This is a genomic window from Pseudomonas sp. GW823-FHT06B06, from assembly GCF_058795195.1.
Window position 1 is genome coordinate 1 of sequence record NZ_JBXAHO010000025.1, and the last position, 101,731, is coordinate 101,731.

91 protein-coding genes, 2 tRNA genes and 1 pseudogene are annotated in these 101,731 nt (G+C 60.0%); 76 read left to right on the forward strand and 18 right to left on the reverse strand.

Going from position 1 to position 101,731, the window contains the following annotated elements; translation table 11 throughout:
* Positions 1-238: 238 nt before the first annotated feature.
* On the reverse strand, positions 239-754 hold the full coding sequence (locus AC1Q8Q_RS21305) for a DUF2062 domain-containing protein (RefSeq protein ID WP_020799916.1): 516 nt from the start codon (positions 752-754) through the stop codon (positions 239-241).
* A gap of 136 nt (positions 755-890) precedes the next feature.
* Here AC1Q8Q_RS21305 and AC1Q8Q_RS21310 point away from each other — a divergent pair, with 136 nt between their 5' ends.
* From AC1Q8Q_RS21310 to AC1Q8Q_RS21365, 12 genes are all read left to right on the forward strand, one after another.
* Positions 891-3,125: a DNA internalization-related competence protein ComEC/Rec2 gene (locus AC1Q8Q_RS21310; RefSeq protein ID WP_020799917.1), complete on the forward strand. Its 2,235-nt coding sequence runs from the start codon at positions 891-893 to the stop codon at positions 3,123-3,125.
* A 98-nt stretch (positions 3,126-3,223) separates the two neighbouring features.
* Positions 3,224-3,859: a MotA/TolQ/ExbB proton channel family protein gene (locus tag AC1Q8Q_RS21315; RefSeq protein ID WP_020799918.1), complete on the forward strand. Its 636-nt coding sequence runs from the start codon at positions 3,224-3,226 to the stop codon at positions 3,857-3,859.
* Entirely contained in the window at positions 3,856-4,284 is a 429-nt protein-coding gene (locus tag AC1Q8Q_RS21320; RefSeq protein WP_168758799.1) for an ExbD/TolR family protein, read from the forward strand. Before AC1Q8Q_RS21315 ends, AC1Q8Q_RS21320 begins: the two co-directional genes overlap by 4 nt.
* A gap of 5 nt (positions 4,285-4,289) precedes the next feature.
* Positions 4,290-5,294: a tetraacyldisaccharide 4'-kinase gene (gene lpxK / locus AC1Q8Q_RS21325; protein ID WP_020799920.1), complete on the forward strand. Its 1,005-nt coding sequence runs from the start codon at positions 4,290-4,292 to the stop codon at positions 5,292-5,294.
* A gap of 25 nt (positions 5,295-5,319) precedes the next feature.
* Positions 5,320-5,505, forward strand: coding sequence for a Trm112 family protein (locus tag AC1Q8Q_RS21330; RefSeq protein WP_003179363.1), 186 nt, complete (start codon positions 5,320-5,322; stop codon positions 5,503-5,505).
* Positions 5,502-6,266, forward strand: coding sequence for a 3-deoxy-manno-octulosonate cytidylyltransferase (gene kdsB, locus AC1Q8Q_RS21335; protein WP_020799921.1), 765 nt, complete (start codon positions 5,502-5,504; stop codon positions 6,264-6,266). Before AC1Q8Q_RS21330 ends, kdsB begins: the two co-directional genes overlap by 4 nt.
* Positions 6,266-6,730, forward strand: a complete 465-nt coding sequence (locus tag AC1Q8Q_RS21340) for a low molecular weight protein-tyrosine-phosphatase (protein WP_020799922.1) — start codon at positions 6,266-6,268, stop codon at positions 6,728-6,730. Before kdsB ends, AC1Q8Q_RS21340 begins: the two co-directional genes overlap by 1 nt.
* Positions 6,727-7,746: a UDP-N-acetylmuramate dehydrogenase gene (murB, locus tag AC1Q8Q_RS21345; protein ID WP_033044088.1), complete on the forward strand. Its 1,020-nt coding sequence runs from the start codon at positions 6,727-6,729 to the stop codon at positions 7,744-7,746. The genes AC1Q8Q_RS21340 and murB overlap by 4 nt, the downstream gene beginning before the upstream one ends.
* Positions 7,747-7,994: 248 nt before the next feature.
* On the forward strand, positions 7,995-8,465 hold the full coding sequence (locus AC1Q8Q_RS21350) for a (2Fe-2S)-binding protein (protein WP_020799924.1): 471 nt from the start codon (positions 7,995-7,997) through the stop codon (positions 8,463-8,465).
* Positions 8,462-10,783 carry a xanthine dehydrogenase family protein molybdopterin-binding subunit gene (locus AC1Q8Q_RS21355; protein ID WP_168758798.1) on the forward strand — a complete coding sequence of 774 codons (2,322 nt, stop codon included), beginning with the start codon at positions 8,462-8,464 and terminating at the stop codon, positions 10,781-10,783. The genes AC1Q8Q_RS21350 and AC1Q8Q_RS21355 overlap by 4 nt, the downstream gene beginning before the upstream one ends.
* The gene (locus AC1Q8Q_RS21360; protein ID WP_492615464.1) at positions 10,783-11,766 is read left to right on the forward strand and encodes an XdhC family protein; all 984 of its coding nucleotides are present in this window, start codon (positions 10,783-10,785) and stop codon (positions 11,764-11,766) included. The genes AC1Q8Q_RS21355 and AC1Q8Q_RS21360 overlap by 1 nt, the downstream gene beginning before the upstream one ends.
* Positions 11,763-12,353, forward strand: coding sequence for a nucleotidyltransferase family protein (locus AC1Q8Q_RS21365; protein WP_492615465.1), 591 nt, complete (start codon positions 11,763-11,765; stop codon positions 12,351-12,353). The genes AC1Q8Q_RS21360 and AC1Q8Q_RS21365 overlap by 4 nt, the downstream gene beginning before the upstream one ends.
* 224 nt (positions 12,354-12,577) lie before the next feature.
* Here AC1Q8Q_RS21365 and rne read toward each other — a convergent pair whose 3' ends face one another.
* A complete protein-coding gene (rne, locus tag AC1Q8Q_RS21370; protein ID WP_492615466.1) occupies positions 12,578-15,823 on the reverse strand; it encodes a ribonuclease E in 3,246 nt (1,081 codons plus the stop codon).
* A gap of 702 nt (positions 15,824-16,525) precedes the next feature.
* Between rne and rluC the strand changes: the two genes are divergently transcribed.
* The 3 genes from rluC to AC1Q8Q_RS21385 are packed head-to-tail and all read left to right on the forward strand — an operon-like array spanning position 16,526 to position 19,151.
* A complete protein-coding gene (gene rluC, locus AC1Q8Q_RS21375) occupies positions 16,526-17,488 on the forward strand; it encodes a 23S rRNA pseudouridine(955/2504/2580) synthase RluC (protein WP_033041019.1) in 963 nt (320 codons plus the stop codon).
* Positions 17,475-18,137, forward strand: coding sequence for an HAD-IA family hydrolase (locus AC1Q8Q_RS21380; RefSeq protein WP_492615467.1), 663 nt, complete (start codon positions 17,475-17,477; stop codon positions 18,135-18,137). Before rluC ends, AC1Q8Q_RS21380 begins: the two co-directional genes overlap by 14 nt.
* A gap of 24 nt (positions 18,138-18,161) precedes the next feature.
* Positions 18,162-19,151, forward strand: a complete 990-nt coding sequence (locus AC1Q8Q_RS21385; RefSeq protein WP_179055879.1) for a S49 family peptidase — start codon at positions 18,162-18,164, stop codon at positions 19,149-19,151.
* 114 nt (positions 19,152-19,265) lie between these two features.
* Here the strand turns inward: AC1Q8Q_RS21385 and AC1Q8Q_RS21390 are convergent, their stop codons facing one another.
* On the reverse strand, positions 19,266-19,844 hold the full coding sequence (locus AC1Q8Q_RS21390; protein WP_492615468.1) for a Maf family protein: 579 nt from the start codon (positions 19,842-19,844) through the stop codon (positions 19,266-19,268).
* Between the two features lie 105 nt (positions 19,845-19,949).
* Here AC1Q8Q_RS21390 and AC1Q8Q_RS21395 point away from each other — a divergent pair, with 105 nt between their 5' ends.
* From AC1Q8Q_RS21395 to AC1Q8Q_RS21525, 27 genes and pseudogenes are all read left to right on the forward strand, one after another.
* A complete protein-coding gene (locus tag AC1Q8Q_RS21395) occupies positions 19,950-20,477 on the forward strand; it encodes a YceD family protein (protein ID WP_007942001.1) in 528 nt (175 codons plus the stop codon).
* 13 nt (positions 20,478-20,490) lie between these two features.
* Positions 20,491-20,673 (forward strand): 50S ribosomal protein L32, encoded by a 183-nt coding sequence (gene rpmF, locus AC1Q8Q_RS21400; protein ID WP_003179396.1) that lies wholly within the window; start codon positions 20,491-20,493, stop codon positions 20,671-20,673.
* Between the two features lie 4 nt (positions 20,674-20,677).
* Positions 20,678-21,688, forward strand: coding sequence for a phosphate acyltransferase PlsX (gene plsX / locus AC1Q8Q_RS21405; protein ID WP_020799934.1), 1,011 nt, complete (start codon positions 20,678-20,680; stop codon positions 21,686-21,688).
* Between the two features lie 126 nt (positions 21,689-21,814).
* On the forward strand, positions 21,815-22,753 hold the full coding sequence (gene fabD, locus AC1Q8Q_RS21410) for an ACP S-malonyltransferase (protein WP_033043587.1): 939 nt from the start codon (positions 21,815-21,817) through the stop codon (positions 22,751-22,753).
* Positions 22,754-22,769: 16 nt separating this feature from the next.
* Positions 22,770-23,513: a 3-oxoacyl-ACP reductase FabG gene (fabG, locus tag AC1Q8Q_RS21415; protein WP_020799936.1), complete on the forward strand. Its 744-nt coding sequence runs from the start codon at positions 22,770-22,772 to the stop codon at positions 23,511-23,513.
* Between the two features lie 191 nt (positions 23,514-23,704).
* Positions 23,705-23,941, forward strand: coding sequence for an acyl carrier protein (gene acpP, locus AC1Q8Q_RS21420; RefSeq protein WP_003175607.1), 237 nt, complete (start codon positions 23,705-23,707; stop codon positions 23,939-23,941).
* Positions 23,942-24,050: 109 nt separating this feature from the next.
* Positions 24,051-25,295 (forward strand): beta-ketoacyl-ACP synthase II, encoded by a 1,245-nt coding sequence (gene fabF / locus AC1Q8Q_RS21425; protein WP_033043585.1) that lies wholly within the window; start codon positions 24,051-24,053, stop codon positions 25,293-25,295.
* Positions 25,295-26,110: an aminodeoxychorismate lyase gene (gene pabC, locus AC1Q8Q_RS21430; protein WP_020799938.1), complete on the forward strand. Its 816-nt coding sequence runs from the start codon at positions 25,295-25,297 to the stop codon at positions 26,108-26,110. Before fabF ends, pabC begins: the two co-directional genes overlap by 1 nt.
* A gap of 3 nt (positions 26,111-26,113) precedes the next feature.
* Positions 26,114-27,415 (forward strand): endolytic transglycosylase MltG, encoded by a 1,302-nt coding sequence (mltG, locus tag AC1Q8Q_RS21435; protein WP_033043584.1) that lies wholly within the window; start codon positions 26,114-26,116, stop codon positions 27,413-27,415.
* 19 nt (positions 27,416-27,434) lie between these two features.
* Positions 27,435-28,067 (forward strand): dTMP kinase, encoded by a 633-nt coding sequence (gene tmk / locus AC1Q8Q_RS21440; RefSeq protein WP_020799940.1) that lies wholly within the window; start codon positions 27,435-27,437, stop codon positions 28,065-28,067.
* A complete protein-coding gene (locus AC1Q8Q_RS21445) occupies positions 28,060-29,046 on the forward strand; it encodes a DNA polymerase III subunit delta' (RefSeq protein ID WP_033043583.1) in 987 nt (328 codons plus the stop codon). Before tmk ends, AC1Q8Q_RS21445 begins: the two co-directional genes overlap by 8 nt.
* A 36-nt stretch (positions 29,047-29,082) precedes the next feature.
* Positions 29,083-29,166: pseudogene (locus AC1Q8Q_RS21450) on the forward strand (PilZ domain-containing protein); the annotation flags it as partial.
* A 13-nt stretch (positions 29,167-29,179) separates the two neighbouring features.
* Positions 29,180-29,965 carry a TatD family hydrolase gene (locus AC1Q8Q_RS21455; protein WP_020799942.1) on the forward strand — a complete coding sequence of 262 codons (786 nt, stop codon included), beginning with the start codon at positions 29,180-29,182 and terminating at the stop codon, positions 29,963-29,965.
* 342 nt (positions 29,966-30,307) lie between these two features.
* Positions 30,308-30,946: a TetR/AcrR family transcriptional regulator gene (locus AC1Q8Q_RS21460; protein ID WP_007945721.1), complete on the forward strand. Its 639-nt coding sequence runs from the start codon at positions 30,308-30,310 to the stop codon at positions 30,944-30,946.
* 138 nt (positions 30,947-31,084) lie between these two features.
* Complete coding sequence (locus AC1Q8Q_RS21465) at positions 31,085-32,053, forward strand: GTP 3',8-cyclase MoaA (RefSeq protein ID WP_033043580.1); 969 nt, start codon at positions 31,085-31,087, stop codon at positions 32,051-32,053.
* A gap of 155 nt (positions 32,054-32,208) precedes the next feature.
* A complete protein-coding gene (locus tag AC1Q8Q_RS21470; RefSeq protein ID WP_168758794.1) occupies positions 32,209-32,817 on the forward strand; it encodes a DUF4823 domain-containing protein in 609 nt (202 codons plus the stop codon).
* A 16-nt stretch (positions 32,818-32,833) separates the two neighbouring features.
* Entirely contained in the window at positions 32,834-33,394 is a 561-nt protein-coding gene (locus AC1Q8Q_RS21475; RefSeq protein WP_033043579.1) for a DUF1285 domain-containing protein, read from the forward strand.
* Positions 33,395-33,498: 104 nt separating this feature from the next.
* Positions 33,499-34,215 carry a FadR/GntR family transcriptional regulator gene (locus tag AC1Q8Q_RS21480; RefSeq protein WP_168758793.1) on the forward strand — a complete coding sequence of 239 codons (717 nt, stop codon included), beginning with the start codon at positions 33,499-33,501 and terminating at the stop codon, positions 34,213-34,215.
* A 99-nt stretch (positions 34,216-34,314) separates the two neighbouring features.
* Entirely contained in the window at positions 34,315-35,190 is an 876-nt protein-coding gene (locus AC1Q8Q_RS21485; protein ID WP_492615469.1) for an SMP-30/gluconolactonase/LRE family protein, read from the forward strand.
* A gap of 268 nt (positions 35,191-35,458) precedes the next feature.
* A complete protein-coding gene (locus AC1Q8Q_RS21490) occupies positions 35,459-36,277 on the forward strand; it encodes an SDR family oxidoreductase (protein WP_020799948.1) in 819 nt (272 codons plus the stop codon).
* 99 nt (positions 36,278-36,376) lie between these two features.
* Positions 36,377-37,381, forward strand: coding sequence for a substrate-binding domain-containing protein (locus AC1Q8Q_RS21495; protein ID WP_083349643.1), 1,005 nt, complete (start codon positions 36,377-36,379; stop codon positions 37,379-37,381).
* A 64-nt stretch (positions 37,382-37,445) separates the two neighbouring features.
* Entirely contained in the window at positions 37,446-39,002 is a 1,557-nt protein-coding gene (araG, locus tag AC1Q8Q_RS21500; protein WP_033043754.1) for an L-arabinose ABC transporter ATP-binding protein AraG, read from the forward strand.
* A gap of 12 nt (positions 39,003-39,014) precedes the next feature.
* On the forward strand, positions 39,015-39,983 hold the full coding sequence (gene araH / locus AC1Q8Q_RS21505) for an L-arabinose ABC transporter permease AraH (RefSeq protein WP_032832152.1): 969 nt from the start codon (positions 39,015-39,017) through the stop codon (positions 39,981-39,983).
* A gap of 198 nt (positions 39,984-40,181) precedes the next feature.
* On the forward strand, positions 40,182-40,895 hold the full coding sequence (locus AC1Q8Q_RS21510; protein WP_020799951.1) for a GntR family transcriptional regulator: 714 nt from the start codon (positions 40,182-40,184) through the stop codon (positions 40,893-40,895).
* Positions 40,892-41,890 carry an ADP-ribosylglycohydrolase family protein gene (locus AC1Q8Q_RS21515; protein WP_489326141.1) on the forward strand — a complete coding sequence of 333 codons (999 nt, stop codon included), beginning with the start codon at positions 40,892-40,894 and terminating at the stop codon, positions 41,888-41,890. Before AC1Q8Q_RS21510 ends, AC1Q8Q_RS21515 begins: the two co-directional genes overlap by 4 nt.
* A 175-nt stretch (positions 41,891-42,065) precedes the next feature.
* Complete coding sequence (locus tag AC1Q8Q_RS21520; protein WP_168758791.1) at positions 42,066-43,520, forward strand: purine-cytosine permease family protein; 1,455 nt, start codon at positions 42,066-42,068, stop codon at positions 43,518-43,520.
* Positions 43,513-44,442, forward strand: coding sequence for a PfkB family carbohydrate kinase (locus tag AC1Q8Q_RS21525; RefSeq protein ID WP_020799954.1), 930 nt, complete (start codon positions 43,513-43,515; stop codon positions 44,440-44,442). The genes AC1Q8Q_RS21520 and AC1Q8Q_RS21525 overlap by 8 nt, the downstream gene beginning before the upstream one ends.
* Positions 44,443-44,572: 130 nt before the next feature.
* Here the strand turns inward: AC1Q8Q_RS21525 and AC1Q8Q_RS21530 are convergent, their stop codons facing one another.
* The 4 genes from AC1Q8Q_RS21530 to AC1Q8Q_RS21545 all read right to left on the reverse strand — a co-directional run bounded on the left by AC1Q8Q_RS21530 (position 44,573) and on the right by AC1Q8Q_RS21545 (position 46,902).
* Positions 44,573-44,953, reverse strand: coding sequence for a Rho termination factor N-terminal domain-containing protein (locus AC1Q8Q_RS21530; RefSeq protein ID WP_033044174.1), 381 nt, complete (start codon positions 44,951-44,953; stop codon positions 44,573-44,575).
* 27 nt (positions 44,954-44,980) lie between these two features.
* A complete protein-coding gene (locus AC1Q8Q_RS21535) occupies positions 44,981-45,235 on the reverse strand; it encodes a hypothetical protein (RefSeq protein ID WP_020799956.1) in 255 nt (84 codons plus the stop codon).
* Positions 45,236-45,274: 39 nt separating this feature from the next.
* Positions 45,275-45,610 carry a hypothetical protein gene (locus AC1Q8Q_RS21540; protein WP_492615470.1) on the reverse strand — a complete coding sequence of 112 codons (336 nt, stop codon included), beginning with the start codon at positions 45,608-45,610 and terminating at the stop codon, positions 45,275-45,277.
* A gap of 86 nt (positions 45,611-45,696) precedes the next feature.
* Positions 45,697-46,902 (reverse strand): MFS transporter, encoded by a 1,206-nt coding sequence (locus tag AC1Q8Q_RS21545; protein WP_492615471.1) that lies wholly within the window; start codon positions 46,900-46,902, stop codon positions 45,697-45,699.
* 196 nt (positions 46,903-47,098) lie between these two features.
* Here AC1Q8Q_RS21545 and AC1Q8Q_RS21550 point away from each other — a divergent pair, with 196 nt between their 5' ends.
* The 6 genes from AC1Q8Q_RS21550 to AC1Q8Q_RS21575 all read left to right on the forward strand — a co-directional run bounded on the left by AC1Q8Q_RS21550 (position 47,099) and on the right by AC1Q8Q_RS21575 (position 52,930).
* Entirely contained in the window at positions 47,099-47,581 is a 483-nt protein-coding gene (locus AC1Q8Q_RS21550) for a GNAT family N-acetyltransferase (RefSeq protein ID WP_008065853.1), read from the forward strand.
* A gap of 191 nt (positions 47,582-47,772) precedes the next feature.
* Positions 47,773-48,765 carry a 2-dehydro-3-deoxygalactonokinase gene (locus AC1Q8Q_RS21555; protein ID WP_168758790.1) on the forward strand — a complete coding sequence of 331 codons (993 nt, stop codon included), beginning with the start codon at positions 47,773-47,775 and terminating at the stop codon, positions 48,763-48,765.
* A 19-nt stretch (positions 48,766-48,784) separates the two neighbouring features.
* A complete protein-coding gene (locus tag AC1Q8Q_RS21560; RefSeq protein WP_020799960.1) occupies positions 48,785-49,405 on the forward strand; it encodes a 2-dehydro-3-deoxy-6-phosphogalactonate aldolase in 621 nt (206 codons plus the stop codon).
* Between the two features lie 48 nt (positions 49,406-49,453).
* A complete protein-coding gene (gene dgoD, locus AC1Q8Q_RS21565) occupies positions 49,454-50,602 on the forward strand; it encodes a galactonate dehydratase (protein WP_020799961.1) in 1,149 nt (382 codons plus the stop codon).
* A 153-nt stretch (positions 50,603-50,755) separates the two neighbouring features.
* A complete protein-coding gene (locus AC1Q8Q_RS21570) occupies positions 50,756-52,066 on the forward strand; it encodes an MFS transporter (RefSeq protein WP_020799962.1) in 1,311 nt (436 codons plus the stop codon).
* Positions 52,067-52,126: 60 nt separating this feature from the next.
* The gene (locus AC1Q8Q_RS21575) at positions 52,127-52,930 is read left to right on the forward strand and encodes an IclR family transcriptional regulator (protein WP_020799963.1); all 804 of its coding nucleotides are present in this window, start codon (positions 52,127-52,129) and stop codon (positions 52,928-52,930) included.
* 184 nt (positions 52,931-53,114) lie between these two features.
* Here the strand turns inward: AC1Q8Q_RS21575 and AC1Q8Q_RS21580 are convergent, their stop codons facing one another.
* Complete coding sequence (locus AC1Q8Q_RS21580; RefSeq protein ID WP_020799964.1) at positions 53,115-54,779, reverse strand: electron transfer flavoprotein-ubiquinone oxidoreductase; 1,665 nt, start codon at positions 54,777-54,779, stop codon at positions 53,115-53,117.
* Positions 54,780-55,326: 547 nt separating this feature from the next.
* Between AC1Q8Q_RS21580 and AC1Q8Q_RS21585 the strand changes: the two genes are divergently transcribed.
* From AC1Q8Q_RS21585 to AC1Q8Q_RS21640, 12 genes are all read left to right on the forward strand, one after another.
* Entirely contained in the window at positions 55,327-56,076 is a 750-nt protein-coding gene (locus AC1Q8Q_RS21585; protein WP_008017740.1) for an electron transfer flavoprotein subunit beta/FixA family protein, read from the forward strand.
* Complete coding sequence (locus AC1Q8Q_RS21590; protein ID WP_020799967.1) at positions 56,077-57,006, forward strand: electron transfer flavoprotein subunit alpha/FixB family protein; 930 nt, start codon at positions 56,077-56,079, stop codon at positions 57,004-57,006. It begins immediately after the preceding gene.
* Positions 57,007-57,126: 120 nt separating this feature from the next.
* Complete coding sequence (locus AC1Q8Q_RS21595; RefSeq protein WP_020799968.1) at positions 57,127-57,942, forward strand: substrate-binding periplasmic protein; 816 nt, start codon at positions 57,127-57,129, stop codon at positions 57,940-57,942.
* A gap of 9 nt (positions 57,943-57,951) precedes the next feature.
* On the forward strand, positions 57,952-58,308 hold the full coding sequence (locus AC1Q8Q_RS21600; protein WP_008060823.1) for a DUF4398 domain-containing protein: 357 nt from the start codon (positions 57,952-57,954) through the stop codon (positions 58,306-58,308).
* A complete protein-coding gene (locus tag AC1Q8Q_RS21605; protein ID WP_020799970.1) occupies positions 58,305-59,117 on the forward strand; it encodes an OmpA family protein in 813 nt (270 codons plus the stop codon). Before AC1Q8Q_RS21600 ends, AC1Q8Q_RS21605 begins: the two co-directional genes overlap by 4 nt.
* A 287-nt stretch (positions 59,118-59,404) precedes the next feature.
* Entirely contained in the window at positions 59,405-60,844 is a 1,440-nt protein-coding gene (locus tag AC1Q8Q_RS21610; protein WP_020799971.1) for an aminotransferase-like domain-containing protein, read from the forward strand.
* A 90-nt stretch (positions 60,845-60,934) separates the two neighbouring features.
* Complete coding sequence (locus tag AC1Q8Q_RS21615; protein WP_492615472.1) at positions 60,935-61,390, forward strand: translation initiation factor 2; 456 nt, start codon at positions 60,935-60,937, stop codon at positions 61,388-61,390.
* Positions 61,391-61,553: 163 nt separating this feature from the next.
* On the forward strand, positions 61,554-61,808 hold the full coding sequence (locus tag AC1Q8Q_RS21620; protein ID WP_020799973.1) for a YkgJ family cysteine cluster protein: 255 nt from the start codon (positions 61,554-61,556) through the stop codon (positions 61,806-61,808).
* A 41-nt stretch (positions 61,809-61,849) separates the two neighbouring features.
* Complete coding sequence (locus tag AC1Q8Q_RS21625) at positions 61,850-62,455, forward strand: START domain-containing protein (RefSeq protein WP_151143118.1); 606 nt, start codon at positions 61,850-61,852, stop codon at positions 62,453-62,455.
* Positions 62,456-62,802: 347 nt separating this feature from the next.
* The gene (locus AC1Q8Q_RS21630; protein WP_020799975.1) at positions 62,803-64,902 is read left to right on the forward strand and encodes an LTA synthase family protein; all 2,100 of its coding nucleotides are present in this window, start codon (positions 62,803-62,805) and stop codon (positions 64,900-64,902) included.
* Between the two features lie 439 nt (positions 64,903-65,341).
* Positions 65,342-69,463: a DUF1592 domain-containing protein gene (locus AC1Q8Q_RS21635; protein ID WP_492615473.1), complete on the forward strand. Its 4,122-nt coding sequence runs from the start codon at positions 65,342-65,344 to the stop codon at positions 69,461-69,463.
* Between the two features lie 2 nt (positions 69,464-69,465).
* The gene (locus AC1Q8Q_RS21640; protein WP_020799977.1) at positions 69,466-70,830 is read left to right on the forward strand and encodes a DUF1552 domain-containing protein; all 1,365 of its coding nucleotides are present in this window, start codon (positions 69,466-69,468) and stop codon (positions 70,828-70,830) included.
* Between the two features lie 84 nt (positions 70,831-70,914).
* On the opposite strand, the gene AC1Q8Q_RS21645 is transcribed toward AC1Q8Q_RS21640, so the two are convergent.
* Entirely contained in the window at positions 70,915-71,067 is a 153-nt protein-coding gene (locus tag AC1Q8Q_RS21645; protein WP_008060837.1) for a DUF3309 family protein, read from the reverse strand.
* A 285-nt stretch (positions 71,068-71,352) separates the two neighbouring features.
* On the opposite strand from AC1Q8Q_RS21645, the gene AC1Q8Q_RS21650 reads away from it, so the two are divergent.
* From AC1Q8Q_RS21650 to csrA, 3 genes are all read left to right on the forward strand, one after another.
* A complete protein-coding gene (locus AC1Q8Q_RS21650) occupies positions 71,353-72,168 on the forward strand; it encodes an SDR family oxidoreductase (protein WP_020799978.1) in 816 nt (271 codons plus the stop codon).
* Between the two features lie 64 nt (positions 72,169-72,232).
* A complete protein-coding gene (locus AC1Q8Q_RS21655; RefSeq protein ID WP_492615474.1) occupies positions 72,233-72,565 on the forward strand; it encodes a YnfA family protein in 333 nt (110 codons plus the stop codon).
* Between the two features lie 153 nt (positions 72,566-72,718).
* Positions 72,719-72,910, forward strand: coding sequence for a carbon storage regulator CsrA (csrA, locus tag AC1Q8Q_RS21660; RefSeq protein ID WP_020799981.1), 192 nt, complete (start codon positions 72,719-72,721; stop codon positions 72,908-72,910).
* On the opposite strand, the gene AC1Q8Q_RS21665 is transcribed toward csrA, so the two are convergent.
* The 4 genes from AC1Q8Q_RS21665 to AC1Q8Q_RS21680 form a co-directional block, all read right to left on the reverse strand.
* Positions 72,899-73,126 carry a YheU family protein gene (locus AC1Q8Q_RS21665; RefSeq protein ID WP_008060849.1) on the reverse strand — a complete coding sequence of 76 codons (228 nt, stop codon included), beginning with the start codon at positions 73,124-73,126 and terminating at the stop codon, positions 72,899-72,901. The genes csrA and AC1Q8Q_RS21665 overlap by 12 nt on opposite strands.
* 148 nt (positions 73,127-73,274) lie before the next feature.
* Positions 73,275-74,465, reverse strand: a complete 1,191-nt coding sequence (locus AC1Q8Q_RS21670) for an osmoprotectant NAGGN system M42 family peptidase (RefSeq protein ID WP_033043117.1) — start codon at positions 74,463-74,465, stop codon at positions 73,275-73,277.
* A gap of 137 nt (positions 74,466-74,602) precedes the next feature.
* Complete coding sequence (gene ngg, locus AC1Q8Q_RS21675; RefSeq protein WP_492615475.1) at positions 74,603-76,348, reverse strand: N-acetylglutaminylglutamine synthetase; 1,746 nt, start codon at positions 76,346-76,348, stop codon at positions 74,603-74,605.
* Positions 76,349-76,351: 3 nt separating this feature from the next.
* Positions 76,352-78,124, reverse strand: a complete 1,773-nt coding sequence (locus tag AC1Q8Q_RS21680) for an N-acetylglutaminylglutamine amidotransferase (protein ID WP_033043113.1) — start codon at positions 78,122-78,124, stop codon at positions 76,352-76,354.
* Between the two features lie 296 nt (positions 78,125-78,420).
* Here AC1Q8Q_RS21680 and AC1Q8Q_RS21685 point away from each other — a divergent pair, with 296 nt between their 5' ends.
* A complete protein-coding gene (locus tag AC1Q8Q_RS21685; RefSeq protein WP_492615476.1) occupies positions 78,421-83,238 on the forward strand; it encodes an NEL-type E3 ubiquitin ligase domain-containing protein in 4,818 nt (1,605 codons plus the stop codon).
* Between the two features lie 5 nt (positions 83,239-83,243).
* Here the strand turns inward: AC1Q8Q_RS21685 and mnmC are convergent, their stop codons facing one another.
* Positions 83,244-85,226: a bifunctional tRNA (5-methylaminomethyl-2-thiouridine)(34)-methyltransferase MnmC2/FAD-dependent 5-carboxymethylaminomethyl-2-thiouridine(34) oxidoreductase MnmC1 gene (gene mnmC, locus AC1Q8Q_RS21690; RefSeq protein WP_492615477.1), complete on the reverse strand. Its 1,983-nt coding sequence runs from the start codon at positions 85,224-85,226 to the stop codon at positions 83,244-83,246.
* Between the two features lie 159 nt (positions 85,227-85,385).
* Between mnmC and pap the strand changes: the two genes are divergently transcribed.
* From pap to AC1Q8Q_RS21705, 3 genes are all read left to right on the forward strand, one after another.
* Positions 85,386-86,891 carry a polyphosphate:AMP phosphotransferase gene (pap, locus tag AC1Q8Q_RS21695; protein WP_492615478.1) on the forward strand — a complete coding sequence of 502 codons (1,506 nt, stop codon included), beginning with the start codon at positions 85,386-85,388 and terminating at the stop codon, positions 86,889-86,891.
* 105 nt (positions 86,892-86,996) lie between these two features.
* On the forward strand, positions 86,997-88,181 hold the full coding sequence (locus AC1Q8Q_RS21700) for a thiolase family protein (RefSeq protein WP_492615479.1): 1,185 nt from the start codon (positions 86,997-86,999) through the stop codon (positions 88,179-88,181).
* A 132-nt stretch (positions 88,182-88,313) separates the two neighbouring features.
* On the forward strand, positions 88,314-89,273 hold the full coding sequence (locus AC1Q8Q_RS21705) for a DMT family transporter (RefSeq protein WP_020799989.1): 960 nt from the start codon (positions 88,314-88,316) through the stop codon (positions 89,271-89,273).
* Between the two features lie 130 nt (positions 89,274-89,403).
* Here the strand turns inward: AC1Q8Q_RS21705 and AC1Q8Q_RS21710 are convergent, their stop codons facing one another.
* Positions 89,404-90,798, reverse strand: a complete 1,395-nt coding sequence (locus AC1Q8Q_RS21710; RefSeq protein WP_179054191.1) for a class II fumarate hydratase — start codon at positions 90,796-90,798, stop codon at positions 89,404-89,406.
* Positions 90,799-90,990: 192 nt separating this feature from the next.
* On the opposite strand from AC1Q8Q_RS21710, the gene AC1Q8Q_RS21715 reads away from it, so the two are divergent.
* The 7 genes from AC1Q8Q_RS21715 (at position 90,991) to AC1Q8Q_RS21745 (ending at position 98,855) form a co-directional block, all read left to right on the forward strand.
* Entirely contained in the window at positions 90,991-91,512 is a 522-nt protein-coding gene (locus tag AC1Q8Q_RS21715) for a DUF2059 domain-containing protein (RefSeq protein ID WP_020799991.1), read from the forward strand.
* Positions 91,513-91,525: 13 nt separating this feature from the next.
* Positions 91,526-91,825: a BolA family protein gene (locus AC1Q8Q_RS21720; protein ID WP_020799992.1), complete on the forward strand. Its 300-nt coding sequence runs from the start codon at positions 91,526-91,528 to the stop codon at positions 91,823-91,825.
* Between the two features lie 203 nt (positions 91,826-92,028).
* On the forward strand, positions 92,029-92,970 hold the full coding sequence (trhO, locus tag AC1Q8Q_RS21725) for an oxygen-dependent tRNA uridine(34) hydroxylase TrhO (RefSeq protein WP_020799993.1): 942 nt from the start codon (positions 92,029-92,031) through the stop codon (positions 92,968-92,970).
* Positions 92,971-93,006: 36 nt separating this feature from the next.
* Complete coding sequence (locus tag AC1Q8Q_RS21730; protein WP_173667180.1) at positions 93,007-93,609, forward strand: DsbA family protein; 603 nt, start codon at positions 93,007-93,009, stop codon at positions 93,607-93,609.
* A complete protein-coding gene (locus AC1Q8Q_RS21735) occupies positions 93,602-95,419 on the forward strand; it encodes an ABC transporter ATP-binding protein (RefSeq protein ID WP_020799995.1) in 1,818 nt (605 codons plus the stop codon). Before AC1Q8Q_RS21730 ends, AC1Q8Q_RS21735 begins: the two co-directional genes overlap by 8 nt.
* 136 nt (positions 95,420-95,555) lie before the next feature.
* Positions 95,556-98,015 carry an EAL domain-containing protein gene (locus AC1Q8Q_RS21740; protein WP_168758779.1) on the forward strand — a complete coding sequence of 820 codons (2,460 nt, stop codon included), beginning with the start codon at positions 95,556-95,558 and terminating at the stop codon, positions 98,013-98,015.
* Positions 98,016-98,060: 45 nt separating this feature from the next.
* Positions 98,061-98,855, forward strand: a complete 795-nt coding sequence (locus AC1Q8Q_RS21745) for an iron-containing redox enzyme family protein (RefSeq protein ID WP_033043101.1) — start codon at positions 98,061-98,063, stop codon at positions 98,853-98,855.
* A 69-nt stretch (positions 98,856-98,924) separates the two neighbouring features.
* On the opposite strand, the gene sugE is transcribed toward AC1Q8Q_RS21745, so the two are convergent.
* The 3 genes from sugE to rdgC all read right to left on the reverse strand — a co-directional run bounded on the left by sugE (position 98,925) and on the right by rdgC (position 101,401).
* A complete protein-coding gene (gene sugE / locus AC1Q8Q_RS21750) occupies positions 98,925-99,239 on the reverse strand; it encodes a quaternary ammonium compound efflux SMR transporter SugE (protein ID WP_008060873.1) in 315 nt (104 codons plus the stop codon).
* 119 nt (positions 99,240-99,358) lie between these two features.
* Positions 99,359-100,324: a bile acid:sodium symporter family protein gene (locus AC1Q8Q_RS21755; RefSeq protein WP_020799999.1), complete on the reverse strand. Its 966-nt coding sequence runs from the start codon at positions 100,322-100,324 to the stop codon at positions 99,359-99,361.
* 156 nt (positions 100,325-100,480) lie between these two features.
* The gene (gene rdgC / locus AC1Q8Q_RS21760; RefSeq protein ID WP_008060875.1) at positions 100,481-101,401 is read right to left on the reverse strand and encodes a recombination-associated protein RdgC; all 921 of its coding nucleotides are present in this window, start codon (positions 101,399-101,401) and stop codon (positions 100,481-100,483) included.
* A gap of 160 nt (positions 101,402-101,561) precedes the next feature.
* Here rdgC and AC1Q8Q_RS21765 point away from each other — a divergent pair.
* A tRNA-Val gene (locus AC1Q8Q_RS21765) sits at positions 101,562-101,637 on the forward strand.
* Positions 101,638-101,656: 19 nt separating this feature from the next.
* A tRNA-Asp gene (locus AC1Q8Q_RS21770) sits at positions 101,657-101,730 on the forward strand.
* The last annotated feature ends 1 nt before the right edge of the window (position 101,731 follow it).

Genomic DNA, 101,731 nt, shown 5'->3' on the forward strand with positions numbered 1-101,731 from the left:
TGCGCAGTGGGTAAACCGGCAGGACGCCGGTTTAGCCGCGCTGGGCCATGGATGGCCCATCGCGGCGACCCACGGAGTAATGCCTTCGTTCTGGCATGCCGAGCCTAGGCGAGGCACCGAGTGGTGGGGCAAGAGCGCTTTGGTTACTTTCGCGCTTTTCGAAAGTGACTCGCCGTAAGGGCGAAACCATAAGCAGTCGTTACCGCAGCAACGGATATGCACACGATCAACCGGCCTCTCACATCCGACTTTGCTTACGCCGCCGCCACTGCCGCGCCACCCACCAGCGCCAATACATCATCACCAGGCAATAAGCCAACGCCCCAAGCACAACGCCTACCACTACCGACCCCAACAAAAATGGCTGCCACAGGGTCGATAGTTCACCGCTGATCCATTCCCAGGTCAGCTCGTCCGGCAGATGCCGTGCGGGAACATCCATCAACCAGGCACCGGTCTGATAAGTACAGAAGAACACCGCCGGCATGGTGATCGGGTTGGTCAACCAGACCAGGCTGACCGCAATCGGCATGTTGCCGCGCACGATGATCGCGAGAACCGCAGCGACCAGCATCTGCATCGGAATCGGCAGGAATGCCGCGAACAAGCCGACTGCCATGGCCCGGGCGACGGAATGGCGATTGAGGTGCCAGAGGTTCGGGTCATGCAGCAGGGTGCCGAGAAAGCGTAAGGACTTGTGTTCCCTGATGCTGGTCGGGTCTGGCATGTAGCGTTTGAATAAGCGCCGGGGCATAAGGCTTCTCGGTCGATCAAGGTGGCAAGTATGTCTGGATTCCATGAGGCACCCATTCAGACTTTGTGACAATTGTTAACGACGGACGTGCGTCGGGCCGACTATGCCTAGGGACTGGACTCTCAAGGACGGGCTTATGCGCACAGGGATGATGGCGCTGGCGTTGGGCTTGCTGGCCTTGCGTTTTTTACCGGTGTTACCGCCGGTCTGGTTGTGGTTGTTGATGCCGGTGGCAGGCTTGATGTTGCTGCCGTTCAGGACGTATCCGGCTGCGTTTTTCCTGTTCGGCTTGAGTTGGGCCTGTGCCCATGCCCAATGGGCCCTGGATGATCGGCTGTCGCCGGCCCTCGACGGGGAAACGCGTTGGGTCGAAGGGCGTGTCAGCGGGCTGCCACAGAATGGTGAGGGGGTGGTGCGTTTCGAACTGACTGACAGTCGGTCACGCCGTACCGACCTGCCGCGACAGTTGCGTCTGGCCTGGTATGACGGTCCGCCGGTAAACAGCGGCGAACGCTGGCGGCTCGCGGTCAAGCTGAAGCGACCCGTGGGGTTGCTCAATCCGCATGCCTTCGACTATGAGGCCTGGCTGTTGGCGCAACGCATCGGTGCGACCGGGACGGTCAAGGCCGGGGAGCGGCTTGCACCAGCCCGGTGGGCCTGGCGCGACGGTATCCGCCAGAGGCTGCAGGCCGTGGATGCGCAAGGTCGAACTGGCGTGCTGGTTGCGCTGGTGCTGGGAGACGGCGCGGGGCTCAGCCGCGAAGACTGGCAGGTGTTGCAAGACACTGGCACCGTGCACCTGTTGGTGATTTCCGGGCAGCACGTCGGCTTGTTGGCGGGACTGGTTTATCTGTTGATCGCCGGGCTTGCCCGTTACGGCTTGTGGCCAGCCCGTCTACCATGGTTGCCTTGGGCCTGCAGCCTGGCTTTCGTGGCCGCCCTTGGCTATGGGCTGCTGGCTGGCTTCGAAGTGCCGGTCCGCCGAGCCTGCCTGATGATCGGCCTGGTGCTGCTATGGCGCCTGCGTTTTCGCCACCTGGGTGCCTGGTGGCCACTGTTGCTGGCGCTCAATGGCGTCTTGCTGATGGACCCGTTGGCGAGTCTGCAACCGGGGTTCTGGCTGTCCTTCGCGGCGGTGGCGGTGCTTATCTTCACGTTCGGTGGGCGCCTGGGGCCTTGGCCATGGTGGCAAACCTGGACCCGTGCCCAGTGGCTGATCGCTATTGGCCTTGGACCGTTTTTGCTGGTCCTGGGATTGCCGATCAGCCTTAGCGGGCCGCTGGTCAATCTGCTGGCGGTACCCTGGATCAGCCTGGTGGTGCTGCCCCCTGCGTTGCTCGGTACACTTTTGCTGCCGGTGCCCTACGTCGGCGAGTGGCTGCTGTGGCTGGCGGGCGGCTTGATAGATTGGCTGTTCACCGGGTTGGCATTGGTCGCCGGCAAGGTTCCCGCCTGGGTGCCCGCGGCCATTCCGCTATGGGTCTGGGCCATCGGCACGCTGGGCGCCTTTTTGTTGCTGCTGCCGCGTGGCGTACCGATGCGACCGTTAGGCTGGCCTTTGCTGTTACTACTGGTTTTTCCTCCGCGGCCGGTGCTGCCCGAAGGCATTGCCGAGGTCTGGCAACTGGATGTGGGTCAAGGGCTGGCGATCATGGTGCGCACGCGCCATCACACACTGTTATATGACGCCGGTCCGCGTTTGCGTGGTCTTGACCAGGGTGAGCGGGTGGTCCTGCCCGCACTGCGCAAGCTGGGTGTGAAGGCGCTCGACCTGATGTTGATCAGCCATGCCCATGCCGATCATGCCGGTGGCGCCCGGGCAGTGGCCAATGGATTGCCGGTGAAACGGGTGCTCAGTGGCGAACCTGCCGACCTGCCTGGCGAGTTGCAGGCCGAGGGCTGTGAGAGCGGTCGGCAGTGGACGTGGGACGGGGTCAACTTTCAACTGTGGCACTGGCCGCAGGCCAGGGACAGCAACCAGAACTCCTGTGTGTTGCAGATCGAAGCCAATGGCGAGCGATTGCTGCTCAGCGGTGACATCGACACCCACGCCGAGCGCGCGTTGCTCGCCAGCCCATTGGCCGTGCCTACCGATTGGTTGCAGTCACCGCACCACGGTAGTCGCAGTTCGTCGTCGATGGCGCTGCTCAACGTTCTACAGCCCAAGGCAGCACTGATTTCCCGTGGACAGGGCAACTCCTTCGGTCATCCTCATCCGGTGGTGATTGAGCGCTATCGACATCGCGCGATGGACATCTACGACAGTGCGCAGCAAGGCGCCGTTCATCTGCAACTGGGGCGTTTCGAACCACCGCGCTCGATGCGTCAAGAACGGCGCTTCTGGCGCGATCCCCCACCCTCGGGCAAATAACCTTGGGTGATCAAAGGCCGACCGGATGCGACATCACAGTCTTCGGTGAGCCCACCCCCTATGTTAGAGTGGCGCACTTTTTCGAGGGGACTGTCACTGTGTGGGAATTGGTCAAATCCGGCGGCTGGATGATGCTGCCGATCATCCTGAGTTCCATCGCGGCAATGGCTATCGTTGCCGAACGTCTGTGGACCCTGCGGGCCAGTCGCGTGACCCCGGAGCATTTGCTCGGGCAGGTCTGGGTCTGGATCAAGGACAAGCAACTTAACAAGGAGAAGCTCAAGGAACTGCGCGCCAATTCGCCGTTGGGCGAGATCCTGGCCGCTGGCCTGGCGAACTCCCGGCATGGTCGCGAGATCATGAAGGAGTGCATCGAAGAGGCCGCCGCGCGGGTCATCCATGAGCTGGAACGCTACATCAATGCCCTCGGTACCATCGCTGCCATGGCGCCATTGCTGGGGCTGCTGGGTACGGTGCTGGGCATGATCGATATTTTCAGTGCGTTCATGGGCACGGGCATGACCACCAATGCGGCGGTACTGGCCGGGGGTATCTCCAAAGCGCTGATCACCACGGCCGCCGGCTTGATGGTCGGTATCCCGTCGGTATTCTTCCACCGTTTCCTGCAACGCCGGATCGATGAACTGGTGGTCGGCATGGAGCAGGAAGCGATCAAGCTGGTCGAAGTCGTGCAGGGTGACCGTGACGTGGACCTGGCGGGGGGCAAAGCGTGAAATTCCGCCGCAAGCAACGGGAGAATGTGGACATCAACCTCGCGTCACTGATCGACGTGGTGTTTATCCTGCTGCTGTTTTTCGTCGTGACCACGACGTTCACCCGTGAAACCCAGTTGCGCGTCGATCTGCCCGAAGCGGTCAGCGGAGCGCCTACCGATGACCAGACCCGGCAACTGGACATCGCGATCAGTGCCGATGGCATATTCTCGGTGAACAACCAGGTATTGCCCAAGAGTGACCTGGCAACGCTGATGGATGCCCTGCAGAAACAGTCCAATGGCGATACCAGTCGACCGCTGTCCATCAGCGCCGACGGAAAATCCCAGCATCAGTCGGTCATCACCGCCATGGACGCTGCCGGCAAGCTCGGCTTCAGCCATCTGCGCATGACCACAGTCGAGGCGGCGCCGCCCGCGCCTTGAAAAGCATGTCCGAACGCTTGCTCGCTGCCTGGTACCGGGGGCATCCGGCCCTGAAGCTATTACAGCCGCTGGAGTGGTTGTACCGCCGCGTGGTCAACAACAAGCGCAAGCGCTTTCTGGCGGGCGAGGGCGAGATCTATCAACCACCGGTACCGCTGATCGTGGTGGGTAACATCACCGTGGGCGGCACCGGCAAGACACCGCTGATCCTGTGGATGATCCAGCACTGTCAACGCAGTGGCCTAAGGGTCGGCGTGGTCAGCCGGGGTTACGGTGCCAAGCCAGCGCAATTGCCGTGGCGGGTCGAGGCGGATCAAAGCGCCGACATCGCTGGCGATGAGCCGCTGTTGATCGTGCAGCGCACCGGCGTGCCGTTGATGATCGATCCGGATCGCAGTCGCGCGGTCAAAGCCCTACTTGACAGTGAGTCGCTGGACCTGATCCTGTCCGATGATGGCATGCAGCATTACCGCCTGGCGCGGGATCTGGAGCTGGTACTGATCGACGCGGCCCGCGGATTGGGCAACCGCCGCTGCTTGCCGGCCGGGCCGCTGCGTGAACCGGTCGAGCGTCTGCAAAGTGTCGATGCGGTGCTCTACAACGGCGCAACGGCTGACAGCGGCGACGGCTTTGCCTTCCAGTTGCAACCGACGGCGCTGGTCAACCTGCAAAGCGGCGAACGGCGCCCGCTCGATCACTTTCCCGCGGGCCAGGCGTTGCATGCGGTGGCCGGGATCGGTAACCCGCAGCGTTTCTTCAGGACCCTCGAAACGCTACACTGGCAGCCAGTCCCGCATGCATTCGCCGACCACGCCGAATACAGTGCGCAGGCCTTGAATTTCAACCCGTCATTGCCATTGGTGATGACCGAAAAGGATGCGGTGAAGTGCCGTGCCTTCGCCGCCCCCGACTGGTGGTACCTGGCGGTCGACGCCGTGCCGTCGCCAGCCTTCACGGCCTGGTTCGATACCCAGTTGATGCGCCTGTTGCCGGCGCGTCTTTTGCCTTAACTCCGTTTCTATCCAGGGAATGATCATGGACACCAAATTGCTCGATATCCTCGCTTGCCCGGTCTGCAAAGGTCCGCTCAAGCTCAGCGCTGACAAGACCGAGCTGATCAGCAAGGGCGCTGGCCTTGCGTACCCGATTCGCGACGGCATCCCGGTGATGCTCGAATCCGAAGCCCGTACCCTGACCACCGACGAGCGTCTGGATAAATGACTTCAGCCTTTACCGTTGTTATTCCTGCGCGCTACGCCTCCACCCGCTTGCCGGGCAAGCCGCTGCTGTCGATCGCTGGCAAGCCGATGATCCAGCACGTTTGGGAACAGGCGTGCAAAAGTAGCGCAGAGCGCGTGGTGGTTGCCACGGACGATGCGCGCATCGCCCAGGCCTGTGAAGGTTTTGGTGCCGAAGTGGTGATGACTCGTGAAGACCACAACTCCGGAACCGATCGCCTGGCTGAAGTCGCGGCAAAGCTGGGCCTGGCGCCAGACGCGATCGTGGTTAACGTCCAGGGTGACGAGCCGTTGATACCGCCGAGTGTCATTGACCAGGTGGCCGTCAACCTGGCTGCCCACACCGAAGCGCGCATGGCCACGTTGGCCGAGCCGATCGAAGACGTGGAGAGCCTGTTCAACTCCAACGTGGTCAAGGTCGTCAGTGACCTCAATGGCCTGGCGCTGACCTTCAGTCGCGCCACGTTGCCGTGGGCACGGGACACGTTCGCCAAGAGCCTCGAGCAAATGCCCGAAGGCGTGCCGTATCGCCGCCACATCGGCATCTATGCCTACCGCGCCGGTTTCCTGCATGACTTCGTCAGCTGGGGCCCTTGCTGGCTGGAAAACACCGAGTGCCTGGAACAACTGCGTGCCTTGTGGCACGGGGTACGGATCCACGTCGCCGATGCACTGATCGCGCCGCCTGCCGGCGTCGATACCGTTGAAGACCTTGAGCGCGTTCGTCGCCTGCTGGAGGCCTGATGCGGGTTCTGTTTGTCTGTCTGGGCAATATCTGTCGTTCACCCACGGCCGAAGGCGTTCTGCGGCATAAACTGCGTGAAGCGGGGCTGGCCGATCAAGTCGAAGTGGCCTCTGCCGGCACCGGCGACTGGCACGTGGGCAGCGCGCCGGACAAGCGCAGCCAGGCGGCGGCAAAACGCCGTGGTTACGATTTGTCCGCCCAACGCGCCCAACAGGTCACCCGTGCCGATTTCGCCACGTACGACCTGATCCTGGCGATGGACAACAGTAACCTGCGCAACCTCATGGATCTGCAACCGCCCAAGTGCAAGGCGGAGCTGGACCTGTTCCTGCGCCGCTACCCGTCGCAGGTCGAGGAAGTCCCGGACCCGTACAACGACAGTGAACATGGCTTCGAGCACGTGCTGGACTTGATCGAGCGCGCCAGTGACCTGCTGGTGATCGAACTGAAGGAACGGTTATGAGTTTGCAACTGCGATCCCAGGTTTCGCTCAAGCCGTTCAACAGCTTTGGAGTGGATGTCCAGGCCCGTCTTTTTGCCGAGGCCCATAGCGACGCCGATGTGCGTGAGGCCCTGGCCTATGCGCGGGAACACCAGGTGCCCTTGCTGGTGATCGGCGGTGGCAGCAACTTGCTGCTGACCGCTGACATTGAGTCGATGGTACTGCGCATGGCCACCCGCGGAATACGCGTGATCAGCGACGATGGCAGCAAAGTCGTGATCGAGGCCGAGGCGGGCGAGCCCTGGCATCCATTCGTGCAACACACCTTGGTGCAGGGCTTGTCAGGCCTGGAAAACCTCAGCCTGATTCCTGGCACCGTTGGCGCGGCCCCCATGCAGAACATCGGCGCCTATGGCGTGGAAATCAAGGATGTGTTCGCCGGCCTGACCGCCCTGGATCGCCAGACCGGCGAACTGCGCGACTTCAGTCTGCAAGAGTGCAACTTCGCTTACCGCGACAGCGTGTTCAAACAGGAGCCTGGGCGCTGGTTGATCCTGCGCGTGCGTTTCACCCTCGATCGCACCGCCCACCTGCATCTGGAGTACGGTCCTGTACGTCAGCGCCTGACCGAGCAGGGCATCGATCATCCGACGGCCACGGACGTCAGTCAGGCCATTTGCAGCATTCGCAACGAGAAGCTTCCGGACCCGGCGGTGCTCGGCAATGCCGGCAGCTTTTTCAAAAACCCCTTGGTCCCAGCGGCACTGGTCGCACAGCTCAAGGGTGAATACCCGGACCTGGTGGCCTACGCGCAACCCGACGGGCAGATGAAGCTGGCTGCCGGCTGGTTGATCGAGCGGGCAGGGTGGAAAGGCTTCCGCGATGCCGATGCAGGCGTGCATAAAATGCAGGCACTGGTGCTGGTCAATTACGGCAGTGCGACGGGGCTGCAATTGCTGCACCTGGCGCAGCGGATCCAGAAAGACATTTCAGAACGTTTCCATGTCGACCTGGAAATGGAGCCGAACCGCTATTGAGGCTACGCTTTCAAGGTGGACTTCAAAGCCCTGCACTGATGAAAAGTGCAGGGCTTTTTTGTTAATGCTGGGTTAACTTAGCGAGCTAACGATACATTGCATTTGTTCCATCAAAGGCCCGGTGCAGACGTCTCCGTCCGGCATAAGAGAGCCCTATTAGCCTGAGTAGATCTGCGTTATGCCAACCGCCGACCTCCCGGTGGCAGATTGCTCGACCCCATGACCTTTATAACTATGCGGGCGTGCCCATGATTACCCTGAAACTCAACGGTCAAGACCATCCACTCGATGTCACCGAGGATATGCCCTTGCTCTGGGCAATTCGCGACGTGGCCGGTTACAACGGCACCAAGTTTGGCTGTGGCATGGGCCTTTGCGGCGCCTGCACGATTCATATTGAAGGTGCTCCGGCGCGCAGTTGCATCACGCCGGTTGGCTCGGTCGTCGGCCAGAATGTCACCACCATCGACAACCTTCACGCCGACCCGGTCGGCAAAGTCGTGCAGCAAGCCTGGCTCGATACGGCCGTGGCTCAATGCGGTTACTGCCAGGGTGGGCAGATCATGTCCGCCACTGCGCTGCTCAAGACCAATCCCGACCCCAGCGATGAACAGATCGAAGAGGCGATGGTTGGCAACATCTGCCGCTGCGGCACCTACAACCGTATCAAGACCGCCATTCGCCAGGCATCCACTCACCTGAAGGAGGCCAAGGCATGAGCCGGTTACCGAATGATTTCGCCCTGAGCAACCTCAGTCGGCGGGGCTTCCTCAAGGGCGTGGGCGCCACCAGTGCGCTGGTGGTTGCCGCGAGTTGGGGCTGGCAAGACGCGTTTGCCGAAGAGGCGCAGAAAAAGTTTGGTGCCGATGGCATGCCCAATGGCTGGATCGACGATCCCAAGGTTTATGTGAGCATCGCCACTGATGGCACGGTGACGGTTGTCTGCAACCGTTCGGAAATGGGCCAGGGCGTACGGACCAGCCTGACCATGGTGGTGGCCGACGAGCTGGAAGCCGATTGGGCGCGGGTCAAGGTGCAACAGGCGCCGGGCGATGAAGTGCGGTTCGGCAACCAGGACACCGATGGTTCGCGCAGCATGCGTCACTGGTACGAACCGATGCGCCGCTGTGGCGCCGCCGCCCGGACCATGCTGGAACAGGCCGCCGCCGACCAGTGGAAAGTGCCGGTTGGCGAATGCCATGCGCAGCTGCATAAAGTCATCCATAAGCCTTCCGGTCGCGAACTGGAGTATGGCGCTCTGGCCGCCGCAGCTGGCGCCTTGGCCGTGCCGGCCCGGGACAGCTTGCGACTCAAGCAGCCCTCGGAGTTTCGCTACATCGGCAAGGAAGGCACCAGGGCCATCGATGGCGACGATATCGTCAACGGCCGCGCGGTATACGGCGCAGACGTGCATTTCGATGGCATGCTGTTCGCCGTCATTGCCCGGCCGGCGGTATATGGCGGCAAGGTCAAGAGCTTCGATGGCAGCGCTGCGATGAAAGTGCCGGGAGTGGTCAAGGTCATCCAGATTGAAAGCCGTCCACTGCCCTCGGAGTTTCAACCCCTGGGCGGCATCGCGGTGGTGGCCAATAACACCTGGGCGGCGATCAAGGGTCGCGAGGCGTTGAAAATCGAATGGGACGACGGCCCCAACGCCAGCTACGACTCGATCGCCTACCGCAAGGAGCTCGAGGCCGCTTCGCTCAAGCCGGGCAAAGTGGTGCGCAATACCGGCAATATCGACGACGCCATGGCCAATGCCGCCAGCACACTGGAAGCCTCCTACTATTTGCCGCACCTGTCACAATCGCCAATGGAGCCGATGGTTGCCATCGCTCGCTACAAGGACGGTGTTTGCCAAGCCTGGGGGCCAAGCCAGGCGCCACAGGTCACCCGCGAGCGGATCGCCGAACGCCTGGGCGTGCCATTCGATAAAGTCACCTTCAACGTGACGTTGCTGGGCGGAGGCTTCGGGCGCAAGTCCAAACCTGACTTCATTATCGAAGCGGCCATCCTGGCCAAGGAGTTCCCCGGCAAGGCGGTGCGGGTGCAATGGACCCGTGAAGACGATATTCACTGTTCCTATTTTCACACGGTGTCGGCCGAATACCTCAAGGCCAGCCTGAACAAGGACGGCTTGCCCTCCGGCTGGCTGCACCGCACGGTGGCGCCGAGCATTACCGCGTTGTTCGCGCCGGGCATGAACCATGAGGCCGCCTTCGAACTGGGCATGGGCTTCACCAACATGGCCTACGCAATTCCCAACATTCGCCTGGAAAACCCCGAGGCCACCGTCCATACGCGGGTTGGCTGGTATCGCTCGGTATCGAACATACCCCACGGTTTTGCGATTCAGAGCTTCATCGATGAACTGGCGCACAAGGCCGGAGAAGACCCGCTCAAGTACCAGGTCAGATTGCTCGGCCCGGACCGCCAGATCGATCCGCGCACCTTGAGTGAAGAATGGAACTACGGTGAATCGCCCGAGCGTTATCCGATCGATACCGCTCGCCTGCGCACGGTACTGGAAACTGCCGCGAAGGCCGCCGGTTGGGGACGTGAGTTGCCCAAGGGCCGAGGCTTGGGCCTGGCGGTGCATTACAGTTTCGTGACCTACGTGGCGGCAGTGATTGAAGTCGAAGTCAAGGACGATGGCACCTTGATCGTGCACAAAGCTGACATTGCCGTGGATTGCGGGCCGCAGATCAACCCCGAGCGGATTCGTTCGCAGTTCGAAGGTGCCTGCGTCATGGGCCTGGGCAATGCGGTGCTGGGCGAAATCAGCTTCAAGGATGGCAAGGTCCAGCAGGACAACTTCCACATGTACGAAGTGGCGCGCATGTCCCTGGCGCCCAGGGAGGTCGCGGTGCACCTGGTAACGCCGCCGGGCAACGTGCCGTTGGGCGGTGTCGGTGAACCGGGTGTGCCACCGATTGCCCCGGCACTGTGCAATGCGATCTTCGCCGCCACCGGCAAGCGTATCCGCAGCCTGCCGGTCCGTTATCAATTGCAGGGTTGGCAGAAGGTCGAGGTGTGATGGACAGTGCCGATCTCAATGTCCTGCGCAGCGTGCTGGAATGGCGTCGCGCTGGCCAGCGGGTGATGTTGTACAGCGTCGTGCAGACCTGGGGTACTGCGCCCCGGGCACCTGGCGCAATGCTGGCATTGCGCGAGGACGGCGTGGTGATTGGCTCGGTGTCCGGTGGTTGTGTCGAAGACGACCTGATTGCCCGTTTGCATGACGGTCGCATTGCGGCCGACGGACCGCCGGTGCAACTGATCACCTATGGCGTCACCCGTGAGGAGGCGGCACGCTTCGGTTTGCCCTGCGGCGGCACTTTGCGTTTGACCGAGGAGCGCGTTGGCGATCCTGCGTGGGTCGCGGAGTTGCTGGCGCGCTGCGAAGGCCATGAAATCGTCGCGCGTTCGCTGGATATCGCGACCGGGGAAGTCATTTTGCAGCCCGCCGCCAAGACCGATGTGCTGGCTTTCGATGGCCACACCCTGCGGGCCATTTATGGCCCGCGTTGGCGCTTGTTGTTGATTGGCGCTGGGCAGTTGTCTCGCTTTGTCGCCGAGATGGCGCGGCTGCTGGATTTTGAAGTGCTGATTTGCGATCCGCGCAGCGAATTCGTCTACGGCTGGGAGGAACAGCACGGTCGATTTGTCTCGGGCATGCCCGATGAGGCGGTGGTGAACATCCAGACCGACGAGCGCACGGCTATCGTTGCGCTGACTCATGATCCGCGCCTGGATGATATGGCCTTGCTGACGGCCCTCGACTCCCGGGCCTTTTATGTTGGCGCACTCGGCTCCCGGGTCAACAGCCAAAAGCGCCGGGACAACCTGGCTCTGCTCGGTCTGTCGCAACAGGCCATCGGGCGGTTGCACGGCCCGGTCGGCTTGCACATCGGCAGCCACAGCCCGGCGGAAATCGCCTTGTCGCTGATGGCAGAGATTGTGGCGATCAAGAATGGTATCGAGCTCAAGCAGAAGAAACCGCTGCGGGAGGGTGTATGAGTCAATCCATCGGGGTGATCGTGTTGGCGGCGGGGCAGGGCAGTCGTTTCCGACAAGTCGCGGGCGACGACAAGGACAAGCTGCTGGCTGACTGCATGGGGCGTGATGGCGCGGTTCGATCGGTCATCGAGCAAGTCCTGGTGAATCTGCCTTCCACGCTGGATAAGCGCTTTCTGGTGACCACGGCCGATCGTCCGCAAGTAAGTCGCATGGGCCAGGCCTATGGCTGTGAGATTGTCCTGATCGAAACGACCGGAATGGGCGACAGCATTGCGGCAGGGGTGGCGGCATGCGCTCAACTTGATGGTTGGCTGATGGTGCTGGGAGATATGCCGTTCATCCTGCCATCGAGTATTGAACGGGTTGTGGATCAGATAGCCGATGACTGCGTCAGCGTGCCGGTACAGGAGGGTGAGTACGGGCATCCGGTGGGCTTTGGACGCAGTTTTGCTCCGGGATTGATGGCGTTATCAGGCGATCGCGGCGCCAAGGGGTTGTTTGCTCAGGGACGGGTGGTGGAAGTGAGGGTGGATGACCCCGGTGTGTTGTGGGATGTGGATGTGCCTGAGAAGCTGACCTTCAAATAATCGCAGATTCTCTGTAGGAGCGAGCATGTCGAATCGTCGCACCGTCGCGATGGACGTCAACGATGACGCGGGGAACCTGGATACACGCGGTGCATTTGAGATCATCGCGAGCATGCTCGCTCCTACAGAGGTATAAACGATCATGTTTCCCAGGGTTGTGTGAAGAACCAAAAAAAAAGCCCCGCCCGGGTTCACCGGGCGGGGCTTTTCAATGGCCGAGGGAATCAGACGAGAGGTTTAGGCTCGTGCTCTTTTTCCTGGGCTTTCTCGTGTTGCTCAACCGCTTCCTGAACGGAGCGAGGTGCTTCGGCAATCACCGACTCAACCGGCTCGGCAGCGACTTCAGCAGCCGGGGCAGATGCCTCGACCACTTCGGCGGCAACCGGAGCTGGCTCGGCAGCAACAACCTGGGCAGCAGCGGCCGCCAGTTCGGCTTCCTTCTGCAGACGCTCTTCTTCACGCTTGCGGCGACGCACTTCACGTGGGTCGTTCGGTGCGCGGCCACTTGGCGTCAGGGCGCTGATTGGCGCGGCTTCAACCACTGGAGCAGGCGTTGGGGCAACAACCGGCGCTTCAACCACTGGAGCTGGCTCGGCAGCGGCAACCACTGGCTCGGAGACCAACGCTTGCGCCACCTCGGCTTCAGCAACCGGCGCTGGAGCAGGGGTTTCGGCTACGGCTGGCTCGGCAACCCAGTTGAACGCGGTTTGCTCTTCGCGAACTTCACGAACGGCCTCGGTCACGGTTTCAGTCACGGTGTCGGCAACCGGTTCTGCAACCACGGCTGGCTCAGCTGCAGCTTCAACCACTGGCTGTGCTTCTGGCGCTGCTGCCACTTCGATTTCCGGCGAAGCTGTGGTTTCGACCGGAGTCGTCGCTTCCACCACTGGCGCTTCGGCCGGGGCCGTTTCCAGGGTGGCGGCGGTGGCGCGTTCGGCTTGCTCGTTGGCCTGTGCTTCGGCCGGAGCGCTGATCACGCTGCTGGCAACGGCTGCGGTAACAGCCAGGCCGGCGGCCAGGTCAGCAGTGCTTGGCGCTTCAGTGTTATCGCCGGCTTCGGACTCATCCGAACCTTCGATCACGTTGCCGTTGGCATCACGCTGACGCTCGCGGCGGTTGCTGCGACGACGCTGGCCACGGGAACGGCGGCGTGGACGATCGCCTTCGGCGCCTTCCTGACCTTCTTCCTGCAGTTGCTCTTCGTTGCCGGTCAGCTCTTCTTCGGCTACGGCAGCCGCTTGCTCGGCACGCGGTTGACGTTCTTCACGCGGTGGGCGTGGAGCGCGTTCTTCGCGTGGCGGGCGGGCCGGGCGTTCTTCAGTGGTCGCGGCAGCGGCAGCAGCGGCAGCAGGAGCGACAGCGTCCAGCGGCTCGCGCAGTTCACGCACACGCTCCTCACGCTCGCCACGTGGCTTGCGATCTTCGCGCGGGGCACGCGGAGTACGCTCTTCACGTGGTGCGCGCGGAGCGCGTTCTTCACGTGGAGCACGTTCTTCGCGGGCTACGACTGGCGTTTCTTCGCGGGTTTCACGTGGCTCGCGTACTTCGCGTGGCTGGCGCTCTTCGCGTGGTTCGCGTGGAGCGCGTTCTTCGCGGGGCGCGCGCTCTTCACGAGGCTTGCGCTCTTCATCGCGGCGACCGTTACGGGTGCGGCTCTGCTGGCGGCCGGTGCGACGTTGTTCCTCGTTGCTGCGGGCCGGACGCTCGGTGGTAGCCGGTTTCTCAACCACGGTCGGAGCGACAGGCTCTTCCTTGGATGCGAACAGGCTGACCAACGACTTCACCAGGCCTTTGAACAGGCTTGGCTCTGGCGCGGCGACAGGTGCGGGAACCGGCGCGGCGACGACTTCGGTCGGCACCGGAGCGTTGGCGCGGGCGGGAGCCGTCTTGACCGCGGCTTCCTGGCGTACCAGGGTGCGGGTCGCGGCAGCTGGCTGCACTTCTTCCACTTCGGCAGCGGCAGCGGCGATTTCGTAGCTGGACTGGTTGATCGCCGCTTCCGGGCTGTCATCACGCAGGCGCTGAACTTCGAAGTGCGGCGTTTCGAGGTGATCGTTCGGCAGGATGACGATGCGGGCACGGGTACGCAGTTCGATCTTGGTGATCGAGTTACGCTTTTCGTTGAGCAGGAACGCGGCCACCGGGATCGGCACTTGTGCACGAACTTCGGCGGTGCGGTCTTTCAGGGCTTCTTCTTCGATCAGGCGCAGGATCGCCAAAGACAGCGATTCAACGTCACGGATGATGCCGGTGCCGTTGCAGCGCGGGCAAACGATGCCGCTGCTTTCACCCAGGGATGGGCGCAGGCGCTGACGGGACATTTCCAGCAGGCCGAAGCGCGAGATGCGACCGACTTGCACGCGGGCGCGGTCGGCTTCCAGGCATTCGCGGACTTTCTCTTCCACGGCACGCTGGTTCTTGGCCGGGGTCATGTCGATGAAGTCGATGACGATCAGGCCGCCGATGTCGCGCAGGCGCAACTGGCGGGCGATTTCTTCGGCGGCTTCAAGGTTGGTCTGCAGCGCGGTCTCTTCGATGTCGCTACCTTTGGTGGCGCGCGCCGAGTTGATGTCGATGGACACCAGGGCTTCGGTCGGATCGATCACGATGGAGCCGCCGGAAGGCAGTTCGACGACGCGCTGGAAAGCGGTTTCGATCTGGCTTTCGATCTGGAAGCGGTTGAACAGCGGAACGCTGTCTTCGTAGAGCTTGATCTTGCTGGCGTACTGCGGCATCACCTGGCGAATGAAGGTCAGGGCTTCGTCCTGGGCTTCAACGCTGTCGATCAGCACTTCGCCGATGTCCTGGCGCAGGTAGTCGCGGATCGCGCGGATGATCACGTTGCTTTCCTGGTAGATCAGGAACGGCGCGGAACGATCCAGCGAAGCTTCTTTGATGGCGGTCCACAGTTGCAGCAGGTAGTCGAGGTCCCACTGCATTTCTTCGCTGCTGCGACCCAGGCCGGCAGTGCGCACGATCAGGCCCATGTCGGCCGGGGCAACCAGGCCGTTCAGCGCTTCACGCAATTCATTGCGCTCTTCGCCTTCGATGCGACGGGAGATACCGCCGGCACGCGGGTTGTTCGGCATCAGCACGAGGTAACGACCGGCCAGGCTGATGAACGTGGTCAGGGCGGCGCCCTTGTTGCCACGCTCTTCTTTTTCGACCTGAACGATGACTTCCTGGCCTTCGCTCAGGACGTCCTTGATGTTGACGCGGCCTTCAGGGGTTTTCTTGAAGTATTCGCGGGAGATTTCTTTGAGGGGCAGGAAGCCGTGGCGCTCAGAGCCGAAATCGACAAAGGCAGCCTCCAGGCTTGGTTCGATGCGAGTAATCCGGCCTTTATAGATGTTGGCCTTCTTCTGCTCGCGTGCACCGGATTCGATGTCCAGGTCGTAGAGGCGCTGGCCATCTACCAGTGCAACACGCAACTCTTCGGGTTGAGTTGCGTTAATCAGCATTCTTTTCATGTAGTACCGTCGGTTTCCGGGCTGCCGGAAACGGCGTTCGGCACACACGACTTCTCATGGTCGGTGTCAGGTGCGTCGGGAGTGGTTGGCCATTCCCGTGTCCAGCGATGTCCGGCCAATGTGGGCCTTCGTCGCGACGTACGCGTCCTGCTTGCTGTGGCTACTTAAGCACTCAGTCAGGAGGAGGAATCAACCGGCGGCTGTGGACGAGATGAAGCGTCTTGATAAAGCCTATTGCTACACAGGCCAGCGGTTGTGCATCTCCACCCTACACGTATCCCTGATAATTCGGGTGCTGCCGCGCGCAGAATCCGCAGCGGGTTGGCATTTACCGTGAGCTCCGAAAGGGGAGGTCACGCATCATGGCTAATTTAGGCGTTGTTTCCGAAGCGTTTCGCTCGGGGTCATCCGCAGCTGACTGCACTTTGTGAACTGGCCATGAATATTGGCTCGAAAAGCGAGTGGAAACTCTGCTTTGCGGTTTGATTCAGGCCTCATGTCACCTGCGCTTGTTACAGTTGCAAACTCCACCGTTACGTAGCGAAAACCCCGTAGGACGGCCTCGCGTCCTGGTGAATTGCGTTGGTCAGGGCCGGTTTTTGACCGTTGGTCCGCTGGCCAGGCCGCTTTTGGCGGCGTTCGCGACTATAGCAGCAATGATTAAGTGCTTCAATTCCATAAAAAATTGTTATCATCCGCGCCATGACGACGACTACCCCCCCGACTCCAGGCGTACAACTGCTTGAGGTCTCGCCGGAATATGCCGGCCAACGTATTGATAACTTCCTTCTCGCTCGGCTCAAAGGCGTGCCCAAGACCTTGATTTACCGCATTTTGCGTAAAGGCGAAGTGCGAGTGAACAAGGGTCGGATCAAGCCCGAATACAAGCTGCAGGCGGGCGATATCGTGCGCGTGCCGCCGGTTCGCGTGCCTGAGCGCGACGAGCCGGTGCCGCTGGCCCAGGGGCTGTTGCAGCGCCTGGAAGCCTCGATTGTCTTTGAAGACAAGGCCCTGATCGTGATCAACAAGCCCGCGGGCATTGCGGTTCACGGTGGTAGCGGCCTGACTTTCGGGGTGATCGAAGCCTTCCGTCAGCTGCGCCCCGATTGCAAGGAGCTTGAGCTGGTTCACCGTCTCGACCGTGATACGTCCGGCCTGTTGATGATCGCCAAGAAGCGCAGCATGTTGCGCCACCTGCACACCGCATTGCGCGGTGATGGCGTCGACAAGCGCTACATGGCGCTGGTGCGCGGTAACTGGGCGAGCTCGATCAAACAGGTTCGTGCGGCGTTGGGCAAGAGCAACCTGCGCTCCGGCGAACGCATGGTCGAGGTCGACGAAGAGGAGGGCAAGGAGTCCGTGACCGTGTTCAAGGTCCTGCGCCGCTTCGGTGACTTTGCCACCCTGATCGAAGCCAAGCCGATCACTGGCCGGACTCACCAGATCCGTGTGCATACCCTCCACGCCGGGCATTGCATCGCTGGCGACAGCAAGTATGGTGACGAAGGTTTCAGCAAGGAAATTCGCGATCTGGGCGGTAAGCGCCTGTTCCTGCATGCCTACATGCTGACCGTGCCGTTGCCGGATGGTGGCGAATTGAAATTGCAGGCGCCTGTCGACGAAATGTGGGCTAAAACCGTGGAGCGCCTGAGTGCACCCATCTGATTACAAGCTGCTGATTTTCGATTGGGACGGCACGCTGGCCGATTCCATTGGTCGGATTGTCGAGGCGATGCACGTGGCGTCGCAGCGGTCCGGGTTCGAGCAGTGCGATGATCTTGCGGTCAAGGGCATCATCGGCCTGGGCCTGCCGGAGGCGATTCGTACCCTGTATCCGGAAATCGGCGATGCCGAACTTATAGCGTTTCGTCAGCACTACGCCGATCACTACATCGCCTCGGAGGCGGTACCTTCGCCCTTGTTCGAGGGCGTGGTCGAGTCGCTCGAGGCGTTTCGTGCCGAGGGTTATCACCTGGCCGTGGCCACGGGCAAGGCCCGTCGCGGGCTGGATCGGGTGCTGAAGTCTCACGGTTGGGAAAATTACTTCGATATCACCCGGGCTGCCGACGAGACAGCCAGCAAGCCCCATCCGCTGATGCTTGAGCAGATACTGGCGCATTGTGATGTGCGTGCGGATCAGGCCCTGATGGTTGGCGACTCGTCCTTCGATCTGCAGATGGCGCGCAATGCCGGCATGGATTCGGTGGCGGTCAGCTACGGCGCGCAATCGATTGAAGCGCTGAAGCTGTTCGAGCCACGACTGGCTATCGATCGTTTTTCACAATTGCACGCCTGGCTGGGTCAGCGGGCCTAATACGTTATTGCTGGGGTAAATGGCATGGCCGACGAATGGAAAGCGCCCGCCAAGGCGAGCGCAGAGAGCGGTGACGAAAAAAGCTGGAAGCTGTTGGAGAAGACCCTGCTGGCCGGTGTGCAGGAGCAGCGTCGCTCCCGGCGTTGGGGGATTTTCTTCAAGTTGTTGACCTTCGTGTACCTGTTTGTCGCGTTGGCACTGTTTACGCCTCTGATGGATATCGAGAAGGCTGCAACCCGTAGTGGCAACTACACCGCGTTGATCGAGATCGACGGCATGATCGCCGACAAGGAGCCGGCCAGTGCCGACAACATCGTCGGTAGCCTGCGGGCCGCCTTCGAAGACGACAAGGTCAAGGGTGTCATCCTGCGCATCAATAGCCCGGGCGGCAGTCCGGTGCAGTCAGGATATGTCTATGACGAGATTCGCCGTCTGCGTGGACTGCATCCGGATACCAAGCTTTACGCGGTGATTTCCGACCTGGGTGCTTCCGGCGCGTATTACATTGCCAGTGCGGCGGACCAAATCTATGCCGACAAGGCGAGCCTGGTGGGCTCCATCGGGGTAACGGCGGCCGGCTACGGGTTTGTCGGCACCATGGAGAAGCTGGGAGTGGAGCGTCGCACCTACACTTCGGGCGAGCACAAATCCTTCCTCGATCCGTTCCAGCCGCAGAAGCCTGAAGAAACGGCATTCTGGCAGGGCGTGCTCGATACCACCCACAAACAGTTCATCAACAGCGTCAAGCAGGGTCGTGGCGATCGCCTGAAGGACAAGGAGCATCCGGAGCTGTTCTCCGGGCTGGTCTGGTCGGGTGAGCAGGCGCTGCCGCTGGGCTTGATCGACGGCCTGGGTAATGCCAGTTATGTCGCGCGGGATGTGATCGGCGAAAAAGAGCTGGTGGACTTCACCGTTCAGGAATCGCCGTTCGATCGCTTCTCGAAAAAGCTCGGCGCCAGCGTGGCCGAGCATCTGGCGATGTGGATGGGGTTTAACGGTCCGTCGTTGCGCTGATTCTGTAGGAGCGAGCATGCTCGCGATGGTCTACAGAGCGCCGCGTTCACCCAGGAATCCCGCGTTTGCGTTGACGTCCATCGCGAGCATGCTCGCTCCTACAGAGTTATGCGGTCAGGGGATTTGTACGCCTTCGGTTAGAAGCATATCGACAAGGCGAATCAGCGGCAGGCCGACCAGGCTGGTAGCGTCGGGGCCCTCGGTGCGCTGAAACAGGCTTACCCCCAACCCCTCGGCCTTGAAACTGCCAGCACAGTCGTAGGGTTGTTCGGCGTGCAGGTAGCGTTCGATGCGTTCACTGTCGAGTGTGCGCATGTGCACCGTGAAAGGCACGCAGTCGACCTGGCAGTGGCCGGTCTGGCTATTCAGCAGGGCGAGCCCGGTCAGGAACGTCACGCTGGTACCGCTTGCAGCCAGCAGTTGCTCGCGAGCTTTTTCGAAGGTGTGGGGCTTGCCGATGATTCGCTCGCCAAGCACCGCGACCTGGTCGGAGCCGATAATCAGATGAGCGGTATGGCTGGCGGCCAGTGCGCGTGCTTTCTCTTCGGCGAGGCGTTTGACCAATGCGACGGCGGATTCACCGAGGCGATGGCTTTCATCGATGTCCGGCGAGCTGCAGCTGAATGGCAGCTGCAAGCGGGCCAGCAAATCCCGGCGATAAACCGAGCTTGAAGCGAGTAATAAAGGCAGCATGCGCAACTCCAAATGGCAGGCATGAATTCTATCGGGGCTTCCAAGTGACGGACAGGGCTGAATTTCCTTTGACATGGGCGGGTGCATCCCTATAATGCTGCGCCTATGTTGAATGACCCGATTCCACCTCACGTTGACCCGCGCAAATTGGCTGATCGTGGCACCACCCTCCAAGGTGAAATGCTGCTGGCCGATTTGGAGAGACTCTGCGACCCGCTTTCCGACAATGTCGGTACGGTGCAGGCTAAATTCGTTTTTGAACGAGATGAACGTAAATCTGTGGTCATCCACAGCTTTATCGACACTGAAGTCAAAATGGTTTGCCAGCGTTGTCTTGAGCTGGTCACCCTGCCGATCCATAGCGAATGCAGTTACGCTGTGGTGAAGGAGGGTGCGAATACCCAGTCGTTGCCGAAAGGTTATGACGTGCTGGAACTGGGCGAAGATCCATTGGATCTGCAGTCACTGATCGAGGAGGAGCTTCTGCTCGCCTTGCCCATTGTGCCTGCTCATCATCCGGAAGAATGCCAGCAGCCGGCGGGAGCAGATGAGCCCGAACCGAGCGAGGACGAGGTAACGCGGTCCAACCCGTTCAGTGTATTGGCGCAGTTAAAGCGTGACCCAAACGTTTAGGAGTTAATCAATTATGGCTGTTCAGCAGAACAAAAAATCCCGCTCTGCCCGTGACATGCGCCGTTCGCACGACGCTCTCGAGGCTAGCACCCTGTCTGTAGAAAAAACCACCGGTGAAGTTCACCTGCGTCACCACGTATCGCCAGAAGGCGTATACCGTGGCCGTAAAGTGATCGACAAGGGCGCTGACGAGTAATCACTTGTCCGCTCAAGTCATCGCGATTGACGCAATGGGCGGGGACTTCGGTCCCCGCAGCATTGTCCAGGCCAGTCTTGCTTGCCTGTCTGCTACGCCCTCGCTGTACCTGACCCTCGTCGGTCAACCCTCCCTCCTTGAAGAATTGATCGCTGGCCAATCGGTTGTGGATCGCGCGCGCCTGTCGATTACTCCGGCGTCCGAAGTCATCACCATGGACGAAAAACCTGCCCAGGCCCTGCGCGGCAAGCCCGACTCGTCGATGCGCGTGGCGCTTGAGTTGCTGCGCGATGGCAAGGTCCAGGCTTGTGTCAGTGCCGGTAATACCGGGGCGCTGATGGCGCTGTCGCGCTTTGTGCTCAAGACCTTGCCGGGCATTGATCGGCCGGCCATGGTAGCGGCGATCCCGACGCAGAAAGGTTATTGCCAGTTGCTCGACCTGGGCGCCAATGTCGATTGCAGCGCCGAGCATCTGTTGCAGTTTGCAGTGATGGGCTCGGTTGCGGCCGAGACCTTGGGTATCGTGCGTCCGCGCGTCGCATTGCTGAACATCGGCACCGAGGACATCAAGGGCAATCAGCAGGTCAAGCTGGCTGCAACCTTGCTGCAAAGTGCCCGTGGCATCAACTACATCGGTTTTGTCGAGGGCGACGGGTTGTACCGTGGCGAAGCGGATGTGGTGGTCTGCGACGGTTTTGTCGGCAACATCCTGCTCAAGTCCAGCGAGGGGTTGGCCACCATGATTGCCGGGCGCATCGAGGCGTTGTTCAAGAAAAACCTGCCGTCACGCATGGTGGGAGCCTTGGCCCTGCCCCTGATGAAGCGTTTGCAAGCTGACCTGGCGCCGGCGCGACATAACGGCGCGAGCTTTCTTGGTTTGCAGGGCATCGTGGTCAAGAGCCACGGTTCTGCGGGGGTGCAGGGGTTTCAGAGTGCAATTTCCCGTGCCTTGATCGAGATCCAGGAAAACCTGCCGGAGCGCATCCACGGTCGTCTGGAGGATTTGTTGCTTTAGGCGTTTTCGTCGGACAATGCTTAAATGTGACCGCTTGGTTCAAATGGCCATCCAACTCTCAGTTTCTTGCGTCCCCCTGAGCGGGACGTCAATTCTCCGACGACAAGATCATTAGGGGCTTGTTACATGTCTGCTTCCCTCGCATTCGTCTTTCCGGGACAGGGTTCGCAGTCCCTCGGCATGCTGGCCGAGTTGGGCGCGCAACACCCGGTCGTCCTCGACACGTTCAAAGAAGCTTCCGATGCCCTGGGTTACGACCTGTGGGCGCTGACCCAGCAAGGGCCGGAAGAACAACTCAACCAGACCGATAAGACCCAGCCGGCAATTTTGACCGCTTCGATCGCCCTGTGGCGTCTGTGGTTGGCTGAAGGCGGCGCGCGCCCGGCGTATGTGGCTGGTCACAGTCTGGGCGAATACAGTGCCTTGGTGGCTGCTGGCAGCCTGAGCCTGGCTGACGCGGTGAAGCTCGTCGAGCGCCGTGGCCAGCTGATGCAGGAAGCTGTTCCGGCGGGGCAGGGTGGCATGGCTGCCATCCTCGGCCTGGAAGACGCTGACGTATTGGCTGCCTGTGCCGAAGCGGCACAAGGCGAAGTGGTCAGCGCGGTCAACTTCAACTCCCCGGGGCAAGTGGTCATTGCCGGCGCCAAGGCCGCGGTGGAACGTGCCATTGAGGGCTGCAAGGCACGTGGCGCCAAGCGCGCCATGCCGTTGCCGGTCAGCGTGCCGTCGCATTGTGAACTGATGCGTCCGGCGGCCGAGCGTTTCGCCGAATCGATCGCCGCGATCGATTGGCAGGCTCCGCAGATCCCGGTGGTACAGAATGTCAGCGCCCAGGTGCCGGCGGATCTGGAAACCCTCAAGCGTGATCTGCTCGAGCAATTGTACAAGCCAGTACGCTGGGTAGAATCCGTACAGACCCTGGCCGCCAAGGGCGCGACCAATCTAGTGGAATGCGGCCCGGGCAAAGTACTGGCCGGTCTGAACAAGCGCTGCGCCGAAGGCGTATCGACTTCCAATCTCAATACCCCAGACGCTTTCGCTGCCGCCCGTGCAGCGCTGGCCTGAATCAGGAGAAGCTTGCATGAGTCTGCAAGGTAAAGTTGCACTGGTCACCGGCGCGAGCCGCGGCATCGGCCAGGCTATCGCCCTGGAATTGGGTCGTCAGGGCGCCATCGTTGTGGGCACCGCGACCTCCGCTTCTGGTGCCGAGCGCATTGCCGCCACTTTGAAGGAAAACGGCATTCAGGGCACTGGCCTTGAGCTCAATGTCACCAGCGACGAGTCCGTGGCGGCTGTCCTGGCGACCATTCAGGCGCAGTTCGGTGCCCCGGCGATCCTGGTCAATAATGCCGGCATCACCCGCGATAACCTGATGATGCGCATGAAAGACGACGAGTGGCATGACGTGGTCGATACCAACCTGAACAGTCTGTTCCGCCTGTCCAAGGGCGTTTTGCGCGGTATGACCAAGGCCCGTTGGGGACGAATTATCAGTATTGGCTCGGTTGTGGGTGCCATGGGCAACGCAGGCCAAGTAAACTACGCTGCCGCCAAGGCCGGCCTGGAAGGTTTCAGCCGCTCTCTGGCGCGTGAAGTCGGTTCGCGTTCGATTACGGTAAACTCGGTAACCCCTGGGTTCATCGATACCGATATGACCCGCGAACTGCCCGAGGCACAGCGTGAAGCCTTGCAGACGCAGATTCCGCTGGGTCGTCTGGGGCAAGCTCAAGAGATCGCGTCTGTGGTCGCTTTTCTTGCGTCGGACGGTGCGGCTTACGTTACTGGGGCTACAATCCCGGTGAACGGCGGGATGTACATGAGTTAAATGTGACGGATCGTTTCAAAAAAATGTCATACGAGCTGTCTAAAATCCGTTATAAAGCTGCAATCTATTTATAGGCAGTGGGTCACCGGGTTTGAGGAGTGAAGCTTTCAGTTGAAAAGCTGAAAAGTCTTTCTATACACTTACCCACTGGCCAGCTGCCTGAATTTGTCCATTAGGAGTGAAAACAAGGTATGAGCACCATCGAAGAGCGCGTCAAGAAAATCGTTGCCGAGCAACTGGGCGTTAAAGAAGAAGAAGTGGTCAACACTGCTTCCTTCGTTGAAGACCTGGGTGCTGACTCCCTTGACACCGTTGAGCTGGTGATGGCTCTGGAAGAGGAATTCGAGACCGAAATCCCTGACGAAGAAGCTGAGAAGATCACTACCGTACAAGCAGCAATCGACTACGTAACTAGCCACCAGGCGTAATAGTTTGTAATCGTTGCTCGCTGTCATGGAAAAACCGCACTGCCATCATGGCGTGCGGTTTTTTCTTTAGGCCTGATGCAAAGTCGTCATTTGAAAAAAGGAGAGTGCTGTGTCGCGTAGACGCGTCGTAGTCACCGGTATGGGTATGTTGTCGCCACTGGGCACGGATGTGCCGAGCAGCTGGCAGGGCATTCTGGCTGGCCGCAGTGGCATTGGTCTGATCGAACACACCGACCTTTCTGCCTATTCCACCCGTTTTGGCGGCTCGGTAAAGGACTTCAAAGTCGAGGATTACCTGTCGGTCAAGGAAGCTCGCAAGCTCGACCTGTTCATTCAGTACGGTCTGGCCGCAGGTTTTCAAGCAGTGCGCAATGCCGGTCTGGAAGTGACCGACGCCAATCGCGAGCGCATCGGCGTGGCCATGGGTTCGGGTATCGGTGGACTGACCAACATCGAAGAAACCAGTCGTACCTTGCATGAGACCGGCCCGCGACGGATTTCCCCGTTCTTCGTGCCTGGCTCGATCATCAATATGATTTCCGGCTTCCTGTCCATCCACCTGGGCGCACAGGGGCCTAACTATGCCATCGCCACGGCGTGTACCACCGGTACGCACTGCATCGGCATGGCTGCTCGCAACATCATGTACGACGAAGCTGACGTGATGATCGCCGGCGGTGCCGAGATGGCAGCCTGCGGACTGGGCATGGGTGGTTTCGGCGCTTCACGCGCGCTATCGACCCGCAACGACGAGCCGACCCGCGCCAGCCGCCCATGGGACAAGGGCCGTGATGGCTTCGTATTGTCCAATGGCGCCGGTGCGCTGGTGCTGGAAGAGCTGGAACACGCCAAGGCCCGTGGCGCTACCATCTATGCCGAACTGATCGGTTTCGGTACCAGTGGCGATGCCTACCACATGACTTCGCCGCCAGCCGATGGCGCGGGGGCTGCACGTTGCATCACCAATGCGCTGCGTGATGCCAGGATCAATGGCGATCAAGTGCAGTACATCAACGCCCACGGCACCTCGACGCCGGCTGGCGACCTCGCTGAAGTCAATGCGATCAAGTCGGTGTTTGGCGAGCACGCCTACAAGTTGGCCGTCAGCTCGACCAAGTCGATGACCGGTCACTTGCTGGGTGCGGCGGGCGCGGTCGAGGCCATCTTCAGCGTGCTGGCGATCAACAGCCAGGTGGCGCCACCGACCATCAACCTCGATGAGCCGGACGAAGGCTGCGACCTCGACTTCGTGCCGCACACCGCGCGCAACATGGATATCGATGTGGTCGTGTCCAACTCCTTCGGTTTTGGCGGCACCAACGGCTCGCTGGTGTTTCGCCGGTTTGCAGGCTGATGGACAGCTGGGTCGACGGTCAGCCGGCTGACGCATTGTCGCTGAAGGATCGCGGCCTGGCCTACGGCGACGGTCTGTTCGAGACCATCGCCGTGCATGATGGCTTTCCGGTCCTGCTGGATCGTCATCTGGTGCGGCTGGCCAAGGGGTGCCGGCGGTTGGCAATCAATCTGGATCATGCTGCCGTGGTTTCGGAGGTGTTGACCTATGCCGAGCAACTGAACGACGGCGTACTCAAACTGATCATTACCCGCGGCGACAGCCTGCGCGGTTATGCTTTCGATCCTTCGGCCCAGGCCCGTCGTATCCTGACGGGTAACCCTCCTGCGGTTTACCCGCAGGCTCATGCGGAGCAAGGCATTCGCCTGTTCCCGTGTACCACGCGACTTTCCTTTCAACCCCTTCTTGCAGGTCTCAAGCACTTGAACCGTCTTGAGCAGGTGATGGCGCGTGCCGAATGGCAGGACACCGAACATGCTGAAGGCTTGATGCTCGATCAAGCCGGTCGCGTGATCGAGGGCGTGTTCAGTAACGTGTTCCTGGTGCATGACGGCGTGTTGATCACCGCAGATTTGAGCAGCTGCGGCGTAGAAGGTGTGATGCGTGCCGAATTATTGTCTCAGGCGGAATCTTTAGGTATCCCCCTGCAAATCACCGATATCACGCTTGAGCAGCTGCAAGGCGCTGACGAAGTTTTTGTCTGCAACAGCGTGTATGGCGTTTGGCCGGTGCGCGCCTATGCCGCACTGAGCTGGCCGGTTGGGCCGCTCACCCGTAAACTCCAAACCATTGCCCGCGCGCTACTGGATGCTTGATACGTGAGACGTAAATTCTTGCTGCTGCTGGAAACCGGACTGGTTCTGGCGGGGCTGATGTTAGGTGCTTCTGCCTGGAAAATTCATTCGGCGCTGGTACAGCCGCTGAATATCAAACAGGAAGAATTGCTGGAGGTGCCCAAGGGCACTACCCCGAACCGCACTTTCCTGCGAATGGAAGCCGATGGCGTCATCAAGGACGCGTTCTGGCTGCGCGTCTACTGGCGCTTCAATTTGCCCAAGCAGCCGTTGCACAGCGGCGAGTACCGCATGACGCCCGGCATGACCGTCGAAGGTCTGATCGATCTGTGGAAGCGCGGGGAAATGGTGCAATACAGCCTGACCCTGGTCGAAGGCTGGAATTTCCATCAGGTCCGTGCGGCCCTGGCCAAGGAAGAAAAGCTCGAGCAAACCTTGAAAGGCCTGAGCGACAGCCAGGTCATGGACAAGCTCGGCCATAGCGGGATTTTTCCCGAGGGACGATTCTTTCCCGACACTTATCGCTTCGTGCGTGGCATGACCGACGCCGAATTGCTCAAAACCGCTTACCAGCGCCTCGACGACGTACTGGCCAAGGAGTGGAGTCAGCGTGCCGCCGACCTGCCTTACTCCGGTCCCTATCAAGCCCTGATCATGGCCTCGCTGGTGGAGAAGGAAACCGGCGTGCCACAGGAGCGCGGGCAAATTGCCGGCGTGTTCGTGCGTCGGATGGAGATCGGCATGCTGTTGCAAACGGACCCAACGGTGATCTATGGCCTGGGTGACCGTTACAACGGCAAGCTGACTCGCGCCCATCTCAAGGAAGCGACCCCCTACAACACCTATATGATTTCCGGCTTGCCGCCGACACCGATTGCCATGGTCGGCCGCGAAGCCATCCACGCGGCACTCAATCCGGTGGAAGGCACCAGCCTCTACTTTGTCGCTCGCGGCGACGGCAGCCATGTGTTCTCCGATGATCTGGACGCGCACAATAATGCCGTGCGAGAGTTCCAGCTCAAGCGTCGCGCCGATTATCGCTCCAGTCCGGCACCGGTGGGCTCGCCCGAAACGCCGGATTCCGAGGCGTCGCCAACCGATGCACCGCCAATGGAGGTGCCGCAAACCGAAACGACGCAGCCCGAGGCTTCCGAAGCCCAGCCCCCTGTCCCGGCGGCTTCGCCCGACTCAGCGCCAGACTCAGCGTCAGACTCAGCGCCCGAGGCTGCACCTGCGGTGCCCGCGCAAGATCCCGTGCCTGAACCTGCTGCAACGCCGGAACCGCAATCCGAACCGAACACAACACCACCGCAAAGCCCGCAATGAATCTGACTAAGGACTGCCTGTGACTGGCTTGTTTATTACGCTGGAAGGCCCGGAAGGCGCCGGCAAGAGCACCAATCGCGAATACCTGGCCGAACGCCTGCGCGCTGCCGGTATCGAGGTGCTGCTGACCCGCGAACCGGGCGGCACGCCGCTGGCCGAACGCATTCGCGAAGTGCTGTTGGCGCCGGTCGATGAGGTCATGAACCCGGACACTGAACTGTTGCTGGTGTTCGCGGCGCGCGCCCAGCACTTGGCCGAAGTCATACGCCCGGCGCTGGCCCGCGGTGCCGTAGTGTTATGTGATCGCTTCACCGATTCGACCTACGCCTACCAGGGCGGTGGCCGCGGCTTGTCGCTGGAACGTATTGCGACGCTGGAAACCTTTGTCCAAGGCGATCTGCGCCCTGACCTGACGTTGATTTTCGACCTGCCGGTGGAAGTGGGGCTGGCGCGCGCCAGTGCCCGTGGACGTCTGGATCGCTTTGAGCTGGAGGGCCGGGCCTTTTTCGATGCCGTGCGCAGTGCCTTCCTCAAGCGCGCAGCAGCGGAGCCTGCGCGGTACGTGCTGATCGACGCCGCACAACCGTTGGCACAGGTCCAGCAATCCCTGGATGCCCTGCTGCCACGCCTGTTGGAGCTGAGCCGTGGCTGAAGCCTATCCATGGCAAGACAGCCTCTGGCAGCAACTGGCGGGTCGTGCGCAACACGCCCATGCTTATTTGCTGCATGGCCCGGCCGGAATCGGCAAGCGGGCCCTGGCCGAACGCTTGATGGCCAGTTTGCTGTGCCAGCGTCCGACCCCGCAGGGCGCTTGTGGCGAATGCAAGTCGTGCCTGTTGCTCAAGGCCGGCAGTCATCCCGACAACTACATCCTGGAGCCGGAAGAAGCCGACAAGGCAATCAAGGTCGACCAGGTGCGCGACCTGGTCAGTTTCGTGGTGCAGACCGCGCAACTGGGTGGGCGTAAAGTAGTGTTGATCGAACCGGTCGAGTCGATGAACATCAACGCCGCCAACGCCTTGCTCAAAAGCCTGGAAGAACCGTCTGGCGACACGGTATTACTATTGGTCAGCCACCAGCCCAGTCGGCTGTTGCCGACCATCAAGAGTCGCTGTGTGCAGCAAGCCTGTCCGCTGCCGGGCGAGGCCATGAGTCTGGACTGGCTGGCCACGGCCTTGCCGGACTGTTCGCCGCAAGAGCGCATCGAGTTGCTGACGCTGGCAGCCGGTTCGCCTCTGGCCGCCGTGAACCTGAACGCCCAGGGCGTGCGCGAGCAGCGCGCGCAAGTGGTCGATGGGGTGAAGAAGTTGCTCAAGCAGCAACAATCGCCGACACAGTTGGCCGAAGGCTGGAATGCGATTCCGTTGTTGCTGCTGTTCGACTGGTTCTGTGATTGGTCGAGCCTGATCCTGCGCTATCAGCTGACCCAGGATGAAGAAGGGTTGGGGCTGACGGACATGCGCAAGGTGATCCAGTACCTGGCGCAAAAAACCGCTCAGGACAAAGTCCTGAATATCCAGGACTGGATTCTCGCCCAGCGCCAGAAGGTATTGAGTAAAGCCAACCTCAACCGGGTGTTGTTGCTGGAGGCGCTGCTGGTGCAATGGGCGACGCTGCCTGCCCAGAGGTGACCGCCTGCGCCTGGAGTCTGCGCATCAGCCGTCATTGAAGGCGATAATACTGCATGCAGTCGAATCGAAACCTACCTGGCCGGACCACTGAAATCCGACCGTCCCACTCATACGATGTAAGTTGCAGCCCTTTATGCTCGTAGATTCCCATTGTCACCTTGATCGCCTCGACCTTGCCGCCCATGACGGCTCGTTGGATGCCGCCCTGGATGCGGCCCGCCAGCGTGGGGTAGGGCACTTCCTGTGTATCGGCGTCAGCGCTGACAACGCGGCCGATGTCAAAGCCCTGGCCGAGCGCTATGACGATGTCGATTGTTCAGTCGGCGTGCATCCGCTGGATGTGCAGCCGGGGGCGGCGCCTGCCTTGGACTGGCTGTTGCACGAGCTCAACCATCCGCGCGTGGTGGCGATCGGTGAAACAGGTCTGGATTATCACTACGAGCCGGAAGCGGCGGAGTTGCAGCAGCAATCTTTCCGATTGCACCTGCAAGCAGCGCAGCAGACCGGCAAGCCGGTGATCATCCACACTCGAGGCGCACGCGCCGATACCTTGAACCTGCTGCATGAGGCGGCGCTGCCCCAGGCAGGCGTGCTGCACTGCTTCACCGAGGACTGGGACATGGCGAAAGCCGCCCTGGACATGGGTTACTACATTTCCCTGTCCGGGATTGTCACATTCCGCAACGCCGACGCGTTGCGCGATGTGGCAAGCAAGGTGCCGGCCGATCGTTTGCTGGTGGAAACCGACTCACCGTACCTGGCGCCGATCCCTTACCGTGGCAAGCCGAACCTGCCGCAGTACGTGCGCGAAGTAGCGGAATTTCTGGCAATGTTGCGGGGTGAGCCCTACGAGCGATTTGCCGAGCAGACCACTGAGAACTTCAAGCGGTTGTTTCCGTTGGCGCATGTAAAAGGCTAAATCGCAGGCAAAAAAAACCCGGGTTCTGGGGGGTGAATCCGGGTTAAGACCATTAGGAGTAAAACAATGGCACGCGGTCCGTTGGTACCAATATCGGCGTGACACTTGGGGGAGATGCCCCGCCGACAGTTCAAGTATTGATCAGTATTTCGCACCGTCCAGTTTGTAGGCCGTGGTTTTTAAACATATTTGGAATACGGGCGCTTCAGAAGAGTTCTCATCAACAGACGATGTTGCGAGAAATCATCAAGAAACACAGATATGGTCGGATGATCCGTGCATTTTTGCGCAATTTAGGCATAATACGCGGCTTCGAATTTTGACCCCTACAGACCTTTTCTTATGCATAAAGAACCTCGTAAGGTCCGTGAGTTTCGTCGCCGCGAGCAAGAAATTCTCGATACCGCGCTCAAGCTGTTCCTCGACCAGGGTGAAGACAGTGTCACCGTCGAGATGATTGCTGATGCTGTCGGTATCGGCAAAGGCACGATCTACAAGCACTTCAAGTCCAAGGCCGAAATCTATCTGCGCCTGATGCTCGACTATGAGCGCGATTTGAACGAGCTGTTGCATTCGGCCGATGTCGACAAGGACAAGGAGGCCCTGTCCCGCGCCTATTTCGAATTCCGCATGCGCGACCCGCAGCGGTACCGGTTGTTTGACCGCCTGGAAGAAAAGGTCGTCAAGGGCAACCAGGTGCCGGAGATGGTCGAGGAGCTGCACAAGATCCGCGCCTCGAACTTCGAACGCTTGACCTTGCTTATCAAGGGCCGGATCAGCGAAGGCAAGCTTGAAGACGTGCCACCTTATTTCCATTACTGCGCGTCCTGGGCGCTGGTGCACGGAGCCGTGGCGCTCTACCACTCGCCGTTCTGGAGCAATGTGCTGGAAGACCAGGAAGGCTTCTTCCAGTTCCTGATGGACATCGGCGTGCGCATGGGCAACAAGCGCAAGCGGGACAGCGATACCCCGAGCAGCTGAGCCATTCAGCCACCTTATTGCTCGTTATTTCGCTACATGGCGCAGCAGCGCAGGAATATACTCAGGCAGAGGGCTTGCTAAAACTTGAATTGTGAGTCAAGTTTTAGCAAGCCCGAATATTCTTGCGCCGGAGTGATCATGATCGTTGACCGACAAGGCAGGCGTTTTCGCAATTTGCGAGTCAGCCTGACCTCAGCCTGCAATTACGCTTGTACCTACTGCGTGCCCAACGGCAAGCGGCTGGTGGCTGCGCAGGATGAATTGTCGGCCGAAGCCATGGCGCGTGGCGTCGCGTACCTGATCGAAGCGGCGGGTATCGAGCGCTTGCGCATCACCGGTGGCGAACCGCTGGTCAGTCCGAAACTCGAAGCCTTCATGGCGGCCGTCGGCCAGATGGGGCTGCAGGACATCAGCCTGACCACCAACGGCCAGCTACTGGCGAAGAAGCTGCCGATCCTGGTGGATGCCGGCATTCGACGCATCAACGTTTCCCTCGATACCCTCGACGCTTCTGCGTTTCGCGGCATTGCCCGTGGCGGTGATCTGGCGACGGTGCTTGAGGGCATGGACCAGGCCCGTGCAGCGGGCATGAAGGTCAAGGTCAACATGGTGCCGCTGCGCGGCCAGAACCTCGATCAGGTGATGCCGCTGCTCGATTACTGCCTGGAACGCGGTTATGAACTGCGCTTCATCGAGTTGATGCGCATGGGCCACCTGGCCAGCGACTCCAATGCCTTCCTGCAGCAGTTTGTCAGCCTGCAACAGCTGCTGGGCCTGATCGGCGAGCGCTATGAATATCTCCAGGCCGATGCGCCTGTCGATGCCACCGCTGTGCGTTATGAAATTCCGGGGCTGGGGCATTTCGGCGTGATCGCCAATGAAAGCGTGCCGTTCTGCCGCACCTGCTCGCGGTTGCGCCTGTCGTCCACGGGCTGGCTGCATGGCTGTTTGTCGTCAAGCAATCGCCACTATGTTGGCGATCTGCTGGACAAGCCGCGTCATCAGGCGCTTCCGGCGTTACAGCGGTTGTTGGTCAAGGCGTTGGGCGACAAGCAGGAAGTGGCGTTTTCCGGTGGTGCTACCGTCATGAAGATTATCGGCGGCTGAGTCGGCCTCTTCGCGAGCAGGTATGGCGCCAACCCTTGTGGGAACGAGCCTGCTCGCGAATGCGATTTATCAAGCGGCGACGCACTTGAGCTGGCGCAAAAGCTGCATCCTACGGCCATTCGCCGGTTTTCCGTCACCGGCCCCTGGAGGATAGGATGCGTAGCCTGGTTTTGCTGCTGGCCATTATGGCGCTCGGTGGCTGCATGAATGTCAGCGACATGGCCGAAGGGACTCGCTACCACATGAGTGACGCCGGCCTGCTGGACCACAGCGACAGCCGCCGGGTGAATAACCTGCGTATCCAGCCGGACTCGTTCGTCTACATTGCCCAGGGCGCCTTTATGCCGCCGGGCAGCGCCGTCTACCCGCGCCCCAATGTGATCGCCGAAGTCGCCTTCGATGGTTTCGTCGAGTATTTCCCGATGGTCCGCCGCGCCCGCACACCGCAAGGCCTTGACCAGGCCATGGGCGAAGCCCGTGCCGTCGGTGCCCACTACCTGCTCTATACCCGTTTCGCCAAGTCCGATGACCGCATTGGCAACTCGGATGAATGGCTGGATCAGGAGGCCGTGGATCGCCTTGGTATCGATACCGGCGTGATTCAGATCATGTTGATCGAGACCAGCACCCAGTATTTGATTGATACTGCACGTATCAACAGTCGTGGCGGTCTACTGACATTCCACGACGAAAAACCCGAAGACCTGATGGGCCCGCCGCTGCAGCAGTACGCGCGTAGCCTGTTGGGGCTCAGCGACCAGTAATTTCAAGGAGAGCACCATGAGTGGCCCGCAAAAAGCCAATGACCTGCTGGGGCAAATCCCCAAGACCCAAGGCTTGCCACCGGTCCACTTGTGGAACCCCGATTTTTGCGGCGACATCGACATGCGCATCGCCCGCGACGGCACCTGGTATTACCTGGGCACGCCGATCGGACGCAAGCCGATGGTCAAGCTGTTCTCCACCATCATTCGCCGCGACGGTGATGATTACTTCCTCATCACTCCGGTCGAGAAGGTCGGGATCAAGGTCGACGATGCGCCTTTCGTGGCGATTGCGGTGGACGTGGACGGCGAGGGCGAGGCGCAGGTGTTGCGCTTCACCACCAATGTCGACGAAACCACCGAGGCCGGTCCCGAGCACCCGATTCGCGTGGTGATCGATCCAGCCACTCAAGAGCCGGCGCCTTACGTGCATGTGCGCACCAATCTCGAAGCGCTGATCCATCGCAATGTGTTCTACCAACTGGTAGAGCTGGCGGTGACGCGGGAGATCGACGGGCAGCGATGGCTAGGCGTGTGGAGCGGTGGAGAGTTCTTCCCCATCGGCCTTGAGCCCTGACACTTCCCCCACAATGATTTCGGCAGTTCCTCACAAAATCAAATTGACAGCCAATCATATGATGATTAGCGTGGACACCCATCACAAACGGTTTTGAGGTGTCCATGTCCAGCAGTTTTCACGCCTCGACGGTCGATTGGCTGGGCTGCTGGATCGCTGCCCGGCACGTCAAGCCGGGGGAGACGCTCAAGGTCGAAGCTGACCTCGGCGAACAACTGGGTGTCAGTCGCACCGTTATCCGCGAAGCCATCAAGACCCTGGTTGCCAAGGGCATGCTCGAAGTCGGGCCGAAAGTCGGTACGCGGGTGTTGCCGGTACGGCGCTGGAACCTCTTCGATCCACAGGTCGTAGGTTGGCTGTCACGCAGCGGCTTGCCGGAAAACTTCGTCGATGATTTGCTCGACTTGCGCCGCACCATCGAACCGATGGCCGTGCGCTGGGCTTGCGAGCGTGCGACCGCCGAACAGCTCGATGCCATTTTACGAGCCTACAACGCATTGGCGCGAGCGGTGGAAAGCGGAGTCGATTACAACCGCGCCGACCAGCTCTTCCACGAGTGCATTCTCGCTGCCAGCCACAATCAATTCATCGAGCAAATGGTCCCGGCCCTGGGCGCGCTGTTGGCAGTGTGTTTCGAAGTGTCCGCCGCCAACCCCGACGAGCTGCGCCGCACCTTGCCCATTCATAAAGACATGGCCGACGCCATCGCCGCCCGGGACACCGCGCGGGGTGTGTGGGCCTGCATGACCCTGATCGATAACGCCGACCTGGCGATCAAGCGCTATTACCCGCAGGTCATGGCCGGGAAAAAAGCCGGCTGACAACCTGTAGAAGCTGGCTTGCTGGCGATGCGGCTCTTAAGGACGCTATCGCCAGCCAGCCGGCTCCTACCGAAAAACAATAAAAAAGCAGGAGGTTTCATGACGTTGACTGCGGTTACCGAGCACCGGGCGCAACTCGGCGAAGGTCCGTTCTGGGATGCGCCGACCCAGGCGCTGTACTGGGTGGACATTGCCGGCAAACAGGCGCTGCGGTTGATCGGCGCCAACGTGCAGATCTGGCAGATGCCGGAGCATGTGTCGGCGTTCATCCCCTGTGCGAGCGGTGATGCGCTGGTGACCTTGAGCAGCGGCGTGTATCGGCTTGACCTTGATTCCCCGGGGTTGGAACCGCGACTGAGCTTGTTTTGCGTCGCGGATCCGCAGCCTGGTAACCGCGCGAACGAAGCCCGCTGCGATTCCCAGGGCAGGCTGTGGCTTGGCACCATGCAGAACAACATCGGCGAGCAGGGCGAAGACCTGCCCGTCGAACGGCGTTGCGGTGGCCTGTTCCGAATCGATAGCGATGCGCGGGTCACGCCACTGCTGCGTGGGCTGGGCATCCCCAATACATTGTTGTGGAGCGACGACGCCACTACCGTCTATTTCGGTGACAGTCTCGACGGCACGTTGTGCAGATACTTCATTCGTGCCGATGGCCATCTTGACCCGGCACAGGCCTGGTTCGGTCCTCATCCACTCGGCGGCCCGGACGGCTCGGCAATGGACGCCGAGGGTTTTGTCTGGAATGCCCGATGGGACGGCAGTTGCCTGCTCAGGCTGACACCGGACGGGCAGGTCGATCGGGTAATCGAACTGCCCGTCAGCCGTCCGACCAGTTGCGTATTTGGCGATGCGGACTTGAAAACCCTGTACATCACCAGCGCCGCGAGCCCCCTTGGGCATCCGCTGGATGGGGCAGTGCTGGCGATTCGCGTCGACGTTGCAGGAAAGTCCTGTAGCCGGTTTTCAGGTTAAATCCCTAAATATGGGATGCGAATATATATATTGAGATTTCCTGCGCGTCGGGTTTATAGTCGGCGCCATCAGTTACACGCATTCACACTTACAAAAACAAAACAGGTGAAGTGATGCAGCGATATTCCCCCGCACTCCCTCGTGGAGTCCGCGTTTCAAAGCACCCCGATGCTGAAACGTTTCGCGCCTGCCTGTTTCTTCCTCAACGCCCTATTGACCGGACCTGACGTCCGGTTTTCGTCGTGCTTTCGAACAGGAGTCCTGATCCATGGCTGAACCTCTTTCGTTACCACCGGTGCCCGAGCCACCCAAGGGCGAGCGCCTGAAAAACAAAGTCGTACTGTTGACCGGCGCCGCCCAGGGCATCGGTGAGGCGATCGTAGCGACCTTCGCTTCCCAGCAGGCCAAGCTGGTCATCAGCGATATCCAGGCCGAAAAAGTCGAAAACGTCGCGGCACAGTGGCGGGGCAAAGGGGCTGACGTAGTGGCGATCAAGGCCGACGTTTCCCAGCAGCAGGACTTGCAGGCGATGGCCAGGCTGGCGGTTGAGCTTCACGGGCGAATCGACGTGCTGGTCAATTGCGCCGGGGTCAACGTGTTCCGAGATCCGTTGGAAATGACCGAGGAAGACTGGCGTCGCTGCTTCGCCATTGACCTGGACGGTGCCTGGTACGGCTGCAAGGCCGTATTGCCGCAGATGATCGAGCAGGGCATCGGCAGCATCATCAACATCGCCTCCACCCATTCCACCCACATCATTCCAGGCTGCTTCCCTTATCCGGTAGCCAAGCACGGCCTGCTCGGCCTGACCCGCGCCCTGGGTATCGAATACGCACCCAAGGGCATTCGCGTCAACGCCATCGCGCCGGGCTACATCGAAACCCAATTGAACGTCGACTACTGGAACGGCTTTGCCGACCCCCATGCCGAACGTCAGCGCGCCTTCGACCTGCACCCGCCGCGGCGCATCGGCCAGCCAATCGAGGTGGCCATGACCGCGGTGTTCCTGGCCAGTGATGAAGCACCGTTCATCAACGCTTCGTGCATCACCATCGATGGCGGGCGCTCAGTGATGTACCACGACTAGGTCATCCGGGTCTCAGGTGCAAAACTGCGCCTGAAATTCAATCATCATACGATATGACTATTGGCACTACGCTCAACAAAAACAACAAGGAGTCAGCTTATGAATCGTCGTCATGCCATCCGTTCCCTATGCTGCGCCGCCGTGGCGGTCAGCGCGTTCAGCCTGAGCAGCACGCTGCTGGCGGCTGAGGAAGTGAAAATCGGATTCCTGGTCAAGCAAGCGGAGGAGCCCTGGTTCCAGACCGAATGGGCCTTCGCTGAAAAGGCTGGCAAGGAAAAGGGCTTCACCCTGATCAAGATCGCCGTGCCTGACGGTGAGAAAACCCTGTCGGCCATCGACAGCCTGGCGGCCAACGGTGCCAAGGGTTTCGTGATCTGCCCGCCGGACGTGTCCCTGGGCCCTGCAATCATGGCCAAGGCCAAGCTCAATGGCTTGAAAGTGATCGCCGTGGATGACCGCTTCGTCGATGCCAGCGGCAAGTTCATGGAGGACGTCCCTTACCTGGGCATGGCCGCCTTTGAAGTCGGCCAGAAGCAAGGCAGCGCCATGGCCACCGAGGCGAAGAAGCGCGGTTGGGAGTGGAAAGACACCTATGCGGTGATCAATACCTTCAACGAACTCGACACCGGCAAGAAACGCACCGACGGCTCGGTCAAGGCGCTGGAAGATGCCGGCATGCCCAAAGACCACATCCTGTTCGCGGCCCTGAAAACCCTCGACGTACCAGGCAGCATGGACGCCACCAACTCGGCACTGGTGAAGCTACCGAGCGCGGCGAAGAACCTGATTATCGGCGGTATGAACGACAACACTGTGCTGGGCGGCGTGCGTGCCACTGAAGCCGCCGGCTTTGCCGCGTCGAACGTGATCGGCATCGGCATCAACGGCACCGACGCCATTGGCGAGCTTAAGAAACCCGACAGCGGCTTCTACGGGTCGATGCTGCCAAGCCCGCACATCGAGGGCTACAACACCGCCAGCATGATGTACGAGTGGGTCACCAGCGGCAAAGAACCGGCGAAATACACCGCCATGGATGACGTGACACTGATCACGCGCGACAACTTCAAGCAGGAACTGGAAAAGATCGGCCTGTGGAACTGAGGGCCGGTTGATTTCATCGGTAACCCTGGCAGCAGGGTTGCCTGATCTGTGCGATGAGGTGGTTATGGCGCAAACACAAGTACAACAACACACCGGCAGCTCTTTGAGTGGCAGTGGCAGCTTGCGCTTCAACGGGATTGGCAAAACCTTTCCCGGTGTGAAGGCGCTGGACAACATTAACTTCGTCGCCCATCCGGGGCAGGTTCATGCCTTGATGGGCGAGAACGGTGCCGGAAAGTCGACCCTGCTGAAAATCCTCGGCGGCGCCTACACCCCGAGCAGTGGCGACCTGCAGATAGGCGGCCAGACGATGGCGTTCAAGTCCACGGCCGACAGCATTGGCAGCGGGGTCGCGGTGATTCATCAGGAACTGCACCTGGTGCCGGAAATGACCGTGGCGGAAAATCTGTTTCTCGGTCACTTGCCGGCCAGTTTCGGCTTGATCAATCGCGCAACTTTGCGCCAGCAAGCCCTGGCCTGTCTCAGGGGCCTGGCCGACGAAATCGACCCGCAGGAGAAAGTCGGGCGCCTGTCGCTCGGTCAGCGGCAGCTGGTCGAGATCGCCAAGGCTTTGTCCCGTGGCGCGCATGTCATTGCTTTCGACGAGCCCACCAGCAGTCTTTCGGCGCGGGAGATCGACCGCTTGATGGCGATCATCGGTCGGCTGCGCGATGAAGGCAAAGTGGTGCTCTACGTCTCCCATCGCATGGAGGAAGTGTTCCGCATCTGCAACGCGGTGACGGTGTTCAAGGACGGCCGTTACGTGCGCACCTTCGAAGACATGAGCGAGTTGACCCATGATCAGTTGGTCACCTGCATGGTCGGTCGGGACATTCAGGACATCTACGATTACCGCCCGCGCCAGCGCGGCGCGGTGGCGTTGAAGGTCGACCGCCTGCTCGGGCCAGGCCTGCGCGAACCGGTGAGTTTCGATGCGCACAAGGGCGAGATCCTTGGCTTGTTCGGCCTGGTCGGCGCGGGGCGCACGGAATTGTTTCGCCTGCTTAGCGGGCTGGAACGCAACAGCGCCGGCCGTCTTGAACTGCGCGGCCATGAACTGAAACTGCGCTCGCCCCGGGATGCGATTGCGGCCGGGATCCTGCTCTGTCCCGAAGACCGCAAGAAGGAGGGCATCCTGCCGCTGGCAAGCGTCGCCGAGAACATCAACATCAGCGCCCGTGGTGCGCATTCAACCTTTGGTTGCCTGTTGCGTGGCCTGTGGGAGAAGGGCAACGCCGACAAGCAGATCAAGGCGCTGAAGGTAAAAACGCCACACGCCGGGCAACAGATCAAGTTCCTGTCCGGTGGCAACCAGCAGAAGGCCATTCTCGGTCGCTGGCTGTCGATGCCAATGAAAGTCCTGCTGCTCGACGAGCCCACCCGTGGCATCGACATCGGCGCCAAGGCCGAAATCTACCAGATCATCCATAACCTGGCCGCCAGCGGCATTGCGGTGATCGTGGTGTCCAGCGACCTGATGGAAGTGATGGGCATTTCCGACCGCATCCTGGTGTTGTGCGAAGGCGCACTGCGCGGCGAACTGAGCCGCGAACAGGCCAATGAATCCAACCTGCTGCAACTGGCTTTGCCGCGCCAACGCGCTGACGGCGTGGCGAACTGAGAGGTGACTATGATGACAACCCAAAACGAAACCCTGCCGACTGCACGCAAACCCCTGGACCTGCGGCGCTTTCTCGATGACTGGGTGATGCTGCTGGCGGCCGTCGGTATCTTCGTGCTCTGCACCTTGCTGATCGACAACTTCCTCTCGCCATTGAACATGCGCGGCCTGGGCCTGGCGATTTCCACCACCGGGATCGCGGCATGCACCATGTTGTACTGCCTGGCGTCCGGGCATTTCGACTTGTCGGTGGGGTCGGTGATCGCCTGCGCCGGGGTGGTTGCCGCCGTGGTGATGCGCGACACCGACAGCGTCTTTCTCGGTGTCAGCGCGGCGCTGGCGATGGGGCTGATCGTCGGCCTGATCAACGGCATCGTGATTGCCAAGCTGCGAGTCAATGCGCTGATCACCACGCTGGCGACCATGCAGATCGTGCGCGGCCTGGCCTACATCTTTGCCAATGGCAAGGCGGTGGGGGTGTCCCAGGAGTCATTCTTCGTGTTCGGCAACGGCCAGTTGTTCGGCGTACCGGTGCCGATCCTGATCACCATCGTCTGCTTCCTGTTCTTTGGCTGGTTGCTCAACTACACCACCTACGGGCGCAACACCATGGCCATCGGCGGCAACCAGGAAGCGGCGCTGCTGGCGGGGGTCAACGTTGACCGGACCAAGATCATCATCTTCGCCGTACACGGCCTGATCGGTGCACTGGCCGGGGTGATCCTGGCATCGCGCATGACCTCGGGCCAGCCGATGATCGGCCAGGGTTTCGAGCTGACGGTGATCTCGGCCTGCGTGCTCGGCGGCGTGTCGCTCAGTGGCGGGATCGGCATGATCCGGCATGTGATTGCCGGGGTGTTGATCCTGGCGATCATCGAGAACGCGATGAACCTGAAGAACATCGATACGTTCTACCAGTATGTGATCCGCGGATCGATCCTCCTGCTGGCCGTCGTCATCGACCGCCTCAAGCAGCGTTAACCCCACAACTGATCATTCCCACGCTCCGCGTGGGAATGCCTCAAGGGACGCTCCGCGTTCCAGCTCTCGAAAGGGACGCAGAGCGTCCCGGGCTGCATTCCCACGCAGAGCGTGGGAACGATCAAGCCGCACTCCCTTCTGTCATCTCCCGTAAATATTTCTTGCCCGTCGCAACTCGTTTCGGGTATCAATTTGTACATGATTAGACAGGTACGATTCGACAAGAAACAACGGGTGGTCGACGAACTCATCCGGCGCATCGAAAGCGGCCTCATGGAGGACGGTTTTCATCTGCCGGGCGAGCATCAGTTGGCTCAAGAATTCAAAGTCAGCCGAGGAACCTTGCGTGAAGCGCTAGCCGAGTTGAAACGGCGCAACTACATTGCGACGCAAAGCGGGGTCGGTTCCATCGTCACCTTCGACGGGGTGGTACTGGATCAGCGCAGCGGCTGGGCGCAGGCCCTTGCCGACAGCGGCGCACTGGTCAATACCGAAGTGTTGCGGCTGGAAGCCGTGAGCCGTCCCGACCTGCTACCGCGTTTCGGCACTGACCAGTTCATCACCCTGGACCGTCGCCGCCGCTCCAACGATGGCACGCTGGTCTCCCTTGAACGCTCATTGATGCCTGCTACCGGCGGCCTGGAAAGCCTGCCGCGGGTTGGCTTGATCGATAACTCGCTGACCATCACGTTGGCCGCCTATGGCTATATCGGCGAGCGCGGTGATCAATGGATCGGCGCCGAGCCGTTGAACGCCACCGATGCCGAACTGTTGGGGCGGCCGGTCGGCACGGTTTTCCTTAAGGCCTTGCGCACCACCTATGACCGGAAAAACCGTTTCATGGAACAGGTGGAAAGCCTGCTCGATCCTGTGCATTTTCGCCTGCACCTGCAATTCGGACCATCGAAATGACTGCGCTCGATCGTGCGCTAGGCGCGTTTTACGGCCTGGCCCTGGGCGATGCGCTTGGCATGCCGACCCAATCCCTTAGCCGCAGCCAGATTCAGGCGCGCTTTGGCGAGATCACCGGCCTTGAAGATGCCGGTCCCGATCAGCCGATCGCCGCCAATATGCCCAAGGGCTCGATCACCGACGACACCGAACAAGCCATTCTGGTCGGTCAATTGTTGGTCGAAGGTCAAGGCAACATCCAACCCGCGGTACTCGCACAGCGCTTGATCGAATGGGAAGCCGTGATGCAGGCCAAGGGCTCGCAGGACTTGCTCGGCCCTTCGACCAAGCGCGCGATCGAAATGATCCTCGCCGGCCACTCGCCCGAAGAAGCCGGTCGGTACGGCACTACCAATGGCGCGGCGATGCGGATCACGCCGGTCGGGATTGCCGCGGATGTGTCCAAAGCCGAGCGCTTCATCGATGCCGTGGTGCAGGCCTGCCAGGTCACCCACAACACCACGCTGGGCATTTCCAGCGCGGCGGCGGTGGCGGCGGTGGTGTCCGCCGGCATCAACGGCATGGACCTGGGCGAGGCGCTGAACCTCGGCCAGCAAATCGCCCAGCAAGCCGAAGGCCATGGTCACTGGGTAGCCGGCGGACGAATCGCTTCGCGCATCAGTTGGGCGCGCAGCATCAGCGTCGACAGTGACAAGGCGTTGCTCGCCGATGTGCTGTACGACGTGATCGGCACCTCGGTGGCTTCCCAGGAGTCGGTGGTGGTGTCGTTTGCCCTGGCCCAGCAAGTGGCCATAGGTGAAATGAATGCCTTTGATGCACTGTGCATGGCCGCCAGCCTGGGTGGCGACACCGACACCATCGCGGCGATTCTGGGGGCGATGCTCGGGGCTTGCCTTGGGTTGGAGAGTTGGCCGGTGGTGATGATCGAGAAGGTCAAGGCGGTCAATGATCTGGAACTTGAACCCCTCGTCAAAGGACTCCTCACCCTGCGCTGAGGAGCCCCTGTAGGAGCTGCCGCAGGCTGCGATCTTTTGATCTTGGCGGCCTTGAGGTCGCTGAAAATCAAGGTCAAAAGATCGCAGCCTGCGGCAGCTCCTACAGGGGATTGTCGCGGGCCACCCAATATCTGAATTGCCCACAACCACAAAAATGGCAACAGGAGCATTTTTCATGAGTTCATCGAACGCCGGGCAACTGGAAACCCGCGGCATCGAACCGGTGCCGGAGGCCGAGTGCAATGGCCATCCGCTGCAGCTGTTCTGGGTCTGGTTCGCTGCCAACATTTCCATTCTCGGCCTGCCGCTGGGCGCGACCCTCGTGGCGTTTCGCGGGTTGGCGATCTGGCAGGCAGTCATCGTCGCGATCCTCGGTGCCGCCGGTTCCTTCGCGGTGGTCGGGATCATATCCATCGCCGGTCGTCGTGGCCGCGCGCCAAGCCTGACACTGTCCCGCGCCATCTTCGGCGTGCGCGGCAATATCGGCCCGACCCTGGTATCGCTGATGTCGCGCCTGGGCTGGGAAACCGTCAATACCACCACTGCCGCGTTCGTTCTGCTGTCGCTGTGCTCGATCCTTTTTGGTTCGCCGGTAGAGGCCAAAAGCGCGCCACTGCTGACCCTTGTGTTCATCGCGATTTTCGTGCTGCTGACCTTGTCGGTTTCCGGCCTCGGTCACGCCACATTGCTGGTGATCCAGAAGTGGGCGACCTACGTGTTCGGGGCACTGAATATCCTGGTCGGCGGCTTTCTTTGCGCCACCATCGACTGGAGCGCGGTGTTCAACGCCACACCGGCACCGATGAGCGCGATGATCATCGGTATCGGCACCATGGCGGCCGGCACCGGGATCGGCTGGGCCAACGCTGGCGCGGACATGTCGCGCTACCAGCACCGCAGCGTGAAGGCCGTGCGCCTGGTGGCGTCAGCGGCGTTCGGCGCGGGCATTCCACTGGTGCTGTTGATCACCCTCGGAGGCCTGTTGTCGGTGGGCAACAACGACCTGGCCCAGGCCGCCGACCCGATCATCGCCATCCGCGACATGCTGCCGACCTGGATGGCCGTGCCCTACCTGATCACCGCGTTCGGTGGCCTGCTGCTGTCGAACAACCTGTCGGTGTACTCCGCCGGCCTGACCACGCTGACCCTCGGTCTTAAAGTCAAGCGCGTCTACGCCGTGGTGGTAGACATCGTGGCGATTTTCGCCGGTTCGATTTACTTCATGTTGATCGCCGACAGTTTCTACGGCCCGTTCATCACCTTCATTTCCCTGTTGGCGGTGCCGATCACGGCATGGGTAGGGATCTTCGTGGTCGATCTGATTCATCGTCACTATTACAGCCCCAAGGACCTGCTGGACGTCAGCCCGCTTAGTGCCTACTGGTATCACGGCGGCGTCGAGTGGCGCGCGTTCGGTGCCTGGGCGGTGGCGATCGTGCTCGGTTTCAGTTTCACCACCATCGGCACCACGGCAGAAAACGTCTGGTTCAAAGGCTTCCTGTCCGACTCGTGGCTGGGGCATAACGGTCTCGGCTGGATCGTGACCTTCGTGGTCGCCGGTGGCATTTATCGGGTACTTGGCGGGGCGAAGGATCGTCGGGCCGCGTTGATCGAGAATGCTCATGCCTAAGTTGCTGCACACCGGCCAGGTCATCATCGACCTGGTGATGGCCGTGGATAAACTGCCGCAAGCGGGGGGCGATGTATTGGCGCAGTCCGCGAGTTTCCAGGCTGGCGGCGGTTTTAATGTGATGGCAGCCGCCCAGCGCAATGGTCTTTCGGTGGTCTACCTCGGTCGCCACGGCACCGGGCGATTCGGCGACCTGGCGCGTGAAGCAATGAACGCCGAAGGCATCCGGATCGGCATTGCTGAGCGCGCCGAGCGCGATACCGGGTTATGCGTCGCCATCACCGACGCCTCGGCCGAACGCAGTTTCGTTTCCTACATCGGTGCCGAAGGCGAATTGACTGCGCAAGACCTGGGCAGCGTGCCGGTCGAGGCGGGCGATTATGTCTATGTCAGCGGCTACAGCCTCCTGCAGGCGGGGAAGGCGCGGGCGCTGGTGGATTGGGTGCTGGCGTTGCCGAACGGGATCAATGTGGTGTTCGATCCGGGGCCGTTGGTGGATTCCCCGGATGCGCCGCTGATGCAGGCGTTGCTGGCGCGCATCGACGTGTGGACCAGTAACAGCGCCGAAGCGTTGAAGATTACAGGCGCGACGAAAATCGACCAGGCGTTGGATCGTCTGGTCGAATATTTGCCGCGCGATGTGCTCATGGTCGTTCGCGACGGGCCGCAAGGATGCTGGATTCAGCAGCCGGGCGAACGTCGACATGTACCAGGCTTCAAGGTGCAGGCGGTAGACAGCAATGGCGCCGGCGATGCCCATGCCGGGGTGTTCGTGGCGGGGTTGGCGCAGGGGTTGTCTGCGCTTGATGCCGCGCAACGGGCCAATGCGGCCGCGGCGCTGTCGGTGACCCGGTGGGGGCCGGCGACTTCGCCTGGGGCTGCTGAGGTGGATGAGTTGATCCGCAAGAGTATCGGCGCCTGATCTACCGCTTTCGTCGGAACGCCTTCGCGAGCAGGCTCGCTACCACATTTCGACCGGATTCTACCTGAAGAAACGCGATCAAATGTGGGAGCGGGCTTGTTCGCGAAGAGGCCCTGGAATTCAACATATATCAGCCAGCCTTGCGCAACGCCTCGATCAACTCCTGCTTGCGCATGCTGGACCGGCCCGGAATATTCTTCGCCCGGGCTTCTTTCATCAGGCTTTCGACGGTCTGCACCTCGCGCGAAGCCTTGCTGTTGCGCGAATGACCTTCACGGCTGAGCACCGCACGTCGCGACGATTCCTCTCGATCTTGCGCTTTGGCGCGGGCCGGCTTCTTGCGCCCTGAACCACCGGCACGCTCACCACCGCCGGACTGTTTGTTCACGGTCGCCCAGGCACGCGCTTCGGCTTCGTCCTTAGACACGCCTTTGCGCTCGTAACTGTCTTCGATATGTTCAGCCTTGCGTTTCTGCTCGGCGGTGTATTTGTCTTTGCTTCCACGAGGCATGGGATTTCTCCTGGCTTCTTGGTGGGTTCAAACATCCAGCTTGCGTGCCGCTTCAACGCCGGCAGCGCTGAGTTTGATCGGCAGGTTCAGCGAGTGTTCGCCGGCTTCGTTGCATTGCACGTTGCCGTGCTGGATCAGTCCACGCTCCTGCAGTGCAGCGAGGGTACTGGCCACGACTTTCTCCCCACGGTAATTGTCCAGCACCTCCTTGCCCAGACCGCTGGGGTGGGCGTGCAGCAGGCGGGTCAGGACTTCTTTTTCCAGGTTTTTATCGGCGTTCATGGTTACCTCTTCGTTGTGATGAGTCGGTAGAGTGGCGAGCTACTGGCTTGCGCCACCTATTGAGCCCGGGCTTTCGGTGGTGGTAGAACCTATGCCGGGGCTGGCTTTATCGGGCGTCTTGGTATCGGGCAGGTTCAGGCCGCCCTGGCGGCCTGCATCGTTGCCCTGGATCCGCGGATCGGTGCCGGTCGACGGCGGCAAGTTGCTGTCGACGCCCGTGCCGTTGATGTTGATCACGGGGGCGCTCTGGAGGGCGGGAACTCTGCGTGTTTCGACCGGGTTGGTCGGGCCGGTGCCGGACGCGGTCGTGGCAGCGATGACAAGCGGGGACATCAGGACAGCGAGGGCGAGGGCGGTCAACCTGGTCGGGAGCATGGCGCGGTGTCTCCATTGATTAAGAGTCCTTACCTGATGTTGGTCCGCCCCCGTTTTGAATTGGTGCCTGATCAGCGACGAACGGTCTAGACTCGTTGCATCGCCTGGGTTGAGCAGACGTGACGCCAGATCAATCGGCCCAGGGTGATCAGCCAATTGAGCAGGGCGATCGCGATGACGGTAAGTAGCAGGATGGCCATGCCTTGTTCGACGATGATTTTCCCGGCGAGCAACGGAAAGCCGAACACGCCGATGAAGTACGACAGGCTGAACAAAAGCAAGGATTGCGCAGTGGTCCCGGTCGGCGCTTCATTGGCGGCGAGGCCATTGATCACCGAGTAAGTCAGCCCGTAGCCGACCCCGAGCATGGCCGCCGCGACCACGTAGCTCAAGCCATCATCGACCACGAAGCCGAACAGCAGGATCGAGCCCAGCATCAGGCCTGACAGCAGGCAGGAAGCGCGCAACGGATCACGCTTGACCACGAAACCTGCGATCAGCATGCGGCTGCTGATCGCCGCGCCCATGAAGCCCAGGAAGAACAGCGAATAGTCGAGCGAGCGCGCCGCTGCGTAGCTGGTCTGGAAACTCGACAGGCCACCGAAAACGCAACCGCCGAGGCCGACCATGATGATTGGAAACACCGCTCTGGAGGACAGCACCTGGGCCGTTGCACGCCAGGAAATCCGCGAAACCGCCGTCGATTCCAGCGATGCATTTTTCAGATGCCGATCGAGCTGCCAGAACAGCAAAACCCCGATCAGGCTGGCCAGTGCAGCGAGATAAAACGCGGCTGTCACCGGGAAGCCGAGGGCGCTTGCGACGCGACCCAGCAAGGGCCCGCTGCCGATCCCGGTCATCATGCTGCCCGACAGCAGTGCGAAGTATTTGGCCCGTTGCACGGGAGTGACCAGGCTCGCGACAATGATCGGCCCGAGGGTGTAGAACACCCCCCAACCCAACCCCAGCAATAGCCCGAAAAACAGCAGGAGATGGCCCAAGCCCGGCGTCAAGGCGAAGCCCAGGCTGGCCACTACCAGCAATAGGCCGAACAGCGCGACCGAACGTGCGGCACCGAGCAGGTCGGACAAGTGACCGGACGCAATCACCGCAGCAAAGGTGCTCAGCATCGCCGCCGAAATTACACTGCCGGCGTCGTGTTCGTTGCCGCCGCGCGAGCCGATCAGCAGCGACAGCAAAAAGGTCGAACCGTAGGACAGCGAGAGCAGGTAACTGGCCAGGCAAAAGAGGCCGAACAATTTGCTGGAGACTGGGGGTGTGGCAGTGGACATGTCGCGGTTCCTTGACCCGATAAATACGCAGGTCATCTATCTATCATGCAAGGCGTTCATGTTAGGTCTCAGGTTCGCGATGCCAGGGTTAGCGTGGACCGGAGTAAGGTGCATGGGGGTCGAGGGAGCCTGCTCCCTCGCCACAATTCTCGCGGCGCCTTAGTATGGCGTTTTCAACTTCTGACAAGGCACGTCCATGACGATCGAAATCCGCCCGGCAACCCCCAGTGACGCGCCGCAAATCCTCGCGTTCATCACTGAACTGGCCGACTACGAACGTGCTCGCCATGAAGTCATCGCCAGTGTCGCCGACATCGAACGCAGCCTGTTCAGTGAAGGGGCGACGGCCCATGGCCTGATCTGCCTGCGCGAGGGTGTGCCCATCGGTTTTGCGGTGTTTTTTTTCAGCTACTCCACGTGGCTGGGCAGCAACTGCCTGTACCTCGAAGATTTGTACATCACACCTGAACAGCGCGGTGGCGGTGCGGGTAAAACCTTGTTGCGTCACCTGGCGAAAATCGCCTGTGCCAACGACTGTGGGCGCTTCGAATGGAGCGTGCTGGAGTGGAACACCCCGGCTATCGACTTCTACAAATCCCTAGGCGCGCAGCCGCAGGAAGAGTGGGTGCGCTACCGCATGGACGGGGCCGTCTTGCGGGATTTTGCCGAGGGTAATTGATACCGTTTAAAAGATCGCAGCCTTCGGCAGCGCCATGAATCGCGTGTAAACCCGATTCTGTAGCTGCCGAAGGCTGCGATCTTTTTTTGTCTTGTCTCAATATATGGGATTGATATTTATATATTGAGATTTTGCGGCACCAAGGTTTATAGTCCGCCTCACTCACTGCCAAAAACAGAACAGGTGAAGCGATGCAGGCGCAATTAATCGCGCTCGATTGGGGGACAACCTCATTACGTGCCTACAAACTTGCCGCGGGCGGCCAGGTGCTCGAACAGCGCTCGCTGTCGTCGGGGATCATGCAGTTGCCCAAGGCTGCGCGAATGATCAACGGCCGAGAGTGCGTCGATGGTTTTGAACTGGCTTTTGACCAGGCCTGTGGCGATTGGCTCGACGAACAGCCCGACTTGCCAGTGATCGCCTGCGGCATGGTGGGCAGCGCCCAGGGCTGGCGCGAGGCGGCTTATCGCGACACGCCGGCGAACGTCGCCAATCTCGGCACTTCCCTGCAAACCGTTCGCAGTCTTCGCGGTGTCGATGTACACATCGTGCCGGGGGTGATCCAGCGTTCGCACTTGCCGAACGTGATGCGCGGCGAAGAAACCCAAGTGCTCGGCGTACTGCAGAACATCGCAGGCGAGGCGGGCGCCGATCTACTGATCGGCCTGCCGGGCAGCCATTCGAAATGGGTGGAAGTGGTCGACGGCTGCATCGTGCATTTCGATACCTTCATGACCGGTGAAGTCTTCGCCGTGCTCAGCGAACACAGCATTCTGGGGCGTACCCAGCAGCGCGGCGCGTCATTCGATGGCGATGCGTTCGATCGCGGCGTACAGGTGGCGTTGTCGACAGACGGCGAAATAGGCCCCTTGTCGACCTTGTTCAGCGCCCGCAGCCTCGGCCTGACCGGCGAGCTCAGCGCCACGGCGCAAGCGGATTACTTGTCCGGCCTGTTGATCGGCCATGAACTGTCGGCCCTGGCCTGCGTGCAACGGCGTCGACGCAACAGCGTGCACCTGCCTTCGATCATCCTGATTGGCAATTCCCAACTGTGCAGCCGCTACAGCCGCGCGCTCGATGCCTGCGGTTTTGCGCGGGTGACGTTGGCCGAACAGGCCACCGAACGCGGGTTGTGGCAGCTGGCACTGGCTGCCGGCCTGATCTCGCCCACGCCACATCGTTAACCCTGACTGGAGTCCTGACATGCTCAAACACGCACTGGCGCAAAACGGGCTGATCGCGATCCTGCGTGGCCTGCGCCCGCAAGAAGCCGCTGCTATCGGCGAAGTCCTGTATGAAGCCGGATTTCGCGTCATCGAAGTGCCGCTCAACTCCCCGGAGCCGTATGAAAGCATTCGCATCCTGCGCAGTACGTTGCCCGCCGATTGCCTGATTGGCGCGGGCACGGTGCTGACGCCGCAACAGGTCGAGCAAGTGAAAGCGGCCGGCGGCCAGGTGATCGTCATGCCCCACAGCGATCCGAAGGTTTTGCGCGCGGCGAAAGCGGCTGGCCTTTATCTGTCGCCCGGTGTCGCCACCCCGACCGAGGCCTTCGCGGCACTGGCCGAGGGCGCTGATGTGCTGAAGATGTTCCCGGCCGAGCAAATGGGCCCGGCGGTCGTCAAGGCCTGGCTCGCGGTGCTGCCGGCGGGAACGATCCTGGCGCCCGTCGGTGGCATTACCCCGGACAACATGCAGGTGTTTATCGACGCGGGCGTCAAAGGCTTCGGCCTCGGGTCCGGGTTGTTCAAGCCGGGCATGACCCCTGAGCAAGTGGCGGCCAATGCCAAGGCCTACGTGGCTGCCTGGAAAGCCCTTCGCTAAGACTTTTTTGGCGCTGCGAGCGCTGGATCTAACAAGAGAGACCGACAGATGAAAATCACCAAACTGACCACCTTCATCGTTCCGCCACGCTGGTGCTTCCTCAAGGTCGAGACCGACGAAGGCGTGACCGGCTGGGGCGAGCCCGTAGTCGAAGGCCGCGCTCACACTGTCGCGGCTGCCGTTGAAGAATTGTCCGACTACCTGATCGGCAAAGACCCACGCAATATCGAAGACATCTGGACCGTGCTGTACCGCGGTGGCTTTTACCGTGGCGGCGCCATCCACATGAGTGCCCTGGCCGGCATCGACCAGGCGTTGTGGGACATCAAGGGCAAGGCGCTGGGTGTGTCGGTCAGTGACCTGCTGGGTGGACAGGTGCGGGACAAGATCCGCGTGTATTCGTGGATCGGCGGCGACCGCCCGGCAGACACTGCGCGAGCGGCGAAAGAAGCGGTCAGTCGGGGTTTCACCGCAGTGAAAATGAATGGCACCGAAGAGCTGCAGTTCCTCGATACCTTCGACAAAGTCGACCTGGCCCTGGCCAACGTCGCTGCCGTGCGTGATGCGGTCGGGCCGAACGTCGGCATTGGCGTCGACTTCCATGGCCGGGTGCACAAGCCCATGGCCAAGGTGCTGATGAAGGAACTCGATCCGTACAAGCTGATGTTCATCGAAGAACCGGTGCTCAGCGAAAACTACGAAGCGCTTAAGGAGCTGGCACCGCTGACCAGCACGCCGATTGCCCTGGGTGAGCGGCTGTTCTCGCGCTGGGATTTCAAGCGCGTGCTCAGCGAGGGCTACGTCGACATCATCCAGCCGGATGCTTCACATGCGGGCGGCATCACCGAAACCCGCAAGATCGCCAATATGGCCGAAGCCTACGACGTGGCGTTGGCGCTGCATTGCCCGCTGGGTCCGATTGCCCTGGCGGCGTGCCTGCAACTGGACGCTGTCTGCTACAACGCGTTCATCCAGGAGCAGAGCCTGGGCATCCATTACAACGAGAGCAACGACCTGCTCGACTATGTGAAGGATCCACGGGTGTTCGACTACGACCAAGGCTTCGTGAAAATCCCGAACGGCCCGGGCCTGGGCATCGAGATCAACGAAGAATATGTGATCGAACGCGCCGCCGTCGGCCACCGCTGGCGCAACCCGATCTGGCGCCATGCCGACGGCAGTTTTGCCGAGTGGTAATGCCTGCGCGGTGATTGTTCCCACACTCTGCGTGGGAATACCTCACTGGACGCTCTGCGTCCGCTTTTGGGACGCAGAGCGTCCCTGGCTGCATTCCCACGCAGAGCGTGGGAACGATCACGACCTCAATAAACATAAAAAGAGGCACTCCCCATGCAACCGCAAACCCTCACCGGGCAGGCGTCGTTGGCGGCGCCCAGCCGCAAGCGTTTTTTCATCATGGTCCTGTTGTTCATCACCGTGGTGATCAACTACCTGGACCGCAGCAACCTGTCGATCGCTGCGCCAGCGCTGACCAGCGACCTGGGCATCGATCCAATACACGTCGGCCTGATCTTCTCGGCCTTCGGCTGGACCTACGCCGCCATGCAGATTCCCGGTGGCTGGCTGGTGGACCGGGTGCCGCCGCGCATTCTGTATACCGCTGCACTCCTGTTATGGTCGATTGCCACGGTCATGCTCGGTTTCGCGGGCAGCTTCATCGCCCTGTTCGTATTGCGCATGGCGGTCGGTGCCCTGGAAGCGCCGGCCTATCCGATCAACAGTCGCGTGGTTACCACCTGGTTCCCGGAGCGTGAGCGTGCCACGGCCATCGGTTTCTACACGTCTGGACAGTTCGTCGGCCTGGCTTTCCTGACGCCGGTATTGGCCTGGCTGCAGCATGAATTCGGCTGGCACATGGTGTTCGTGGCCACCGGCGCAGTGGGCATTCTCTGGGCGGTGATCTGGTACGCGGTGTATCGCGAGCCCCGGGATTTCAAAGGCGCCAACGACGCCGAAATCGACTTGATCCGCGAAGGCGGCGGGCTGGTGGACATCCAGGCCGAACAAGCCAGGGTCAAAGCCAAATTCAGCTGGACCGACCTGGGAATTGTCCTCACCAAGCGCAAACTTTGGGGCATTTACCTCGGCCAATTCTGCCTCAACTCGACCCTGTGGTTTTTCCTGACGTGGTTCCCGACCTACCTGGTGAAATACCGCGGCATGGATTTCATCAAGTCCGGACTGCTGGCATCGCTGCCGTTTCTCGCGGCGTTCGTCGGCGTGCTGTGCTCCGGTTTCTTCTCGGACTTTCTGATTCGTCGTGGTTACTCCGTGGGCTTCGCCCGCAAGTTGCCGATCATCAGTGGCCTGCTGATTTCCACTTCGATCATTGGCGCCAACTTCGTTGAGTCGACGCCGCTGGTAATTGCCTTCCTCGCGCTGGCGTTTTTCGGCAACGGCCTGGCTTCGATCACCTGGTCGCTGGTGTCGACCCTGGCTCCGGCGCGACTGCTTGGGCTGACCGGTGGGGTATTCAACTTCATCGGCAACCTGTCGGCCATCGCCACGCCGATCGTCATCGGCTTCCTTGCCAGCGGTGATTCCTTTGCCCCGGCCATTACCTATATCTCGGTCCTGGCGTTGATCGGTGCACTTTCCTACATCTTGCTGGTGGGCAAGGTCGAGCGTATCAAGTTGTAGTCGGGACCCGCGGGCGACCATAATGCCGCCCGTTCACTCGCTCAACGGTAAAGGCTGGATATGCAGGAAGACGCCCCAAAAATCGCCAAGGACGCCGCACCGACTGGCACCCAGACCCTGCTTCGCGGGTTGGGTGTGGTTCAGGCCGTGGCCAGTGGCGCCCGCGATCTCAAGGAAATCGCCCGGTTGATCGGCACCACGCGCAGCACCACCCATCGCCTGGCCAGTTGCCTGGTGGACGAGCGATATCTGCGGGTGGTGCCGCAGGTCGGTTACCTGTTGGGGCCCAAGTTGATCGAACTGGGTTTTCAGGCGCGTGAGGAGTTGCCGCTGGTGGCCCTGGCCGGGTCATATCTGGATGAGCTGTCGGCGTTGACCGGCGATACCATTCACCTGGCTATCCGCGAAGGCGATGAGGTGCTGTACCTGCACAAGAACCCGGGGCGCAACGGTCCGGAGATGCGCTCGCGGGTCGGCCATCGCATGCCCTTGGCGCGTACGGGAATCGGCAAGGCATTGATGCTCGATGACTCGCCGCAAGAGTGGCAGCGCTTGTACGAAATCAGCCTGCCGGTGGGTGGGAAAAACCAGTTCTGGCCGCAGCACCCCGAACAGTCGTGGGAACAGTTCCAGCAGCGCATGATCGAGTACGTGGCCGGCGGTTATGCCTTCGACCTGGAAGACAACGAACCGTCGATCCGCTGCGTGGCGGCACCGATCCGCGATGCCAGCAAACGCATCGTCGCCGGCATCAGCATCGCCAGTACCGTGCCGTACATGCCGCTGGAAAAAATGGCCGAGCTGATTCCTTTGATCAAAGGGGTTACGGCCCGGCTGTCGGCGGAACTGGGCGCCAAAATCTGACGGTATGCGGTAATCCTTGTGGGAGCGAGCCTGCTCGCGAAAGCGATTTATCATTCGATATGGGTATCGACTGACACACTGCTTTCGCGAGCAGGCTCGCTCCCACATTGGTTTAATGGTGTTGCCTAAATTGCAGGCAACAAAAAGGCCCCCATTCGGGAGCCTTGATGTTCAGTGGTTCGGCTTACATGTTCGGGTAAGTCGGGCCGCCAGCACCTTCCGGTGTCACCCAGGTGATGTTCTGTGCAGGGTCCTTGATGTCGCAGGTCTTGCAGTGAACGCAGTTCTGGGCGTTGATCTGGAAGCGCTTCTCACCGTCTTCCTTGGTCACCACTTCATACACGCCGGCCGGGCAGTAACGCTGGGCCGGTTCGTCGTAAAGCGGCAAGTTCTTGCTGATCGGGATGCTCGCGTCGGCCAGTTTCAGGTGGCAAGGTTGCTCTTCTTCATGGTTGGTCCCGGAAATGAACACCGAGCTCAGTTTGTCGAAGCTGATCTTGCCGTCCGGTTTCGGGTAGTCGATCTTCTTGCAGTCGGCCGCCAGTTTGAGGCACGCGTAATCCGGCTTGGTGTCGTGCAGGGTGAACGGCAGTTTGCCGCCGAAGATGTTCTGGTCCAGCCAGTTGAAACCACCGCCGACGATGGCGCCGAACTTGTGGATCGCCGGGCCGAAGTTGCGGCTCGCGAACAGTTCTTCGTACAGCCAGCTGTTCTTGAAGCTTTCGACGTAATTGGTCAGTTCATCGCCACCTTCGGACTCGGCGAACAGGCGATCGGCCACGGCGTCAGCCGCCAGCATGCCGGACTTCATCGCGGTGTGGCTGCCCTTGATCTTGGCGAAGTTCAGGGTGCCGAGGTCGCAGCCGATCAGCGCGCCGCCCTTGAAGACCATCTTCGGCAGCGAGTTCAGGCCACCCTTGCAGATGGCGCGGGCGCCGTAGCTGACGCGCTTGCCGCCTTCCAGGTACTGCTTGAGCACCGGGTGATGCTTGAGGCGCTGGAACTCGTCGAACGGCGACAGGTAGGTGTTGCTGTACGACAGGTCGACGATCAGGCCCACGACCACCTGATTGTTTTCCAGGTGGTAGAGGAACGAGCCACCGGTGTTCTCGGTGCCCATGATGTCCATCGGCCAACCGGCGGTGTGCACCACCAGGCCTGGCTGGTGCTTGGCCGGGTCGACTTCCCAGATTTCCTTCAGGCCGATGCCGTAGTGCTGGGCGTCGGCATCGCTGGCGAGGTTGAAGCGCTTGATCAGTTGCTTGCCGATGTGGCCGCGGCAACCTTCGGCGAACAGCGTGTACTTGCCGCGCAGTTCCATGCCTGGGGTGTACAGGCCTTCTTTTGGGTTGCCTTCGCGGTCAACGCCCAGATCGCCGGTGATAATCCCGCGGACCACGCCATTCTCGTCGAACAGCGCTTCCTGGGCGGCGAAGCCTGGGTAGATCTCCACGCCCAGGTTCTCGGCCTGCTGGGCCAGCCAGCGGCACAGGTTGCCCAGGGAAATGATGTAGTTGCCTTCGTTGTGCATGGTCTTGGGCACAAAGAAGTCTGGAATTTTTTGCGCGCTTTCGGCGTTTTTCAGCACGAAGATGTCATCGCGGGTGACCGGCGTGTTCAGCGGCGCGCCGAGTTCTTTCCAGTTCGGGAACAGTTCGTTCAGGGCGCGGGGTTCGAATACCGCACCGGACAAGATGTGAGCACCGACTTCGGAGCCTTTTTCGACCACGCAGACGCTGATTTCCTTACCGGCTTCGGCGGCCTTCTGCTTCAATCGGCAGGCAGCGGAAAGACCAGCGGGGCCGGCACCGACGATGACCACGTCGAATTCCATGTATTCGCGTTCCACAGGTTATCTCCTACTCAAGGCTCAACAGTTTTTTTTCTAATATGGAGGTTGGGTGTCGCATCCATGAATCCCTGCGCAACGCCGGGAGAGGACAATCGATTAACCACCTTTCTCTTTGGTGGCGCATTATATCTACACCACTCTCAGCGTCCAATACAAACGTTTGTTTGAAATGGCTCAAAGCCAGAGAAATCAAAGTCACCCGCCTTATGAACGGCCATTTTGGCGTATTGACCGGAATAGGTGTTCCGGTCAAGATACGGGCGGTTTTGCGCTCGCCGTAGGCTGACTGTTGGTTTCAAGAGCACCTCTAAAGACAGGGCGATGGCAGTAGAAGGTGATGCGCCGCGCGGGTTTGATGCGCAGTCTACACGTCACGATATTGAATGACTCGTCAGTCACTGCTGACAAACGGTCATCAGCATCATGAACGATGGTCACTTGACACTTTTGCCGGCGTTTTTGGAGGTGCCCTTGCGCCCGATGAGCATTATCCGCCAGGTTCGCCTAGGCGACTTTCTTTTCACCGGAGAGTAACGAGGAATCCATGAAGGTTCTTGTAGCTGTCAAACGCGTTGTGGATTACAACGTGAAAGTTCGCGTCAAGGCGGACAATTCCGGCGTCGACCTTGCCAACGTCAAGATGTCGATGAACCCGTTCTGCGAGATCGCCGTGGAAGAAGCCGTACGCCTGAAAGAGAAGGGTGTTGCGACTGAAATCGTCGTCGTCTCCGTAGGCCCGTCCACCGCTCAAGAGCAACTGCGCACCGCGCTGGCTCTGGGTGCCGACCGCGCCATCCTCGTCGAGTCCGCCGAAGACCTGACTTCCCTGGCCGTTGCCAAACTGTTGAAAGCTGTTGTCGACAAGGAACAGCCTCAGCTGGTGATCCTTGGCAAACAAGCCATCGACAGCGACAACAACCAGACTGGCCAGATGCTGGCGGCACTGAGCGGTTACGGTCAGGGCACGTTCGCCTCCAAAGTCGAAATCAGCGGCGATAGCGTAGCTGTTACCCGTGAAATCGACGGCGGCGCGCAGACAGTTTCCCTGAAGCTGCCGGCCATCGTCACCACCGACCTGCGTTTGAACGAGCCGCGCTACGCGTCCCTGCCAAACATCATGAAAGCCAAGAAGAAGCCTCTCGAGACGCTGACTCCGGACGCTTTGGGCGTTTCCACCGCCTCCACCAACAAGACCGTGAAAGTCGAAGCGCCTGCTGCACGCAGCGCGGGTATCAAGGTCAAGTCGGTGGCTGAATTGGTCGAGAAACTGAAAAACGAAGCGAAGGTAATCTAAATGACTATCTTGGTTATTGCTGAACACGACAACAAAGTAGTGGCCCCGGCCACACTGAACACCGTTGCTGCCGCTGCCAAGATTGGCGGTGACATCCACGTGCTGGTTGCCGGCCAGGGCGCTGGCGCCGTGGCTGAAGCCGCTGCGAAAATCGCTGGCGTGGCTAAAGTGCTGCTGGCCGACAACGCCGCTTACGCGCATCAGTTGCCGGAAAACGTTGCGCCTCTGGTTGCAGAGTTGGGCAAGGGCTACAGCCACATCCTGGCTGCCGCTACTTCCAACGGCAAAAACATCCTGCCGCGCGTTGCCGCTGCACTGGACGTTGACCAGATCTCCGAGATCATCTCGGTCGAAAGCGCTGACACCTTCAAGCGTCCGATCTACGCCGGTAACGCTATCGCTACCGTTCAATCGAACGCTGCAGTGAAAGTGATCACCGTGCGTGCCACCGGTTTCGACCCGGTTGCAGCTGAAGGCGGTTCCGCAGCTGTTGAGGCCGTTGGCGCTGCCCACGACGCTGGCATCTCCAGCTTCGTTGGCGAAGAGCTGGCCAAGTCCGATCGTCCGGAATTGACCGCTGCCAAGATCGTCGTTTCCGGCGGTCGCGGCATGCAGAACGGCGACAACTTCAAGCACCTGTACGCCCTGGCCGACAAGCTGGGCGCAGCCGTGGGTGCTTCGCGTGCTGCGGTCGACGCAGGTTTCGTACCCAACGACATGCAGGTCGGTCAGACCGGCAAGATCGTTGCTCCACAGCTGTACATCGCCGTCGGTATTTCCGGCGCGATCCAGCACCTGGCCGGCATGAAAGACTCCAAGGTGATCGTTGCGATCAACAAGGACGAAGAAGCGCCGATCTTCCAGGTGGCCGATTACGGCCTGGTGGCGGACCTGTTCGAAGCCATCCCTGAGTTGGAGAAGCTGGTCTAATCCGGCTGCTTCACTTATAAAGAGCCCGACCCTTTGGTCGGGCTTTTTTTTGCCTCTGTACCTGTAGGAGCAGGCTCGCTCCTACAGGGATATAAACGGTCTCAACGGGAGTGTGCTGCTATGGATCTGCGTCTCGCGTGGAGTTTTCTGGGTCTGGCGCTATTGCCAGCACTGTCCATTGCCGCTGGCAAATGCGAACGCCTGGTGGTCACCGGCAGCCCGGATGCGCCACCGTACCTGTGGCAAGACCCGCAGGATCCCAAGCACTTGATTGGCGCCAGTGCCGATTTGTTGCAGCAGGTAGCGGGGCAGTTGGGCATCAAGGTCCAGGTGCTCTACGCCGGCAAACGTTCCCAGGCACTGGACGAAGTGCGCAGCGGGCGCATGGACATGCTGGCGGACGCGCCGTTGACAGTTGGCGAGCTGGAATCCCTGGACTACATCCATCCGCCGCTGCTGGAAAACGATTATCTGGTGTGGACCCGCAAGGATTCGTCGCTGGTCTACAACGACGTCCAGGACTTGCACGGTCATCCCGGGGCGTTGTCGGAAAAGTCTCGATTGACCTCGCAATTCGCCACTTTCGCCGAGCAGCAATTGACCCTCACCCGTACGCCAAACCTGACCCAGGCCTTGCAGAAATTGCTCCTGGGGGAGGTAGAGTTTGTCTTGGCAGGGCGCTACTCCGGCATGGCCATGGCGCAGACACTGGGCATGGCCAATGACCTGGTCGCCCGTGTGCAGCCGGTCGACAAACCCGGGCTGTTTCTAGCGCTTTCCCACAACTCCGCCTGCAACGATCCGTGGTTGCGCGGACAGTTGGCCAAAAAGATGACAGAATTGCCCGCGTCCGGACTGACGGAAGCCGTGCTGCAACGCAATATCGAGCTTTGGAATGCGCAGCAGAAGCAACCTGTCAGTACCCCAAAACAGTAGGGATTTTTAGTGAGTATTCGACCTCTTTTCGCTGCCCTGGCCGTTCTGGCTCTGGCGGGTTGTGCAGCCGATCCGGCGCCGAATGAACAAATGCGCCTGACCGCACAGGCCGTCGAGCAAGCCCGTGCCGTGGGTGCCACTGCCGATGAAGTGCCGGAGATGAAACTGGCCGAAGACAAATACAACCGGGCCAAGGGCAGCATGGCTGACCAGTCTTTCAGGAATGCGCGGATGCGCGCCGAGCAGGCCGAGCTGGACGCGCGCCTGGCCGAAGCCCGGGTCCTGACCCTCAAGAGTGAAGAACAGCTGAACGTGCTCAATACCCGCATCGCCCGCCTGCAAAAGCAGTTGGGAGCAGCCCAATGAGCCTCAAGTCCAACATTTTCGGCGCTTTGATCCTGGCAGGAACCGTCAGCCTTGTCGGCTGCGCCGGCCAGCAAGGCGAAGCGGCGCTGCAACAGGCGGGCGCCGACTTCCAGAAGGTCAAGGAAGACTCCAACGTGCTGCGCATCGCCCCCAAGGACGTGATTCGCGCCGGTGAGTCCCTGGCCCGCGCCGACCGTTTGTCCACCTATTGGGGCAGCGGCTCGGATGTGGTGCATTACGCTTACCTGAGCCAGCGCTACAGCGAGATCGCCCGGGAGCACACCAATCAGGTGCTCAATGAAGAGCGCGCCGCCAAGCTCGAGCTGGAACGTCAGCGCCTGCAACTGGCCTTGCGCGAATCCAAGTTGCTCAGCGTGCAGCAGCAGGGCAAATGGCTGGAAGAGCAGATCCTGGCCCTGGCCACCACCCAGACCGACCGTGGCCTGGTGATGACCCTGGGTGATGTGCTGTTCGACACCGGCGAAGCAGAGCTGAAAAACTCGGCCAACCGCGTGGTGCTGAAGATCGTGCAGTTCCTGCAACTCAACCCCAAGCGCGTGGTGCGCATCGAGGGTTACGCCGACAGTACTGGCGGCAAGCAGGAAAACCTCAAGCTGTCCCGCGACCGGGCCCAATCGGTCGCGGATGTGCTGATGGACCTGGGCATCGACGACAAGCGCATCCTGGTTGAAGGGTATGGCGACGAGTATCCGGTTGACGCGAACGCCTCCGAACGGGGGCGGGCACAGAACCGTCGGGTGGAAATTGTGTTTTCCGACGAAAAAGGCCAGCTCGGCGCTGCCCGCTAATGAAATCACGCACTCCGTAGGAGCCGGCTTGCTGGCGATGCCATCACTGCGATTCATCTGAAACACCGCGGTTTTGCCATCGCCAGCAAGCCGGTTCCTACAAAGCCCGGCCTGGCAGACAGCGCCGGGTTTTTTTTCGCCTGCCGATTAGCGCACAAAACAGTACAGTTTTTGCTGACACTGCACTGTACTGTCGACTATTGTGGCAACTGTCCCAGTACACTTCTAAACTGTTCCGGTATTGTTTTACACAAGAATAAAATGCCCGTGAAATCGAGTGCTGCGTCATGACCAACCTCTTGCTCTATCAACGTATTGCTCAGCAACTGGCTGAAGACATCCGCCGAGGTGTCTATCAACCGGGAGAGCGCGTGCCTTCGGTGCGCAAGATGAGTTCGCAGCTCAATGTCAGCCATGCCACGGTGTTGCAGGCGTATGCCAACCTTGAAGACCAGGGGCTGATTCGCGCGCGGCCGCAGTCCGGTTATTACGTGCACCAGACCCCGGCGCTGACTGCGCCGACCCCGGACATCGCCCGTGTCGAACGTCCAGGCCTGGTGACCCGCAGCAGCATCATTCAACAAGTGTTGGTCGAGTCCCGCCGCGAAGGCGTTTTCCCGCTGGGTGCCGCGGTGCCCAGCGTCGACTATTTGCCGGTGCGTGCCCTGCATCAGCAATTGGCCAAGGTCACCCGGTTCCATAGCCCGCGGGCTTTCAGCTACATGTTCAGCCCCGGTTTCGAGCCCTTGCGTCGACAGGTGGCGATCCGCATGCGCGATGCCGGCGTGGTGGTCGATCCTTCTGAGGTGGTGATCACCCACGGCTGCGTCGACGCCTTGCAGATGTCCCTGCGGGTGCTGACCCGGCCCGGTGACCTGATCGCGGCCGAATCGCCGACTTACTACGGTTTGTTGCAATTGGCCGATCTCCTGGGCCTCAAGGTCATCGAAATCCCCAGCGACCCGTCCACTGGCATGAGCCTTGAAGCGCTGCAATTGGCGGCCAACCAATGGTCGATCAAGGCGCTGGTGCTGACCACGCGCTTGAGCAATCCGTTGGGCGGCACCATGCCTGAAGAGCGGCAGAAGCAGCTGTTGCGCCTGGCGTCGGACTTTGACATCCAGATAGTCGAAGACGATATCTACGGTGAGCTGATGTTTGAGCAAGGTCGCACCAAATCGCTCAAGGCCTATGATCGGCTGGATCGGGTGATTTATTGCTCGAGCTTCTCCAAGACCCTGTCGCCAGGGGTGCGGATCGGCTGGATGATTGCCGGCAAGTACCAGCAGGAGATCCAGCGCTTGCAGACCTTCAGTACCCATTCGGCCTGCAGCGTCACGCAGATGGGCATTGCCGCCTATCTGGAAAATGGTGGTTACGACCGCCATTTGCGTTATATCCGCCAGGAGTACCGCAAGAACCTCAGCGCTTTCCAACTGGCGGTGCAGCAGTATTTCCCCGAAGGCACGCAGATGACCCGGCCAACCGGCGGTTTCATTTTGTGGGTGAGCCTGCCAGGGCGGGTCAATACCCAGGAGCTGCATGTGCGAGCGTTGCAGCAGGGCATCAGTATCGCGCCGGGGCTGATTTTCAGTAACACCGAGCAGTTCAATCACTGCATTCGGCTCAACTGCGGCATCCCGTGGAACCGCGAAGCCGAACGTGCGTTGATGACCCTGGGCATGCTTGCCACCCAGCTCTGCCAGGAGATGGCCGGGGGCTTTTGACCAGGCGGTCTCCGTCCGTGCTTGTCACGGAGCGCGCAACAGGGGAGCATAGGCACCTCTGTCGTTTTCGCCGTTTGCATCGTTGGGTACATGAAGCCGATTTTTCCTGCCGTCTGGCTGTTGATCTGCCTGTTAGTGAGTGTTCAGCCGGCGTCCGTCAAGGCTGAGTCCGTGCAGGCAAAGCCCGCCGCCAGCGATGCCAAGGCAACCTCGAAAAAAACCGCACCGGTCAAAAAGCCAGCCGCGGTAAAAAAGCGCCCACTGAATGCCGCCAAGTCAAAACCGGCCAGTGCGGTGGTGAAAACCCCGGTACCTTCAGCCAACCTCGATTTGAGCCTGCCCAAGGACATGGTCGAGGAGCTGAAACCGGTCGGTACCGTTCCATTGCCCAAGCGTGAACCGGTGCTGCCGCAAATGTTCGGCGACAAAAGCAGCCAGTTCCAGCTCAATGGCAGGCTGATCAACAACGAAATGCAGTTGCAAATGCGTAACGAAGAGCGCCATGAAGTCGAAGGCGCCGCCCTGGAATTCGAGTTCAAGCGGTAAATCCCGCCTTTGGCTGACCTGCCAGCAGACAGTTGGTCGGAGACTGGCCGGTCACGCCCGTTTGCAGGTAAATACCCAGGTAAGGGTAATTTAAAACAACTGTTTTAGCGGTTACTCTGTGCCCGTCCTTTAATACATTGCTCGTCGCGAGGAGCTTTTCGTCATGAAATGCCGTGAGGGCTGTGGCGCCTGCTGCATTGCCCCTTCCATCAGTTCACCGATTCCCGGTATGCCCCATGGCAAAGCCGCCGGGGAACGTTGCCTGCAACTGTCTGCCGAAAACCTGTGCAAGATTTTCGGTAAGCCCGAGCGCCCGGCAGTGTGTTCGGCGTTCGAGGCTGACGTTGAGGTGTGTGGCAACAGCAGCGAAGAAGCTATCCGGTTGATTGGCTGGTGGGAGCAGATGACCGCCGCGTGATGTGTTTACAGAACGGAACTTCAACAATAAGGAATAAGATTATGGGTTCGCTGCATCGTATCGCTGTGTTGTGTGGTTTGACGGCTGTTCTGGCCACTTCAGTTGCCCAGGCCGAAGACTGGAAAGTCGCCAGGAACGAAGACGGCATCAAGATCTCCCTGAGTGAAGTGGCCGGCTCCGACTACAAGGCCTATCAGGGCGTCACCCTGATGAAGACCACCGTGGCCAAGCTGCGTGCCCTGCAGGAAGACGTGGTCGGTGCCTGCACCTGGATTCACGAGTGCAAGACCCAGAAGTTGCTCAAGCAGGAAGGCGATCAGAACTGGACCTACACCCAGTTCAATACGCCATGGCCGGTCACACCGCGAGATTCGGTGCTGCATATCACCACGATCGCAGGCGCCGATGGCAGCCTGACGCGCAAGCTCGAGGGCGTGCCCAAATACCTTCCTGAAGAAAAGGGCTTTGTCCGGGTCGCCAAGGTCGATGGTTTCTGGAAGTTCGTGCCCAAGGGCGATCAGGTTGAAGTGACCTATCAGGTGCATACCGAGCCAGGTGGTAGCGTGCCATCGATGGTGGCCAACAAGTTTGTAGTGGATGCGCCGTTCAATACCTTGAAGAACCTGAAGGCACTGGCCGAGAAATAAAAGCAGGTGCCACCTGTTCCTTGTAGGAGCGAGCATGCTCGCGAAAAACGCCAGGACAATCCGGGCATGCAGACAACCCGCGTAATCGTTGACGTCCATCGCGAGCGTGCTCGCTCCTACAGAAGCCTTTATTGTGTTACCTAATATTCGCTGCACAGAATTTTCACAAAGCCTCCAAGACAATTCCCCCCGCGCGGCCATCGACGAACAGTAATCAATGGCAATGCTGCGATTGATCGTGCAACATTTGCGCACCGCGCGAACCCCGGGGCCGAGTACTGGCCAACAGAGGGCAGGGCGCAGCTGTATTTTTGAAACTTCAACTTCCAATGGGTCCTAAAAACGACATGGCTATTCCGGACGCCCTGAGTCAGAAGCGAGCATCGAGTCGCTTGCTGCAACCGACCGTCAAATCGCATCTGGCCTACACACTGTTGTGCGCCCTGGTCATGATGGTGATGTTTTCCGTGCTGCGCCTCGCGCTGCTCGTCTACAACCGCGAAATGATCCTCGACACACCGGCCGCGACCTTTTTCGAAGCATTCGCCAATGGCTTGCGTTTCGACCTGCGCCTGGTGGTCTACCTCAGCGTTCCGCTGGTGCTGGCGCTGTTCAGTGCCCGGGCCATGGCGGCGCGGGGGATCTTCCGTCTCTGGCTGACGGTGACCGCCAGCATCGCGCTGTTCCTGGGCCTGATGGAGATGGACTTCTACCGTGAATTCCACCAGCGCCTCAACGGGCTGGTCTTCCAGTATGTGAAGGAAGACCCGAAAACCGTGATGAGCATGCTCTGGTACGGTTTTCCGGTGGTCCGCTACCTGCTGGCCTGGGCCTTGGGCACCTGGATCCTGAGCCTCGCCTTCAAGGGTGCCGACCGTGCCACGCGTCCTCGTGGACCTTTCAGCGGTGGTAGCATCGGTACTCGGCAGGTTGCCCCCTGGTACGCGCGTGCGATGGTGTTCGTGGTGTGCCTGTTGATCTGCGTGGTCGCGGCCCGCGGTACCTTGCGTCAAGGCCCGCCAATGCGTTGGGGTGATGTCTACACCACCGATTCCAACTTCGCCAACCAGCTGGGCCTCAACGGTACCCTGTCCCTGGTCGCTGCCGCGAAGAGCCGGATGTCTGAAGATCGCGACAACATCTGGAAAGCCACGTTGCCACAACCGATGGCTCAGCAGACTGTACGCGACCTGTTGGTCATGAAGGACGACAAATTGGTGGATGGCGAGACCGCAGCAGTGCGTCGCGACTACACGCCACCCGTCGACAAGACCCTGCCGATCAAGAACGTCGTCGTGATCCTGATGGAAAGCATGGCCGGTCACTCGGTAGGCGCACTGGGCGCACCGGGCAACATCACGCCGTACCTCGACAAGCTGTCGAAGGAAGGCCTGCTGTTCGACCGTTTCTTCTCCAACGGTACCCACACCCACCAGGGCATGTTCGCCACCATGGCTTGCTTCCCGAACCTGCCGGGTTTCGAATACCTGATGCAGACCCCGGAAGGCAGCCACAAACTGTCTGGCCTTCCGCAGTTGCTCAGCGCCCGTCACTACGACGATGTGTATGTCTACAACGGCGATTTCGCCTGGGACAACCAGTCGGGTTTCTTCAGTAACCAGGGCATGACCAATTTCATCGGTCGCAACGACTTCGTTAACCCGGTGTTCTCCGACCCGACCTGGGGTGTGTCCGACCAGGATATGTTCGACCGTGGCCTGGTGGAACTCAAGGCTCGCGACGGCAAGGACAAGAAACCTTTCTATGCCTTGCTGCAAACCTTGTCCAACCACACGCCCTATGCGTTGCCGACCCCATTGCCGGTCGAACGCGTCACCGATCGTGGCAGCCTGAACGAGCATTTGACCGCCATGCGCTATTCGGATTGGGCGCTGGGTCAGTTCTTCGAGAAGGCGCGTAATGAGCCTTACTTCAAGGAGACCCTGTTCGTCATCGTTGGCGACCACGGCTTCGGTAACGAACGTCAGATCACCGAAATGGACCTGGGCCGTTTCAATGTACCGATGTTGATGATCGCACCGGGCATCCAGGAGAAATTTGGCACGCTCGACCACACCGTGGGCACTCAAGTCGACATCGTGCCGACCATCATGGGCCGCATCGGTGGTGAAGTGCGTCATCAGTGCTGGGGTCGTGACTTGCTCAACCTGCCAGAAGGCGACACCGGTTTCGGTGTGATCAAACCGTCGGGCAGCGAGCAGACCACTGCGATCATCACCGCGGACCAGATCCTGGTATTGCCGAAGGACAAGGACATGGCGCCGAAGATGTACCAGTACGAACTGGGCGCTACGCCTCGGGCGGAAGTGATTCCGGATGCTCCGCGCACCGCCGAGATGAAGCTCAAGCTCGAAGCGTTCCTGCAAACGGCGACCAAGAGTCTGATCGACAACACCGCTGGTGTGGTCGACGGCGTACCTGACTGAGTATTCAGTCAGGCTTTGCTGCCTGACCTTGGGCTACAAAAAATCCGATGCCTGCACAGGCATCGGATTTTTTTATGCTCGCCGTAAGGCGCTGTGCCGCACCCAAGGGGAAAACCTGTCAACTTTGACAGTAGACACCTCGGGGGTTTGGGAATCTTATACAGGTGCTTCGAGTACCTGACCCAACGTTTGCAACCGCGACGTTGAGAGCGGGCAGCGTTGCAAGGATGATGTCTGCCTGTTCCTGTCTCTATGGCGTTCGTGCCATGTTTTGGCCATGCAGTGGAACCGCGCTGGAAGACATTTCAATAGAAATGCCGGGGTTGGCTTAGGCTCTTTTTCGGCCTGCCACTTCGGTTCAGGTGGTTCGCCGCAGGACACTGAATTAACAGATTTGTCCGAGGGGTTGAACACTTGGCTGACGAGTGAGGCTCGCTTCATGAATAAGTCTGTCGGTGTGCTTCGTTTGCTGTGGTTCGTGGGGTTTGCGGCGCTCGCCGCTGTCGTCGCTTTAGTGGTGTACACCCGATCGTCGGAGTCAGCTCCATCACCTCAGTCCTGTACAGCGCCTGCTTATGAAAAGGGCGCGCTCTACGAACAGGGGCAGCAGGTTCAGCATGCCGGCCAGCTATTGGAATGCTGGAAAGATGACGAGGCCCCACTTGGCGTCGGCAGTTGGCAGTGGTGCAAGCTGCCGGTCTATGAGCCATTGGTTGTCGGCGGTCCGTGGAAAGACGCATGGAAAGAACTTGGTGACTGTGGTGGCTTCGAGGGCAATCGCCTGACGCTGAGCTTCTCCACCCTCAGCGGCAAAGCCCCTCTGAAACCGGCGGTGCCAGGTGTTGCTCGCGCAGATCAGACGGTCACCGGGACGTTGCGTTGCAAGGCCGAAGAGATTGCGATCAGCGCAAAGGCCAACGAAACGATTCACCTCGATAATCTAAAAGCTTGCGACTACCAGCTTGTAATGAACAGCGCTGATGGATACATCCCGCTGAACACCCCGCGCATTGTTTCATTCACGCAGGCGCAAGGGGCGGAGCAAACCGTGGCGGTGAAGTATCGGCCTCCGGTTGAGGTGAGCAAGCTCAATGGCTTGCCGGGGATAAAAATCGAGTTGTTTGCCCAGGGCCTTATCCAGCCCAGGCAGATGGCCATGGGCAAGAACGTCCTGTATGTCGGCTCCAGTGCCATCCCGTCGTACGTCTATGACGGAAAAATCGGCGACATGATCTACGCGTTGCCGCTGGACGGAGAGGGTAAGCCGACCGGCATTCATGTCATCGCCAAGGGCCTGGAAGAGCCTCACGGCGTGGCATACCGCGACGGTGATCTGTATTACTCGACCACAGGTGGTCTGTATCGCTTGCGTAACGCGGACGATCATTACAAAGACCCAAAACCCGAATTGGTTTTCAACTTTCCGGCAGACGGCAAGCTGTTTCCCTTGCCCCCGCTGTCGTCCGGCTCGAAGACTCGCATCTGGCACATGAAACACCCCTTGCGCTTCAACCCAGTCGATCCGTCGGACAAGTGGCTTTATACGGCGGTCGGCACTCCGTGCAACCTATGCATGATTCCCGCCGACAAGCGCTATGGGACGGTCTTGCGGTACTCCCTGGAGACGGGGGAGTCGGAGATCCTGGCCATGGGGGTGCGTAACTCTGTGGGCTTCGACTGGAATCCCAAGGACGGCAAAATCTGGTTCAGCGACAACAATCGCCAAGGCTTCCCCAACCCTGACGAGGTCAACGTCATCCGGGGCCCCGGGTTGCATTTCGGTGTGCCTTATCGGTTTGGCAGGGACACGCCCGGTTTCACTCAAGAGGAGTACCAGAACCCGGGCGTGATCCAGCCGCCGCTGGTGCCCGGTGCCATTGTGTCCGATAAGTCGCTCGAACAGATCAGCCCCGCTGACTATGTGCCGGCCGCTTTTGAGTCGGGTACCAACACTGCACCGCTCGGCGTCAAGTTCTGGTCAGGTTACCCGGCTGCGGCGGGTACCCAACGATTGCTGGTGGCCGTGCATGGTGCCGGCTCCACCGCCCGCCCGGGCATGGACATACAAATGCTGACCATCCAGGGCGGTACGCGCGTGGTCAACCAGATCCCGCTGATCAATGGATTTGTGCAGGATCCGGATCGATTTGATGTCTATTGCCTGGACAACTCCTGCATTGGTCGTCCCGTCGAGTTTCTCGAACTGGCGGATGGCAGCCTGCTGATCAGCGACGATGTCGCCGGGGTCATCTATCGCGTGCGCTATGACGCAACCGGGCTGCCGCAGACAGAATTGGCCCTGCGTCCAATGCTGTCACCCCCGGGCCTGGAAGACGAAATGATCAGTGGCTACCTGATTGCCCCCGACGGCAATAGCCGACTGGTGCAACTGTCATGGGATCCGTTAAGCAATGAGTCCGCACTGGTTCTAAAAGGGCTGGCGTATGGTGAGTATCAGTTGCGCCTCAATGATGTGAAAAAATGGGTTCCTCTGGTGCGAAACACCTCCGTCACGCTATCGCCAACCAACAAGAGTCAGGCCATCAACCTGGGATATCGCGAACGGCCGATCAAGCTAGAGGTCAAGATCACGATCAACGCGCCGAGCAAGCCTGCTTCTGTCACCGATGACCAATGGCGCATCAGTCTGGTTAACGAGGATCAGAGTCATGCTGAGCCGCTGCTCATACAGATTCCGTGGGGGGCAAGCACGACGCGCAACCTCGACTATGGCAAGTACAAGGTGATCTACCCGTTTTACTCCAAGGAAAAACCGGAGCCGGAACTGGAGCCGGTGGTGATTGATGAGTCCAGTGAGGACCGGCAGCTACCCCTCATCGCCTATCGACATGTCGAGAACCTGGGCGAGTCGGTCCTGGCGGGGGCCTGTACCAAGTGCCATTCCGTCGAGTATTTCGACAGCGCGAGCAAGGCCTTGCTCTGGAGCGTGGCGGGTCGGGAAGCGTTGGTCAAACAGATCAAGAGCATGCCGGTTTCGGGGCACTGCGACACCACCTGTGCGACCGAAATCAGCAACCAGTTGTTCGACGTCATCTGGAAACCCTACCTGGACCATGGCGAGACCTATGGTGCGCGGCAGTTGCGATTGCTCACGCCCAGTGAGTATGCCGCCAGCATCTGGGACATCCTGGGGGTCGAGGTCAATCCCGAGAAACTACCGGCCGACAAGTCGGAAAAAGATTTCAAATACCCAGGGGAAGCGAGCAAGGGCATTCTGCAGGCCGAGGACGTCAAGCTGTATTACGACATGGCGTTGTCGGTGGCAGAGAAGGTGGCACCTGCGCGCTTGAGTGCGCTGGCAACCTCTCGCACAGGCACCGACCTGGTCACTTCCCTGGGCTATCAGATGTTCCGTCGTCCCGTGACTGATGCCGAGCGTTTGCGGTATCAGAAAATACACGATGAGCAAGGGCCCCCGGCTGTGATTGCGGCTCTATTGATGTCGCCGCATTTTCTCTATCGCTCGGAGCTGGGGGTGGAGTCAGCCAGGGCAAGCAAGGTGTATAAGCTCACGCCGTTCGAGCTGGTAACAGCACTTTCTTACGGGTTCCTGGGCACGACACCGGATGTTGAACTGTTGGCCAAGGCGCAGCGCAATGAACTGCAGACTTCACAACAGATCTCCGCCGAAATTCAGCGGATGATGCAAACGGACCGCGGCATCAAGCAGTTCAACCGTTTCGTCGGCTACTACATCAAAACCGCACGCGGCGTTCAGGAAAAGCCGGGGCTGACCAAGCCAATGATTGCGCTGATGGCACAGGAGCAATACTTGCTGAGCAAAAGCATGCTTCTCGATTCAGGCACCCTGGATAAGTTGTTCAACCCCGGTTACACCTATCTGAATCAGGACCTGGCTGCGCATTATGGCATCAGCGGTGTCACGGGCAGCACGATGCAAAAAGTCACGGTGGACGACAAGCGGGGCGGGTTGTTGCACCTGGGGCTGACTCAGGCAGCCACGTCGGATTTCGAGACCACCTCACTGGTCAAGCGCGGAATCATGATTCGCGAGCAGATGTTCTGTCGTGAGTTCGGTGCTCCGGTAGAGCCAGATCCTACAGGTCCGGTTTTTCCTGCTCAGCCCATCACCACCCGTGAACGCTGGGATCTGGTCAACGGTGAGCAAGCGTCAGGAGGGCGCTGCTGGCAATGTCACCAATTCATGAATGACACCGGCGCCGCGATGGAGCATTACGATGCAGCTGGCCGTTATCGTACCCAGGAAAAAGCCTACAACTTTGACCAATATCCTCAGATGTTGCCAATCAAGGCCTCCGGTCCCTTTTTAAGTTCGACCGGCTCAGAGACCGTAAATGACGTTCGCGGTATCGCCAAAATCGTTCCCCGCCATCCCGCCTCCCAGTTCTGTATGGCCGACAGTTATTTCCGGTTTGTGTTCGGCAGCAAATCGGATGCATCGACGTCGGGAGCTGTGAAGGCGATTGCCGATGGCTTGAAAACTTCCGGCTCCCTGGCAGAGATGTTGCGAACCCTGGGGACTTCCAACGCGTTCATCTACAAAACCGAGAGGAACTGATCATGGGCATCTTGAAAAGTCGCCGGCGTTTTCTCGCGGGACTGGCTGCGGCAGGTGTCTATGGTCCATTGACCCAATTCGGATTGACGCGCATGGCATTGGCGGGGCAATCCGAGCAACCCTTGTTGAAGGTCGTGATTGTAGTAATACCCGACGGAACGGCAGTGGACTCCTATCAGGGTGGACCGTTTGGCGATGGGCGCGGTTTGTGGCATCCCACTGCACAGGGGATGGATACCACGGCTTTTACATTGAATGAAGTCAGTAAAGAGCTGGAGGCTTATCGCAACCAATCGTTGTACCTGCGCGGGATTATCTCGGGGCCAGGTAACTCGGGCCATAACAACTGGAACTATATATTGCGTGATAGCGCACAGAGTCAGTCATCAATCGACGTCCTCTTGGGAAATGCACTGCCGGGTAATGAACCCTCGCATCGCAGCTTGTTTGCCGGGCCCCACGCAGGGATCGACGGTACGCCCTGGTTCGTGTCGTTTCAGGGCAAAGCGATTCGCACGCCCTACCGCGACCCCATGCTGATGGCTGAATCGCTGTTCAAGACGCCTGCTCAAGCTCGGCGCGCACTGGAGCCTGGAGCTGGAAAACTGTTAGAGGCATCCCTGGCGGATATCCAGGACATCAAAAACCGGCTCTCCCCCGGCCAGAGGCAAAAGCTTGATACCCATCTGGATTCAGTAGAGCAGGTCATCAAGGACCTTGAGGAAGCGCGGCCGCCCGTGGGGGGATGCGAGCCTGTGATGCTCGAGCCCCTGGATTACCAGTCGGCGGAGCACCGCACACGCATACAGGCCGACCACCATAAAGTGGTGGCCACCGCCTTGAGTTGCGGGATTACCCGCGTTGCGACCGTTCAGATCGGACGCTCGGCGGAGTCACTCAATATCATTGATGTCAGTCGCGACAAAAATCCCCATGATTGCGCTCACCGTTACGCCGGGGAAGCAGTCTGGAGAGGAACACGGCAATGGTATGTCCGGCAGGTCAGGGAATTGATGGATGAACTGTCCAGGCATGCAGACCCGGACATGCCCGGTCACAACTTGCTCGAATCTGTCCTGGTCATTGTCACCAGCGAAATGGCTGATGGAGCCCCCGAGCACTCGATTGATATGCCGCTGGTCATGATGGGCGGCGCGTGCGGATTGTTGAAAAGCGGGGAGGGCGCAGGACGGTACCTGAATATCACGACGCAAGCCGATAAGTCGCATCACACGGGGAACCCGGTTATCGGCAAGAACTTCGTCGACATGCAGCGGATCTGGGCAACCGTTGCCAAGGCCGCAGGAACCAGCGTGCCTTATGCAGGCAATGTTGATCCTGTCAGTGGAATTTTCACTAACGTGTGACGCAAACTTTGGAAAAAACGATGCCAGTCAGTTTTATCTGACTGGCATCGAAATTTCTGCAGCCTTTATTGGCTACTCAGAACTTCATATCTTCCCGAGTAACAACAGGATCAATATCACCACCAACACCACGCCGATGATACCGGACGGTCCATAACCCCAACTTCTGGAGTGTGGGAAGACCGGTAGACCACCGATCAGTAACAGGATCAGAATGATCAGAAGTATTGTGCCCATATCTGTTTCCTTGCTGTAAGTATTCAGGAATGACCTAGCCGTTATCAGTCAGCGGGAACGTCATTTATTCGAGCTGCTTAAAAAATCCGACCGCGGTGCAGGGCAAAAAATTCCAAGTTTTTTGCGGTTTTTCAAATCATCTACCGATAAATCTGTTGCCGCGTTAGTTGGTTGAGCCACGATTGCGGTTTGCTCGGGGCATTCAGCAATCTGATAGAGCGTGGGGCGGCCAATTTCCTTCGCTACACTCGACGCATCTTCCCCGGAACAACAAGGCTGTTTGCTATGCAAAATCGCATGATGATCACTGGCGCGGGCTCCGGCCTGGGTCGCGAAATCGCGTTGCGCTGGGCGCGCGAAGGCTGGCAGTTGGCCTTGTCGGACGTCAGCGAACCAGGTCTGCAGGAAACCTTGAAACAGGTGCGCGAAGCCGGTGGTGACGGTTTTATCCAGCGTTGCGATGTGCGTGATTACAGCCAACTGACCGCGTTTGCCCAGGCCTGCGAATCGAAGTTCGGTGGTATCGATATCATCGTCAACAACGCGGGGGTTGCCTCTGGCGGATTCTTCAGCGAACTGTCCCTGGAAGACTGGGACTGGCAGATCGCAATCAACCTCATGGGTGTGGTCAAGGGCTGCAAGGCCTTCCTGCCGTTGCTGGAGAAGAGCAAGGGCAAGATCATCAACATCGCCTCGATGGCGGCGTTGATGCAGGGGCCGGCCATGAGCAACTACAACGTGGCCAAGGCCGGCGTGGTGGCGTTGTCCGAAAGCTTGCTGATTGAACTCGCGCATCAGGAAGTCGGCGTGCATGTGGTTTGCCCGTCGTTTTTCCAGACCAATCTGCTGGACTCCTTCCGCGGCCCGACGCCGGCCATGAAAGCCCAGGTTGGCAAGTTGCTGGAAAGCTCGCCCATCAGTGCCACCGATATTGCCGATTACATCTTTCAGCAGGTCGCTGTCGGCGAGTTCATGATCCTGCCCCACGAACAGGGCCGCCAGGCCTGGGCGCTCAAGCAGAAGAACCCGCAACTGCTCTACAACGAAATGACCCTGATGGCCGACAAGATGCGCGCCAAGGCCAAGCAATCCGCAAACTGAACTTGCCCGCACACGACAGCCTCGTTAGGGTGGCCGCCATCGGCCATCCTCGCGAGACGTTCGCATGCTCAATTACCTGTGGTTTTTCCTCGCCGCGTTGTTCGAAATCGCCGGTTGCTTCGCCTTCTGGATGTGGCTGCGCCAGGGTAAAAGTGCCTTGTGGGTGGTGCCAGCGTTACTCAGCCTGACGTTGTTCGCGTTGTTGCTGACGCGCATCGAGGCGACTTATGCAGGCCGTGCCTATGCCGCTTACGGCGGTATCTACATCATTGCTTCGATTGGTTGGCTGGCGGTGGTCGAGCGGATTCGTCCACTGGGTTCCGACTGGCTAGGCGTGGCACTGTGCATGATCGGGGCAAGCGTTATCCTGTTTGGCCCGCGCTTCTCGGCCTCCTGACGTAGCGGCCCTTGATTAAGGCGGCGTGTCAGGCATTTCCTTCAGCAAGGCAGCCGCGTGGCTGTAGGTTTGGTCTGGATTACCGTGGCTGTCTTGTAGGCCCGTCGTGCACCGGGCATCTTCAAGGCCCGGTAACCCTGAAGGACCAAAGCCATGCTTGTACTAAGTCGTGTAGTCGGCGAGATGATTTCCATCGGTGACACCATTTCAGTGCGCATTATTGCCGTCAATGGCGGTAACGTGCGCTTCGGCATCGAAGCCCCGAACCATGTCAATGTGCACCGCAGCGAGATCTACGAGCGAATCCAGCGCAAGCTTTCGCGAGACAAAAAATCAGTCGAATAAATGCTTGGGCACGTCATGCTTGAGCATCAGCTGGCACTGCTCGCTCTCCGGATCGAAGACAATCAGGGCCTGGCCCTTGATCAATGCCTGGCGAACACGCAATACACGGGTCTCCAGCGGCGTGTCATCGCCATTGTCGGTGCCGTCTCGGGTCACGAAATCTTCGATCAGGCGGGTCAGGGTATCGACTTCAAGTTGGTCGTGTGGAATCAGCATAGGTACCTCGGTCAAATCAATGACGAGATGCTACGGCGGTTATGACCACATCACCAGTAGGAGCTGCCGCAGGCTGCGATCTTTTGATCTTTGTTTTTTAAGATCAAAAGATCGCAGCCTGCGGCAGCTCCTACTGGATCGCATTTCGTTAGATGTCGCTGCGTTGGCCCACCAGGCTATCCACCGACGGCACTCGCGTATCGCTTTCCATCTGCGTCTCGTGTTCGATCTGGTGACTGAACCGGTCCAGCGAGCCTTTGGCCGGCTGCGCGTCGCTGGCGAACACCGGCGGGCTGAGGATGTAGGCGCCGAGCAGGCGGCTGAGGGCGGCGAGACTGTCGATGTGGGTGCGTTCGTAGCCGTGGGTGGCGTCGCAGCCAAAGGCGAGCAGGGCGGTGCGGATGTCATGGCCGGCGGTGACCGCCGAGTGAGCGTCGCTGAAGTAGTAGCGGAACAGGTCGCGGCGTACGGGCAACTCGTTGTCACTGGCCAGGCGCAGCAGGTGGCGCGACAAGTGATAGTCGTACGGCCCGCCGGAATCCTGCATCGCAATGCTCACCGCGTGTTCGCTGGAGTGCTGGCCGGGAGCGACGGGCGCGATGTCGATGCCAACGAATTCACTGACGTCCCAGGGCAATGCCGCCGCGGCGCCACTGCCGGTTTCCTCGGTGATGGTGAACAGTGGATGACAGTCGATCGCCAGCTCTTCGCCGCTGTCGACGATCGCTTTCAACGCTGCCAGCAGCGCCGCGACACCAGCCTTGTCGTCCAGGTGGCGGGCACTGATGTGGCCACTTTCGGTGAACTCCGGCAGCGGGTCGAAGGCGACGAAATCACCGACGCTGATGCCCAGCGAGTCACAATCGGCGCGGGTCGCGCAATAAGCGTCCAGGCGCAATTCGATGTGGTCCCAGCTGATTGGCATTTCATCCACGGCGGTGTTGAAGGCGTGCCCGGAGGCCATTAGCGGCAACACGCTGCCACGGATCACGCCGTTGTCGGTAAACAGGCTGACGCGGCTGCCTTCGGCAAAACGGCTGGACCAGCAACCCACGGGGGCCAGCGTCAGGCGGCCGTTGTCCTTGATGGCGCGCACGGCGGCGCCAATGGTGTCCAGGTGCGCGGAAACGGCGCGGTCCGGGCTGTTTTTCTTGCCCTTGAGGGTGGCGCGGATGGTGCCGCGACGTGTCATCTCGAAGGGAATGCCCAGCTCTTCGAGCCGTTCGGCGACATAGCGCACGATGGTGTCGGTGAAGCCGGTGGGGCTGGGAATGGCGAGCATTTCCAGCAGGACTTTCTGCAGGTAGGTCAGGTCTGGTTCCGGGTATTGGCGGGTCATGGAAACTCCTGATGAGTTGAGGGATCGTTTTCACGCGCAGCAAAGGAATGAATCAACGGACGCTCTGCGTTCGGCTCTTGAGGGACGCGGTGCGTCCCGGGCTGCATTGCCACACAGAGCATGGGAACGATCGGGCGCTACACGGCCGGCTGACTGTGCGGAAACAACAGGTCTACAAACCGCTCGGCCGTCGGCTGCGGTTCATGGTTGGCCAGTCCGGCGCGCTCGTTGGCTTCTATGAATACGTACTGCGGTTGATCGGCGGCAGACACCATCAGGTCGAGTCCGACCACGGGAATATCCAGCGCCCGCGCCGCGCGCACCGCGGCGTCCACCAACGTGGGATGAAGCATCGAGGTGACATCTTCGAGAATCCCACCGGTATGAAGATTTGCCGTGCGCCGCACGAAAAGGTGCTCGCCCGGCGGCAGTATGCTGTCGTAGTCGTAGCCCACTGCCTGCACGGTGCGCTCGGTCTCAGGGTCCTGCGGGATCTTGCTTTCGCCGCCGGTAGCCGCCTGGCGCCGTCGACTCTGGGCTTCGATCAGCGCGCCGATGGAGTGCTGGCCATCGCCCACCACCTCGGCGGGCCGTCGAATCGCCGCAGCGACCACTTCAAAGCCGATCACCAGAATTCGCAGGTCGAGACCTTCATGGAAGCTTTCCAGCAGCACGCGACTGTCGTACTGACGGGCGGCTTCGATGGCGTTCTGGACCTCTTCGATGGTCTGCAGATCCACCGCCACGCCTTGCCCCTGTTCACCGTCCAGTGGCTTGACCACCACTCGCTGGTGTTCGTCGAGAAACGCCAGGTTGTCATCGGCGTTACCCGCCAGTTGCTGCGCGGGCAGGTTCAGGCCTGCCGCCGTGAGCGCTTTATGGGTCAGGCTCTTGTCCTGGCACAGGCTCATGCTGATGGCGCTGGTCAGGTCGGTCAGTGACTCGCGGCAACGTACCCGCCGTCCGCCGTGGCTGAGGGTAAACATCCCCGCCGCGGCATCATCGACCTGCACATCGATGCCGCGACGATGGGCTTCCTCGACGATGATCCGCGCGTAGGGGTTGAACTTGGCTTCAGGGCCGGGACCGAGAAACAACGGCTGGTTAATGCCGTTCTTGCGCTTGATCGCAAAGGTCGACAGGTTGCGAAAACCGAGCTTGGCGTAAAGATTTTTGGCCTGGCGATTGTCGTGCAGCACGGACAAGTCCAGGTAACTCAGCCCACGGCTCATGAAGTGTTCAATCAGATGCCGCACCAGCACCTCACCGACACCGGGCCGCGAACAGTGCGAATCGACGGCCAGGCACCAGAGGCTGCTGCCGTGTTCCGGATCGTTGAACGCCTTGTGATGATTGAGGCCCATGACGCTGCCGATGACTGCGCCGCTGTCCTCGTCCTCGGCCAGCCAGTACACCGGGCCGCCCAGATGACGGGGGGTCAGCAAGCTGGCATCGATCGGCAACATGCCGCGTGCCTGATACAGCTGGTTGATCGCCTGCCAGTCGGCATCGCCTTGCGCGCGACGAATGCGAAAGCCGCGAAACACGCGGGTCGCCTGACGGTAATCGCTGAACCACAACCGCAAAGTATCGGAGGGGTCGAGAAACAACTGGGCCGGCTCCAGCCCCAGTACTTGCTGGGGCGCGGCGACATACAGGGCGATGTCGCGCTCACCCGGTCGTTCATTGAGCAACGCCTGGGCAAGGCTCGTCGGGTCGGGGAACGTATGGCCGATCAACAACCGGCCCCAGCCGCAATGCACGGCAATCGGCGCAGTACTGAGTTCACTGCCGTCTTCGGCCAGGCGTGCCTGCAAGCGTTCGTAAGAAGGCGCCTGACCGCGTAACAAGCGTTGGTTATACGCCGTGGCTTGAGGTTTCATCGATCAGATTCCTTGTTCACTGAGCCACAGGTTCAGCGCCGCCAATTGCCACAGCTTGGAGCCGCGCAACGGAGTCAATTGGCCTTGTGGGTCCGTCAGCAAGCGGTCGAGCATCGCCGGGTTGAACAGGCCACGATCCTGGCTCGGATCCAGCAGCAATTCACGTACCCAGTTCAGCGTGTCACCCTGCAAATGCTTGAGACCCGGCACCGGGAAGTAACCTTTTTTGCGGTCGATGACTTCGCTTGGAATGACCAGGCGCGCCGCTTCCTTCAGGACTTGCTTGCCTCCGTCAGGCAGTTTGAATTTGCCCGGCACCCGGGCTGACAATTCCACCAGGCGATAGTCGAGAAACGGCGTGCGCGCCTCCAGGCCCCAGGCCATGGTCATGTTGTCGACGCGTTTGACCGGGTCATCCACCAGCATCACCGTGCTGTCCAGACGCAAGGCCTTGTCCACCGATGCATCGGCGCCGGGTTGTGCGAAATGTTCCTTCACGAAGTCACCAGCGGCGTCATTCGCGGTCAGCCATTTCGGCTGGACGGTGGCGGCGTAGTCCTCGTAGCTGCGGTCGAAGAACGCATCGCGATACGCCGTGTAGGGATCGGCTGCGCCATCCACTTGCGGATACCAGTGATACCCGGCGAACAGTTCGTCCGCACCCTGGCCGCTTTGCACCACTTTGCAATGCTTGGCCACTTCGCGCGATAACAGATAGAAAGCGATGCAGTCATGACTGACCATCGGCTCGCTCATCGCGCGGAAGGCGGCGGGCAGTTGCTCGATGATCTCTTTTTCGTCGATGCGCAATTGATGGTGTTGGGTGCCGTAATGCCTGGCGATCAAGTCCGAATACTGGAACTCGTCACCGCGCTCGCCACCGGCATCCTGGAAGCCGATGGAGAAGGTCGACAGGTTTTCCACACCGACTTCACGCAACAGGCCGACGAGCATGCTCGAATCGACACCACCCGACAGCAGCACGCCAACATCCACCGCCGCCCGTTGACGAATCGCCACCGCATCGCGGGTGCTGTCTAGTACGCGGTCACGCCAGTCCTCGAGCGTCAGATTGATCTCGTCGGCACGTGGGCCGTAGGGCAGGGTCCACCAGGTTTTCTGTTCGGTTCGGCCATCCGCGTCAATGCGCATCCAGGTCGCCGGTGGCAGTTTTTCGATGCCGGCCAGCAGAGTGCGTGGCGCTGGGACCACGGCATGGAAATTCAGATAATGATTCAGGGCCACCGGATCGAGAATCGGGTTAATGTCGCCGCCCTTGAGCAGCGCTGGCAAAGCCGAAGCGAAGCGCAGGCGCTGGCCGGTGCGCGACAGGTACAGCGGCTTCACACCGAGACGGTCACGGGCGATGAACAGGCGCTTGGCGTCGCGTTCCCAGATAGCGAAGGCAAACATGCCGTTGAGCTTGGGCAACAGCGCTTCGCCCCAGGCGTGGTAGCCCTTGAGCAACACTTCGGTGTCGCCGCCGGAATAGAAGGCATAACCGAGGTTTTCGAGTTCGCTTCGCAGCTCCGGGAAGTTGTAGATCGCGCCGTTGAAGGCCAGGGACAGGCCCAGTTGGGTATCGATCATCGGCTGTGCCGAGCCGTCCGACAGGTCCATGATTTTCAGGCGACGATGGCCCAGGGCAATCGGCCCTTGGCTATGAAAACCCCAGGCGTCAGGGCCTCGAGGCGCCAGGTGATGGGTGATTCGCTCAATGGCTGCAAGGTCTGCAGGTTGATTGTCAAAACGTAACTCGCCAGCTAATCCGCACATAAATTCCTTACCGGTTTTTCCGTTGGGGAGGGTCAATCCGCACCATGCCAGAAGGGCAGGTACTCAGAAACTGACCCGCCTCGCTTGTGGGAGTTTTAGAACGATAAGTTATAAGAAGGAATTGCGGGACGAATGGCAGGCACGGCAGAAACGCTCTTGGCCGTGGCGGTAACTATTGATGGGATGCATAGAAGTAGCTGCTTGGATGGGGGGCGATCCAACCCGGTATTCGAATTATCAATTGCCTGCGGTGCTTCCTAAACTGAGCGTCTTTTAACGCAATAAGGATATTGCTCATGCAGGCTACGACTTCCAAACCCGCCCCCGTCGCGGTGCCACTGACATCGGCACAACGTCTCGAAGCCTTGTTGGAACACACGGGCGACCTGGACAAGGCGCAAGTGCTGCAAGCGTCTATCGCCCCTTGGTTGGCAACCGAGGATTTGAGCGTGGTGCAGGCTTTGAAGGCGGCGTTCGAGCAGTCTTTTGTTACCCAGGGCAAGGTCACGGAGGCGCTCAAAAAGCTCAAGCCTCTGGACGAATTCTGCAAAGAGCAACTGACCGCATTCCTCAAGGGTAAATGGACGGTCGATTTCGACGTCGAGCGGGACATGCTGGACATTACGAAAACACTGTACACGTCCACAGGCGTGCTCCCCGTCTTCGGATCCGCTGGTCGAGTAACCACCACATCACGCAGCTTGCTTCAGGCCGCCATGGAAAACTTTACGGCTAAGGAAGCCACGAGCGGCGGTTTTTCAGCGGACTCGGTTATACGCATCAATGAACAAGCCCAATCAGGCGCTGAAATCATCCCTGTAAAATTCGCCGCCCTGTCGCGTGAGCTCGACCTGGGCGCCCGCTATCAGCGCCATATTGACCAGGCTTTGGCCTTGCCGCCCAGACCCGCCAATGATGCGCCTGCCGATGATCGGCCCAGCATCGCGGATATCCGGCGGCTGAAGATGCTGGATATGCGCGTCGCCCTGCACATGGCCTCCCTGAAAAAGGACATCACTGCCGCTGCCTACACGATGCTGCTGAGTGTGATCGATCAGGATCTCCCGGCAGCTCAAGCCAGCGGCGTGCTATTCGATGGTGGGCCTGTGCAGTGGCAGGGCTTGATGATTCATGACGCCTGCATCTGTGGGGCACTGGTCTTCAGCAAAGTCTCCATCGATACCGAGCCGAAGGCCCGGTGTGTGGTTTACATGCCGAACGAACCCCGACGACCGCTGTATGAATACGCTTCGCTGGATGACTTCAAGGTCTACCTGACCCTCCACTTGCAAAGCAAAAGCTACAGAAAGTCTTTCGCCGAGCAGTACCTGCATGGCCAGGATAAAACCGGTTTTTTTACCGAGTTTGACAAGGATAAGACCCTGGGCACACTCGTTGCCGCGCCTGGCGACACTTGCCTTGGTGATTTTTTCTTCAGCACTTTTGTCAGTACGACTCAAAAAAATGCACGAATGCTTGCGGTGCCGAATGCAGACGTCGATGAGCAAGAGCGGGAAAAAAACCTTCAGGCATTGCTCGATGGTGGTCTTCTGCTGTTGAACGCAGCCGCTTTTTTTGTACCGGTGATCGGCCAGTTCATGCTGGCTACGGCTGTCGTCGACATCATCAGTGAAGTGTATGAAGGCGTGGTTGAGTGGACGCACGGAGAGCGGACCGCTGCTTTGTCCCATTTGCTGAGCGTTGTGGAAAACGTCGCGCAGTTGGCAGCGTTTGCCGTCGGCGGGAAAATTATCGCGACCACTATCGGTAAGGGCGTAAAGGAGCAGGGAGCATTCTTCGACGGTTTCGAGGCCGTCACTTGCGCTGATGGTCGAGCCAGATTGTGGAAGCCCAACCTCGACACCTATGAACAGACCACGACTCTGCCAATCGGCGCGCAACCTGATGTGCAAGGCCTCTACCGGCATGCCGGGCAGACGTCGATCGTCATCGAGGGAGTTCCTTATCGAGCCACCCGCAACGCCGCCGGATCGGCATGGACGCTCAATCATCCTGTGCGCACCGACGCATTCGCGCCTGCCGTCGAGCGAAATGTGGAAGGGGGCTGGCGGCATGTTCATGAGCACGCGCACGAGTGGCACGACGGTGCTTATGCATTGGGGCGCACGGATCCGCGCCTGAGTGATCTGGGCAGTGATCTGGAAGCGATTGCCGACATCATCGACATGACGCCTGACACGTTGCACCAGCTTCATCAAAGCAACCTCAAGTTACCGCAGCGGCTGAAGGACTGTGTCGAGCGCTTCAGGATTGACCGGCGCATCACTGCGATGGTCACGGCAATGGAAGAGGGAGAGAGCGCAAACAAGGACTTCATCCAGGAGCAACTGCATACACTGCCGAGGTTGCCAGGCTGGCCGGCGGAACGCTTCATCGAAGTGCGCGACGAGGCGGACCTGGTAGTGTCCCGCTTCCCCGAGACAGGGCCACACGAGGATGAAAACGTCAACAGCGTGCTTGTTTATCAGTCGGATCTGGAGTCTGGGAAACTGCTCGACAAAGTCATCGGTGGTCTCTATCCGGCAGAGGTGCAGGGCATCATCGCAAGCACAACCACGGAATCGAAATCGCAGCTGTTGGCGAAGAAGATCGCGACGAGCCTCAAGAGTAATCGCCAACCGCTGTTTGACTGGCTCTATAAAACCTGGGACGGCACCGCCACCGGTGACGTTGCGACGCTGGGTGAACACGCCGCAGACCTTCCCGTTCGCGTGCGCCAGGAATTGCTGGATAACGCCTCTGGCAACGATCGCAGCTTTCTGCGTGACCGCAAGATCCTCGGCATGGATCTCGCGGGGCAGGTCAGCGAGGCACAGGCACTGCTCAGGCAGGACCGTGCGCTCACCGGGTTGCACCTGCCGCATTTGGCTAATGCCGATACCAACAGACTGACGCTCTGGCTGATGGAAAGGGTGCACGGCTGGGATGAAAGCTGTCGGCTTGAAGTGCGACAGGGGCGAGCAACCGGCACCTTGCTGGACAGCGTCGGTGCAGTGGATGCAGAGTCGCTCGGTATCATTGTAAAGACGCCCACCGGCTACCAGGTCACTCAAACCAATGGCAATTTTTCCTCCACGTTGATGAGCGACACGCTGGTCACGTCGATACTTGACGCTTTGCCAGCCACCCAGCGCACTCGCATGGGGCTCACGGGCGATGGTGTGCAGGACGTCCGTGCTCTTCGTTCAAGACTGTCGAAGGCCGGCGCCGGCGATCCGGCGCGTACCGGGCGCGTGTTACGGGGAGAGCGCAGTGATACTCCCAAACACCTGGCTGCCTGTGTACTGGCAGATCCTCCCGCTGCGGGCACTTATGCAAGGGCCTTGATTCGTAAAGTCAAAAAGCTTTATCCACTGTTCTCCGATGCCCAGGCTTCGGTGTTTCTCGACAGCGCCGGCACTACCCAGCTGCAGCGGGTGAATCGAATCAAGGCGCTGGAGCTGCAACTGAAAAAACTGCTCGATGTGCTGCACGCCTGGCGTGACGATGAAGTGGCAATGAAGAAACTGCCGGGGCAGCTCAATGACATCCGTGTCAGCCGTCGACAGGTGGCCAATGCCATCGAACGATGCTGGCGCCGGATAGCATGGTCCACTCAGGGTTCTACAACGCTCACGCTGGAGCGCAACTTTGTAGGCCCATTGCCGACGCTGACCGAGCAAGATGTCGCCCATGTGCGCAGTCTTTCCGTCAAGGACATGCAGGCTGGCGATGAGTTGGCGTACTTCCTCAAGCCTTTTAAAAAGCTGGTCACTCTGAAACTGGACCGCAATAAGCTCACACGATTGCCTGAAGTGCTGTCGCACATGCCCGATCTCAGGCATTTGAGCCTGGAGGATAATCAGATACAGCTGACCGAACACACCTTGCGCAAACTGGCGGACATGCGCAATTTGCGTGCGTTGGGGCTCAATGGCAATCGCCTGGGGGCCACGATTGACATCAGCAAAATGCTGAACCTGAAAGAGCTGTTACTGCGCGATACTCATGCGACGGAATTGCCTGTCGGACTTTCCCGTTTGCCGTATCTGGACTTTGTGGACCTGCGGGGAAACCTGATTCGGGAACTGCCGGAGTTGCTGTTTCAACTCCCTCAGCGATTCGCCCTGGCGATCAACTTGCGCCATAACCCCGTATCCGCGTCTAGCCGAACGAGGCTTGCGGCCTATCATGTTCGTACGGGCATCGGGATGGGGCTGCTGCCAAATGATACCGCTGTGCTCAATGATCAAAGGGCTCGAGACCTGTGGATGCCCAAACTGGTTGAAGAGACCTATGCCAGTCGTAATCGTGCTTGGCTGGCGTTGAAGCACGAACCCGGATCGAAAGCATTCTTTGAGTTGCTGGCAGAAGTTGGAAATTCGGCCGATAGCCGTTATGTGAATGAAGACATGACCCGGCGGGTCTGGAGTGTCATTGAGGCGACCCAGGCTCACTCGGCATTACGTACTCAATTGCTGTCAATGGCAGTCAAGGCCCATTGCGCTGATGACGCGGCGACGATCTTCAGTAATCTCGAGGTCGCCGTCGAAATTGACAGGGTGGTTCGGCTGTCCGCCAACGCCCATGATCAGGCCGCTCGGTTATTGAGACTCGGGCGAAGTCTGTTTCGCCTGGATTACCTTTCCAGAATTGCTCGGGAAAAGTCCCAGGTCAATCCGGCACTCGATGCGGTGGAAGTGGAGTTGGCTTATCGCACCGGCCTGGCCGACAGGCTTGACCTGGTCGGCCAGCCCCAGCACATGCGTTATGCATCGCTCAGTGGCGTCAAGGCAAATGACCTGGAGTTGGCCTACAACAAAGTCCTTGCCGCGGAAATTTCACCTGAGCTATCGACCTATATCACTGGCCGTACGTTCTGGAGCGACTTTTTGCGACAGCAACATGGCAAACAATTCACCGACCTGACCGCCCCCTTTCACGTGCGGATGGAAACGGCCTTTGAAAACGAGGCAACGCTGGGTGCGGATTATCGCGCCACAGTGGACGGCATCGCCGATGAGTTGCACAACGCCGAGGCCGCTTTGTTGAAGCGTCTGACCGAGGCGGCCATGGAAGCTGACGAGTCAAGGACTTGCTTTGCGCTGGATTGATCGCTTTACGCCTTGCCTCGAATCAATCGGCGCAAGGCGAAACGGTTCGGATGGCAAGCCTCGGCGACGGTCCTGGGCAATGGCAGCGGTTCGTTATCCAGCCACGCGGCGATCAATTCGCCTGACAGTGGCGCTGTGATCAATCCTCGCGATCCGTGGCCGCTATTGACGTACAAGCCATCCAGCCAGGGGCAAGGGATGTCCGGGGTTTGTCGGGCATCCTTGCTCAAGGCGCTGTAGGCGTCGGCGAATGCCTGGCTGTCGGCCAGTGGCCCGACAATCGGCAGGTAATCCGGGCTGGTACAGCGAAACGCTGCACGACCTTCAAGTTCATCGGCTTGCAAGGTGTGCGCACCGAGCCGAGCGACCAGATCCAGCGAGATTTCTTCGAGCATCTGCAAGTTACCCAAATGCTCGGCAGTGGTCGGGGTCAGGTCGTCGCTGTTGAAATCGAAACTCGCCCCCAGCGTGTGTTCGCCCAGGCGTGCCGGCGCGATATAGCCTTCGGCGCACACTACGGTATTCAGCGTCCGGCTTTCGGTCGTTTGGGGCAAACGGGTGATTTGTCCGCGAATGCGTTTGAGCGGCAACTCGCTGCTGTAGGTGAATCGCTTGATCTCGGCGGCACCGGCCAGCACCACGGTGGGTGCGTCGGCCAACAAGCTGTCGCCATCCCACGCTTGCCAACCGCCGTCCACGCGGCGCAGCTCCAGCACATCGTGATGGGTTAGCAGTTCAACGTTCGATTGCCCAGCCTGCCATTGGCACAGCGCAGGCGGGTGTACCCAACCGCCTTCGGGGTAAAACAGGCCCCCCGATGGCAGTGCGATACCGGCGCGAGCCTCGGCGTGTGCCTGATCGAGTGTGTGCAGTAAGTCACTGGGGAACGCCGTCGCCAATTGCGCCTGACGCTCGGTTTCCTTGGCATTGAAGGCCAGTTGCAAGACGCCGCAATCGTCCCAGTCAACGCCCCGTTGCAAATGCTCAAGCAAGCGCCGGGTGTAACCGAAGCCGCTGACAATCAATTGCGACAGCGCTGTGCCGTGGGCGGAAAGCTTGAGGTACAGCACGCCCTGGGGATTGCCCGAGGCTTCCTGCGCCAGCGCATCGTGACGTTCCAGCAGACTCACCTGCCAGCCGCGAGCAGCGAGGCTGGCAGCCGTGGCACAACCGGCCAACCCGGCACCGATCACCAGCGCGCGACGCTCAAAGGTGAGCGAGGCCGGGCGGGCAAACCAGGGTTTCGCCGCAGCGGGTGCCGGGTTTTCCGCAGGCCAGCCGAGGAAGGTGCCGCGCAGGATTTCCCATTTGTGGCCGATGCCGGGCGTTCGTTTCATCTTGAAGCCGGCGGCATTCAACAGGCGACGCACCCAACCCGTGCTGGTGAAGGTGCTGATGGTTGAACCGGGCGCCGCCAGTCGGGCCAGCTCGGCAAACAGTTCGGCGGTCCACATGTCGGGGTTTTTCGCCGGGGCGAAGCCGTCGAGAAACCAGGCGTCGATCTGCGCGTCCAATTGCGGTAGCAACGCCAGTGCATCGCCGATCAGCAAGGTGAGCGTGACGCGGCCGTTATCCAGGACCAGGCGCTGGAAGCCCTGGTGGATCGCCCTGTACTGCGCCAGCAGTTGATCGGCCAACGGCTTGAGTTCCGGCCACAACGCCAGCGCTCGTTGCAGGTCGGCAAGACTCAGCGGGTACTTTTCGACACTGACAAAATGCAACCGTGCACCGGCCGCAGCGTGCTGCTCGAACAACTGCCAGGCGCACAAGAAATTCAATCCGGTACCGAACCCGGTTTCGCCAATCACCAATCGACCGCCCGCTGGAAGCGCCGCGAAACGCTCCCCCAAGGCATTCTGTTCCAGGAACACGTAGCGGGTTTCGTCCAGCCCTGACAGGTCGGAAAAATACACATCGTCGAACACCCGCGAGCGCGGGAGCCCTTGGTCGTCCCAGTCGATCTGGGCGTGGGGCATTACAGGTTTCATGGCAGGCTCGGTAACGGCAAGGTCGCCATTCTATCCGATCGCGGCAGGGGGCATGATCCATGGCAAGACCTGCAATCACCCATGCGATGAAAATGGGATTTCTCCCCCGCAGGAGAGCTCAATCCACTAGTCTTGCTCACATCTGCCAGGGAGCCGCTCATGTTCGAATCCGCTGAAATCGATCACGCCATTGATAAAGAAACTTTCGACGCCGAAGTGCCGGCCTTGCGTGAAGCCTTGCTTGAAGCGCAATTCGAACTGCGCCAGCAGAGCCGGTTTCCGGTGATCATCCTGATCAACGGCATCGAAGGCGCCGGCAAGGGCGAGACGGTCAAGTTGCTCAATGAATGGATGGACCCGCGCCTGATCGAGGTCCGCACCTTCGATCAGCAAACTGACGAGGAGCTTGCGCGGCCACCGGCCTGGCGCTATTGGCGGATGCTTCCGGCCCAGGGCCGCATGGGCATTTTCTTCGGCAACTGGTACAGCCAGATGCTGCAGGCCAGGGTTCACGGCGTGATCAAGGACCCCAGGTTCGATCAAGGCATCAACGGCGCCGAACGCCTGGAAAAAATGCTTTGCGACGAAGGCGCATTGATCTTCAAATTCTGGTTCCACCTCTCCAAGAAACAAATGAAGGCACGCCTCAAGGCGTTGGCCGACGACCCGCTGCACAGCTGGCGCATCAGCCCGCTGGACTGGCAGCAGTCCGAAACCTACGATCGCTTCGTGAAATACGGCGAGCGCATCTTGCGGCGCACCAGCCGCGACTATGCACCGTGGCATGTGATCGCCGGAAAGGATGCGCATTATCGCAGCCTGGTGGTGGGGAAGATTTTGCTCGAAGGCTTGCAGAACGCCCTGAATCGACCGCAAATCCACCCGGAAAAAGTCAACGTCGCGCCTGTGTTTCCCAGCGTTGATCAATTGAGCCTGCTGGACAGCCTTGATCTGACCTTGCAGTTGGCCAAGGGCGATTATGAAGAGCAACTGATTACCGAGCAGGCCAGGTTCTCCGGCTTGATGCGGGACAAACGCATGCGCCGACACGCATTGATGGCAGTGTTCGAAGGCAATGACGCGGCGGGCAAGGGTGGGGCGATTCGCCGCGTGGCTGCGGCCCTGGACCCGCGCCAATACAGTATCGTGCCGATTGCCGCGCCCACCGAAGAGGAACGGGCGCAGCCGTATCTCTGGCGTTTTTGGCGGCATGTTCCTGCCCGGGGCAAATTCACCATGTTCGACCGTTCCTGGTACGGCCGGGTGTTGGTGGAACGCGTCGAAGGATTCTGCTCCCAGGCGGACTGGCTGCGTGCCTACGGTGAAATCAACGACTTTGAGGAGCAACTGAGCGACGCCGGGGTGATTGTGGTCAAGTTCTGGCTGGCCATCGACAAGCAGACGCAACTGGAGCGTTTCCAGGAGCGTGAAGAGATTCCGTTCAAACGCTTCAAGATCACCGAAGACGACTGGCGCAACCGTGACAAGTGGGACGACTATCGCAGCGCCGTCGGCGACATGGTCGACCGCACCAGCACCGAGATCTCGCCCTGGACGCTGGTGGAGGCCAATGACAAGCGCTGGGCGCGGGTCAAGGTGTTGCGCACCATCAACCACGCCCTGGAAGAGGCGTTCGAAAAATCGGGCAAGCGCAAGGGCAAGTAGTCAGGCGATGGTTGCGCATACGCGAGGTGAATGATTGTCGCGGTCGGTTATTGGGTGGGCTTATGCTCGATCCACTCTCAACCGACAACAACAATGAGGTATGCCATGCGTGAAGTGGTGATCGTCGACAGCGTGCGGACCGGCCTGGCCAAATCCTTTCGCGGCAAGTTCAACATGACCCGTCCCGATGACATGGCGGCGCATTGTGTCGACGCCTTGCTGGCGCGCACCGGCATCGATCCGGCCAGTGTCGAGGACTGCATCGTCGGTGCCGGCTCCAACGAAGGTTCCCAGGGCTATAACATCGGGCGTAACGTCGCTGTATTGTCGCGCCTGGGCATCGGCGTCGCCGGCATGACCCTCAACCGCTTCTGCTCCTCGGGCTTGCAGGCGATTGCCATTGCCGCCAACCAGATCGCCTCCGGTTGCAGCGACATCATCGTTGCCGGTGGCGTCGAGTCCATCAGCCTGACGATGAAAAGCATCAACACCGATCACCTGATCAATCCGCTGCTCAAGGAGCAGGTGCCGGGCATCTACTTTCCGATGGGCCAGACCGCCGAAATCGTCGCTCGACGTTACAACGTCAGTCGCGAAGAACAGGATGTTTACGCCCTGCAAAGTCAGCAGCGGACTGCCCAGGCACAAGCGGCGGGATTATTCGACGATGAAATCGTGCCAATGCCGGTGAAGTACCGGGTTGAAGACAAGGCCACAGGCGAAGTGCAGATTCTCGAAGGGGTCGTGGATCACGATGACTGCAACCGTCCCGATACCACCCTGCAAAGCCTGGCCGGGTTGAAGCCGGTATTCCTCGAAGACGGCTCGGTCACCGCCGGTAACTCCTCGCAGTTGTCCGACGGTGCCTCCATGACCCTGGTGATGAGCTTGGAGAAAGCCCTGGCGCTGGGCTTGCAGCCCAAGGCGTTCTTCCGCGGATTCACCGTGGCCGGTTGCGAACCGGACGAGATGGGCATCGGCCCGGTGTTCTCGGTGCCCAAACTGCTGAAGGCCAAGGGCTTGCACCTGGGTGACATCGATTTGTGGGAACTCAACGAAGCATTCGCCTCGCAGTGCCTGTACGCGCGCAATCGGCTGGAGATCGATAATGACAGGTACAACGTCAATGGCGGCTCGATCTCCATTGGCCACCCATTCGGCATGACCGGTTCGCGTCAGGTCGGGCATATCGTTCGCGAGTTGCAGCGGCGCAATCTGCGCTACGGCGTCGTCACCATGTGCGTAGGCGGTGGGATGGGGGCTACCGGGTTGTTCGAGGCGGTGCGTTAGCCGCCTGCTCGACCGGCCAGCGGCATGTAGCGACCTGCACAGTTTCATTCGCGGCCAAGCGGTAACTGTCCCTGTGTGCGGCGCGGCACAGCGCCTAGAATGGTGCGACTTGTTTTCCGGATTGGGGTTCGCATGCACATTTCATCGGGTCGCTGGGTTTATGGGCTGTTGCTGGCCTTGCTGACCGCGCTGTTGTGGGGAATCCTGCCGATCAAACTCAAGCAGGTGCTGCTGGTGATGGACCCGGTCACGGTGACCTGGTTTCGCCTGATGGTGTCCGGTGGCTGCCTGTTCATTTACCTCGCGGCGACCGGGCGCCTGCCGAGCCGCAAAGCGCTCGGGCCACGGGGCGGCTGGCTGGTGCTGATGGCAGTGCTTGGCCTGGTGGGCAACTACGTGCTGTACCTGATGGGGTTGAACCTGCTCAGCCCAGGCACCGCGCAACTGGTGGTGCAGATGGGACCGATCATGTTGCTGATCGCCAGTGTGTTCGTGTTCAAGGAGCGGTTCAGCCTGGGGCAGGGGATTGGCTTGTTGGTGTTGTTGATCGGCTTTGCGCTGTTTTTCAACCAGCGCCTGAGTGAGTTGCTGACCTCGTTGAGCGACTATACCGCCGGTGTGCTGCTGGTGTTGCTGGCCTCCACGGTCTGGACATTTTATGCGCTGGGGCAGAAGCAGTTACTGACCGTGTGGAATTCGTTGCAGGTGATGATGGTGATCTACCTGTTTTGCGGGCTGTTGCTGACGCCTTGGGTGCATCCGCTGGAAGCCCTGCAACTTAACCCGTTGCAAGGTTGGCTGTTGCTGGCGTGCTGCATGAACACCCTGATCGCCTATGGCGCCTTTGCCGAGGCGCTGGCGCATTGGGAGGCGTCGCGGGTGAGTGCGACGCTGGCCATTACACCCTTGGTTACTTTTGGCGCAGTGGCACTGGCCGCCTGGTGGTGGCCGGAGTACGTGCACGCCGAAACCATCAATGGCCTGGGTTACGGCGGGGCGGTGTTGGTGGTACTGGGTTCGGCATTGGTGGCGTTGGGGCCCTCGTTGATGGCCGGGCTCAAGGCTCGCAAGGTGCGGATGGCGGCCAGTTAGACCGCGTTATCGTTCTTCGCGAGCAGGCTCGCTCCCACAAGGATTGGCGTCGGTCGCAAATACTGCAGTCGACACAAAATCTGTGGGAGCGAGCCTGCTCGCGAAAGCGGACTATCAGGCACTAAAGAACTCAGCCCTTGGCCCCGGCCTCCAACATGTTCTCCGGCCGCACCCAGGCATCGAACTCTTCATCGGTCAGATACCCCAGTTGCAACGCCGCCGCACGCAATGTCAGCCCTTCGCTGTAAGCCTTCTTGGCAATCTCCGCCGATTTGTCATAACCAATGTGCGGGTTCAACGCTGTCACCAGCATCAACCCTTGTTCCAGATGCTCAGCCATTTTCCCCGCGTCGGGTTCCAGGCCGGCGATGCAGTGCTGCTGGAAGTTGCTGCAGCCATCGGCCAGCAAGCGGATCGATTGCAGCAGGTTGTGGATGATCACCGGCTTGAACACATTGAGCTGCAAGTGACCCTGGCTCGCTGCGAAGCCGATGGTCACGTCGTTGCCCAAGACCTGGCAGGCCAGCATCGACAGTGCTTCGCACTGGGTCGGATTGACCTTGCCCGGCATGATCGAGCTGCCCGGTTCGTTGGCCGGCAGTTTCACTTCGGCGAAGCCGGCGCGCGGGCCGGAGCCCAGCAAGCGCAAGTCATTGGCAATTTTCATCAGCGTCACGGCGAGGGTTTTCAGCGCGCCGGACAATGAGGTCAGCGGCTCATGGCCGGCCAGGGCCGCAAACTTGTTGGGCGCGGTGATGAACGGCAAGCCGGAAAGCGCGGCAAGTTCCGCGGCAATCGCTTCACCGAAGCCGTGGGGCGAGTTCAGTCCAGTACCGACCGCCGTGCCGCCCTGGGCCAGTTCACAGACCGCCGGCAGCGCGCTGCGGATCGCCCGTTCGGCGTAATCGAGCTGGGCGATGAACGCCGAGACTTCCTGGCCAAAGGTGATGGGGGTGGCGTCCATCATGTGGGTGCGGCCGGTCTTGACCAGTTTCATGTGGCGGGCTGACAGCTCGGCCAGGCCACCGGACAGCTCACTGATCGCCGGCAGCAAGTGTTGTTGCACCGCCTGTACGGTGGCGATGTGCATGGCTGTGGGAAAACAGTCGTTGGAACTCTGGGAACGGTTGACGTGATCGTTGGGATGCACCGGGGACTTGCCGCCGCGTGGGTTGCCGGCCAGCTCGTTGGCGCGCCCGGCGATCACTTCGTTGACGTTCATGTTGCTCTGGGTGCCGCTGCCGGTCTGCCAGACCACCAGCGGGAATTGATCGTCATGCTCGCCGTCGAGCACTTCATCGGCCGCCTGTTCGATCAGTCTGGCAATGTCGGCGGGCAAATCGCCGTTACGGTCGTTGACTCGTGCCGCCGCTTTCTTGATCAGTGCCAAGGCGTGCAGTACCGCCAGCGGCATCCGTTCGTCGCCGATGGCGAAGTTGACCAGCGAGCGTTGCGTTTGAGCACCCCAATAGGCCTCATCCGGGACTTCCACCTGGCCCAGGCTGTCGGTTTCGATTCGGCTCATCATGCACACTCCTGTAGGTCTGATTGCGCAGTTTAGGCCGTGATCGTCGGCCGTGGTTCCATCAGTCTGGATTCTGCTGATTCAACCCCTCTAAATCAGGCGCGACAAGGCTTGGGGTTGAGCGACAGAGTTTTTTAGGCGCAGAATGGACGTCCTTGGGGTTTTACCTCGCCTGCTAGAAAAGGAAACTCGATGACTCGTCTTCGTGCCATCTGTACCGCGGTTGCACTGGTCTGCGCCAGCGGCCCTGTTTTTGCCGATACCGCCAGCCACAACGCCAGTGCCGAGGCTTTCCTGACCCTGGCGCATGCCGACAAACTGGGTACTCCGGTGTACATGCAAGTACAGCAGATGTTTGCCCAGCGCTTCCAGCAAACCAAAGCCCCCGAATCGAAAAAAGCCGTACTGGAAACCTACCAGGCCAAGGCCAACGCTGCTCTGGACCAAGCCATTGGCTGGAACAAGCTGAAACCGGACATGGTCAAGCTCTACACCACCAACTTCACCGAGTCTGAGCTCAAGGACCTGGTCGCGTTCTACCAGTCGCCACTGGGCAAGAAAGTCCTGGAGAAAATGCCGCAGCTGACCCAGCAGTCGGCCCAGATGACCCAGGCCAAGCTGGAAAGCGCGGTGCCTGTGGTCAACAAGCTGCTGGCTGACATGACCGCCGAGCTGGAGCCTAAAGGCGCCGCTCCCGCCAAGAAAAAGCCTTGAGCCGGAGTTGGGAATGACCATGCAACAACGCATTGAATCGACACTGGGTTTGCTACAGCCCGAGTATCTGCAGGTGCTTGATGAAAGCCACATGCACAGCCGTGGTTTGCAAACACACTTCAAGGCCGTGGTGGTCAGTGCGCAGTTCGAAGGCTTGAACCGGGTCAAGCGCCACCAGAAGGTCTACGGCACGCTTGGCGAGCTGATGGGCGAGTTCCATGCCTTGGCGCTGCATACCTACACGCCTGAGGAATGGGCGCAAATCGACGCGGCCCCGGCCTCGCCGACTTGTGCCGGTGGCAGCAAACACTGATACCCCCCTTGTAGGAGCCAGGCTTGCCGGCGATAGCATCACCGCGGTTCTGCTGAATCACCGCGGTGACGCTATCGCCAGCAAGCCGGCTCCTACAGGGATTGCGTTATTTTTGTTAGAATGTTCAGCGCGTCGCTCCTGCGGCGCGTTTTTTTTCGCATCCGGTTCACCCCTTACGAGGGTAGCCACCTGGAGATTTACCCATGACACAACAGATTGTCGTGGCGGCACTGTATAAGTTCGTCACCCTGCAAGATTACGTCGCCATGCGCGAGCCTCTGCTCAAGGCCATGGTCGACAACGGCATCAAAGGCACGCTGCTGATCGCCGAAGAAGGCATCAACGGCACCGTGTCCGGCAGCCGCGAAGGCATCGACGGGCTGATGGCCTGGCTCAAGAACGACCCGCGCATGGACGACATCGACCATAAAGAGTCGTACTGCGACGAGCAGCCGTTCTACCGCACCAAGGTCAAGCTCAAGAAAGAGATCGTGACCCTGGGCGTTGAAGGCGTGGACCCGAACAAGAAAGTCGGCACCTACGTCGATCCGCAGGACTGGAATGCGCTGATCAGCGATCCGGAAGTCCTGTTGATCGATACTCGCAATGACTATGAAGTCTCGATTGGCACCTTTGAAGGTGCAATTGACCCGAAAACCACCAGTTTTCGCGAGTTTCCCGACTACATCAAAGCCAACTTCGACCCGACCGTGCACAAGAAGGTGGCGATGTTCTGCACCGGCGGCATTCGTTGTGAAAAAGCGTCGAGCTACATGCTCAGCGAGGGCTTCGATGAGGTCTACCACCTCAAGGGTGGCATCCTGAAATACCTCGAGGAGGTGCCTCAGGAAGAAACCAAGTGGCAGGGCGACTGCTTCGTGTTCGACAACCGCGTGACGGTTCGCCACGACCTCAGCGAAGGCGACTACGATCAATGTCATGCCTGCCGCACACCGGTCAGCGTCGAAGATCGCGCCTCCGAGCATTATGTGGCCGGGATCAGTTGCCCGCATTGCTGGAATACGCTGAGCGAGAAAACCCGTCGCAGCGCCATCGACCGGCAAAAGCAGATCGAACTGGCCAAGGCACGCAACATGCCGCACCCGATCGGCTACAACTACAAGCAAGCATCCACCGAGGCCTGAACCATGTCTGCACGCCTGCTCTATGTGATGGACCCGATGTGTTCCTGGTGCTGGGGCTTCGCGCCGGTGGCCAACGCGTTGGTCGAGCAGGCGCAAGCCGCAGGCGTGGACGTGCACCTGGTGGTAGGTGGTTTGCGCACCGGCAGTGGTTCGGCCCTGGAGCCGACCACCCGCCGTTATATTCTGGAGCACTGGCAGGCGGTCAACGAGGCCACGGGGCAACCCTTCAAGCTCGACGGCGCGTTGCCCGACGGCTTCGTCTATGACACCGAGCCGGCCTGCCGGGCGTTGGTGACGGCACGCGGCCTGGCACCGGATTGCGCGTGGAAGCTGCTGGGATTGATCCAGCATGCGTTTTACGCCGAAGGCCGCGATGTCACCCACGCCAGCGTTCTGGTGGAGTTGGCGGAACAGGCCGGGCTGCCGCGCATCGAGTTCGCCGCCGCTTTCGACCGTGCCGATACGCACGCCGCGACGGCTGCCGATTTCACCTGGGTCCAGGACCTGGGCATCGCCGGTTTCCCGACGTTGCTGGCTGAACGCAATGGTCAATTGGCGTTGCTGACCAATGGCTACCAGCCGCTTGGCGTCCTGTCCCCCTTGCTCGGTCGCTGGCTGGAGCGTGCCGCCTGTGCATGATCCCGCCAACGACACCCCAACCGTTAAACGTGTCGACCGGCTGAGCTGGGCAGAAATCCGTCGTCTGGCTCTTCATCACAAGAAATCCCTGTGGATCGCCAACGGTGTAGCCGTGTTGGCGACCCTGTGCAGCGTACCTATTCCCTTGCTCCTGCCATTGCTGGTAGACGAAGTGTTGCTGGGGCACGGCGACGCCGCGCTGAAAATCATGAACCTGGCGCTGCCCGAGGCCTGGCAGAAAGCCGCGGGCTACATCGGCCTGATGCTGGTGGTGACCCTGGCCCTGCGGTGCGCGGCATTGCTGTTCAACGTGGTGCAGGCGCGCTTGTTCGCCTCCTTGGCCAAGGACATCGTCTACCGTATTCGCATCCGTCTGATCGAACGCCTCAAGCGTATTTCGCTGGGGGAATACGAAAGCCTGGGCAGCGGCACGGTGACCACGCACCTGGTGACCGATCTCGACACCCTGGACAAGTTTGTCGGCGAAACCCTCAGTCGTTTCCTGGTGGCCATGCTGACGCTGGTCGGCACCGCGGGCATTCTGGTGTGGATGCACTGGCAGCTGGCGCTGCTGATCCTGTTGTTCAATCCGCTGGTGATCTACGCCACGGTGCAATTGGGCAAGCGGGTCAAGCACCTGAAGAAACTCGAGAACGACAGCACCTCGCGCTTCACCCAGGCATTGACCGAAACCCTGGACGCGATCCAGGAAGTGCGCGCCGGTAACCGCCAGGGCTTTTTCCTCGGTCGTTTGGGGCGACGCGCCCGGGACGTTCGCGATTATGCGGTGAACTCGCAATGGAAAACCGATGCGTCGAACCGGGCCAGCGGTTTGTTGTTCCAGTTCGGCATCGATATTTTTCGTGCTGCAGCGATGCTTACCGTGCTGTTTTCCGACCTGTCCATCGGCCAGATGCTCGCGGTATTCAGCTACCTGTGGTTCATGATCGGTCCGGTCGAGCAGCTTCTGAATTTGCAGTACGCGTATTACGCCGCCGGCGGCGCATTATCGCGGATCAACGAGCTGCTTGCCCGGGCTGATGAGCCGCAATACCCAGGCGGTGTCGACCCGTTCAAAGGTCGCGAAACCGTTGGCATCGAAGTTCAGGGATTGAGTTTCGGCTATGGCGACGAACTGGTCTTGAACCAGATGGATTTGTCGATCGCTCCCGGTGAAAAAGTCGCGATCGTCGGTGCCAGCGGTGGCGGCAAAAGCACACTGGTGCAGTTGCTGCTGGGCTTGTACACGCCGCTGGCGGGGACCATCCGTTTCGGCGGTTCGACCCAGCAGGAGATCGGCCTGGAGACCGTGCGCGAAAATGTCGCCGTGGTCCTGCAACACCCGGCGCTGTTCAACGACACGGTGCGCGCAAACCTGACCATGGGGCGTGAGCGCAGCGACGAGGCTTGCTGGCAAGCACTGGAAATCGCCCAACTGCACACCACTGTACGCGAGTTGCCCAATGGCCTGGACAGCATCGTCGGGCGTTCCGGCGTGCGCTTGTCCGGCGGCCAGCGCCAACGCCTGGCCATTGCGCGGATGGTATTGGCCGATCCCAAGGTGGTGATTCTCGACGAGGCCACCTCGGCCCTGGATGCCGCCACCGAATACAACCTGCACCAGGCGCTGGCGCGGTTCTTGAGCCATCGCACCACGTTAATCATTGCGCACCGCTTGTCCGCGGTGAAACAGGCCGACCGGGTGCTGGTGTTTGACGGCGGTCAGATCGCCGAGGATGGCGACCATCAGCAGCTGATTGCCGATGGTGGTTTGTACGCCAAGCTTTATGGGCATTTGCAGCAGCACTGAGTCAGTGCCAGGCACCTCGAGTGGACTTTCCTGCAAGAGGAGGAGGGTTGACGCTTGCTGGGATGCGGAAGGCCCCCTAGTCTAGCTGTAGCGATCACGTGGATGATGATCTGGCAGTGCTAAACAAAGGGACCTCATGAATCAAGCGCGGACTCTCGGAACGCCACGGTTGCTGGGCATCGTCTGGCCTTTTATTGCCGTTGTGTTATTTCAGGCCCTGTTGGGGGGCGTCAGTCTTTATGTATTGTCGGCGGTGCGCGGTTATGTTGCTGGCGAAAGCCTGTGGTCCAAGGGCCAGAAGGACGCGATCTATTACCTCAACCTGTATGCCGACAGTCGCGATGAGAGCAAATTCCTCAAGTATCAGGAGGCCATTGCCGTCCCTCAGGGCGGGCATGAGCTGCGTCTGGCACTTGACCAGCAGCCACCCGATATCGAAGCGGCCAGGCTGGCGATTCTCAAGGGTGGCAACCACCCCGATGACGTTCCCAGCCTGATCTGGCTTTACCTCAATTTTCGCCATTTCAGCTACCTCGAGAAAGCCATCGATCGCTGGACCGTGGGTGATGCGTACCTTGATCAACTCGATGATGTCGCCAGGGACATGCACCGCCACATCAGCATCAAGCCGGCCCATCCTGACGACATCCAGCGCTGGAAAGAACAGATTTTCGATATCAACAACGGGGTGACGCCGGCGGCGAAGGCCTTCAGCGATGCCCTTGGCGAAGGCTCGCGGATGATCATGCGCCTGCTACTGGCAACGAATCTGGCCACCGCCCTCGGCCTGATCGCCCTGGCGCTGCTGCGCACACATAAGCTGCTCAAGCAGCGGCACGCTTTTGCCGACGCCCTGCAGCTGGAGAAGGAGCGGGCGCAAATCACCCTGCAATCGATTGGCGACGCGGTGATCACCACCAATGTCGAGGGCGCGATCGCCTACATGAATCCGGCCGCCGAAGCCTTGACCCACTGGAAAGCCGAACAGGCGAGCGGGTTGCCGCTGGCGGCGCTGTTCAATCTGCTGGATGACAATGCCCAAGCCGATGGTTTTACCTTGATCGAGCACATCCTGAGCGGTCAGCTCAGTGGCGGCAGCGAACATTCCAAGCTCATTCAGCGCCTTGATGGCAGCACGGTGTCGGTCACCCTGGTCGGGGCGCCGATCCGCAATGCCGGGAAGGTCAGCGGTGCCGTGCTGGTGCTGCATGACATGACCCAGGAGCGGCAATACATTGCCAATCTCTCCTGGCAGGCGACCCATGATGCGCTGACCGGGCTCGCCAACCGCCGCGAGTTCGAATTCCGTCTGGAACAGGCGCTGCAGGGCCTGACGCGACAATCGGGGCGCCACGCCTTGATGTTCCTCGACCTGGATCAGTTCAAGTTGGTCAACGACACCAGCGGACACGCGGCGGGTGACGAGTTGCTGCGGCATATCTGTGCACTGTTGCAATCCGGATTGCGCGAGGGCGACACCCTGGCCCGGTTGGGCGGCGACGAGTTTGGCATCCTGCTGGAGAACTGTGCTCCGCAGGCAGCTGAAAAAATTGCCGAGGGGTTGCGCCAGACCGTGCAGAACCTGCACTTCGTCTGGAAGGGGCGGCCGTTCGTGACCACCGTGAGCATCGGCCTGGTGCACATCAATGCCCATCCGACCACCCTGGAAGTCTCGCTGCGCGCGGCTGACATGGCCTGCTACATGGCCAAGGAAAAGGGCCGCAACCGGGTTCAGGTATATCACGCCGACGACTCGGAGCTGTCCCTGCGCTTTGGCGAGATGGCCTGGGTGCAGCGCTTGCACATGGCCCTGGAAGAAGACCGTTTTTGTCTGTACGCCCAGGAAATCGCGCCGCTTGGTCATGTCGAACAAGGTGGCGGGCATATCGAGATCCTGCTGCGTCTGCATGATGAAGCGGGTCGCATGATATTGCCGGACAGTTTTATTCCGGCAGCAGAACGCTATGGCTTGATGACGACCCTGGATCGTTGGGTTGTAAAGAACGTGTTCAAGATCATTGCCCAATGTATGGCCGAAAAGCACAACGAGCCTTTAGCGATGTGTGCGATTAATCTGTCAGGCACAACTATAGGAGATGAAGCGTTCCTGGACTTCCTGCGTCAACAGTTCATTAGTTACGCCATACCACCTGAAATAATTTGTTTTGAAATCACTGAAACCAGCGCCATTTCCAATCTGGCGAGTGCAATTAAATTTATTAACGAACTCAAAGGTTTAGGGTGTCTGTTTTCCCTGGATGACTTTTGCGCCGGTATGTCCTCGTTCGCATACTTGAAACATTTGCCTGTAGACTTCCTGAAGATCGACGGGAGTTTCGTAAAGGATATGCTGGACGACCCGATTAACCGCGCCATGGTCGAAGTGATCAACCACATCGGTCATGTCATGGGTAAGCGTACGATTGCCGAGTTTGTTGAAACGCCCCAGATCGAGCAGGCATTGCTGGATATCGGAGTTGATTACGCTCAAGGGTATGTCATTGAACGCCCGCATCTGTTTACCTGCGATAGCTTGAAAAGTCGTCCAGCCAGGCCGCAGCCCCTGTTGTTCAAGGCGCCCGGCACGTTCCGTTGAAGTCTCTCGTTGATCGGAACAATCACAATCAAAAGGAGCCCGACAGTGATCGAGACATTCAACCGAACCGGACCACTCATGGAAGCTGCAAGTTATCCCGACTGGGCCCAGCGCCTGATTCAGGATTGCAGCGCGAGTAAGCGCCGGGTTGTAGAGCACGAGCTGTATCAGCGCATGCGAGATAACAGACTCAGTGCCAAGACGATGCGCCAGTACCTTATCGGGGGCTGGCCCGTGGTCGAACAGTTCGCGTTATACATGGCGCAGAACCTGACCAAGACCCGTTTTGCCCGCCACCCGGGCGAGGACATGGCGCGTCGCTGGTTGATGCGCAACATCCGTGTCGAACTCAACCACGCCGACTACTGGGTGAACTGGAGCCGTGCGCACGGCGTCAGCCTGGAAGATCTGCAGGCGCAGCAGGTGGCCCCCGAGCTTCACGCCTTGAGCCATTGGTGCTGGCACACCAGTTCCGCCGATTCGCTGATCGTTGCCATTGCTGCCACCAACTACGCCATCGAAGGCGCGACCGGTGAGTGGTCGGCGGTGGTCTGTTCCAATGGTCTGTACGCGGCAGCCTTCCCGGAGGAGGATCGCAAGCGGGCCATGAAATGGTTGAAGATGCACGCCCAGTATGACGATGCCCACCCTTGGGAAGCGCTGGAAATTATCTGCACCCTGGCCGGGATGAATCCGAGTAAGTCATTGCAAATCGAATTGCGCCAGGCCGTGTGCAAGAGCTACGACTATATGTTCCTGTTCCTGGAGCGTTGCATGCAGTTGGAGCATTCGGAAAAGGCCTCGGTGATGCGTGAGCGATTGGAGATGGCCGAAAGCTGACAGATTGGCGTTCATGAAAAAGCCCGCCCCTGGTGACAGGAGGCGGGCTTTTTTGCAGATGGGCTGTAGTCAGGCGCTGACTTTAAGCCCCACCAGGCCGGTGATGATCAATGCCACACTGGCCAGACGGACCAGCGCCATGGATTCGCCAAACAAAATGATTCCGGCAATCACGGTGCCGACTGCACCCACTCCGGTCCAGATCGCATAGGCCGTGCCCAGCGGCAACTCCTTCATCGCAAGGCCGAGCAAGCCAAGGCTGACGGCCATGGCGGCAACGGTCAATGCCGTAGGGAGAGGGCGGCTGAAACCATCGGTGTACTTGAGGCCAACGGCCCAGCCGACTTCGAACAAGCCGGCGAAAAACAGAATGATCCAGGACATGGAAGACCTCCATCCATTGACGGGGTCGTCCCCAAGGTTAATGACTCGATCGAGCCGCGAGGTCGTCCTCGCGTTGCGCAATATAGTGCCCAGCATTAACCCTGGGATCAAGTTTCGGTTCAGTCGGTCGCCTGTCGCGCGGCGACTTCACGATCCTGCTTCTCGCTCATGCGACGGAAATACGTCGAGAGCAACGCCCCGGAAATGTTGTGCCAGACACTGAACAACGCGCTCGGTACCGCCGCCAAAGGCGAAAAGTGCGCACTGGCCAAGGCGGCGCCCAGCCCTGAGTTCTGCATGCCGACTTCCAGCGCCAGGGATTTGCGCTGGGCCAGTGGCAATTTGAACAGGCGCCCGGTGAAGTAACCCAGCAGGTAACCAAAGCTGTTGTGCAGCATGACCACGGCCATGATCAACAGGCCCGATTCGGCAATTTTCGCCTGGCTGGCGGCCACCACGGCGGTGACGATGATCACGATGCTCACCACCGAAACCAGAGGCAACACGTCCACAGCGTGGCGAACCTTGTCGCCGAGCAGTCGCTGGGCAGCGACACCCAGTACGATCGGCAGCAGCACTACCTGGAGAATCGACCAGAACAGCTCCATGAACGACACCGGCAGCCAGGCCGAAGCCAGCAGCCAGATCAAGGCGGGTGTCAGGAGCGGAGCGAGGAGGGTGGTCACGGCAGCGATGGCCACCGACAACGCCAGGTCGCCGCGTGCCAGCCAAGTCATCACGTTCGACGAGGTGCCGCTTGGGCAGCAACCGACCAGAATCACGCCGACGGCAATCTCCGGGGGCAAATGGAACGCCTGGCAGAGCAACCACGCCACGCCAGGCATGATCACGAAATGCGCCACCACGCCCAAGGCCACGCGCCACGGGTGGCGGGCGACCTCGGCGAAGTCGTCGAGCTTGAGGGTCAGGCCCATGCCGAACATCACCAACCCCAGCAACGGCACGATGGCGCCCTTGAGGCCGATGAACCAGGCCGGCTGCAGGAATGCCACGACGGCGAAAATCAGTACCCAGTAGGCGAAGGTGTTACCGACAAAACGACTCAATGCAGCCAGTGCACGCATGGCCAGATCCTTATTGTAAGAAAGCGTTAGGGAGCTAAGCATACGCTGCTCGCAAAAAAAGATCGCAGCCTGCGGCAGCTCCTACAAGGAAACGCATTCCAATGTAGGAGCTGCCGCAGGCTGCGATCTTTTTGCAGGCGCCGCCGATTTCGATAATCAGATGCCTTGCGGAGTCTCTTCCCCACCCAACGCCTCGACCAGCGCCGGCAGGAAATCACCGAACGTCAGCATCATCAGGGTGAAGCTGGCATCCAGTTGGCCGAGGGCTTCATCGCCACCGTCCTGTTCCGCCTGGTCTTGCAGCAGGTCTTCGAACTTCAGGCGCTTGACCACCATCTTGTCGTCGAGGACGAAGGACAGCTTGTCCTGCCAGGCCAGCGACAATTGAGTGACCACCTTGCCGGTGCTCAGGTGTAGCTGGATTTCTTCGCTCGTCAGGTCCTGACGCTTGCAACGCACGATGCCGCCGTCTTCGTGGGTGTCGCGCAGTTCGCACTCGTCCAGCACAAAGAAGTCGTCTGCGGCTTTCTGGGTGGTGACCCACTCGGTCATGGTCGCTGTCGGGGACATTTTCACAGTCAGTGGGCGCACCGGCAGTGTGCCGATCACTTCCCGCAGGGTGGACAGCAGGTCCTCGGCGCGCTTCGGGCTGGCCGAGTTAACCAGGATCAGGCCCTGTTTCGGCGCGATGGCGGCGAACGTCGAGGAGCGACGGATAAAGGCGCGCGGCAGGAAGGCCTGGATGATTTCATCCTTGATCTGGTCGCGTTCCTTTTTATAGACCTTGCGCATTTGCTCGGCCTCGATCTCTTCGACCTTTTCCTTCACTGCATCACGCACGACGCTGCCCGGCAGAATACGCTCTTCCTTGCGCGCGCTGATCAGCAGGAAATCACCGCTGACGTGCACCAGCGGGGCATCTTCGCCCTTGCCGAACGGTGCGACGAAACCGTAGGTGGTCAACTCCTGGCTTGCACATGGACGCGCCAGCTTGGTGGCCAGTGCAGTCTCCAACGCCTCGGCATCAACAGGCAGATCTTGGGTCAGGCGATAGATAAGCAGGTTTTTGAACCACATGGGGTAAGTCTCTCCTTATATACAAAGGCGGGCATTATTGTCCTCCGTGTGCCATAGGCCAACCCTTCTCTAAGCCTTTGGAAGGCATCAGAAAATTAATTAAAAAAGTGCTTGCCAGAGGTAGGGGCGCTCCGTAGAATGCGCGCCACACCGAAGCGAAGGGTGATTAGCTCAGCTGGGAGAGCGTCTGCCTTACAAGCAGAATGTCGGCGGTTCGATCCCGTCATCACCCACCATTCGTTTCAAGTGTTTAGCGCAGCGGTAGTTCAGTCGGTTAGAATACCGGCCTGTCACGCCGGGGGTCGCGGGTTCGAGTCCCGTCCGCTGCGC

Excerpts from the sequence above, each read along its gene's own strand:
- lpxK (WP_020799920.1), top strand. The coding sequence starts at position 4,290 with ATGTCCGAACGCTTGCTCGCTGCCTGGTACCGGGGGCATCCGGCCCTG.
- AC1Q8Q_RS21475 (WP_033043579.1), top strand. The coding sequence starts at position 32,834 with ATGAGTGGCCCGCAAAAAGCCAATGACCTGCTGGGGCAAATCCCCAAG.
- rluC (WP_033041019.1), top strand. The coding sequence starts at position 16,526 with ATGACGACGACTACCCCCCCGACTCCAGGCGTACAACTGCTTGAGGTC.
- kdsB (WP_020799921.1), top strand. The coding sequence starts at position 5,502 with ATGACTTCAGCCTTTACCGTTGTTATTCCTGCGCGCTACGCCTCCACC.
- acpP (WP_003175607.1), top strand. The coding sequence starts at position 23,705 with ATGAGCACCATCGAAGAGCGCGTCAAGAAAATCGTTGCCGAGCAACTG.
- AC1Q8Q_RS21685 (WP_492615476.1), top strand. The coding sequence starts at position 78,421 with ATGCAGGCTACGACTTCCAAACCCGCCCCCGTCGCGGTGCCACTGACA.
- AC1Q8Q_RS21395 (WP_007942001.1), top strand. The coding sequence starts at position 19,950 with ATGTTGAATGACCCGATTCCACCTCACGTTGACCCGCGCAAATTGGCT.
- fabD (WP_033043587.1), top strand. The coding sequence starts at position 21,815 with ATGTCTGCTTCCCTCGCATTCGTCTTTCCGGGACAGGGTTCGCAGTCC.
- AC1Q8Q_RS21635 (WP_492615473.1), top strand. The coding sequence starts at position 65,342 with ATGAATAAGTCTGTCGGTGTGCTTCGTTTGCTGTGGTTCGTGGGGTTT.
- rpmF (WP_003179396.1), top strand. The coding sequence starts at position 20,491 with ATGGCTGTTCAGCAGAACAAAAAATCCCGCTCTGCCCGTGACATGCGC.
- murB (WP_033044088.1), top strand. The coding sequence starts at position 6,727 with ATGAGTTTGCAACTGCGATCCCAGGTTTCGCTCAAGCCGTTCAACAGC.
- AC1Q8Q_RS21730 (WP_173667180.1), top strand. The coding sequence starts at position 93,007 with ATGTGTTCCTGGTGCTGGGGCTTCGCGCCGGTGGCCAACGCGTTGGTC.
- AC1Q8Q_RS21465 (WP_033043580.1), top strand. The coding sequence starts at position 31,085 with ATGATCGTTGACCGACAAGGCAGGCGTTTTCGCAATTTGCGAGTCAGC.
- AC1Q8Q_RS21555 (WP_168758790.1), top strand. The coding sequence starts at position 47,773 with ATGCAGGCGCAATTAATCGCGCTCGATTGGGGGACAACCTCATTACGT.
- AC1Q8Q_RS21470 (WP_168758794.1), top strand. The coding sequence starts at position 32,209 with ATGCGTAGCCTGGTTTTGCTGCTGGCCATTATGGCGCTCGGTGGCTGC.
- AC1Q8Q_RS21540 (WP_492615470.1), bottom strand. The coding sequence starts at position 45,610 with ATGCTCCCGACCAGGTTGACCGCCCTCGCCCTCGCTGTCCTGATGTCC.
- dgoD (WP_020799961.1), top strand. The coding sequence starts at position 49,454 with ATGAAAATCACCAAACTGACCACCTTCATCGTTCCGCCACGCTGGTGC.
- AC1Q8Q_RS21630 (WP_020799975.1), top strand. The coding sequence starts at position 62,803 with ATGGCTATTCCGGACGCCCTGAGTCAGAAGCGAGCATCGAGTCGCTTG.
- AC1Q8Q_RS21595 (WP_020799968.1), top strand. The coding sequence starts at position 57,127 with ATGGATCTGCGTCTCGCGTGGAGTTTTCTGGGTCTGGCGCTATTGCCA.
- AC1Q8Q_RS21530 (WP_033044174.1), bottom strand. The coding sequence starts at position 44,953 with ATGCCTCGTGGAAGCAAAGACAAATACACCGCCGAGCAGAAACGCAAG.
- AC1Q8Q_RS21455 (WP_020799942.1), top strand. The coding sequence starts at position 29,180 with ATGCTCGTAGATTCCCATTGTCACCTTGATCGCCTCGACCTTGCCGCC.
- AC1Q8Q_RS21755 (WP_020799999.1), bottom strand. The coding sequence starts at position 100,324 with ATGCGTGCACTGGCTGCATTGAGTCGTTTTGTCGGTAACACCTTCGCC.
- AC1Q8Q_RS21310 (WP_020799917.1), top strand. The coding sequence starts at position 891 with ATGCGCACAGGGATGATGGCGCTGGCGTTGGGCTTGCTGGCCTTGCGT.
- AC1Q8Q_RS21670 (WP_033043117.1), bottom strand. The coding sequence starts at position 74,465 with ATGACCCGCCAATACCCGGAACCAGACCTGACCTACCTGCAGAAAGTC.
- AC1Q8Q_RS21460 (WP_007945721.1), top strand. The coding sequence starts at position 30,308 with ATGCATAAAGAACCTCGTAAGGTCCGTGAGTTTCGTCGCCGCGAGCAA.
- AC1Q8Q_RS21585 (WP_008017740.1), top strand. The coding sequence starts at position 55,327 with ATGAAGGTTCTTGTAGCTGTCAAACGCGTTGTGGATTACAACGTGAAA.
- AC1Q8Q_RS21385 (WP_179055879.1), top strand. The coding sequence starts at position 18,162 with ATGGCCGACGAATGGAAAGCGCCCGCCAAGGCGAGCGCAGAGAGCGGT.
- AC1Q8Q_RS21645 (WP_008060837.1), bottom strand. The coding sequence starts at position 71,067 with ATGGGCACAATACTTCTGATCATTCTGATCCTGTTACTGATCGGTGGT.
- AC1Q8Q_RS21615 (WP_492615472.1), top strand. The coding sequence starts at position 60,935 with ATGAAGCCGATTTTTCCTGCCGTCTGGCTGTTGATCTGCCTGTTAGTG.
- AC1Q8Q_RS21715 (WP_020799991.1), top strand. The coding sequence starts at position 90,991 with ATGACTCGTCTTCGTGCCATCTGTACCGCGGTTGCACTGGTCTGCGCC.
- AC1Q8Q_RS21520 (WP_168758791.1), top strand. The coding sequence starts at position 42,066 with ATGAGTTCATCGAACGCCGGGCAACTGGAAACCCGCGGCATCGAACCG.
- AC1Q8Q_RS21655 (WP_492615474.1), top strand. The coding sequence starts at position 72,233 with ATGCTCAATTACCTGTGGTTTTTCCTCGCCGCGTTGTTCGAAATCGCC.
- rne (WP_492615466.1), bottom strand. The coding sequence starts at position 15,823 with ATGAAAAGAATGCTGATTAACGCAACTCAACCCGAAGAGTTGCGTGTT.
- fabG (WP_020799936.1), top strand. The coding sequence starts at position 22,770 with ATGAGTCTGCAAGGTAAAGTTGCACTGGTCACCGGCGCGAGCCGCGGC.
- AC1Q8Q_RS21355 (WP_168758798.1), top strand. The coding sequence starts at position 8,462 with ATGAGCCGGTTACCGAATGATTTCGCCCTGAGCAACCTCAGTCGGCGG.
- sugE (WP_008060873.1), bottom strand. The coding sequence starts at position 99,239 with ATGTCCTGGATCATTCTGTTTTTCGCCGGCTTGTTCGAAGTCGGCTGG.
- AC1Q8Q_RS21680 (WP_033043113.1), bottom strand. The coding sequence starts at position 78,124 with ATGTGCGGATTAGCTGGCGAGTTACGTTTTGACAATCAACCTGCAGAC.
- pabC (WP_020799938.1), top strand. The coding sequence starts at position 25,295 with ATGGACAGCTGGGTCGACGGTCAGCCGGCTGACGCATTGTCGCTGAAG.
- AC1Q8Q_RS21570 (WP_020799962.1), top strand. The coding sequence starts at position 50,756 with ATGCAACCGCAAACCCTCACCGGGCAGGCGTCGTTGGCGGCGCCCAGC.
- AC1Q8Q_RS21625 (WP_151143118.1), top strand. The coding sequence starts at position 61,850 with ATGGGTTCGCTGCATCGTATCGCTGTGTTGTGTGGTTTGACGGCTGTT.
- AC1Q8Q_RS21330 (WP_003179363.1), top strand. The coding sequence starts at position 5,320 with ATGGACACCAAATTGCTCGATATCCTCGCTTGCCCGGTCTGCAAAGGT.
- AC1Q8Q_RS21490 (WP_020799948.1), top strand. The coding sequence starts at position 35,459 with ATGGCTGAACCTCTTTCGTTACCACCGGTGCCCGAGCCACCCAAGGGC.
- AC1Q8Q_RS21720 (WP_020799992.1), top strand. The coding sequence starts at position 91,526 with ATGACCATGCAACAACGCATTGAATCGACACTGGGTTTGCTACAGCCC.
- AC1Q8Q_RS21485 (WP_492615469.1), top strand. The coding sequence starts at position 34,315 with ATGACGTTGACTGCGGTTACCGAGCACCGGGCGCAACTCGGCGAAGGT.
- araG (WP_033043754.1), top strand. The coding sequence starts at position 37,446 with ATGGCGCAAACACAAGTACAACAACACACCGGCAGCTCTTTGAGTGGC.
- AC1Q8Q_RS21350 (WP_020799924.1), top strand. The coding sequence starts at position 7,995 with ATGATTACCCTGAAACTCAACGGTCAAGACCATCCACTCGATGTCACC.
- AC1Q8Q_RS21700 (WP_492615479.1), top strand. The coding sequence starts at position 86,997 with ATGCGTGAAGTGGTGATCGTCGACAGCGTGCGGACCGGCCTGGCCAAA.
- csrA (WP_020799981.1), top strand. The coding sequence starts at position 72,719 with ATGCTTGTACTAAGTCGTGTAGTCGGCGAGATGATTTCCATCGGTGAC.
- AC1Q8Q_RS21590 (WP_020799967.1), top strand. The coding sequence starts at position 56,077 with ATGACTATCTTGGTTATTGCTGAACACGACAACAAAGTAGTGGCCCCG.
- AC1Q8Q_RS21620 (WP_020799973.1), top strand. The coding sequence starts at position 61,554 with ATGAAATGCCGTGAGGGCTGTGGCGCCTGCTGCATTGCCCCTTCCATC.
- araH (WP_032832152.1), top strand. The coding sequence starts at position 39,015 with ATGACAACCCAAAACGAAACCCTGCCGACTGCACGCAAACCCCTGGAC.
- AC1Q8Q_RS21365 (WP_492615465.1), top strand. The coding sequence starts at position 11,763 with ATGAGTCAATCCATCGGGGTGATCGTGTTGGCGGCGGGGCAGGGCAGT.
- AC1Q8Q_RS21605 (WP_020799970.1), top strand. The coding sequence starts at position 58,305 with ATGAGCCTCAAGTCCAACATTTTCGGCGCTTTGATCCTGGCAGGAACC.
- ngg (WP_492615475.1), bottom strand. The coding sequence starts at position 76,348 with ATGAAACCTCAAGCCACGGCGTATAACCAACGCTTGTTACGCGGTCAG.
- trhO (WP_020799993.1), top strand. The coding sequence starts at position 92,029 with ATGACACAACAGATTGTCGTGGCGGCACTGTATAAGTTCGTCACCCTG.
- AC1Q8Q_RS21495 (WP_083349643.1), top strand. The coding sequence starts at position 36,377 with ATGAATCGTCGTCATGCCATCCGTTCCCTATGCTGCGCCGCCGTGGCG.
- AC1Q8Q_RS21610 (WP_020799971.1), top strand. The coding sequence starts at position 59,405 with ATGACCAACCTCTTGCTCTATCAACGTATTGCTCAGCAACTGGCTGAA.
- AC1Q8Q_RS21340 (WP_020799922.1), top strand. The coding sequence starts at position 6,266 with ATGCGGGTTCTGTTTGTCTGTCTGGGCAATATCTGTCGTTCACCCACG.
- AC1Q8Q_RS21525 (WP_020799954.1), top strand. The coding sequence starts at position 43,513 with ATGCCTAAGTTGCTGCACACCGGCCAGGTCATCATCGACCTGGTGATG.
- AC1Q8Q_RS21515 (WP_489326141.1), top strand. The coding sequence starts at position 40,892 with ATGACTGCGCTCGATCGTGCGCTAGGCGCGTTTTACGGCCTGGCCCTG.
- AC1Q8Q_RS21665 (WP_008060849.1), bottom strand. The coding sequence starts at position 73,126 with ATGCTGATTCCACACGACCAACTTGAAGTCGATACCCTGACCCGCCTG.
- mnmC (WP_492615477.1), bottom strand. The coding sequence starts at position 85,226 with ATGAAACCTGTAATGCCCCACGCCCAGATCGACTGGGACGACCAAGGG.
- AC1Q8Q_RS21640 (WP_020799977.1), top strand. The coding sequence starts at position 69,466 with ATGGGCATCTTGAAAAGTCGCCGGCGTTTTCTCGCGGGACTGGCTGCG.
- pap (WP_492615478.1), top strand. The coding sequence starts at position 85,386 with ATGTTCGAATCCGCTGAAATCGATCACGCCATTGATAAAGAAACTTTC.
- AC1Q8Q_RS21575 (WP_020799963.1), top strand. The coding sequence starts at position 52,127 with ATGCAGGAAGACGCCCCAAAAATCGCCAAGGACGCCGCACCGACTGGC.
- AC1Q8Q_RS21650 (WP_020799978.1), top strand. The coding sequence starts at position 71,353 with ATGCAAAATCGCATGATGATCACTGGCGCGGGCTCCGGCCTGGGTCGC.
- AC1Q8Q_RS21390 (WP_492615468.1), bottom strand. The coding sequence starts at position 19,844 with ATGCTGCCTTTATTACTCGCTTCAAGCTCGGTTTATCGCCGGGATTTG.
- AC1Q8Q_RS21510 (WP_020799951.1), top strand. The coding sequence starts at position 40,182 with ATGATTAGACAGGTACGATTCGACAAGAAACAACGGGTGGTCGACGAA.
- AC1Q8Q_RS21545 (WP_492615471.1), bottom strand. The coding sequence starts at position 46,902 with ATGTCCACTGCCACACCCCCAGTCTCCAGCAAATTGTTCGGCCTCTTT.
- AC1Q8Q_RS21740 (WP_168758779.1), top strand. The coding sequence starts at position 95,556 with ATGAATCAAGCGCGGACTCTCGGAACGCCACGGTTGCTGGGCATCGTC.
- AC1Q8Q_RS21360 (WP_492615464.1), top strand. The coding sequence starts at position 10,783 with ATGGACAGTGCCGATCTCAATGTCCTGCGCAGCGTGCTGGAATGGCGT.
- AC1Q8Q_RS21480 (WP_168758793.1), top strand. The coding sequence starts at position 33,499 with ATGTCCAGCAGTTTTCACGCCTCGACGGTCGATTGGCTGGGCTGCTGG.
- AC1Q8Q_RS21305 (WP_020799916.1), bottom strand. The coding sequence starts at position 754 with ATGCCCCGGCGCTTATTCAAACGCTACATGCCAGACCCGACCAGCATC.
- AC1Q8Q_RS21550 (WP_008065853.1), top strand. The coding sequence starts at position 47,099 with ATGACGATCGAAATCCGCCCGGCAACCCCCAGTGACGCGCCGCAAATC.
- AC1Q8Q_RS21535 (WP_020799956.1), bottom strand. The coding sequence starts at position 45,235 with ATGAACGCCGATAAAAACCTGGAAAAAGAAGTCCTGACCCGCCTGCTG.
- rdgC (WP_008060875.1), bottom strand. The coding sequence starts at position 101,401 with ATGTGGTTCAAAAACCTGCTTATCTATCGCCTGACCCAAGATCTGCCT.
- AC1Q8Q_RS21710 (WP_179054191.1), bottom strand. The coding sequence starts at position 90,798 with ATGAGCCGAATCGAAACCGACAGCCTGGGCCAGGTGGAAGTCCCGGAT.
- AC1Q8Q_RS21560 (WP_020799960.1), top strand. The coding sequence starts at position 48,785 with ATGCTCAAACACGCACTGGCGCAAAACGGGCTGATCGCGATCCTGCGT.
- AC1Q8Q_RS21705 (WP_020799989.1), top strand. The coding sequence starts at position 88,314 with ATGCACATTTCATCGGGTCGCTGGGTTTATGGGCTGTTGCTGGCCTTG.